This window comes from Streptomyces sp. NPDC014727 (assembly GCF_043083485.1).
GTDB lineage: Bacteria > Actinomycetota > Actinomycetes > Streptomycetales > Streptomycetaceae > Streptomyces.
Genome location: NZ_JBIBYR010000008.1, coordinates 1 through 115,343, shown reverse-complemented (window position 1 = coordinate 115,343; position 115,343 = coordinate 1). Strand labels below are relative to the sequence as shown.

General features: G+C 69.9%; 90 protein-coding genes, 7 pseudogenes and 1 riboswitch (1 of these 98 running past the window's edge). Of the genes and pseudogenes, 64 read left to right on the top strand and 33 right to left on the bottom strand.

Features of this window, described 5'->3' with window-relative positions; translation table 11 throughout:
- Both ACF1B9_RS15235 and argG read right to left on the bottom strand, forming a co-directional pair.
- Nucleotides 1–494, bottom strand: partial view of a rhodanese-like domain-containing protein gene (locus ACF1B9_RS15235; RefSeq protein ID WP_391743885.1) — the 5' end (the start) only. It extends 901 nt beyond the left edge of the window; only the first 494 of its 1,395 coding nucleotides appear in the window; its start codon is at nucleotides 492–494; the stop codon falls past the left edge of the window.
- Nucleotides 495–809: 315 nt separating this feature from the next.
- A complete protein-coding gene (gene argG, locus ACF1B9_RS15230) occupies nucleotides 810–2,255 on the bottom strand; it encodes an argininosuccinate synthase (RefSeq protein ID WP_391745225.1) in 1,446 nt (481 codons plus the stop codon).
- Between the two features lie 231 nt (nucleotides 2,256–2,486).
- Here argG and ACF1B9_RS15225 point away from each other — a divergent pair, with 231 nt between their 5' ends.
- The 12 genes and pseudogenes from ACF1B9_RS15225 (at nucleotide 2,487) to ACF1B9_RS15170 (ending at nucleotide 15,637) form a co-directional block, all read left to right on the top strand.
- A complete protein-coding gene (locus tag ACF1B9_RS15225; RefSeq protein WP_391745223.1) occupies nucleotides 2,487–5,171 on the top strand; it encodes a beta-N-acetylglucosaminidase domain-containing protein in 2,685 nt (894 codons plus the stop codon).
- A 221-nt stretch (nucleotides 5,172–5,392) separates the two neighbouring features.
- A complete protein-coding gene (locus ACF1B9_RS15220; protein WP_391745221.1) occupies nucleotides 5,393–6,361 on the top strand; it encodes an NADPH:quinone oxidoreductase family protein in 969 nt (322 codons plus the stop codon).
- Entirely contained in the window at nucleotides 6,358–7,545 is a 1,188-nt protein-coding gene (locus tag ACF1B9_RS15215; protein ID WP_391745220.1) for an acyl-CoA dehydrogenase family protein, read from the top strand. Before ACF1B9_RS15220 ends, ACF1B9_RS15215 begins: the two co-directional genes overlap by 4 nt.
- The gene (locus ACF1B9_RS15210; RefSeq protein ID WP_391745219.1) at nucleotides 7,542–8,672 is read left to right on the top strand and encodes an acyl-CoA dehydrogenase family protein; all 1,131 of its coding nucleotides are present in this window, start codon (nucleotides 7,542–7,544) and stop codon (nucleotides 8,670–8,672) included. Before ACF1B9_RS15215 ends, ACF1B9_RS15210 begins: the two co-directional genes overlap by 4 nt.
- Before the next feature lie 175 nt (nucleotides 8,673–8,847).
- Nucleotides 8,848–10,449 carry an ABC transporter substrate-binding protein gene (locus ACF1B9_RS15205; protein WP_391745217.1) on the top strand — a complete coding sequence of 534 codons (1,602 nt, stop codon included), beginning with the start codon at nucleotides 8,848–8,850 and terminating at the stop codon, nucleotides 10,447–10,449.
- Between the two features lie 23 nt (nucleotides 10,450–10,472).
- A complete protein-coding gene (locus ACF1B9_RS15200; protein WP_391745240.1) occupies nucleotides 10,473–11,438 on the top strand; it encodes an ABC transporter permease in 966 nt (321 codons plus the stop codon).
- Nucleotides 11,431–12,288, top strand: a complete 858-nt coding sequence (locus tag ACF1B9_RS15195) for an ABC transporter permease (protein WP_376271231.1) — start codon at nucleotides 11,431–11,433, stop codon at nucleotides 12,286–12,288. Before ACF1B9_RS15200 ends, ACF1B9_RS15195 begins: the two co-directional genes overlap by 8 nt.
- A gap of 92 nt (nucleotides 12,289–12,380) precedes the next feature.
- A complete protein-coding gene (locus ACF1B9_RS15190; RefSeq protein WP_391745238.1) occupies nucleotides 12,381–13,298 on the top strand; it encodes an ABC transporter ATP-binding protein in 918 nt (305 codons plus the stop codon).
- Complete coding sequence (locus ACF1B9_RS15185) at nucleotides 13,291–13,983, top strand: ABC transporter ATP-binding protein (protein WP_391745215.1); 693 nt, start codon at nucleotides 13,291–13,293, stop codon at nucleotides 13,981–13,983. The genes ACF1B9_RS15190 and ACF1B9_RS15185 overlap by 8 nt, the downstream gene beginning before the upstream one ends.
- 81 nt (nucleotides 13,984–14,064) lie before the next feature.
- Nucleotides 14,065–14,460: pseudogene (locus tag ACF1B9_RS15180) on the top strand (RICIN domain-containing protein); the annotation flags it as partial.
- Complete coding sequence (locus tag ACF1B9_RS15175; RefSeq protein WP_391745214.1) at nucleotides 14,391–15,332, top strand: phosphatidylinositol-specific phospholipase C/glycerophosphodiester phosphodiesterase family protein; 942 nt, start codon at nucleotides 14,391–14,393, stop codon at nucleotides 15,330–15,332. The pseudogene ACF1B9_RS15180 and the gene ACF1B9_RS15175, both read left to right, overlap by 70 nt.
- Nucleotides 15,333–15,442: 110 nt before the next feature.
- A complete protein-coding gene (locus tag ACF1B9_RS15170; RefSeq protein WP_391745212.1) occupies nucleotides 15,443–15,637 on the top strand; it encodes a hypothetical protein in 195 nt (64 codons plus the stop codon).
- Between the two features lie 382 nt (nucleotides 15,638–16,019).
- Here ACF1B9_RS15170 and ACF1B9_RS15165 read toward each other — a convergent pair whose 3' ends face one another.
- The 4 genes from ACF1B9_RS15165 to ACF1B9_RS15150 all read right to left on the bottom strand — a co-directional run bounded on the left by ACF1B9_RS15165 (nucleotide 16,020) and on the right by ACF1B9_RS15150 (nucleotide 20,185).
- Nucleotides 16,020–17,030, bottom strand: coding sequence for an alpha/beta fold hydrolase (locus tag ACF1B9_RS15165; protein WP_391745210.1), 1,011 nt, complete (start codon nucleotides 17,028–17,030; stop codon nucleotides 16,020–16,022).
- A gap of 178 nt (nucleotides 17,031–17,208) precedes the next feature.
- A complete protein-coding gene (locus ACF1B9_RS15160) occupies nucleotides 17,209–17,547 on the bottom strand; it encodes a DUF779 domain-containing protein (RefSeq protein WP_376271222.1) in 339 nt (112 codons plus the stop codon).
- Between the two features lie 344 nt (nucleotides 17,548–17,891).
- A complete protein-coding gene (locus tag ACF1B9_RS15155; protein ID WP_391745208.1) occupies nucleotides 17,892–18,590 on the bottom strand; it encodes a response regulator in 699 nt (232 codons plus the stop codon).
- Complete coding sequence (locus ACF1B9_RS15150) at nucleotides 18,587–20,185, bottom strand: ATP-binding protein (RefSeq protein WP_391745207.1); 1,599 nt, start codon at nucleotides 20,183–20,185, stop codon at nucleotides 18,587–18,589. Before ACF1B9_RS15150 ends, ACF1B9_RS15155 begins: the two co-directional genes overlap by 4 nt.
- A 218-nt stretch (nucleotides 20,186–20,403) precedes the next feature.
- On the opposite strand from ACF1B9_RS15150, the gene ACF1B9_RS15145 reads away from it, so the two are divergent.
- Genes ACF1B9_RS15145 through ACF1B9_RS15135 form a run of 3 tightly spaced genes read left to right on the top strand, consistent with a single transcriptional unit; the run spans nucleotide 20,404 to nucleotide 23,162 of the window.
- The gene (locus ACF1B9_RS15145; protein WP_391745205.1) at nucleotides 20,404–21,219 is read left to right on the top strand and encodes an ABC transporter ATP-binding protein; all 816 of its coding nucleotides are present in this window, start codon (nucleotides 20,404–20,406) and stop codon (nucleotides 21,217–21,219) included.
- Nucleotides 21,209–22,072, top strand: a complete 864-nt coding sequence (locus ACF1B9_RS15140; protein ID WP_391745203.1) for an ABC transporter permease — start codon at nucleotides 21,209–21,211, stop codon at nucleotides 22,070–22,072. The genes ACF1B9_RS15145 and ACF1B9_RS15140 overlap by 11 nt, the downstream gene beginning before the upstream one ends.
- Before the next feature lie 52 nt (nucleotides 22,073–22,124).
- Complete coding sequence (locus ACF1B9_RS15135) at nucleotides 22,125–23,162, top strand: ABC transporter substrate-binding protein (RefSeq protein WP_391745201.1); 1,038 nt, start codon at nucleotides 22,125–22,127, stop codon at nucleotides 23,160–23,162.
- 111 nt (nucleotides 23,163–23,273) lie between these two features.
- On the opposite strand, the gene ACF1B9_RS15130 is transcribed toward ACF1B9_RS15135, so the two are convergent.
- Both ACF1B9_RS15130 and ACF1B9_RS15125 read right to left on the bottom strand, forming a co-directional pair.
- The gene (locus tag ACF1B9_RS15130) at nucleotides 23,274–24,572 is read right to left on the bottom strand and encodes a hypothetical protein (RefSeq protein ID WP_391745199.1); all 1,299 of its coding nucleotides are present in this window, start codon (nucleotides 24,570–24,572) and stop codon (nucleotides 23,274–23,276) included.
- Nucleotides 24,569–26,602, bottom strand: coding sequence for a transglycosylase domain-containing protein (locus ACF1B9_RS15125; protein ID WP_391745197.1), 2,034 nt, complete (start codon nucleotides 26,600–26,602; stop codon nucleotides 24,569–24,571). The genes ACF1B9_RS15130 and ACF1B9_RS15125 overlap by 4 nt, the downstream gene beginning before the upstream one ends.
- A gap of 557 nt (nucleotides 26,603–27,159) precedes the next feature.
- Between ACF1B9_RS15125 and ACF1B9_RS15120 the strand changes: the two genes are divergently transcribed.
- The 22 genes from ACF1B9_RS15120 to ACF1B9_RS15015 all read left to right on the top strand — a co-directional run bounded on the left by ACF1B9_RS15120 (nucleotide 27,160) and on the right by ACF1B9_RS15015 (nucleotide 54,235).
- On the top strand, nucleotides 27,160–28,959 hold the full coding sequence (locus tag ACF1B9_RS15120) for a hydrogenase maturation protein (RefSeq protein WP_391745237.1): 1,800 nt from the start codon (nucleotides 27,160–27,162) through the stop codon (nucleotides 28,957–28,959).
- A gap of 48 nt (nucleotides 28,960–29,007) precedes the next feature.
- The gene (locus ACF1B9_RS15115) at nucleotides 29,008–30,087 is read left to right on the top strand and encodes a hydrogenase expression protein HypE (RefSeq protein ID WP_391745196.1); all 1,080 of its coding nucleotides are present in this window, start codon (nucleotides 29,008–29,010) and stop codon (nucleotides 30,085–30,087) included.
- A gap of 83 nt (nucleotides 30,088–30,170) precedes the next feature.
- A complete protein-coding gene (locus ACF1B9_RS15110) occupies nucleotides 30,171–31,955 on the top strand; it encodes a nickel-dependent hydrogenase large subunit (protein WP_391745195.1) in 1,785 nt (594 codons plus the stop codon).
- The gene (locus tag ACF1B9_RS15105; protein WP_391745194.1) at nucleotides 31,952–32,527 is read left to right on the top strand and encodes a hypothetical protein; all 576 of its coding nucleotides are present in this window, start codon (nucleotides 31,952–31,954) and stop codon (nucleotides 32,525–32,527) included. Before ACF1B9_RS15110 ends, ACF1B9_RS15105 begins: the two co-directional genes overlap by 4 nt.
- The gene (locus ACF1B9_RS15100) at nucleotides 32,524–33,192 is read left to right on the top strand and encodes a DUF5947 family protein (protein ID WP_391745192.1); all 669 of its coding nucleotides are present in this window, start codon (nucleotides 32,524–32,526) and stop codon (nucleotides 33,190–33,192) included. The genes ACF1B9_RS15105 and ACF1B9_RS15100 overlap by 4 nt, the downstream gene beginning before the upstream one ends.
- Nucleotides 33,189–33,890: a DUF6084 family protein gene (locus tag ACF1B9_RS15095; protein WP_391745191.1), complete on the top strand. Its 702-nt coding sequence runs from the start codon at nucleotides 33,189–33,191 to the stop codon at nucleotides 33,888–33,890. Before ACF1B9_RS15100 ends, ACF1B9_RS15095 begins: the two co-directional genes overlap by 4 nt.
- Entirely contained in the window at nucleotides 33,887–35,335 is a 1,449-nt protein-coding gene (locus tag ACF1B9_RS15090) for a hypothetical protein (RefSeq protein ID WP_391745190.1), read from the top strand. The genes ACF1B9_RS15095 and ACF1B9_RS15090 overlap by 4 nt, the downstream gene beginning before the upstream one ends.
- Nucleotides 35,332–35,880 (top strand): hydrogenase maturation protease, encoded by a 549-nt coding sequence (locus ACF1B9_RS15085; protein ID WP_391745189.1) that lies wholly within the window; start codon nucleotides 35,332–35,334, stop codon nucleotides 35,878–35,880. Before ACF1B9_RS15090 ends, ACF1B9_RS15085 begins: the two co-directional genes overlap by 4 nt.
- A 16-nt stretch (nucleotides 35,881–35,896) precedes the next feature.
- Complete coding sequence (locus tag ACF1B9_RS15080) at nucleotides 35,897–36,001, top strand: DUF6893 family small protein (RefSeq protein WP_389637029.1); 105 nt, start codon at nucleotides 35,897–35,899, stop codon at nucleotides 35,999–36,001.
- A 123-nt stretch (nucleotides 36,002–36,124) separates the two neighbouring features.
- Nucleotides 36,125–36,517: a hydrogenase maturation nickel metallochaperone HypA gene (hypA, locus tag ACF1B9_RS15075; protein ID WP_391745188.1), complete on the top strand. Its 393-nt coding sequence runs from the start codon at nucleotides 36,125–36,127 to the stop codon at nucleotides 36,515–36,517.
- A gap of 3 nt (nucleotides 36,518–36,520) precedes the next feature.
- Nucleotides 36,521–37,342: a hydrogenase nickel incorporation protein HypB gene (gene hypB, locus ACF1B9_RS15070; RefSeq protein WP_391745187.1), complete on the top strand. Its 822-nt coding sequence runs from the start codon at nucleotides 36,521–36,523 to the stop codon at nucleotides 37,340–37,342.
- Nucleotides 37,339–39,777: a carbamoyltransferase HypF gene (hypF, locus tag ACF1B9_RS15065; RefSeq protein WP_391745185.1), complete on the top strand. Its 2,439-nt coding sequence runs from the start codon at nucleotides 37,339–37,341 to the stop codon at nucleotides 39,775–39,777. The genes hypB and hypF overlap by 4 nt, the downstream gene beginning before the upstream one ends.
- Nucleotides 39,778–39,829: 52 nt before the next feature.
- Nucleotides 39,830–40,150, top strand: a complete 321-nt coding sequence (locus ACF1B9_RS15060) for a HypC/HybG/HupF family hydrogenase formation chaperone (RefSeq protein WP_391745183.1) — start codon at nucleotides 39,830–39,832, stop codon at nucleotides 40,148–40,150.
- On the top strand, nucleotides 40,147–41,274 hold the full coding sequence (gene hypD / locus ACF1B9_RS15055; RefSeq protein ID WP_391745182.1) for a hydrogenase formation protein HypD: 1,128 nt from the start codon (nucleotides 40,147–40,149) through the stop codon (nucleotides 41,272–41,274). Before ACF1B9_RS15060 ends, hypD begins: the two co-directional genes overlap by 4 nt.
- A gap of 115 nt (nucleotides 41,275–41,389) precedes the next feature.
- Nucleotides 41,390–42,379 carry a hydrogenase expression/formation protein HypE gene (hypE, locus tag ACF1B9_RS15050; RefSeq protein WP_391745236.1) on the top strand — a complete coding sequence of 330 codons (990 nt, stop codon included), beginning with the start codon at nucleotides 41,390–41,392 and terminating at the stop codon, nucleotides 42,377–42,379.
- A gap of 317 nt (nucleotides 42,380–42,696) precedes the next feature.
- Nucleotides 42,697–43,731, top strand: a complete 1,035-nt coding sequence (locus tag ACF1B9_RS15045; RefSeq protein ID WP_391745180.1) for a pyridoxal-phosphate dependent enzyme — start codon at nucleotides 42,697–42,699, stop codon at nucleotides 43,729–43,731.
- Between the two features lie 2 nt (nucleotides 43,732–43,733).
- Nucleotides 43,734–44,960, top strand: a complete 1,227-nt coding sequence (locus ACF1B9_RS15040; RefSeq protein WP_391745178.1) for an MFS transporter — start codon at nucleotides 43,734–43,736, stop codon at nucleotides 44,958–44,960.
- A gap of 60 nt (nucleotides 44,961–45,020) precedes the next feature.
- The gene (locus tag ACF1B9_RS15035) at nucleotides 45,021–46,094 is read left to right on the top strand and encodes an ornithine cyclodeaminase family protein (RefSeq protein WP_391745176.1); all 1,074 of its coding nucleotides are present in this window, start codon (nucleotides 45,021–45,023) and stop codon (nucleotides 46,092–46,094) included.
- Nucleotides 46,095–46,105: 11 nt separating this feature from the next.
- Nucleotides 46,106–46,921: a class I SAM-dependent methyltransferase gene (locus ACF1B9_RS15030; protein ID WP_391745175.1), complete on the top strand. Its 816-nt coding sequence runs from the start codon at nucleotides 46,106–46,108 to the stop codon at nucleotides 46,919–46,921.
- Nucleotides 46,918–50,217: an amino acid adenylation domain-containing protein gene (locus ACF1B9_RS15025; protein WP_391745173.1), complete on the top strand. Its 3,300-nt coding sequence runs from the start codon at nucleotides 46,918–46,920 to the stop codon at nucleotides 50,215–50,217. The genes ACF1B9_RS15030 and ACF1B9_RS15025 overlap by 4 nt, the downstream gene beginning before the upstream one ends.
- Nucleotides 50,214–51,968 (top strand): AMP-binding protein, encoded by a 1,755-nt coding sequence (locus ACF1B9_RS15020; protein ID WP_391745171.1) that lies wholly within the window; start codon nucleotides 50,214–50,216, stop codon nucleotides 51,966–51,968. Before ACF1B9_RS15025 ends, ACF1B9_RS15020 begins: the two co-directional genes overlap by 4 nt.
- Nucleotides 51,965–54,235, top strand: a complete 2,271-nt coding sequence (locus ACF1B9_RS15015; protein WP_391745169.1) for a M20/M25/M40 family metallo-hydrolase — start codon at nucleotides 51,965–51,967, stop codon at nucleotides 54,233–54,235. The genes ACF1B9_RS15020 and ACF1B9_RS15015 overlap by 4 nt, the downstream gene beginning before the upstream one ends.
- 136 nt (nucleotides 54,236–54,371) lie before the next feature.
- Here ACF1B9_RS15015 and ACF1B9_RS15010 read toward each other — a convergent pair.
- Both ACF1B9_RS15010 and ACF1B9_RS15005 read right to left on the bottom strand, forming a co-directional pair.
- Nucleotides 54,372–54,777, bottom strand: a pseudogene (locus ACF1B9_RS15010) (FGGY family carbohydrate kinase); the annotation flags it as partial.
- Nucleotides 54,778–54,822: 45 nt separating this feature from the next.
- The gene (locus ACF1B9_RS15005) at nucleotides 54,823–55,668 is read right to left on the bottom strand and encodes an MIP/aquaporin family protein (protein WP_391745167.1); all 846 of its coding nucleotides are present in this window, start codon (nucleotides 55,666–55,668) and stop codon (nucleotides 54,823–54,825) included.
- Nucleotides 55,669–56,121: 453 nt separating this feature from the next.
- On the opposite strand from ACF1B9_RS15005, the gene ACF1B9_RS15000 reads away from it, so the two are divergent.
- Together ACF1B9_RS15000 and ACF1B9_RS14995 are read left to right on the top strand one after the other, a co-directional pair.
- Nucleotides 56,122–56,541, top strand: a complete 420-nt coding sequence (locus ACF1B9_RS15000) for a hypothetical protein (protein WP_391745165.1) — start codon at nucleotides 56,122–56,124, stop codon at nucleotides 56,539–56,541.
- Between the two features lie 96 nt (nucleotides 56,542–56,637).
- Entirely contained in the window at nucleotides 56,638–57,312 is a 675-nt protein-coding gene (locus ACF1B9_RS14995) for a DUF305 domain-containing protein (protein ID WP_391745163.1), read from the top strand.
- Between the two features lie 78 nt (nucleotides 57,313–57,390).
- Here the strand turns inward: ACF1B9_RS14995 and ACF1B9_RS14990 are convergent.
- Nucleotides 57,391–57,612, bottom strand: a pseudogene (locus ACF1B9_RS14990) (ABC transporter ATP-binding protein); the annotation flags it as partial.
- A 523-nt stretch (nucleotides 57,613–58,135) separates the two neighbouring features.
- Nucleotides 58,136–58,322: riboswitch (cyclic di-AMP (ydaO/yuaA leader) on the top strand.
- Nucleotides 58,323–58,326: 4 nt separating this feature from the next.
- Here ACF1B9_RS14990 and ACF1B9_RS14985 point away from each other — a divergent pair.
- A complete protein-coding gene (locus tag ACF1B9_RS14985; protein ID WP_391745162.1) occupies nucleotides 58,327–59,064 on the top strand; it encodes a transglycosylase SLT domain-containing protein in 738 nt (245 codons plus the stop codon).
- A gap of 135 nt (nucleotides 59,065–59,199) precedes the next feature.
- Here the strand turns inward: ACF1B9_RS14985 and ACF1B9_RS14980 are convergent, their stop codons facing one another.
- Nucleotides 59,200–59,850, bottom strand: a complete 651-nt coding sequence (locus ACF1B9_RS14980) for a DUF2461 family protein (protein ID WP_391745160.1) — start codon at nucleotides 59,848–59,850, stop codon at nucleotides 59,200–59,202.
- 171 nt (nucleotides 59,851–60,021) lie between these two features.
- Nucleotides 60,022–60,339, bottom strand: a complete 318-nt coding sequence (locus ACF1B9_RS14975) for a hypothetical protein (RefSeq protein WP_391745159.1) — start codon at nucleotides 60,337–60,339, stop codon at nucleotides 60,022–60,024.
- Between the two features lie 336 nt (nucleotides 60,340–60,675).
- On the opposite strand from ACF1B9_RS14975, the gene ACF1B9_RS14970 reads away from it, so the two are divergent.
- Nucleotides 60,676–62,073: an APC family permease gene (locus ACF1B9_RS14970; RefSeq protein ID WP_391745157.1), complete on the top strand. Its 1,398-nt coding sequence runs from the start codon at nucleotides 60,676–60,678 to the stop codon at nucleotides 62,071–62,073.
- A 167-nt stretch (nucleotides 62,074–62,240) separates the two neighbouring features.
- Here ACF1B9_RS14970 and ACF1B9_RS14965 read toward each other — a convergent pair whose 3' ends face one another.
- Nucleotides 62,241–63,131 carry an alkaline phosphatase family protein gene (locus tag ACF1B9_RS14965; protein WP_391745156.1) on the bottom strand — a complete coding sequence of 297 codons (891 nt, stop codon included), beginning with the start codon at nucleotides 63,129–63,131 and terminating at the stop codon, nucleotides 62,241–62,243.
- 272 nt (nucleotides 63,132–63,403) lie between these two features.
- Here ACF1B9_RS14965 and ACF1B9_RS14960 point away from each other — a divergent pair, with 272 nt between their 5' ends.
- The 4 genes and pseudogenes from ACF1B9_RS14960 to ACF1B9_RS14945 all read left to right on the top strand — a co-directional run.
- The gene (locus ACF1B9_RS14960) at nucleotides 63,404–64,525 is read left to right on the top strand and encodes an NAD(+)/NADH kinase (protein ID WP_391745154.1); all 1,122 of its coding nucleotides are present in this window, start codon (nucleotides 63,404–63,406) and stop codon (nucleotides 64,523–64,525) included.
- Nucleotides 64,526–64,575: 50 nt separating this feature from the next.
- Nucleotides 64,576–65,042: pseudogene (locus ACF1B9_RS14955) on the top strand (HD domain-containing protein).
- Between the two features lie 194 nt (nucleotides 65,043–65,236).
- A complete protein-coding gene (locus tag ACF1B9_RS14950; protein WP_391745152.1) occupies nucleotides 65,237–66,109 on the top strand; it encodes an EamA family transporter in 873 nt (290 codons plus the stop codon).
- 202 nt (nucleotides 66,110–66,311) lie between these two features.
- Nucleotides 66,312–66,401 (top strand): annotated as a pseudogene (locus ACF1B9_RS14945) (phosphotransferase); the annotation flags it as partial.
- A gap of 62 nt (nucleotides 66,402–66,463) precedes the next feature.
- Here ACF1B9_RS14945 and ACF1B9_RS14940 read toward each other — a convergent pair.
- Complete coding sequence (locus ACF1B9_RS14940) at nucleotides 66,464–67,054, bottom strand: lytic polysaccharide monooxygenase (protein ID WP_391745151.1); 591 nt, start codon at nucleotides 67,052–67,054, stop codon at nucleotides 66,464–66,466.
- 503 nt (nucleotides 67,055–67,557) lie between these two features.
- Between ACF1B9_RS14940 and bla the strand changes: the two genes are divergently transcribed.
- From bla to ACF1B9_RS14900, 8 genes are all read left to right on the top strand, one after another.
- On the top strand, nucleotides 67,558–68,391 hold the full coding sequence (gene bla, locus ACF1B9_RS14935; RefSeq protein ID WP_391745235.1) for a class A beta-lactamase: 834 nt from the start codon (nucleotides 67,558–67,560) through the stop codon (nucleotides 68,389–68,391).
- A 90-nt stretch (nucleotides 68,392–68,481) separates the two neighbouring features.
- The gene (locus ACF1B9_RS14930) at nucleotides 68,482–68,820 is read left to right on the top strand and encodes a hypothetical protein (protein WP_391745150.1); all 339 of its coding nucleotides are present in this window, start codon (nucleotides 68,482–68,484) and stop codon (nucleotides 68,818–68,820) included.
- An 836-nt stretch (nucleotides 68,821–69,656) separates the two neighbouring features.
- Nucleotides 69,657–70,598 (top strand): sterol desaturase family protein, encoded by a 942-nt coding sequence (locus ACF1B9_RS14925; protein WP_391745148.1) that lies wholly within the window; start codon nucleotides 69,657–69,659, stop codon nucleotides 70,596–70,598.
- Nucleotides 70,599–70,678: 80 nt separating this feature from the next.
- Nucleotides 70,679–80,182, top strand: a complete 9,504-nt coding sequence (locus ACF1B9_RS14920; RefSeq protein ID WP_391745147.1) for an amino acid adenylation domain-containing protein — start codon at nucleotides 70,679–70,681, stop codon at nucleotides 80,180–80,182.
- Entirely contained in the window at nucleotides 80,172–81,854 is a 1,683-nt protein-coding gene (locus ACF1B9_RS14915; protein ID WP_391745145.1) for a phytoene desaturase family protein, read from the top strand. The genes ACF1B9_RS14920 and ACF1B9_RS14915 overlap by 11 nt, the downstream gene beginning before the upstream one ends.
- Nucleotides 81,855–81,874: 20 nt before the next feature.
- A complete protein-coding gene (locus ACF1B9_RS14910; protein ID WP_391745143.1) occupies nucleotides 81,875–83,599 on the top strand; it encodes a phytoene desaturase family protein in 1,725 nt (574 codons plus the stop codon).
- Nucleotides 83,596–84,651 (top strand): MDR family NADP-dependent oxidoreductase, encoded by a 1,056-nt coding sequence (locus ACF1B9_RS14905; protein ID WP_391745142.1) that lies wholly within the window; start codon nucleotides 83,596–83,598, stop codon nucleotides 84,649–84,651. The genes ACF1B9_RS14910 and ACF1B9_RS14905 overlap by 4 nt, the downstream gene beginning before the upstream one ends.
- Before the next feature lie 81 nt (nucleotides 84,652–84,732).
- Nucleotides 84,733–85,935, top strand: a complete 1,203-nt coding sequence (locus tag ACF1B9_RS14900; RefSeq protein ID WP_391745140.1) for a cytochrome P450 — start codon at nucleotides 84,733–84,735, stop codon at nucleotides 85,933–85,935.
- Between the two features lie 177 nt (nucleotides 85,936–86,112).
- Here the strand turns inward: ACF1B9_RS14900 and ACF1B9_RS14895 are convergent, their stop codons facing one another.
- The 7 genes and pseudogenes from ACF1B9_RS14895 to ACF1B9_RS14865 form a co-directional block, all read right to left on the bottom strand.
- Nucleotides 86,113–87,393, bottom strand: coding sequence for a cytochrome P450 (locus ACF1B9_RS14895; RefSeq protein WP_391745138.1), 1,281 nt, complete (start codon nucleotides 87,391–87,393; stop codon nucleotides 86,113–86,115).
- A 685-nt stretch (nucleotides 87,394–88,078) separates the two neighbouring features.
- Nucleotides 88,079–89,728 carry an FAD-dependent oxidoreductase gene (locus ACF1B9_RS14890; protein WP_391745136.1) on the bottom strand — a complete coding sequence of 550 codons (1,650 nt, stop codon included), beginning with the start codon at nucleotides 89,726–89,728 and terminating at the stop codon, nucleotides 88,079–88,081.
- A 28-nt stretch (nucleotides 89,729–89,756) separates the two neighbouring features.
- Nucleotides 89,757–90,671 (bottom strand): diiron oxygenase, encoded by a 915-nt coding sequence (locus ACF1B9_RS14885; RefSeq protein ID WP_391745135.1) that lies wholly within the window; start codon nucleotides 90,669–90,671, stop codon nucleotides 89,757–89,759.
- A gap of 832 nt (nucleotides 90,672–91,503) precedes the next feature.
- Nucleotides 91,504–92,727 carry an MFS transporter gene (locus tag ACF1B9_RS14880; protein WP_391745133.1) on the bottom strand — a complete coding sequence of 408 codons (1,224 nt, stop codon included), beginning with the start codon at nucleotides 92,725–92,727 and terminating at the stop codon, nucleotides 91,504–91,506.
- Between the two features lie 125 nt (nucleotides 92,728–92,852).
- Nucleotides 92,853–93,182, bottom strand: a complete 330-nt coding sequence (locus ACF1B9_RS14875; protein ID WP_391745131.1) for a hypothetical protein — start codon at nucleotides 93,180–93,182, stop codon at nucleotides 92,853–92,855.
- A 601-nt stretch (nucleotides 93,183–93,783) separates the two neighbouring features.
- Nucleotides 93,784–94,083 (bottom strand): hypothetical protein, encoded by a 300-nt coding sequence (locus ACF1B9_RS14870; protein ID WP_391745130.1) that lies wholly within the window; start codon nucleotides 94,081–94,083, stop codon nucleotides 93,784–93,786.
- Between the two features lie 75 nt (nucleotides 94,084–94,158).
- Nucleotides 94,159–94,264, bottom strand: a pseudogene (locus ACF1B9_RS14865) (IS5/IS1182 family transposase); the annotation flags it as partial.
- A 466-nt stretch (nucleotides 94,265–94,730) separates the two neighbouring features.
- Here ACF1B9_RS14865 and ACF1B9_RS14860 point away from each other — a divergent pair.
- A pseudogene (locus ACF1B9_RS14860) lies at nucleotides 94,731–94,949 on the top strand (serine/threonine protein kinase); the annotation flags it as partial.
- A 181-nt stretch (nucleotides 94,950–95,130) separates the two neighbouring features.
- Here the strand turns inward: ACF1B9_RS14860 and ACF1B9_RS14855 are convergent.
- The 3 genes from ACF1B9_RS14855 to ACF1B9_RS14845 all read right to left on the bottom strand — a co-directional run bounded on the left by ACF1B9_RS14855 (nucleotide 95,131) and on the right by ACF1B9_RS14845 (nucleotide 98,340).
- Nucleotides 95,131–96,012: an FAD-dependent monooxygenase gene (locus ACF1B9_RS14855; protein ID WP_391745233.1), complete on the bottom strand. Its 882-nt coding sequence runs from the start codon at nucleotides 96,010–96,012 to the stop codon at nucleotides 95,131–95,133.
- 266 nt (nucleotides 96,013–96,278) lie between these two features.
- Nucleotides 96,279–97,646: an alkaline phosphatase gene (locus tag ACF1B9_RS14850; protein ID WP_391745128.1), complete on the bottom strand. Its 1,368-nt coding sequence runs from the start codon at nucleotides 97,644–97,646 to the stop codon at nucleotides 96,279–96,281.
- Nucleotides 97,647–97,905: 259 nt separating this feature from the next.
- Nucleotides 97,906–98,340 (bottom strand): L,D-transpeptidase family protein, encoded by a 435-nt coding sequence (locus ACF1B9_RS14845; RefSeq protein WP_391745127.1) that lies wholly within the window; start codon nucleotides 98,338–98,340, stop codon nucleotides 97,906–97,908.
- Nucleotides 98,341–98,454: 114 nt separating this feature from the next.
- Here ACF1B9_RS14845 and ACF1B9_RS14840 point away from each other — a divergent pair, with 114 nt between their 5' ends.
- The gene (locus tag ACF1B9_RS14840) at nucleotides 98,455–99,135 is read left to right on the top strand and encodes a hypothetical protein (protein WP_391745125.1); all 681 of its coding nucleotides are present in this window, start codon (nucleotides 98,455–98,457) and stop codon (nucleotides 99,133–99,135) included.
- Nucleotides 99,132–99,536, top strand: a complete 405-nt coding sequence (locus ACF1B9_RS14835) for a hypothetical protein (RefSeq protein WP_391745123.1) — start codon at nucleotides 99,132–99,134, stop codon at nucleotides 99,534–99,536. Before ACF1B9_RS14840 ends, ACF1B9_RS14835 begins: the two co-directional genes overlap by 4 nt.
- 238 nt (nucleotides 99,537–99,774) lie before the next feature.
- Here the strand turns inward: ACF1B9_RS14835 and ACF1B9_RS14830 are convergent, their stop codons facing one another.
- The 7 genes from ACF1B9_RS14830 to ACF1B9_RS14800 all read right to left on the bottom strand — a co-directional run bounded on the left by ACF1B9_RS14830 (nucleotide 99,775) and on the right by ACF1B9_RS14800 (nucleotide 107,098).
- Nucleotides 99,775–100,233 carry a hypothetical protein gene (locus ACF1B9_RS14830; protein WP_391745121.1) on the bottom strand — a complete coding sequence of 153 codons (459 nt, stop codon included), beginning with the start codon at nucleotides 100,231–100,233 and terminating at the stop codon, nucleotides 99,775–99,777.
- 212 nt (nucleotides 100,234–100,445) lie between these two features.
- Nucleotides 100,446–101,363 carry an anchored repeat-type ABC transporter permease subunit gene (locus ACF1B9_RS14825; RefSeq protein WP_391745119.1) on the bottom strand — a complete coding sequence of 306 codons (918 nt, stop codon included), beginning with the start codon at nucleotides 101,361–101,363 and terminating at the stop codon, nucleotides 100,446–100,448.
- A complete protein-coding gene (locus ACF1B9_RS14820) occupies nucleotides 101,360–102,088 on the bottom strand; it encodes an anchored repeat-type ABC transporter ATP-binding subunit (RefSeq protein WP_391745118.1) in 729 nt (242 codons plus the stop codon). The genes ACF1B9_RS14825 and ACF1B9_RS14820 overlap by 4 nt, the downstream gene beginning before the upstream one ends.
- Nucleotides 102,085–103,395, bottom strand: a complete 1,311-nt coding sequence (locus ACF1B9_RS14815; RefSeq protein WP_391745116.1) for a choice-of-anchor M domain-containing protein — start codon at nucleotides 103,393–103,395, stop codon at nucleotides 102,085–102,087. The genes ACF1B9_RS14820 and ACF1B9_RS14815 overlap by 4 nt, the downstream gene beginning before the upstream one ends.
- Before the next feature lie 4 nt (nucleotides 103,396–103,399).
- Entirely contained in the window at nucleotides 103,400–105,208 is a 1,809-nt protein-coding gene (locus tag ACF1B9_RS14810; protein WP_391745115.1) for an anchored repeat ABC transporter, substrate-binding protein, read from the bottom strand.
- The gene (locus ACF1B9_RS14805) at nucleotides 105,205–106,329 is read right to left on the bottom strand and encodes a choice-of-anchor M domain-containing protein (RefSeq protein ID WP_391745113.1); all 1,125 of its coding nucleotides are present in this window, start codon (nucleotides 106,327–106,329) and stop codon (nucleotides 105,205–105,207) included. The genes ACF1B9_RS14810 and ACF1B9_RS14805 overlap by 4 nt, the downstream gene beginning before the upstream one ends.
- A 115-nt stretch (nucleotides 106,330–106,444) precedes the next feature.
- Nucleotides 106,445–107,098 carry a choice-of-anchor M domain-containing protein gene (locus tag ACF1B9_RS14800; RefSeq protein WP_391745112.1) on the bottom strand — a complete coding sequence of 218 codons (654 nt, stop codon included), beginning with the start codon at nucleotides 107,096–107,098 and terminating at the stop codon, nucleotides 106,445–106,447.
- Nucleotides 107,099–107,296: 198 nt separating this feature from the next.
- On the opposite strand from ACF1B9_RS14800, the gene ACF1B9_RS14795 reads away from it, so the two are divergent.
- From ACF1B9_RS14795 to ACF1B9_RS14780, 4 genes are all read left to right on the top strand, one after another.
- On the top strand, nucleotides 107,297–107,845 hold the full coding sequence (locus ACF1B9_RS14795; protein WP_391745111.1) for an FABP family protein: 549 nt from the start codon (nucleotides 107,297–107,299) through the stop codon (nucleotides 107,843–107,845).
- A 209-nt stretch (nucleotides 107,846–108,054) separates the two neighbouring features.
- Nucleotides 108,055–109,197 (top strand): alpha/beta hydrolase, encoded by a 1,143-nt coding sequence (locus ACF1B9_RS14790; protein ID WP_391745231.1) that lies wholly within the window; start codon nucleotides 108,055–108,057, stop codon nucleotides 109,195–109,197.
- A 135-nt stretch (nucleotides 109,198–109,332) separates the two neighbouring features.
- Entirely contained in the window at nucleotides 109,333–109,623 is a 291-nt protein-coding gene (locus ACF1B9_RS14785; RefSeq protein WP_391745110.1) for a hypothetical protein, read from the top strand.
- Complete coding sequence (locus ACF1B9_RS14780; protein WP_391745109.1) at nucleotides 109,551–109,877, top strand: MBL fold metallo-hydrolase; 327 nt, start codon at nucleotides 109,551–109,553, stop codon at nucleotides 109,875–109,877. Before ACF1B9_RS14785 ends, ACF1B9_RS14780 begins: the two co-directional genes overlap by 73 nt.
- Here the strand turns inward: ACF1B9_RS14780 and ACF1B9_RS14775 are convergent.
- The gene (locus tag ACF1B9_RS14775; protein WP_391745108.1) at nucleotides 109,858–110,523 is read right to left on the bottom strand and encodes a DUF4097 family beta strand repeat-containing protein; all 666 of its coding nucleotides are present in this window, start codon (nucleotides 110,521–110,523) and stop codon (nucleotides 109,858–109,860) included. The genes ACF1B9_RS14780 and ACF1B9_RS14775 overlap by 20 nt on opposite strands.
- A 170-nt stretch (nucleotides 110,524–110,693) precedes the next feature.
- Between ACF1B9_RS14775 and ACF1B9_RS14770 the strand changes: the two genes are divergently transcribed.
- The 4 genes from ACF1B9_RS14770 to ACF1B9_RS14755 all read left to right on the top strand — a co-directional run bounded on the left by ACF1B9_RS14770 (nucleotide 110,694) and on the right by ACF1B9_RS14755 (nucleotide 115,249).
- Nucleotides 110,694–111,545: a helix-turn-helix transcriptional regulator gene (locus tag ACF1B9_RS14770; RefSeq protein WP_391745107.1), complete on the top strand. Its 852-nt coding sequence runs from the start codon at nucleotides 110,694–110,696 to the stop codon at nucleotides 111,543–111,545.
- 575 nt (nucleotides 111,546–112,120) lie between these two features.
- Complete coding sequence (locus ACF1B9_RS14765; protein WP_391745105.1) at nucleotides 112,121–113,089, top strand: Ku protein; 969 nt, start codon at nucleotides 112,121–112,123, stop codon at nucleotides 113,087–113,089.
- A gap of 13 nt (nucleotides 113,090–113,102) precedes the next feature.
- Nucleotides 113,103–114,050, top strand: a complete 948-nt coding sequence (locus ACF1B9_RS14760; RefSeq protein WP_391745103.1) for an ATP-dependent DNA ligase — start codon at nucleotides 113,103–113,105, stop codon at nucleotides 114,048–114,050.
- A gap of 602 nt (nucleotides 114,051–114,652) precedes the next feature.
- On the top strand, nucleotides 114,653–115,249 hold the full coding sequence (locus tag ACF1B9_RS14755; protein ID WP_391745229.1) for a TetR/AcrR family transcriptional regulator: 597 nt from the start codon (nucleotides 114,653–114,655) through the stop codon (nucleotides 115,247–115,249).
- Nucleotides 115,250–115,343 lie beyond the last annotated feature (94 nt).

Below are 115,343 nucleotides of genomic sequence, written 5' to 3'. Positions count from 1 at the left end.
CGGTGCGCGGAGGCGTGCTGGGCGCGCGCCAGTCCGGCGGTGAGCCGAGGCTCCACCAGGTCGGGCCGGCCCACGCCGCCGATCAGCAGCGAGCCACCGGTGAAGGCGGCGACTGCCCGGCCTTCCTCCTCCAGCACGTAGGACGTGTGGTGCGGAGTGTGCCCGGGAGTGGCGAGCGCGCGCAGCGTGAGACCTTCGTCGACCGGGGCGATGTCACCGTCGGCCACCGGGACCCGGGTGAAGGAGACCTCCGCCGCGGCCGGCACCAGATATCGCGCACCGGTGACGCGCGCCAGCTCCAGGCCGCCCGTCACGTAGTCGTTGTGCAGATGTGTCTCCACCACGAGGGCGACACGCACGCCGCGCCGGGCCGCCGCGGCGATGACCCGGTCGATGTCGCGGGGCGGATCCACGACCACGGCGGCCCGCTGCCCGCCCGCCAGATAGCTGCGGTTGCCGAGGCCCGCTGTCTCCATGGTGTCGACGAAGAACACGACACGACTCCTTCCGTACGGTGTACCCCGGGGGGTATCTCTCCTCCAGATTAACATCGATACCCCGGGGGGTATATCTTGCTCGGGTGAGAGATGGGCAACGCCGGGAAGCGGGAGTGTGAGGCGGGGACGGCGCCGATCGTGGACGGTCGAATCCGGCCGGTCCCGGCGGATCGCCGCAGCTGCCGACCGGGTACCGCTGTGGCCGGCGCCCGGACAAGGAGAAGGCCGGCCCGGCGCCATGGGCGCCGGGCCGGCCTTCTCCGGTGGTGCTTTCCCCTCGGGGGTGTCGAGCGTTGCGCCCGACGGGACTGGTCAGTCCGTGCCGAACTCCATCGCGGCGCGGTCCAGCATCTCGTCGTCGCCGGAGACCTCGCCGCGGGAGGCGATGGCCTGCGCGCCGCCCTCCGGCATGGTGCCGATCAGCCCGGTCGCGGCCGCCTGGGCGGCGCCGATGGCGGGATTGGCGGTACCGATCAGACCGATCCCGGCGTACTGCTCCAGCTTGGCGCGCGAGTCGGCGATGTCGAGGTTGCGCATGGTGAGCTGGCCGATGCGGTCGACCGGGCCGAATGCCGAGTCCTCGGTGCGCTCCATGGACAGCTTGTCCGGGTGGTAGCTGAACGCCGGGCCCGTGGTGTCGAGGATCGAGTAGTCCTCGCCGCGCCGCAGCCGCAGCGTCACCTCGCCGGTGACGGCCGCGCCGACCCAGCGTTGGAGCGACTCCCGCACCATCAGGGCCTGCGGGTCCAGCCAGCGGCCCTCGTACATCAGCCGGCCGAGGCGCCGTCCCTCGTTGTGGTACTGGGCGAGGGTGTCCTCGTTGTGGATCGCGTTGACCAGGCGCTCGTACGCCGCGTGCAGCAGGGCCATGCCGGGCGCCTCGTAGATGCCGCGGCTCTTGGCCTCGATGATCCGGTTCTCGATCTGGTCCGACATGCCCATGCCGTGCCGGCCGCCGATGGCGTTCGCCTCCATCACCAGCTCGACGGGGGAGGCGAACTCCTTGCCGTTGATCGTCACCGGCCGGCCCTGGTCGAAGCCGATCGTCACGTCCTCGGCGGCGATCTCGATCGAGGGGTCCCAGAACCGCACGCCCATGATCGGCTCCACCGTCTCCACGCCGGTGTCCAGGTGCTCCAGGGTCTTGGCCTCGTGGGTGGCGCCCCAGATGTTGGCGTCCGTGGAGTAGGCCTTCTCCGTGCTGTCGCGGTAGGGCAGGTCGTGGGCGACCAGCCACTCCGACATTTCCTTGCGGCCGCCGAGTTCGGTGACGAAGTCCGCGTCCAGCCAGGGCTTGTAGATCCGCAGGTGCGGATTGGCGAGCAGGCCGTACCGGTAGAACCGCTCGATGTCGTTGCCCTTGAAGGTCGAGCCGTCGCCCCAGATCTGTACGTCGTCCTCAAGCATCGCCCGGACCAGCAGGGTGCCCGTGACGGCGCGGCCGAGCGGCGTGGTGTTGAAGTAGGCGCGTCCGCCCGAGCGGATGTGGAACGCCCCGCACGTGAGCGCGGCCAGACCCTCCTCGACCAGTGCCGCGCGACAGTCGACCAGGCGCGCGATCTCGGCACCGTAGGTCTTCGCGCGGCCGGGCACCGAGGCGATGTCGGGCTCGTCGTACTGGCCGATGTCGGCGGTGTAGGTGCACGGGACGGCGCCCTTGTCGCGCATCCACGCGACGGCGACCGAGGTGTCGAGACCGCCGGAGAAGGCGATGCCGACGCGCTCGCCGGCGGGGAGGGAGGTGAGGACCTTAGACATAGGAAGAGTATGCATAATCTCGCATGATCATGCAAAGTCCGACGCGGTCATCTCTCTTGGAGTCGGTGCGTGAGTGCATCGCCAGTGCCTCACGAATCGCAGTTCTGGTCGCAAAACTCCAGGTCAGAGAGTTGATGTTGTCCAGACCATTGACATGTAAGGCTCATGATGTTGAATTCGGTGTTGTTGTGTTGCGCGACTCCGGTGACTTGAGTGATCAATGGAGGACCAGTGACGCCTCGCCCATCCCGTCTCACCGCGCTCGGCGCGGCGGCGACCCTGCTCGCAGGCGGCCTGCTGACCGCAGTGCCGCCCGCCCAGGCGGCCGACAGCACCCGGACCACCCGTCAGGCGCAGGCCCACGAGGGCCGGGGTACTCCGGTCATCACGCCGACCCCGCAGTCCGTGAAGAAGCGATCCGACCGGATCACCATCAGCCCCACCGTCACTCTGGTGGCGGGCGCGACCTCCGACGAACCCTCCCTGCGTGTGGTGGAGAGCGCACTGCGCTCGGCCGGAGCGCAGCGCGTCGTGCGCGGGGACAAGCCCGGCAGGAGCGGGCTCACCGTCCATGTCGGCGACGCCGCCGCGCTCGCCGCCCTGCGCCTCGACGGCCCGTCCGCACTGCCCGCCGACGGCTATGTCCTCGGCATCGGCGCCGGACGCATCGTCCTCGCGGGCAAGGACACCACCGGCACGTACTACGCAGCACAGAGCCTGCGCCAGGTCCTGCCGCAGGAGAGGCATCCGGGTGCCGAGGTCGCCGGGCTCGCCGTGCGCGACTGGCCCGGCACCGCGCTGCGCGGAGTCATCGAGGGCTTCTACGGCACCCCGTGGTCGCACGAGGCCCGGCTCGACCAGCTCGACTACTACGGCGAGCACAAGATGAACATCTACGTGTACTCGCCGAAGGACGATCCGTATCTCCGCGCGAAATGGCGCGACGCCTACCCCGACGACCGGTTGGCCCAGATCAAGGAGCTCACCGACCGGGCCGTCCAGCGGCACGTCGAGTTCACCTACGCGCTCTCGCCCGGCCTCTCCGTCTGCTACAGCTCGGACGCCGACGCCAAGGCGCTGGTCGAAAAGTTCCAGACGATCTGGGACATCGGCGTACGGACCTTCGCCGTGCCGCTCGACGACATCAGCTACACCGACTGGAACTGTGCCGAGGACAAGGCGAGATGGGGGACCGGCGGCGGTGCGGCGGGCGCGGCCCAGGCCTATCTGCTCAATCGGGTCAACAAGGAGTTCATCTCCACCCACCCGGGCGCCCAGCCGCTCCAGATGGTTCCCACCGAGTACTACAACGTCTCCGCGTCGCCGTACAAGAAGGCGCTGTCCGAGCAGCTCGACCCCGATGTCCTCGTCGAATGGACCGGCGTGGGAGTCGTCGCCCCGACCATGACCGTCGCCGAGGCCGAGGCCGCCCGCACGGTCTTCGGCCACCCGATCCTGACGTGGGACAACTACCCGGTCAACGACTACGCGACCAACCGGCTGCTGCTCGGCCCGTTCAACGGACGGGAGAAGGGGCTGCCCGGCAGGCTGGCCGGGATCACCGCCAACCCGATGATCCAGCCGTACGCCTCGAAGATCGCTCTGTACACCGTCGCCGACTACGCGTGGAACGACGCCGCGTACGACCCCCGCACCTCGTGGGGCGAGGGGCTCAGGGAGTACGCGGGAGGCGACCCCCGTACCGAGAAGGCGCTCCGGGCCTTCGCGGACGTCAACTACAGCTCGGCGCTCAACAAGGACCAGGCTCCCGAACTGGCCGCGCAGTTCGCCGACTACTGGAAGTCCGGTGACGCCGCCCGACTCGCCTCGGCGCTCGGCGCGCTCGGCGCCGCCCCCGACCGGTTGCGCAGCAACCTCCCGGACCGGGGCTTCCTCGCGGACTCCGGCCCCTGGCTGGACGCGACCAAGTCCTGGGCCGTCGCCGCCCGTACGGCTCTGAGCATGGTCGAGGCCGCCCGCGCCGGGAAGGGTGCGCAGGCCTGGGAACTCCGGCAGCGACTGGCCGCACAGGTCACCGCGGCGAAGTCCTTCACCTACACCGGCCTCGACGGTCGCAAGGTACCGGTCCTCGTCGGTGACGGGGTGCTGGACCGCTTCATCGACGCCGCGAACGCCGAGCACGACCGGATACTCGGGGTGAGCGGGCGGCCCTCGGTGACGACCGGCCTGGGTACCTATCAGAGCAACACGCCGGCGCGGATGCTCGACGGCGACGACTCCACCTACTTCTGGAGCGACGGGGCGCCCGCCGCCGGTGACGGGATCACCCTGGACCTGGGCCGGGTACGGGACATCGGCGACATCACTCTCGCCATGGCCAAACCCGGCAGCGCCGACGACTACATCCACGAAGGGGTTCTCGAGTACTCGGCCGACGGACAGCAGTGGCAGCAGCTCACCGCCTTCTCCGGAAAGCCGGACGTCACCGCGACCGTGCCCGTCGGAACCAAGGCGCGCTATGTGCGGGCACGGGCGACCGCCGGCCAGGAGAACTGGCTCGTCGTGCGGGAGTTCGCAGTGGCCACCGCGGACGGCGCCGTCACCGGAGGACCGCCCGCAGCGGCCGGATCCTCGCTGCGGGCGGCCTCCGACGGAGACCTCGCAACCGTCTACCGGGCGGCCCGCGCCCCTGAGGCGGGGGAGGCGCTGGAGGTGGCGCTCGGCGCCGCTCGTTCCGTACGGTCCGTCACCGTGCTGCAGCCGGCCGGATCCGCCGGCCGCGCCGACATCCAGCTGCGGGGCGCCGACGGAACCTGGCAGACCATCGGCGCCGTCGACGGCCCCTACAGCCGGGTGGGCACGGCGGCCCGTACGGCCGACTCGGTACGCCTCCTCTGGCGTACGGGGTCGGCGGCGCCGCAGATCGCCGAAGTGGTGGTGACCGGGCAGGACTGAGGCCCGACGGGCGGACAGCGGGGGCGAGATCCCGCCGTCCGCCCCCTGCTCACGGAACCGTCCCGCGCCCGGTCCCGCCCGGAGGTCTCCGGGCGGGACCGGGCGCATCCCTGTGCGTCCGAGGCCGAAACCGGCAGGAGCAGGTTGTTCCCAGAGCGGCAAGCGACCGCTTAGTATGCGCCGGAGCAGTGGTAATGCCGACAGTGTTGTGGAGGCCCCTCATGCAGGCATGGCGAGTGCACCGGAACGGCGAACCGGGCGAGGTGATGCGGCTCGAAGAGACCGACCGGCCCACGCCGGGTGACGGGCAGGTGCTCGTCCAGGTGCTCGCGGCGAACATCAACTTTCCCGACGCGCTGCTCTGCCGCGGCCAGTACCAGGTGCGCCCGCCCCTGCCGTTCACCCCCGGTGTGGAGGTCTGCGGCAGGACTGCGGACGGGCGGCGGGTGCTCGCCACCCCGGCTCTGCCGAACGGTGGATTCGCCGAGTACGTCGTCGCGGACGAGTCGGCGCTCCTGCCCGCCCCCGAGACCCTGGACGACGCCGAGGCCGCCGCCCTGCACATCGGCTACCAGACCGGCTGGTTCGGCCTGCACCGCAGGGCGCACCTCCGGGCGGGCGAGACCCTCCTGGTCCACGCGGCGGCCGGTGGTGTCGGCAGCGCGGCCGTCCAGCTCGGCAAGGCCGCCGGAGCCACCGTCATCGGTGTGGTCGGCGGCTCCGACAAGGCCGGGACCGCCGCCGCGCTCGGCTGCGACCTGGTCATCGACCGCCACCGTGAGGACATCGTCGCCGCGGTCAAGGAAGCCACCGGCGGACGCGGCGCCGACGTGGTGTACGACCCGGTCGGTGGTGACGCGTACGCCAAGTCCGTGAAGTGCATCGCCTTCGAGGGCCGGGTGATCGTCGTAGGTTTCGCGAGCGGTGCCGTCCCCGCCCCGGCGCTGAACCACGCCCTCGTCAAGAACTATTCGATCGTCGGGCTCCACTGGGGCCTGTACAACACCAAGGACCCGGCCGCCGTCCGCGCCTGTCACGACGAGCTGACCCGGCTGGCGGCTCAGGGCGCCGTCAAGCCGCTGATCAGCGAACGCGTCGGGCTCGCCGGGGCCTCCGTCGCCGTCCAGCGGGTCGCCGACGGCACCACCACCGGCCGGATCGTCGTCCTCCCGCAAGGAGCCGCCCGATGACCGCGCCCGACGCCGACGAACTCCGCCGCCGCACCCGGGACCTGCTGGCCGCACACCCCCCGGCCACCACCGACCGCACCGACTTCCTCAAGGCGCGCTTCGACGCCGGACTCGCCTGGGTGCACTACCCGGCGGGCCTCGGTGGTGTCGGCGCGCCGCGTTCCCTGCAGCCCGTCGTGGACGCCGAACTCGCCGCCGCGGGCGCCCCCGACAACGACCCGCGCCGGATCGGTATCGGTCTCGGCATGGCCGCCCCCACCATCCTCGGCTACGGCACCGACGAGCAGAAGCGGCGCTTCCTGCGGCCGTTGTGGGTCGGTGAGGAGGTCTGGTGCCAGCTCTTCAGCGAACCGGGCGCGGGCTCCGACCTCGCCGCGCTCGGCACCCGCGCGGTCCGCGACGGCGAGGACTGGGTGGTCGACGGGCAGAAGGTCTGGACGTCCAGCGCCCATCTGGCCCGCTGGGCGATCCTCATCGCCCGCACCGATCCGGACCGGCCCAAGCACCTCGGCATCAGCTACTTCATCTGCGACATGACCGACCCCGGCGTCGAGGTCAGACCGTTGCGCCAGATCACCGGCGAGGCCGAGTTCAACGAGGTGTTCCTCACCGGTGTGCGCATCCCGGACAGCAGACGTCTCGGCCCGGTCGGCGAAGGCTGGAAGGTCGCCCGGACCACCCTGATGAACGAGCGGGTCTCCATCGGCGGGGCGCGCATCCCGCGCGAGGGCGGCATGATCGGCCCGGTCGTCCGCACCTGGCGAGAACGGCCCGAACTGCGCACCCACGACCTTCACCAGCGCCTGCTGACCCTCTGGGTCGAGGCCGAGGTCGCCAGGCTCACCGGCACCCGGCTGCGCCAGCAGCTCGTTGCCGGACAGCCCGGCCCCGAAGGGTCCGGAATGAAACTGGCCTTTGCCCGGCTCAACCAGGAGATCAGCGGACTGGAAGTCGAACTCCTCGGTGAGGAAGGCCTGTTGTACAGCGACTGGACCATGCGCCGCCCGGAGATCGTCGACTTCACCGGACGTGACGCCGGCTACCGATACCTCCGCTCGAAGGGCAACTCCATCGAGGGAGGCACCAGCGAGGTACTGCTCAACATCGTCGCGGAGCGTGTACTCGGCCTGCCCGTGGAACCGCGCAACGACAAGGACGTCGCCTGGAAGGACCTGGCCCGATGAACGCACCGACCGAAGAGACCCAGGCGCCCGATCTGCTGTACTCCGAGGCCGAGGACGATCTGCGGGCAGCGGTGCGTTCGCTGCTCGCCGACCGGTGCGACGCGCCGGCGGTGCTCGCCCGCGTCGAGTCCGACACGCCCTACGACCCGCGGCTCTGGAAGGCCCTCGCCACCGACATCGGCACCGCCGGGCTGCTGGTGCCGGAGAGGCTGGGCGGACAGGGCGCGGGCCACCGCGAGGCCGCGGTGGTGCTGGAGGAGCTGGGACGCAGCGTCGCCCCCGCTCCGTATCTGACGAGCGCGGTCGTCGCCACCGAGACGCTTCTCGCGCTGCCGACGCAGGACGGGCCGGTCGACGGACTCCTCGGCGACCTCGCCACCGGGCGCAAGGTCGCGGTGCTTGCCGTACCGTTCTCCGCCCCGGCGCCCGGAGCCGCGCAACCGGCCGGCGTCGTCGCCGACGCGGTGGAGGGGAGGATGACCGGCGTCGCTGACGCGTCCGCGGCCGATGTACTGCTGGTCCCCACGACCGACGGCCTGTACGCGGTGGAGACCGATGCCGAAGGCGTCACCGTCGAACCCGTCGTCCCCCTCGACCTGACCCGCCCGCTTGCCACCGTCACCCTCGCCGGAGCCGCCGGAACCCGCCTGGCCGACGGGGCGTCCGCAGTCGCCGCCGTGCGCCGAGGGCTGTTGGCCGGTGCCGGTCTGCTCGCCTCCGAACAGCTCGGAATCGCCGAGTGGTGCCTGACCGAGACGGTCCGCCACACCCGTGAACGGCACCAGTTCAACCGGCCGATCGGCTCCTTCCAGGCCCTCAAGCACCGCATGGCGCAGCTCTGGCTGGAGGTCGTCTCGGCCCGCGCCGCCGCGCGGAACGCCGCGGACGCCCTCGCGACCGGCAGTCCCGACACGCCGTTGGCGGTGGCTGTCGCGCAGGCCTACTGCTCGAAGGTCGCGGTGCACGCGGCGGAGGAGTGCATCCAGTTGCACGGCGGCATCGGCATGACCTGGGAGCACCCGGCGCACCTGTACCTCAAGCGCGCCAAGGCCGACTCGATCGCGTACGGCACGGCCGGACACCATCGCGGGGCCGTCGCCGAACTCGTGGAACTGCCCGCGCCCTGACCGGACGCGGGGGAACAGGCCGCGACACAGGGGGACTTGGGAGCGGAGGTGTGCGCGCACGCACCTCCGCTCCGTCGTTCTCCCGTGCGACGGGGTACCGAGCATCCCTTTACCTGCTGTTTAATTGCGACTGGCTCGCAACAACAGTCGATCTTCAATAAGGGATGTGCAGAGTATGACGGCCCGATCGATACGGGGAGCGGTCGCCGTGACACTGGCGACCGTGCTGTCGTTGACCGCGGCGGCCTGTTCACAACCGGGTGGCTCGGACGGCAGCGGCTCCGGCTCGGGTGCGGATTCGGCGGTGGTCGGCATCGCCTACGAGCCCGACAGCCTCAGCCCGCTCCTGGGCTACGGCAAGGACGGCAACTCCAAGATCTTCGACGGCCTGCTCACCCTCGACGGGGACATGAAACTGCGGCCCGCGCTCGCCACGGCCCTGCCTGAGGTGAGCGACGACGGATTGACGTACACGTACAAGCTCCGCAGCGGTGTGAAGTTCAGCGACGGGAAGCCGTTCGGCGCCAAGGACGTCGTCTTCACCTACCGCACCATCCTCGACGAGAAGACCAACAACGCGTCCCGGACCGAACTCGACGCGGTGAAGAGCGTCGAGGCGTCCGGCGACGACACCGTGGTCTTCACGCTCAAGTACCCCTATGCACCCTTCGCGCAGCGCACGGTCCTGCCCATCGCTCCCGAGCACATCGCGGGGACGCAGGATGTCAACACCGGCGCCTTCACCACCCACCCCGTCGGCACCGGCCCGTACCTCCTCACCAAGTGGTCCAAGGGCGAGAAGCTGAGCTTCAGAGCCAACCCCGACTACTGGGGCGGCGCGCCGAAGGTGAAGAAGTTCACCATGGCGGTCATCAAGGACGACGACGTGCGCGCCACCCGGCTGCGCTCCGGCGAACTCGACGGCGCGATCCTGCCGCCCAACCTTGCCAAGGGCTTCGCCCGCGGCGGCGGTACGCGGACGTACGCCGCAACGACGTACGACTACCGCACGGTGACCCTGCCCACCCACAACAAGGTCGCGGGCGACACCGCCATCCGCCGTGCCCTCGATGTCGCCGTCGACCGCCGGGCCATGGTCGACTCCATCCTCAACGGCGAGGGCAGGCCCGCCTACGGTCCCGTGCCCACCGACAGCGAGTGGTTCACCAAGGGCACCGAACGCATCCACGACCTTCCCGCCGCGAAGAAGATCCTCGACGAGGCCGGGTGGAAGCCCGGCAAGGACGGCATCCGCACCAAGGACGGCGTCCGCGCGGCGTTCCCGCTCTGGTACCTCACCGGCGACAAGCTCCGCCAGGACCACGCGCTGGCCTATGCCTCCGACGCCAAGAAGGCCGGCATCGCCATCACCACCGAGGCCGGGACCTGGGAGGTCATCGAGCCCCGGATGAAGCAGGACGCGGTCCTCGCCGGCGGCGGATCGCCCGCCGACCCCGACTTCGACCAGTACACACTGCTGAAGTCCTCGCTCGCGGGCGACGGCTTCAACAACATGGCGTGGTACGACAACAAGGCCGTCGACCAGGCACTCGAAGCGGGCCGCAGAAGCGGTGACAAGGCCGCACGCAAGGCCGCCTACGACACCGTCCAGCGCGAACTCGTGAAGAACCCCGGCTACACCTTTCTCACCCACATCGACCACCTCTACGTCGTGAAGGACCGTTTCGGCGCCCTCACCACCCAGGTCGAACCGCACGACCACGGTCTGGCTTCCGGCCCGTGGTGGAACGTCGAGGACTGGACGCCGAAGAAGTGAGCCACCGCCTCCCCTGGGGGCCGATGGGCAGGATGGCGGGACGGCGGCTCCTGCTCGCCGTCCCCGTCCTGGCCGTCGTGACGTTCGGTGTCTTCGCCGTGGCCGCCGCCTCCCCCTTCGACCCGGTCAAGGCGTACGCGGGCACCGCGGGCCTCACGGCCTCGCAGGAGAACCTCGACCAGCTGCGGGCCAACCTCGGCGTCGACCAGCCCCTCGTGACCCGCTGGTGGAACTGGCTGACCTCCGCGCTGAGTGGGGATCTCGGCGACTCCAGCGTGATGCGCCAACCGGTCACCGAGGTCATCGGCGAACGCCTGGGCTGGTCCGTGCTGCTCGCCGCGACCGCCTTCCTCGTCGCCGTCGTCCTGGGAACCGGCCTCGGCGTGCTGGCCGCGCGCAGGCAAGGCGGCCTCCTGGACCGGTGTGTCAGCTCGGCCGCGTACACACTCGAAGCCGCCCCGGCCTTCTGGCTCGGACTGCTCGCCATCTGGTTCTTCGCCCTGAAACTCGATGCACTCCCGGCCGGCGGCCTCACCGACGCGGCCAGCGACACGGTCACCTTCGGCCAGGTCGCCACCCATCTGGTGCTCCCCGCGGCCGTGCTCGGGATCTCCCAACTGCCCTGGTTCTTCCTCTATGTACGACAGGGCGTCGCCGACGCGCTCGACGAGGACCCGGTGCGCGGGGCCCGTGCCCGCGGACTGCGTGAACGCACCGTGCTGCTCGGCCACGCGCTGCGTTCCGGGATGCTGCCGATGCTCACCCTCATCGGCTCCCGCGTCCCCGAACTCATCACCGGCGCCCTCCTCGTCGAGACGGTCTTCAGCTGGCCCGGCATCGCCGCCGCCACCGTGCAGGCCGCCACCTCCGTCGACTTCCCGCTGCTCGCCGCACTCACGGTGCTCGCCACCGCGGCTGTCGTGCTCGGCAACCTCCTCTCCGATCTGCTGTACGCGCTCGCTGACCCGAGAGTGGGCTTCGATGGCTGAACTCGTCCTCGGGAACGCCCGCCGCACCACCCGCCGCATCCGCGTCGTCAGCTCCGCCGGAATCGTCGCCGCGGTGCTGCTCGCGGTCCTCCTGGTACCGCCGCTGGTCCAGCTCGACCAGCAGGCCGTCGACCTCACGGCGAAACTCCGGCCACCGTCCTGGGAGCACCCGTTCGGCACCGACGACGTCGGCCGCGACCTGCTCCTGCGGTGTGTCTACGGGCTCCGTGTCTCGTTGCTCGTCGGTATCGTCGCCGGGCTCACCGCCACCGTCATCGGGACCGCGGTCGGCGCGCTCGCCGCCGCGTTCGGGGGGTGGACCGACCGGATCGTCATGCGACTCGTGGACACCTTCTCGTCCGTACCGCATCTGCTGCTCGGCATCTTCGTCGTCGCGATGTTCCGGCCCGGCGTCGGCCCGGTGATCGTGTCCGTCGCCCTCACGCACTGGCTCTCGACGGCCCGGATCGTCCGGTCCGAAGTGCTGTCGCTGCGTTCGCGGCCGTTCATCGACGCGGCGATATCCGGCGGCGCCTCGCGCGGGCGGGTCGTCGTCCGGCATCTGCTGCCCGCGGTGCTGCCACAGGCGGGGCTCGCGGCGGTGCTCATGGTGCCGCATGCCATGTGGCACGAGTCCGCCCTCTCCTTCCTGGGGCTCGGACTTCCCACCCATCAGGCGAGCCTGGGTAACCTCGTGCAGCAGGCGCGCGGTTCGCTGCTCGCCGGGGACTGGTGGCCGACGCTCTTCCCCGGTCTGTTCCTGATCGTTCCGACCCTCGCTCTGGCAGGTCTCGCCGGCGCCTGGCGGGAACGGATCAATCCCCGACGCCGATCGGAGCTGATGCTGTGAAGACCGACCCGGACTCCCGGGCTCCGGATCCGCGGGCGCCGGGCACGCGAGCCCCGGTGCTCTCCGTCCGCGGGCTCTCCGTCCGTTTCCGGATGCGCGGCGGAGGGCACGTCGCGGCCGTCAGCGACGCCCGCTTCGACCTTGCCGCGGGGGAGTGCCTGGCCCTGGTCGGCGAGAGCGGCTGCGGCAAGTCCGTACTCGCCTCCGCGCTGCTGGGGCTGCTCCCCGGCAACGCGCGCACGACGGGCTCGGCGGTGCTCGGTGACGGCACCGAGCTCCTCACCGCCGATGAGCGGACGCTCGCCCGCACGGTACGGGGCCGCCGCGTCGCGCTCGTACCGCAGAGCCCCGCGGCCCACCTCACCCCGGTCCGTACGGTGCGGGCCCAGCTGGAGGAGACCCTCCGCGAACTGACCGGCATCCGGAAGCCGGCGCTGCGCGCGGCGGCGGAGCAGGCCGCCGCACGTGCCGCGTTTCCGGCCGACCACCTGGACAACCATCCGCACCAGCTCTCCGGCGGACTCGCTCAGCGCGCCGCCACCGCGCTCGCACTGATCGGTGACGCGCCCGTGCTCCTGGCCGACGAACCGACCACCGGACTCGACCGCGACCTGGTCGAGCGGACCGTGGACGAACTGCGCCGTCACACCGACGGGGGCCGGGCGCTGCTGATCATCACCCATGACCTGGCGGCGGCCGAGCGGATCGCCGACCGGGTCGCCGTGATGTACGCGGGCCGCATCATCGAGCTCGACGACGCCGACCGGTTCTTCGGTGAGCCGGGTCCGCGTCACCCGTACGCCCGCGGTCTGCTCGACGCCCTGCCCGAGCGTGCGTTCACCGCCATTCCCGGGATGCCACCGGAGCTCGGAGCGCTTCCCGACGGCTGCGCGTTCGCGCCCCGCTGCGGCCGCGCCGACGACCGGTGCGCCGTACCGCCCCCGTTCGACGGCCGTCTCGCCTGCCACCACGGTGCGCAGGCCGGCGCGGAGGAGTCCGCCCATGCTTGAACTCACGTGTGTCACCGCCGGATACGATCCCCGCGACCCCGTCGTCCGCGATGCCTCGCTGGCGGTCGCCCCCTCGGAGTCCGTCGGGCTGCTCGGCCCGAGCGGCTGCGGAAAGTCCACCCTGGCCAGGGTCGCCGCCCTGCTGCACCGGCCGGACGCGGGCACGGTCACGCTCGACGGCCGACCGGTACGGGGCTGGCGGCACGGCGCCCCGCGGGCCCAGCGCACGGCAGTCGGCGTCGTCTTCCAGCAGCCCCGGCTCTCGGCCGACCCCCGGCTCAGTCTGCGTGAGCTCATCGCCCAACCGCTGCGGGCGACCGGGCGGCGCACGGAGGCGCCGGACCGGGTGGCCGAGCTGGCACCGGTTGTCGGGCTCACGACCGAGCTGCTGAACCGGCGCCCGCACGAGGTGAGCGACGGTCAGTTGCAGCGTGCCTGCCTGGCAAGGGCGTTGGTCCTGCGGCCACGCTGGCTGATCTGCGATGAGATGACCGCGATGCTCGACGCGTCGACGACGGCCGCACTGGTCGCGGTGGTCGAGGCGTACCGACGCGAGCACGGGGCCGGACTGCTGGCCGTCGGTCACGACCGGGTGCTGCTGGAACGCTGGTGCGACCGCACGGTCGGCTGGCAGGAGATCTCCGGACCAGGCGCATCGCGGGAGTCCATGGGTCCGACCGGATAAGTCCATGCCCACCGCGTGGTACCCATGCACCATTTTTGACGAGTCACTGGTTGGTCATTCGGTCCGTCGGGCAAGAGGAGTGGGACATGCGCAGAGCACGCGTCGTCGTCCGGCTCGGCCGCCCAGCAGTGGCAATTGAGCGGCACGGCCCTGGTGAATCCCGCCACCGGGCAGTGCCTCGACGCCTGCGGAGGCGGCAGTGCCAACGGCGCCCCGCTCATCGTCCACACCTGCGGCGGCGGCGCCAACCGACGCTGGGCCGTCCCGGTCCGACCCGGGGAACAGCAGGCGACGAAGGCGGGACGATCCGGTCAACTCTTGTGCGGTGGGGCCCCGTCGAGGGAAATCCGGTTCCATACTCGGTCGCGTCCGGCCGACCGGCCCACCCCTCGTCCCCGGGAGAACCCATGGCGTTCCCGACCCGTCGAAGCGTCGTCAGCACCGCGCTCGCCACCGTGGCGGCAGGTGCGGTGCTGACTCTGCAGACGGCTGCCGCGTCCGATGCGTCAGCCGCGCCCTCGGGCGCGGGCAGGCGCCGCCCGCGCCCGTTGCGCCGGGCCCACGCACACAACGACTATCTGCACACGCACCCCCTGTACGACGCACTCGCCCACGGTTTCACCAGCGTCGAGGCCGACGTCTTCCTGGTGGACGGGGAGCTGCTGGTCGCCCACGAGGTAGCCGACCTCGACCCCGCCCGAACCCTCGCCTCGCTCTACCTCGACCCGCTGCTGGGCAGGGTCCGGGCCCAGCACGGCACCGTCCACCCCGGCTACCACGATTCCGTGCAGCTGCTGATCGACATCAAGACCGACGGGGCGGCCGCCTACCTCGAACTGGACCGGCAACTGCGCAACTACCGAGGGATGTTGACGACGTATCATCACGGCCGGGTGCGACCCGGAGCGATCACGGCCGTCGTCTCCGGTGACCGCGCCGCCCGCGTCCCGATGGAGGCGCAGCGCACCCGGTACGCCTTCTACGACGGCCGGCCCGACGACCTCGGGCCCGCGGCCGACGCCTCGTTCATCCCGCTCATCAGCGGCAGCTGGAGCGACAGCTTCGTCTGGCGCGGAGTGGGCCCTTTCCCCGCGGCCGAACGCGACAAACTGCGTTCCCTCGTCGCCGCGGCCCACCAGGGCGGCCGACGCGTCCGCTTCTGGGCCACGCCCGACGTGCCGGGGCCTGAGCGCGACGCCGTGTGGACCGAACTGCTGGCGGCCGACGTCGACCACCTCAACACCGACGACCTGGCGGGGCTGGAGCACTTCCTGCATACCCATGACAGGGACGCCCGGACCGGCACCGCGCCCCTCGGTGGCGGACCGGGCGTATCGATCGCGATGTGACAGTCAGTCAACACCCGTATGGCGGACACGCCAGTCCGCCGGATGGCCTCCTCGCTGCGCCACACTGGCGGCCGAATGCCGCAATTCCGGCGCGGCTGAGGAGGTTGGCCATGGCTATTTCGATCTCACTGGTGTTGCTTCTGCTGATCCTTGCGGTGATCTTCCTCCGTAATGGAGGGCTGAAGATCTCACACGCGGTGGTCTGCGCCATGCTCGGGTTCTTCCTCGCGGGGACGAGCATGGCGCCGACCATTCAGAACGGGCTGACGGCCACGGCCGACGTCGTCAGCGGCCTCACGCCCTGACTTCGGCGTCCCGTCCGGTGGCCGGGTCCGGCGGGCGCAGCCACCGGACATCTCGTGGAGTGCGGCCGGCGGACGGTCCCGGGCCCCGGCCCAGGCCGCGATTGCGCCCGTCGAGGACGATCGCCCGCGCCACCTCCTGCGCCCGGCGCACACGCCCCGCAGAGCGTTCGACGGCTGGCACGAGCGGCATCGACGCCTGGTACCTCACCGCAGTGGACTTCCGCACCGGCGAACGCCGTTGGAAGAAGCTCACCGGCACAGGCCCCTCGTACGAAACAACTGGGCGCCGATCACGATCGGTCCCGATGGAACGGCGTACGTGGACGTGTTCAACGGAATCGTCGCGGTTCGGGACACGGAGTGACCGGGTCCGCCCCCGGGCTCAGCCGGCGGCGCGCACCTGAGGCGACCCCAGCCATTCGGTGAGCAGCCGGTTGACGTCGGCGGCGCGCTCCTGCTGGATCCAGTGCCCGCACCCCCGCAGGATGTGGGAGGAGACCAGACCGGGCAGGGTCTCGGGGAAGCTCTCGACGGCGTCGGCCATCCAGGTGGTCGACGCGTCGAGTTCCCCGCCGATGAACAGCGAGGGCTGTGCGATCGGCGCGCCGTCCCAGGCCGCGAGGTCCTCCCAGTCACGGTCGACGTTGCGGTACCTGTTGAGCGCCCCGGTCAGGCCGGTCCGCTCGAACTCCGCCGCGTAGAAATCGAGATCGGCCTCGCTCAGCCAGGAAGGGCGGGCGCCGGAGGGGAACCGGTCGCGGAGCCGTGCCTTCGGCGGGACGAAGAAGAGACTGCCCTCACCGCCCGACGGCATCGTGTCGGCGGAGAGCCCGGCGTAGAACCCGGCCAGCCAGCCGCGCACATCGGGTTCGATCTCCGCCTCGGCCCGTCCCGGGCTCTGGAAGTAGCTGACGTAGAACTCCTCGTCACCACCGATGCGGCTGAAGACCTCGGTCGGCCGGTGACCGTTCCGCGGTGCGTAGGGCACGCTGAGCAGGGCCACGGAGGTGAAGATCTCGGGCATGAGCAGCGCGCTGTCGGCCGCGATCGTCGAACCCCAGTCGTGGCCCACGATCGTCGCGGACCGTTCACCGAGTGCGTGGACGACGCCGACATTGTCGGCGACGTGGTCCGCCATCCGGTACGCCGCCGCCTCACCGGGCTTCGACGAGCGTCCGTAGCCACGCACATCGACGGCGACGGCGCGAAAGCCCGCCGCGGCGATGGCCGGCAACTGGTGGCGCCACGAGTACCACGACTCGGGGAAGCCGTGGATCAGCAGGACCAGCGGGCCGGTGCCCTGCTCCACCAGATGGATACGCCCTCCGGGCACCTCCACCAGCCGGTGGACGGCGTCCGGCAGCGAAGCGGTGTGCGGATCGGTGGATGGCATGTGCTTCTCCTCGTGGGTGCGTCCGGATGTCGTGCGAGGTGGTCGCCGAGCGGCACGGGGCACCCGACCGGGTACGCCCCGCCCATCGGTTCCACCTGTGCAACGATCATTCGGCCTGCGCCGCCGTACCCACAAGCATTCTTGCCACTCCGGCAAATGGCGGGTGCGCGGCGCCTCCTCAGGACCCGACCAGCCGGGAACGGATCAGGAAGCGCACGCCCTCCGGGGCCTCCAGGGAGAATCCGCTGCCCCGCCCCTCCACCACATCGATGATCAGCCGTGTGTGGGCCCACACCTCGAACTGACTCCTCGACATCCAGAACGGCACACGCTCCGACACCCCGTCGACGTCGAGCGAGGCCAACAGCACGTCGGAGCCGCCGGTGCGGAACTCGCCGTCCTGGTAGCACATGGGCGCACTGCCGTCGCAACAACCGCCCGACTGATGGAACATCAACGGGCCGTGCGTCTCGCGCAGCCGGCGCACCAGATCCGCGGCCGCGGGGGTGAGTTCCACCGGCGGCGCGTCCGGCCGGCTAGTCGTGGACGCCCTCGTCGGGGGATCTTCGTCCGGCCGGCCCGGGAACGGATCCTGCGTCTCGTCTCGGTTCATTCATCCGCCCTTGTCGCATCGGATGGCGCACCGGTCGGCTGGGACGATCGGTGCGAACGCTACCAGCCCGGTTCGGTTCGGCAAGGGGCCAGCGAACGCAGTGGTCCGACCGTCATTCCCCGTCGGCCGCAGGTATCGATCCGCCTTCGGCCTGCCCCGCCGGCACGGACGGCGGTCGAGCGGCCGCACCCGGGCGCGGCCCCGGTTCTCCTCACGCTGACGACGGTGGTGCTCGCCGGATGTTCCCCTCAGCTCGCCTTCGACCAGGCGTAACGGTGTTCGGGCCGGCCGGTGTCACCGTACTTGAGGCTGAGGCTGATGCGGCCCGCGCCCTCCAGGTACTTGAGGTACCGCTGGGCGGTGGAGCGGCTCAGGCCCGCCCGTGCGGCGACCTCGTGTGCGGACAGTGGCTCGTCGGCGGCCGACAGGACATGGCGGATGACGTCGGCCGTGGGTGCCGAGTGACCCTTGGGCAGACCCGCCGCGGGGCCGGACTCCGCCGTGCGCAGCGCGCTGAAGATCTGGTCGACCTGCTCCTGGCCTGCCTCGCCGCGACCACTCCCCACGCCTTCGAGGGTCCGGCGCAGGGTGGCGTAGCTCTCCAGCTTGGACCGCAGACCGGCGAAGCTGAACGGCTTGACCAGGTACTGCAGCGCGCCGTACCGCATCGCGGTCCGGACGGTCGATATGTCACGGGCCGCAGTCACCATGATCACATCGGCCGGATGGCCGAGCTGGCGCAGCCGCCGGACCAGGGTCAGCCCCGTTTCGTCCGGAAGATAGTGATCGAGAAGGACGAGGTCGACCTGTTCGCGCTCCAGGAAGGCCAGCGCCTGCGCGGCGCTGTGCGCACGCGAGATGACGCGGAAACCGGGAACCTTCGCCACATAGGCGGCGTTGATCTCGGCGACACGGAAGTCGTCGTCCACCACCAGGACATCGATCATCGCAAATCTCCCACTTCGGTCAGCGGCCGGACGCTGAGTGCCTCGGGCAGGACGACGGTGAAGACGGCGCCACCACCGGCCCGGGCCGTGACGCGAGCCGCGCCACCGTAGCGCTCGGCCAGCCTGCGCACCAGCGCCAGACCGAGCCCGCGTCCGCGGTGCGCGGGGGACTCCTTGGTGGACCAGCCCTCCGTGAAGATGTGCTCACGCATGTCGGGCGGCACCCCGGGGCCGTTGTCGCTGACCCGCAGGACCACGGTGGTGCCCTCGGCGAGCAGCTCGACCTCGATGAGCGAGGCGACGTCCAGGGCGTTGTCGATGAGGTTGCCGAGGACCGTCACCAGATCGCGCGGGTCCACCACCACGTCCGGGAGCCGGGTGGCGGGCGAGACGAGCAGGGACGCGCCCCGCTCCGCCGCGATCGCCGACTTGCCCACCAGCAACGCCGAGATCAGCGGATCGTTGACGCGTTCCGCGACCTGCTCCGCCGAGGCCCGGTGACCATTGGCCACCTCCGCGACGAACTCCACCGCGGCCTCGTGCCGTCCGAGCTCCAGCAGCCCGAGCAGGGTGTGCAGCCGGTTCGCGTGCTCGTGGTCCTGGGCGCGCAGCGCGTCCAGCAGCCCGTGCGTGGAGTCCAGTTCGCGGCCGAGCAGCTCCAGCTCGGTGCGGTCGCGAAGGGTGACGACGGCTCCGCCGTCACCGGTGGGCATGCGGTTGGCGATCAGCACGCGACCGTTGCAGACGGTGATCAGGTTGGCACCGTCGACCCGTCCCGCCAGCACCTCCGACGTACGGCCCGGCGGCAGCACCTCGCCCAGCGTGCGTCCCACGGCCTCCTGGTCCAGTTCCAGCAACCGCTGCGCCTCGTCGTTGAGCAGTCGGATCCGGCCCCGGGCGTCGAGGGCGAGAACCGCCTCGCGAATGCTGTGCAGCATGGCCTCGCGCTCGTCCAGCAACGCGGAGATGTCGGCGAAGGCGAGGCCGTGGGTGCTGCGCTGCAGCCGCCGGGAGACGGCGAGCGCGGCCAGCACACCGGCGGCGAGCGCAGCCCCGGAGTAGAGCAGCAGACCAGGGATGGCTCCGAGCAGCCGCGTGTGGACGCTGTCGTAGGCGATGCCCACCGAGACCGCGCCCACGATGGTGCGTCCGCTGTCCCGCAGCGGGACCTTCGCGCGTGCCGAGCGCCCCAGGGTTCCGTTGTCGATCTGCATGATCTCCCGGCCGGCCAGCGCCGTGCTGGGGTCGGTCGATACGTGCTTGCCGATCTGCTCGGTCTCCGTGTGCGACCAGCGCACCCCGCGGGTGTCCATGACCACGATGTAGAGCGCTCCGGTGGCCCGCCGCATCCGCTCGGCCTCGGCCTGCACCGGCCCCGTGGGGGTGGGGTCGGTACTCATCAGATTGCGCACCAGACCGGGTTCGGCGGCGGCGGTCTGGGCGATGGACAGGGCCTGACGCATCGCCTGGTCGTCGAGCTGGTGACGCAAGGGCGCGAGGAAGAGTCCGGTCACGAGCATGATCACGCCCGTGGTGATGGCCACCTGGGTGAGCAGGACCTGGGCGAAGACACGGCGGGGCCAGTGAATCCGCATGCGCTCGCCCTCTGCCTTCCGTCAACCAGGAACCTGATGCTCCGTTTCGTCCTCGTGTGAACGCAAGGTAAACGTCACCGACGCCCATGACCAGTCCTCGTGGCGTATTCGTTGTCGCACCGCGAGCAAAACGAGCAGAACCGCGGGTTATGGGCAGAAGCAGGAGTTGTGAGCGCAAGGGTGCCCACGTTCCCGGCCCGCCCCTAGCGTCCCGCTCCATGAACAGCGAAACGAGCCCCGCCATCGAGCTGCGGGGGGCGAGCAAAGCGTTCCGGACTCCGTCGGGGACGCTCCACACCGCCGTACGGGATCTGGACCTCACGATCGGGCGCGGCGAGTTCGTCGCCGTCGTGGGCCCGACCGGATGCGGCAAGTCGACCACCCTGACGCTCGTCAGCGGGCTGGAGGAGCCCACCGAGGGCGAGGTGCTGGTGGGCGGTGAACCGGTGCGCGGCATCGGCGACAAGGTCGGCTTCGTCTTCCAGCAGGACGCGGTCTTCCCCTGGCGGACCGTCCTGTCCAATGTGATGGCGGGCCCCCGCTTCCGCGGCGTACCGAAGCCCGAGGCGAGGGAGCGGGCCCGTGAGTGGCTCGCCCGGGTCGGGCTGTCCTCCTTCGAGGACCGCTATCCCCACCAGCTGTCCGGCGGTCAGCGCAAGCGCGTCGCCCTCGCGGCGACCTTCGTCAACGACCCCGAGATCCTGCTCATGGACGAGCCCTTCTCCGCCCTCGACGTGCAGACCAGGGCCCTGATGTCGGACGAACTCCTGGAACTGTGGGCTGGCACCGGCGCCTCCGTCGTCTTCGTCACCCACGACCTGGAGGAGTCCATCGCGCTGGCCGACAAGGTCGTGGTCATGACGGCGGGACCGGCCACCGTCAAGGAGGTCTTCGAGATCGACCTGCCCCGCCCGCGCAAGGTCGAGCAGGTGCGCCTGGAGCCCCGGTTCGTCGAGATCTACCGGGAGATCTGGTCCTCGCTCGGCGAAGAGGTCCGCATCACCCGCGAAAGGGGTGCGCTCGATGTCGCCTGACACCATCACCGCGCAAGCCGTCGTCACCAAGACCGAGCGGACCCGGGCCCGGGCACGGGCCGCCCGGAACCGCAGGTACCTCGTGCTCGGCAGCCGGGTCGCCGTGCTCCTCGCGGTCATCGGGCTGTGGGAGTGGCTGGCCCGCACCGCGGTCATCGACCCGTTCAACTTCTCCATGCCGTCGAAGATCTGGGAGCAGATCCGCACCTGGGTCGTCGACGGCACGGCCCAGGGCTCCCTGTGGGAGCAGATCTGGTACACGCTCTACGAAGCGCTGCTCGGCTGGGTCATCGGGGTGATCGCCGGTGTGCTGCTCGGAATCGCGCTGGGCCGCGTCCGCTTCGCCGCCGACGTCCTCGGCCCGTACATCAAGGTGCTCAACGCCCTGCCGCGCATCGTGCTCGCCCCGATCTTCCTCATCTGGTTCGGCCTCGGCCCGGCCTCGAAGGTCGCCTCCGCGGTCGTCCTCGTGTTCTTCCCCGTCTTCTTCAACGCGTTCCAGGGAGCCAGGGAGGTCGACCGCAATCTCGTCGCCAACTCCCGCATCCTGGGCGCCAGCAATCGTCAGGTGACCCTTCAGGTGGTCATCCCCTCGGCCACGTCGTGGATCTTCACCAGCCTGCATGTGAGCTTCGGCTTCGCGCTCATCGGCGCCATCGTCGGCGAGTACATCGGCGCCACCAAGGGGCTCGGACTGCTGGTCGCCGCTTCCCAGGGCACCTTCAACGCGGCCGGTGTCTACGCCGCGATGGTCATCCTCGCGATCGTCGCGCTGCTGGCCGAAGGCCTGTTGACCTTCCTGGAGAAGCGGCTCTTCCGGTGGAAGCCGGCCGACGCCGACTCCGCCCGCTGACGCTCGCCGTCATCCGTACACCCAATCGTTTCTTCACAAGGACGTGAATCAGATGCGCACATCCATCCGGATCTCGGCCGTAGCCGTCGCCGGCGCGCTCGCCCTGACCACCCTGACCGCCTGCGGCGGCGACTCCACCTCGGCCTCCGGGGGCAAGAACGACAAGGTCAAGATCATGGTCGGGGGCCTGGACAAGGTCATCTACCTGCCCGCGATGCTGACCGAACGGCTCGGCTACTTCAAGGAGGAGGGCGTGTCGGTCCAGCTCCTGACCGAGCCCGCGGGCGTCCAGGCGGAGACGGCCCTGGTCTCCGGCGATGTCCAGGGCACGGTGGGCTTCTACGACCACACCCTCGACCTTCAGGTGAAGGGCAAGCAGGTCGAGTCGGTCGTCCAGTTCTCCCATGCTCCAGGCGAGGTCGAGATCGTCTCGAACCAGGCGGCGGGTGACATCAAGTCGGCGAAGGACTTCAAGGGCAAGAAGCTCGGAGTGACGGGTCTCGGCTCCTCAACCGACTTCCTGACGAAGTACCTTGCCGTGAGCAATGACGTGCAGACCAGCGAATTCACGCCCGTGGCCGTCGGAGCGGGGCAGACGTTCATCTCCGCGCTTCAGCAGGGATCCATCCAGGGCGGCATGACCACCGACCCGACCGTCGCCACCATCCTGGACAAGAAGCTCGGCAAGGTCCTCATCGACATGCGGACCCCCGAGGGTTCCCAGCAGGCGCTCGGCGGCCCCTACCCGTCCTCCAGCCTCTACATGCAGACGGAGTGGGTCAACAGCCACAAGGAGACCGTCCAGAAGCTGGCCAACGCCTTCGTCAAGACGCTGAAGTGGATGTCCACGCACAGCGCGGACGAGATCGCCGCGAAGATGCCCGCCGACTACGCCCAGGGAGGCGGCAAGGCTCTCTACGCGGAGGCGATCAAGAGCACCCTGCCCATGTTCACCACGGACGGTGTCATGCCCGCGGACGGCCCCGCCACCGTCGAGCGGGTCCTGAAGGCCTTCAACCCGAACCTGAAGAACGCGAAGGTGGACCTCGACAAGACGTACACGACGGAGTTCGTCAAGAAGGCGGGCTGACCTCGGGCGTCGACGACGCCCGCACCCGGCGGACCGCGGAGCCCGGCACTGAACGACTCGTCACGTCATGCGAGTCGTCCGGCCGGAGCTCCGCCTCCCGCGTCCGTCCGCCTACTGCTTCCAGTTCGGCGGCTGGGCGGGGTCGAGCGTGCGCCACTGGGCGAGGACCTCGGGGTCCTGCGCGTCGAGCCAGTCGGTCAGTTCACGGAAGGACACGCAGCGCACCTCCTTGCGTGGGCAGACCTCCCGCATCGTCTCCTCGACGGCGTCCATGTAGATCCCACCGTTCCAGTCCTCGAAGTGATTTCCGATGAACAGTGGTGCGCGACTGCCGTTGAACACTCGCTCGAATCCGGCGACATAGGAGTCCCGGACCTCCTTGCGCCACGTCGGGAACTTCGCTGGGGCGCCCTCGGTGCTGCCTTCCGACTGGTTGTAGAGGAAGTTGAAGTCCATGGAAAGCACCTGGAAGTTCTTCCCGGGGAACGGCAGCATCTGCAGGGGAAGGTCCCAGACACCGTTCTTCTTGGACGGCCAGATCTGGAAGTCCCCCGGGGAGCTGGCGTCGTAACGCCAGCCGAAGGGCTTGGTCGCGGGCAGAAGGGTCTTCTGGCCTTCGAGACAGGGAGCCCGCCCGCCGACGACCTCGCGGGTCGGGTCGAACGGCAGCGGATCGAGGTCGGTGAAGCCCGTGTTCGTCTTCCAGTTCTGTACGAAGGAGTAGAACTGGTTGATCTCACTGATCCACTCGGACGTGCTCCAGTCCCCACCGCCCTTCTTGTCGCAGAAGTGGCCGTTGAAGTGGGACCCGATCTCGTTCCCCTCCCGCCAGGCATCGCCGAGCTGTTCCAGCGTCATGCGGATGTGCTCGCGCGTCGGGTACGAGATCGCAGCCGCGCCGGGTTTGTGCTGGGGTGGTTCGTAGAGGTCCCTCTTCTCCTTCGGAAGCAGGTAGATGCCGGTGAGGAAGAACGTCATGTGCGCGTTGCTCTCCTTCGCCGCACGGCGGAAGCGCGAGAACATGCGATCGTCGCCCTCCAGGGCGCCGTCCCACGAGAACACCACGAACTGGGGAGGCTTCTCACCCGGCTTGAGGCGCTCGGCCTTCAACTGACGCGGCTGCGGACCGGTGTAGGACGTGGATCCGTCCCCCAGAATCCTGACCTTCCCGTCCCACTTCTCCTCCGTCCTCCTGCCGTCCCCATCACGATGCGCCCGTGCGGTGGGCGTGGGTGCGGCCACGGTGCTGGTGCCCTGCTGCGGTGTCCGGCCGTCCGAGTCGCCGGATGCCAGCGGGACGAGCACCGCGGTACCCGAGGCCACGAGGCATGCCGCGAGCCCGAGCACGACACGGGGCGTCAGCCGGGCCCGTATTCGGCGAACAACGGGCTCTGCTCTGGTGTCTGTCACTTCGTCATGGCTTCCGTGTAGGTGTTCCAGATCCGGGTCGGGAGCTTCTTGCCGGTCTCGGAGGTGCCGCCGACCCCCTTGAGCGGCAGAGGCGCGAGACTCTTCGTGAGGTCCATGCGGTACATGACCACGGCCGTGGATGCGACCCGGTCGTATCCGACGTACCAGCGCGCGGTGTCGTCCTCGGTGGTTCCGGCCTTGGCGGCGACCGGTGAGCCGGAGGCGACACCGTTCTCCCCGCCGGGTCGTGCGAGCGATGCGGTGACCTCGTCGGCGACGGCGGAGCGTACGGCGCGCTTCGCCCGCGGCAGATCGAGCCGGACCGGCTCGCCGTTGCGCGTGACCTTGCGGACCGAGTACGGATCGGTGTGCATGCCGTGCGCAGCGAACATGCCGTAGGCGTCGGCCATACGTATGGCGCTCGGTGTGGAATTGCCCATTGAGAAGGAAGGGACGGGTGGACCGAAGCTCGACGGGAGCAGTCCGGACGCCTCGGCCGTACGCCGGACCTGCTTCAGTCCCGCATCCATGCCGAGCTGGAGGAACGGGGAGTCCACGGACTTCGCCATGGCGTCGTGCAGACTGATCCGGCCGTAGGAGCGGTTGCCGTCGTTGTGGCCCTTGACCATCTTGCCGCTGCGATCCCAGTACGGTCCCTCGGCGGTCATGAGGGGGATGTCGTCGTCACCGTCGTACACGGTCGAGGGTGTGACGGCGGTCCGGGGGCCGTTGCGCTTGCGCGAGACGCCGTGCTCCAGTCCCGCGGCGTAGACGAAGGGCGTGAATGCCGAACCGGCCGGGACGGTACCCGCGTTGGACTCGTTGAAGGCCTGACGCTCGAAGTCCGGTCCGCCGTACACGGCGAGTATCCGGCCGTCCGGGGCGACGGACGCGGCCCCGAAACGGGCATGGCGATCGGCCTTGCGGTGCTTGGGATCGAGTGTCTCGCTCGCCTCCTTCACGGCCTGTGCGAGGGCCTTCATCCGCGGCTTCTCGAACGTCGTGTAGATCTGGTAGCCGCCGAGATCGAAGCGTGCGTCGGAGATGTGCCCGGCGCGCTTGGCGTACGACTCGGCGAGCTGGAGCAGATAACCGCTCTGTCCGGCCGTGGTGTTCGGCTTGTGAGGGGCCTTCGGCTCGGGAAAGGTGGTGTACCGGGCGCGTTCGGCCGGGCTCAGCTTGCCGATCTCCACCATGCGGTCCAGCGTCCACTTCCACCGTTTGACGGCGCGGTCGTGGTTGCGGGGGTTGACGGCGGGATCGTAGAGCGAGGCCCCTTTGAGCAGTGACGCGAGGAACGCGCCCTCGCCGGCGTCGAGTTGCGTGACCTCCTTGCCGTAGTACGCCTGGGCGGCGCGCTGGAGACCATAGGTGCCCCGGCCGAACCAGCTGGTGTTCAGATAGTCCTCAAGGATCTTGTCCTTGCTCACACGACGGTCGAGCTTGACCGCGAGCAGCATCTCGGTGAACTTGCGGGAGAAGGACTGGTCCTGCGAGAGGTAGACGTTCTTGACGTACTGCTGGGTGATGGTCGAGCCGCCCTGGGTGTCTCCCTCTCCTACCGTGCGCCACAGCGCGCGGGTGATCCCTTGGGCCGATATGCCGTGATCCGAGTAGAAGTCGGCGTTCTCCGCTGCCAGTACGGCCCATCGGACATCGTCGGGGATCTTGGACAGGGGCATCTCCTGGCGGCTCACCCAGCCCGTACGGGCCATGGGAGAACCATCGGCCCAGTAGTAGACGGTGTCCTGCTGGGTGGCGAAGGCGTTGAGGTCCTCCGGGATGTCCGTCCGCGCGTAGGCGATGCCCACCACGGTCGTGAGCGTCGCGACGAACATCAGGAACGAGCCCATGACCAGCCGCCAGGAGGGCACCCATCTCCTCCAGCCGCTTCGGCCCGCGCGCGGATAATCAGGTCTGCGCGGGAGGCGAGGGCGTGGCCGCTTCGCCTGTTTCCGGCGTCCCGTCCCAGGGACGAGTAAGGACCGAGCGCCATGCGCGGCTCTGCTGAATATGTTGTGCTGTGTCATTCCGTCCAGCCATGACAGGCCGGGCCGGCCGCTGACTTCGACCGTGCCCGTACATGTGTAGTGGTCACTGCTCGTCCGCCGCCGCACTCCGTGCAGGCCGGACCTCCCGGGGCCCTGTGGACGTCCGCCCGCGATCGGCGGGCTGCGGAATCATTCGTCCCGGCCGGTGTATGGCATGTGCAACCTCAGGTTCAGTTCAGGCCGTGCGGCTGCTGATCGGACCGAAACGCCCGGAGGGCGGCCATTCACTCCGTCCTCACCTACTCCGCCACAGCCAAGGCCAAAGCGTGACCGAGAGTTGCGTCGCGAAGTCACGTAAAGATAACAGGCCGCCGGGGCGGGTCATGCAGCCCGGACCCGACCGGCCGCCGGTGGCTGGGCAGTTGGGCCCGGAATGGGAAGGGGTCGCGCCCGGGTTCCCCTGAGTGGTCGCCGATGCGTTCGCTTTCGGGTGACTTCGCGGCCGGTCGCATGGTGATGACATGCCGTCAGTGGCCGACCATCGCATGATCGGAATCCACCCGGACCGGGACGGACCGGGGCGTTGGGAGGCCGTTGTGTACATCCTGCTCGTGGCGAGCGCCTTCAACAGCCTCACTCAACGTGTTCATGCCGAACTGAGGGACCGCGGCCACACCGTCGCGGTGGAACTCGCGACTTCGGACGCGCCCGCGCGCGACGTGTCGCTGCGAGGGGCGGTGCGCGAGTTCGCGCCCGACCTCATCCTGGCCCCGCTGCTGAAGACCGCCATCCCTCGGGACGTATGGGCGGCGCACACCTGCCTGGTCGTCCACCCCGGCCCCCCGGGCGACCGCGGGCCGTCCTCCCTCGACCGGGCCGTCCAGGAGGGTGCGGACACCTGGGGCGTGACCGTCCTGCAGGCCGGCGAGGAGATGGATGCCGGGGACATCTGGGCCTCGGAGACCTTTCCGGTTCCTGCGGTGGGCAAGAGCGACCTGTATCGCAACGAGGTCTCCGACGCCGCGTCGCGGGCCGTGCACCGCGCCGTCGAGCGCTTCGCGTCCGGCACGTATGTTCCCCGTCCGCAGACCGGCGGCGACAAGGAGCTGCGCATCCGCACCCGGCCGTTCCTCCGCCAGGAGCACCGCCGCATCGACTGGCGGTCGGACTCCACGGCGACGGTCCTGTGCAAGCTGCGGGCCGCCGACTCCTGCCCCGGGGTGCTCGACGACCTGCTCGGGGGCGAGTGGTTCCTGCACGGGGGACACCCCGAGCACGAACTGCGCGGCAGGCCGGGCGAACTGGTGGCCGTACGCGGGGAGGCCGTCTGCCGCGCGACGACCGACGGCGCGGTGTGGATCCCCGAACTTCGCCCGCGCCGCAGGCCGGGCGGTGACGCCACGTTCAAACTGCCGGCTGTGACGGCTCTCGCCGGACGTCTGCCCGCCCTGCCGGAGCACCCTGCGCCGCTGTATGCCGAGGAACGCGGACGCGGCTGGAGCGACATCGGCTACCACGAGGTAGGACAGGCCGGTTTCCTCAGGTTCTCCTTCCCCGGAGGCGCGATGAGCACGACGCAGTGCCGGCGCCTGCACGACGCCTACCGGCTGGCCTGTCGACGTCCCACCTCGGTACTGGTGCTGGGCGGCGCCCGGGACTTCTTCTCCAACGGGATCCACCTCAACGTCATCGAGGCCGCCGCCGACCCCGGCGAGGAGTCCTGGGCGAACATCAACGCCATGGACGACCTCGTGGAGTCCGTACTGACCACCACCGACCGGCTCGTGGTCTCCGCGATCGGCGGCAACGCGGCCGCGGGCGGGGTCATGCTCGCGCTCGCGGCGGACGAGGTCTGGTGCAGGTCGGGAGCGGTGCTGAACCCGCACTACCGCCTGATGGGGCTGTACGGCTCCGAGTACTGGACGTACACGTTGCCACGCCGGGTGGGGGAGGCCACCGCCGAGCGCCTCACCGGGCGGGCGCTGCCGGTGAGCGCCGAGTCCGCCGTGCGGCTCGGTCTGGCCGACCGGACGGTCGACTGCGACGCGCAGTCCTTCGCGGGCGAGGTCGTACGGCTGGCGAGCCGGCTCGCCGAGTCGCCGACGGCCCTGTCACGCATCGCCGCCAAGAAGTCCGAACGGGACCGGGACGAGGCCCGCAGACCGCTGGCCGACCACCGGGCGGCGGAGTTGGCCGAGATGCGGCGGATCTTCTTCGACCCGCGGTCCTCCTACCACGCACTTCGGCACGCGTTCGTGCTCAAGAATCCCCCGGCAGAGCAGCCGGAACACCTCGCCCCGCCCGCGACCGGCCGGTCCCGTGGGAAGGACGGCGTCACCGCACTGGCGGCGCACCGTGAGGCACCCGCACCGAGCGCTTGCTACGAAGAACAGTGAAGGCCGATCCGCCGGCCTTCGTGTGTCTCTTTCCAGGGAGGCATCCTCATGGATGCAGCAACGTCGAACACCGTGGACGCACCGGCCGCGGCCACCGAGGAGGACTCCCCGATCCACATCCTCTGGATCAACGCGGGGCTGAGCTGTGACGGCGACTCGGTGGCCCTCACCGCCGCGATGCAGCCGAGCATCGAGGAGATCGTGACCGGTGCGCTGCCCGGCCTGCCCAAGGTCGAGGTCCACTGGCCACTGATCGACTTCGAATCCGGTCCGGTGGGTGGTGCGGACACGTTCATCGAGTGGTTCTTCAAGGGCGAGCGCGGCGAGATCGATCCGTTCGTGCTGGTCGTCGAGGGTTCCATCCCGAACGAGACGATCAAGCCCGAGGGGTACTGGTGCGGCTTCGGCGACAATCCGGAGACCGGCCAGCCGATCACCACCAGCGAATGGATCGACCGGCTGGCGCCCAAGGCCCTGGCCGTCGTCGCCATCGGCACCTGCGCCACGTACGGCGGGATCCACGCGATGGCCGGTAACCCGACGGGCGCCATGGGCGTGCCCGACTACCTCGGCTGGGACTGGAGGTCGAAGGCCGGTATCCCGATCGTGTGCGTGCCCGGCTGCCCGATCCAGCCGGACAACTTCTCGGAGACCCTGACGTATCTGCTGTACCAGGCGGCGGGAGCCGCTCCGATGATCCCGCTCGACGACAAACTCCGGCCGACCTGGCTGTTCGGCGCCACCGTGCACGAAGGGTGCGACCGGGCCGGCTACTACGAGCAGGGCGAGTTCGCCGAGACCTACGACTCGCCCAAGTGCCTGGTCAAGATCGGCTGTTGGGGGCCCGTCGTCAAGTGCAACGTACCCAAGCGCGGCTGGATGAACGGCATCGGAGGCTGTCCGAACGTCGGCGGCATCTGCATCGCCTGCACCATGCCGGGCTTCCCCGACAAGTTCATGCCGTTCATGGACGAACCCCCGGGCGCCAAGCTCTCCAGCACCGCCAGTGGCGCGTACGGGGCGGTCGTCCGCAGACTCCGGACGATCACGGCGAAGACCGTGGACAAGGAGCCGAAGTGGCGGCACAAGCGGGGCCGGCTGAGCACCGGCTACCGGCCCCCGTGGTGACCACGCCCAACACACCGACCGCACCGCACACCTTCCGGTGACGACCCCACCGCACGCTTCTCAGAAGGGCTACGGCACATACGATGGCACCGACAACTAAGGCGGCCGGCGACGGCAGCGGCCTGGTGGAGATGGCCTGGGACCCGATCACCCGGATCGTGGGCAGTCTCGGCATCCACACGAAGATCGACTTCAAGCAGAAGCGGGTCGCGGAGTGCTACAGCACCTCGTCGGTGTTCCGCGGCTACAGCGTCTTCATGCGAGGCAAGGACCCCCGCGACGCGCACTTCATCACCAGCCGGATCTGCGGGATCTGCGGCGACAACCACGCCACGTGCTCCGTGTACGCGCAGAACATGGCGTACGGAGTGAAGCCGCCCCACCTCGGTGAGTGGATCATCAACCTCGGCGAGTCCGCGGAGTACATGTTCGACCACAACATCTTCCAGGAGAACCTGGTCGGGGTCGACTACTGCGAAAAGATGGTCCGCGAGACCAACCCCGGCGTCCTGGAGCTAGCCGAGCGCACCGAGGCACCGCACGCCGGGGAGCACGGCTACCGCACGATCGCCGACATCATGCGGTCGCTCAACCCCATCGAGGGCGAGTTCTACCGCGAGGCCCTCCAGGTGAGCCGCTACACGCGGGAGATGTTCTGCCTCATGGAGGGGCGCCATGTGCACCCCTCCACGCTCTACCCGGGCGGCGTGGGCACGGTCGCCTCCGTCCAGCTCTTCACGGACTACCTCACCCGCCTCATGCGGTACGTGGAGTTCATGAAGCGGGTCGTACCCCTGCACGACGACCTGTTCGACTTCTTCTACGAGGCGCTGCCCGGGTACGAGGAGGTCGGCCGCCGACGGGTGCTGCTCGGCTGCTGGGGAGCGCTCAACGACCCCGAGCACTGCGACTTCACGTACGCCAACATGAGCGACTGGGGGCGCAAGATGTTCGTCACCCCCGGTGTGATCGTGGACGGCAAGCTGGTCACCAACGACCTCACCGAGATCAACCTCGGCATCCGGATCCTGCTGGGCAGTTCGTACTACGACGACTGGCAGGGCAAGGAGCAGTTCGTCACCCACGACCCGCTCGGCAACCCGGTCGACCCGCGCCACCCGTGGAACCAGCACACGATCCCCGCACCGCAGAAGCGGAACTTCGACGACAAGTACAGCTGGGTGATGTCGCCGCGCTGGTTCGACGGCAAGGACCACCTGGCCCTGGACACCGGCGGCGGCCCCATCGCGCGCCTCTGGTCCACCGCGCTCTCCGGGCTCGTGGACGTCGGCTACGTCAAGGCCACCGGCCACAGCGTCGTCATCAACCTGCCGCGCACGATGACCAAGCCCGAGACCACCTTCGAGTGGCAGATCCCGAAGTGGAGCAACGCGCTGGAGCGCAACCGCGCGCGCACCTACTTCCAGGCGTACGCGGCCGCGATCGCGCTGCACTGTGCCGAGAAGGGGCTTGAGGAGGTCCGCGCCGGACGTACCGGGACATGGGAGAAGTTCGAGGTCCCGGACGAGAGCATCGGTGTCGGATTCACCGAGGCCGTGCGCGGCGTGCTGTCGCACCACATGGTGATCAGGGACGGCAAGATCGCCAACTACCACCCCTACCCCCCGACGCCGTGGAACGCCAGCACGAGGGACACCTACGGAACCCCGGGGCCGTACGAGGACGCGGTGCAGAACACACCCATCTTCGAGGAGAACCCCCCGGAGAACTTCAAGGGCATCGACATCATGCGCACCATCCGCAGCTTCGACCCCTGTCTCCCGTGCGGGGTCCACATGTACGTCGGCGGCGGCAGAACCGTGCAGAAGATGCACGTGCCCACCGGCCTGAGCGGACTGGGCGGATGAGCGTGGCAGCGAGGGCGCTCGACGCGGAGCAGGCCGGACGGCGCATCGACGAGGTGCTTGAGCGAGTGACGTCGGCCGGTGACCAGAAGGCCGTCGCGGCGGCCGAGGAACTGGTGCGGGTCCTGATGGACTTCTACGGTGCCGGGCTGGCCCGGATCATCGACGGACTACGGGCCGCACCGGGCCGCGAAACCGGCGACACGCTGGACGCACTCCTGGGCGACGACCTCGTGTCGAGCCTCCTGGTCCTGCACGACCTGCACCCCGAGGACACCGGAACACGGATCGGCCGGGCCCTCGCGGCCGTCCGCGACCCCGTCGAGGTCGTCACCTTCGACGAGAGCACGGGCACCCTGCGCCTGCGCACCACCGACACGGGCGGCTGCGGCTGCGCCGGTGCGCCGACGGCGCAGCCGCAGATCGAGAACGTCCTCGCCTGCTTCGCACCGGAGGTGACCACGGTCGAACAGGAGCCGGGCTCCGCCACTCGGGAGCCGGCACTCCTCCAGATCGGAACCCGTCCACCGCAGGCCGCGCCGGACACCCGGGCGACCCCGGCCGGCACACCATGAGCGCGCCCACGACGCGGACCGGACGGCCCGCCCCCACCTCGGGCCTGCACACACTGCGACGGCTCGCCTCACCGAGTGGACCCCGGCAGGAGCAGTGCGAACTCTGTGGAGTACGGGTCACCGAGGGGAACCACCGGCATGTGGTGGACACCGAACAGCGCTCGCTGGCGTGCGCCTGCACACCATGCGCCCTGCTGTTCGAACGGCCCGGTGCCGCACAGGGCCGGTTCCTGAGCGTCCCGGACCGCTATCTGGCCGACCACGACCACCGCCTCGACGACAACGCGTGGGAACTCCTGCAGATCCCGGTCGGGGTCGCCTTCTTCTTCCGCAACGCCGCACTGGACCGGCTGGTGGCGCTGTATCCGAGCCCTGCCGGAGCAACCGAGAGCGAACTCGATCCATCGATCTGGCAGACGGTCCTCGGCAAAAGCCGCCTCGCCGAACTGCTGGAACCGGATGTGGAGGCGCTGTTGTTGCGCCGCTTCGAAGGCCGGGTCGAGTGCTATCTCGTACCGATCGACATCTGCTACGAACTGGTGGGACGCATGCGTCTGTTGTGGCAGGGCTTCGACGGCGGGGCCGAGGCCCGTGCCGATCTCCGGGCCTTCTTCGCACACGTCGAACGCCGCTCCGGGGCAACAGCGGGGGAGCAACGGCGATGACGGAGTTCACCTTCACCTGCACCGGTGTACGCGCCGACCCGTACTCCGCGGGCCCCACCCTCGTGTTCCGCCTCCGCGTCACCGCCTCGCCGGGCGCCCGGGTGCACGCGATGGCGCTGCGCTGCCAGATCCGCATCGAGCCCGCCCGGCGCGACTACGAACCCGCCGAGGCCGAGGGACTGGCGGACCTGTTCGGCGAGCGCCCGCGCTGGGGCACCACGCTCCAGCCCGTGCAGTTCGCCCAGGTCCCGGTCATGGTCCCCGCGTTCACCGGGGAGACCGAGACGGACGTCGTCGTGCCCTGTACCTACGACCTGGACATCGCCGCGACACGGTATCTGAACGCGCTGACCGACGGCGAGGTGCCGCTCCTCATGCTCTTCTCCGGTACCGCGTTCACCGGCTCCGGCGGCTTCCGGGTCGAGCCGGTGCCGTGGGACCTGGAGGCTCCTTTCCGGATGCCGGTGACGGCGTGGCAGGAAATGGTCGAGCAGCACTTTCCGGGGTGCGGCTGGATCCGTCTCCCTCGCGACACCATGAACGAACTGCTCGCGTTCCGCTCCCGGCACGCGCTGGCGTCCTGGGAGTCAACCGTCCGGGCCCTTCTCGACGCCGCGGGACCCACTGCCCTCCAGCAGCAGCACCGGGACGGCGTCGGCGCCGGACTCGCCGGGCTCGCCGAGAGGACAGCGCAATGACCGCGTCCACTCTCACTCCCGCGCTGGAATCGCGATTCGCCACCGCCCGCGGGGTGGCCGACGCGGTCCTCTTCGAGGGCTACGTCCTGTATCCGTACCGTGCGTCGGCGGCCAAGAACCGGCTCCGCTGGCAGTTCGGGGTGCTCGTACCACCGGCCTGGACGGCGGCGGCCGACGAGCACGACTTCCAGCACACCGAGTGCCTGATGGAACCGAAGGCCGATGCGACCCTGGCGGCCGAGGTGCGCTTTCTGCACGCCCGACGACGCATCGTGCAGCGGCTCTGCGAGGACGGCAGCTTCGAGACCGTTCCCGAACTCCACCTCACGGAGAGGGTCCTCGTTCCCTGGGACGAAGGGGTGGAGGAACGGATCGAGGTGCTCGCCACCGTGGCCGAGCTCACCGGCGACGGCGTCGTCGTCCCGTTCACGCGCCCGGCGCGCGAGGAGAGCGAGACCGTTCGCGACGAGGACGGCCGGACCGTGGGCCGGCTGGTGCGCCGCTGCGAGGAGATCAGCGGGACGCTACGGCTCCTTGCCGCCGAACTCGACGGCCCCTACCGGGCGATGCGGCTCACCGCCGTCGTGGAGAACACCAGCACATGGACCCCGGACGCCGATGACGGCGGCCGCGACGCCGCCCTGCCCAGATCGCTGGTGGCGGCACACCTCCTCCTCGGCCTCGATGCCGGCGCGTTCCTCTCGATGACCGACCCTCCCGAGTGGGCCGCGGGGGCGGTCGCGGGCTGCCGGAACCTGCATACCTGGCCCGTGCTGGCCGGTGAGCCCGGCCGTGCGGACCTGATGCTCTCGTCCCCGATCATCCTGGAGGACCATCCGGCCATCGCCCCGGAGAGCCCCGGAGCGCTGTACGACTCCACGGAGATCGACGAGATCCTGGCCCTGCGCACAGCGGCCCTGACGGACCGGGAGAAGCGCGAGGCCAGGGGGACGGACGACCGGGCGGCGGCCGTGATCGACCTCGCCGACTCGATGCCCTCCGAGGTCCTGGAGCGGCTGCACGGCGCGGTGCGGGCTCTGCGGGAGGTCACCGAACCGGGGGCGCCCGCGGTCGTCGCGCCGGACGGCCGTGCGCGAGTCCCGGAGGAAGCCGACACCTACGACTTGGTCCGCCCGGACCAGCCGTGGTGGGACCCGGCCGCCGACGACGGGGTCGACCCGGCGCGCGACCGGGTCCTGGTGGACGGCCGCCCGGTGGGCACGGGCAGCCGTGTGCTCCTGCGGCCGGGCCTGCGCCGCACCGACGCCCAGGACCTCTTTCTACGAGGCCGCAGCGCACTGGTCGAGGCGGTACTCCACGATGTGGACGGGGGAGTCCACCTCGCGGTCACCGTCGAGGGCGATCCGGGTGCGGACATCCGGCGCGAGCAGGGGCGGTTCCTCTACTTCCAGCCCGACGAGGTCGCACCACTGGAGGACGCATGACACCGCCCTCGGCACAGCGGGCGACCACTCTGGTCGCGGGCGTCGGCAACATCTTCCTCGGCGACGACGGCTTCGGTGTCGAGACCGTACGACGACTGACCTCGGAGCCTCTGCCCGCCCACGTCGAAGCGGTGGACATCGGCGTGCGCGGAGTCCACCTCGCGTACCAGCTCCTCGACGGATACGACACGCTCGTCCTGATCGACGCCACCCGACGCGGCGGCGATCCCGGGACGCTGTATCTGATCGAGGTCGACCGGCCAGGCCGGATCGAGCCGCAGGAGGCCCTGCTCGACGGCCACCGGATGTCCCCCGACACGGTCCTGACCCTGCTGGAGACCCTGTGCGCCGGGACGGGCTGCAGGCCCCCGCAACGCACTCTGGTCGTCGGATGCGAACCCGCCCGCGTCGACGAGGGCATCGGTCTGAGCGCCCCCGTGGCCGCCGCTGTTCCACAGGCCGTGGACATGGTGCTGCGCCTGGTGCGGGACGACGAACAGACCACGCCCACCCCACAGCCGGCAACAGGCACGGCCGTGAACTGAGGAGACGAACACCATCATGAAGAAGATCATCATCGGCGGCGCGGTCGCCGCCGCCCTCGCCGCGCTCCTGGCCCAGGTACTGCCCGACATCAAGCGCTACGTGCGTATGCGGTGCATGTGACGGCACCGGACTCCGGAGCGGAGCCGGGCTGCACCGAATGACGTACCTGGCGCTCGGCGTCGGCGAGCCGACCCGATGGCGACGGCCACCCCCGGTCTAATGACGCGGGCAGGACGGAGACCCATGCACGAGATGTCCATCGCCGTGGCCGTCGTCGGCCAGGTGGAAGAAGCGGCCCGGACCGGTGGCGCCGTCGGCGTCACATCCGTCCGGCTCCAGGTCGGCGAACTGGCCGGAGTGGTACCGGACGCACTGTCCTTCTGCTTCGAACTGGCCTGTGCCGGGACCGTGCTGGAAGGCGCGGAGCTGATCGTCGACTCCGTACGGGCGAGAGCGCGCTGCGCGCCCTGTGCGGACGAATGGGCGGTCGGCATGCCACCGGTGCTGTGCTGCCCCGTGTGCGGCGAAGCGACTGCGGAGCTGCTCTCGGGCCGCGAACTGCAGATCGCCGACGTCCACTGGGACGACGGCCCCGCGCACGGACACAACCGTGAACCGATTTCCGAGGAGCGCTGAACCATGTGCCGTGTGGTCGATCTGCAGCAGGCGGTACTCGCGAAGAACGACACGACCGCGCAGCACCTGCGCACCGAACTCGCCCGCCGCGGCACAGCGGTGGTCAATCTGCTCTCCAGCCCGGGGAGCGGGAAGACCGCACTGCTCGAACGCGAACTGGTGCTGGCCCGTGAGACGGGCGTCCCCGTCGCGGCACTGACCGCCGACCTGGCCACGGAGAACGACGCCACGCGCCTGGCCCGCTCCGGAGCCCCGGTCAAGCAGGTGCTCACCGACGGGCTCTGCCACCTGGAGGCCCACATGCTGAGCGGGCACCTGGACGGATGGCTGCCCGAGGACACCCGGCTCCTGTTCGTGGAGAACGTCGGCAACCTGGTCTGCCCGGCCTCGTACGACCTCGGGGAAACGCTGAGGGTCGTCCTCGCCTCGGTCACCGAGGGCGAGGACAAGCCGCTGAAGTACCCCACCGCCTTCGGGCTCGCCCACCTCGTCCTCGTCACCAAGGCGGACATCGCCGGGGCGGTGGGGTTCGACGAGGACGCGTTCCGCGCCCATGTCGAGCAGGTCAACCCCGGGGTGCAGGTGCTCCTCACCTCCGCCCGGCGCGGAGACGGCGTCGGGGCGCTCCTCGACCGGGCGCTGGACGCCGCGAACGGCGCCCCGGTCCACCGGCCCGTCATGGCCCGGCAGAACCCTTCTCCCCACACCCACGCACATACGGAGCACGACGCGGACGGCCGGGACCGGCCCCGCACGCATGCCGGTCGGGGCGAGCAGGCTGCCGTACCGGGTGCGTCCGGCGCCGCGGCGCAGACCCGCGCGTGACGGCGCCACGGTCCGGCCGGGCCCCGGGCGAGCCGACGCAACGTCGCCGGGTCACGGTGCGAGGCGTCGTCCAGGGCGTCGGATTCCGGCCCTATGTCTACACGCGCGCTCTCGCGATGGGCCTGGCCGGACATGTCACCAACACTCCCGAGGGCGTCGTCGCGGAAGTCGAGGGATCACCTGCTGTCGTGGCCCTGTTCTGCGAAGGGATCGCGACGGACGCGCCGCCCATGGCCGTCCTCGAATCCGTCGAGCACCGGGAGGTGCCCGCCGCGGGCGGCACCGGCTTCACCATCATCGCCTCCCGCACCGGCGGACCCTCCCGCACACTGGTTCCGCCGGACCTGGCCACCTGCGCGGACTGCCTCGCCGAACTGGCCGACCCCGCGGACCGGCGCCATCGGCACCCCTTCATCACCTGCACCAACTGCGGTCCGAGGTTCACCATCGTCACGGGGCTGCCGTACGACCGGGCGCACACCACCATGGCCGGCTTCCCCATGTGCGGCGACTGCGCCCGTGAGTACGCGGACCCGGCCGACCGCCGCTTCCATGCCCAGCCGGTCGCCTGTCCCCGCTGCGGACCCCGGCTCGACCTGTTGGTGCCACACCCCGATCCGGGCAGAAACCCGCGACGCACCCACGCCGCGGACCCGGTCGCCGAGGCCCGCGAACTCCTGTCCTGCGGCGCGATCGTCGCCGTGAAGGGCCTCGGCGGGTACCACCTCGCCTGCGACGCGACCAACCCCCTGGCCGTGGCCGAGCTGCGCCGTCGCAAGGCACGCGGGGACAAGCCGTTCGCCCTCATGGCCCGCGGCATCGACGACATCGAACACGTCGTCCGTGCGAGCGCCGAAGAGCGGGCCCTGCTCACCGACGTCGCCCGGCCGATCGTCCTGCTGCGGCGCCGAGCCCGCGCCGCCGCCGTGCCGGGCGCCCCGGTCCCGTCGGACAATGTCGCCCCGGGCAGCCCCGACCTCGGTGTCATGCTCGCCTACACCCCCCTGCACCACCTGCTCCTCGGCCTGCCCGGCGACCCGGCCGGGCCGCGCCTGCTCGTCATGACCAGCGGCAACGTGGCCGGGGAACCGATCGTCACCGACGACGTCGAAGCACTGGAGCGGCTCGGCGGTCTGGCAGACGCCTGGCTGACCCACGACCGCCCGATCAGGGTCCCGTGCGACGACTCCGTCGTCCGTGTCTGCGACGGGGAACGGCTGACCGTACGCCGCTCACGCGGCTACGCCCCCCGGTCCGTCGAGCTCCCCTTTCCGGTACCGGCGGTCCTCGCCGCCGGGGGCGATCTCAAGAACGTCCTCTGTCTGGCGGAGGGGCGCAGAGCCTGGCTGTCCGCCCACATCGGTGACATGGACGACCTCGCCACACAACACGCCTTCGAGCGCGCGGCGCAACAACTGGAGACCCTCACCGGTGTGCGGCCCGGCATCCTGGCCGTCGACCGGCATCCCCGATACCGCTCGGGGCAGTTGACCCGGCGCCTGGCCGGAGAACGGCCGGTCGTGCGCGTCCAGCACCACCACGCCCACATCGCCTCCGCGATGGCCGAACACGGCCTGGACGGCAGCCGACGGGTGATCGGCGTCGCGTTCGACGGCACCGGCTACGGCGACGACGGAGCCGTGTGGGGCGGAGAGATCCTGTTGGCTGACTACGACGGATACCACCGGTTCGGACATCTCGCCTACGTTCCTCTGCCGGGCGGTGACGCCTCCGTGCGGCGTCCCTACCGCATGGCCCTGGCCCATCTGCACGCGGCGGGGATCGGGTGGGCGCGGGATCTGCCGTGCACGATGGCCTGCCCCTCCGATGAACTGGGGCCGTTGGAACGACAGTTGGAGCGGCGCCTCAACTGTGTCCCCACCTCCAGCATGGGCCGGCTGTTCGACGCGGTCTCCTCCCTCACGGGTATCTGCCACCGGGTCGGATACGAAGCCCAGGCCGCCATCGAACTCGAAACGGCCGCGCTGCGCGCGGCCGAAGGCGACTGCGAGCGATACGCCTTCGCTCTGCGGGCCCCCGACCCGGGCAGCGGGGAGGTGCTGATCGCCGACCCCGCGCCCGTACTGTCGGCCGTGGTCGACGAGGTGCGCGCCGGCACCGAACCGGGAGTCGTCGCGGCGCGTTTCCACACCGCGGTCGCCGCTCTCGTCCGCAGAACCTGTGTCCTCGCGCGTGAGCAGTACGGCCTGGACACCGTGGCCCTCACCGGCGGAGTGTTCGCCAACACCCTGCTCTCCTCGGAATGCGCCCGCACGCTTCGCGGACACGGCTTCACCGTTCTGCGTCACCACCGGGTCCCTCCGAACGACGGAGGACTGGCGCTGGGGCAGGTGCTGATCGCCGCGCGGAGCCGGGCCCCCCGACCACCCGACGGCCGCTCAACCCCGGCGCGGGAGACCGAAGCCACCCACTGACGGCGTGTCCCGGCAGGGCCGGGCAGGTGACCAACCACAGCGAGGAGAAGCCATGTGCCTGGCGGTGCCCGGCAGAGTGCTGGAGATCGAGGAGCGGGACGGTACCCGCATGGCCACCGTCGATTTCGGCGGAGTGGTCAAGGAAGCGTGTCTGGAGTATCTGCCGGACCTCCGGGTCGGTGACTACGCCATCGTCCACGTGGGGTTCGCCCTGCAGAAGCTGGACGAGGAATCGGCCCGGCAGACCCTGGAGCTCTTCACCCAACTCGGCCTGCTGCAGGAAGAGTTCGGTGACCCGTGGGAAATGGCGGCCGAGGCGGGCGGAGCCCCGCTGCCCGGCTCCGGTGAGACACCGCAGGAGGTGCGGCAGTGAAGTACATCGACGAGTTCCAGAACCCCGAACTGGCCCGGCGACTGCTCGACGAGATCCACTCCACCGTGACCAGGCCGTGGGCCCTGATGGAGGTCTGCGGCGGTCAGACCCACACCATCATCCGGCACGGCATCGATCAACTCCTGCCCGAACAGGTGGAATTGATCCATGGGCCGGGCTGCCCGGTGTGCGTGACCCCGCTGGAGGTCATCGACAAGGCACTGGAGATCGCCTCCCGTCCGGAGGTGATCTTCTGTTCCTTCGGCGACATGCTCCGCGTCCCCGGAACCGGCCGCGACCTCTTCCGGGTCCGCGGTGAGGGCGGAGATGTGCGCGTCGTCTACTCCCCGCTCGACGCGTTGAAGATCGCTCAGCAGAACCCGGACCGGGAGGTCGTGTTCTTCGGAATCGGCTTCGAGACCACCGCCCCTCCCAACGCGATGACGGTCTATCAGGCGCGCAGGCTCGGCATCCGCAACTTCAGTCTGCTGGTGTCCCATGTCCGGGTGCCTCCGGCGATCGAGGCGATCATGAGGTCGCCGGACTGCCGGGTGCAGGCATTTCTGGCCGCGGGGCATGTGTGCAGCGTCATGGGAGTGGGTGAGTATCCCGCACTGGCCGAACGCTTCCGCGTCCCGATCGTGGTGACCGGATTCGAACCGCTGGACATCCTGGAAGGGGTGCGCCGGACCGTGGTCCAGCTGGAACGCGGCGAACACACCGTGGACAACGCCTACCCGCGCGCCGTGCGCCCCGAGGGCAACCCGGCCGCGCTGAGGATGCTGGAGGACGTCTTCGAGGTCACCGACCGGTCCTGGCGCGGCATCGGCGTCATCCCCGACAGCGGCTGGCGGCTCTCCCCGCGCTATCGGGACCACGACGCGGAGTACCGCTTCTCGGTGACCGGCATCAACACCCGCGAACCCGAGCAGTGCCGCAGCGGCGAGGTGCTGCAGGGCCTGCTGAAGCCCCATGAATGCGAGGCGTTCGGCACCACCTGCACCCCTCGCACCCCACTCGGAGCCACCATGGTCTCCAGCGAGGGCGCATGCGCCGCGTACTACCTCTACCGGCGGCTGGACATCGACAAGGCGGTGCCTGTGGAGGCGATCCCCGTTGTCTGAGACCATCGAGACATCCACGGGCGACGCCGCGACGGCATCCGCTTCCGGCGTCCCGCTGCCCGATCCCACGGCATGGACGTGTCCGGCCCCGCTCCGTGACCACCCGCGCATCGTGATGGGGCACGGAGGTGGCGGCGCCCTCTCCGCGGAACTCGTCCAGCACATCTTCGCCCCCGCCTTCGGCGGTGAGACGCTTGCGCAGATGGGCGATGCGGCGTCCGTGCGGCTGGGTGGCGCCCGCCTCGCGTTCTCCACCGACACCTTCGTGGTGCGGCCGCTGTTCTTCCCCGGCGGCAGCATCGGCGACCTCGCGGTCAACGGTACCGTCAACGACCTGGCCATGAGCGGCGCGCGGGCCGCCTATCTGTCCTGCGGATACATCCTGGAGGAGGGCGTCGAGCTCTCCGTCGTGGCGCGTGTCGCCGACGCCTTCGGTGCCGCCGCGCGCCACGCGGGTGTCGAGGTGGTGACGGGGGACACCAAGGTGGTCGAGGCCGGTCACGGAGACGGCATCTTCATCAACACCGCCGGTATCGGCCTTATCCCGGCCGGCGTCGACCTGCGTCCGCAGCGGGTCGAACCGGGCGACGTCGTGATCGTCAGCGGGGCGGTCGGCGTCCACGGCGTGGCCATCATGAGCGTGCGCGAGGGCCTGGAGTTCGGGGTCGAGATCGAGAGCGACTGCGCCGCCCTGGGCGGGCTCGTGGAGGCCATGCTCGCGGTCACCCCCGAACTGCACGTACTGCGCGACCCCACGCGTGGAGGGCTCGCCGCCTCCCTCAACGAGATCGCGACGGCCTCGGGCACCGGAGTCGTGATCCGGGAGCGGGCCGTCCCCGTCCCTCCGCCGGTGGCCAATGCCTGCGCCGTCCTGGGGCTCGACCCGATGTACGTCGCCAACGAGGGAAAGCTGGTGGCGTTCGTCCCGCGCGAAAGCGCCGACGCGGTCCTGGAGGCGATGCGCGCGCATCCACTGGGACGTGACGCGGCCGTGATCGGTGAGGCGGTGGCGGCCCACCCCGGCATGGTGGTGGCCCGCACCGGGCTGGGCGGCACCCGAGTGGTCGACCTGCCGGTCGGGGAACAGCTGCCGCGGATCTGCTGACGGCTGCGTCACGCCGTGCGGGGCAGACGTCCTGCCGCCGTGCCGTCCGCCGCGGAACCGAACCGGCCAATTCGAGTGGCCGGCCGCGCCCCGAGCGCGGTCGGCCACCGAGGCGTACGTGCGTCAGCGCTGGCTTCGGCAGTGCGAGGCGAGATGGGGCCGAGGCGTCAAGCGCTCTTCTCGCCAAGCGCGACAAGGGCCCGGAACGAGGGCGTGGTGGCACCGGGGGGTGCGTGCCTAAGGTCTGAAGTGCGCGCAGCGAAGCAGTCCGGTCGAACCACGGAAAAGGTCAACGACGCATCGCCCAGGGGGAAGCAGTGCCGCGTGTCGAACCCGTTCTCGAGCGGGCCCTGCGTAGGACTCCCTTACTTCACCTGGACGTCGCCCACCGGGGCCGGACGCGGCGTCTGGGACTGAAACTGGAGGAGCGCGGCCCCACGGGATCGGTGAAGGACCGCAGCGCTGTGGGGTTGTTACGGGCGCTGCACGACGAACGGCCGTTCACCCCGGGGACCGTGGTGGTGGAATCCACCTCCGGCAACCTCGGCCTGGCTCTGGCCCGGCTGCTGCCCTCGATCGACTGCGTCTTCCTCGCGGTGGTCGACCTGAAGACCCCGCATGCCACCCGCAGAACACTCGCCGACCGGGGCGCCCGGATGATCGTCGTCGACGAACCCGACGGCCAGGGCGGCTACTTGCTGAGCCGACTGCGCAGGGTGGGCGAACTGTGCGCCCACAACCCCGGATACCGCTGGCCCAACCAGTACGAGAACTGGGCCTCGCCCGACATCCACCGCCGCACCACCGGCCCCGAGATCACCGAGCAGACCGGGCCGGATCTCGGCACGGTGTACGTACCGGTCTCCACGGGCGGCACCCTGGCCGGCATCAGCGCGCATCTGCGCGAGCACCGGCCCGATGTCGCCGCGGTCGCGGTGGACGTACGCGGCTCGCTCGCCGTCGCGGGCAGCGCCGGGCGCCGCCTGATACCGGGCATAGGGGCCAGCCGGCCGTCGGTCTTCCTCCAAAGGCCGCACAGCTACGACCGCGCCGTGCACGTCGACGACATCGAGGCGATCGCCGTCTGCCGCATCCTTGCCGAGGACGTGGGAGTCGTCCTCGGGGGTTCCAGCGGCTGTGCCGTACGCGCGCTGCTGACCGATCTGGAGAACGGCCGCACGGACGGCCGGCTCCCGGTGTGCCTGGCCGCCGACGGCGGCCGCAAGTACCGCGACACCCTCTACTCCGACGACTGGGCGGCCGAGCAGGGCATCGTCAAGGAGATCACCGCCGCCGTGAACCGACTGCGCAGCGAAGGACTCTTCTTCGACCGAAAGCACCAGGAGCACTGACCATGGGCACGAGCACCACCCTCGACCGGAGCCGGACGGGGACCGGCTACCGGCAGTTCCTGCCCCTGGTCCAGGGCGCCACGCTGATCGAGTGGACCGGGACGGGACTGTTCCTCGCCGTCTCGACCATCTACTTCGTCAAGGTCGCCCATCTCAGCACCTCGTCCGTCGGCACCGGCCTGACCATCGGCGGGGCAGTCGCCGTAGCCGCCGCCGTGCCCATCGCCCGGGTGGCCGGACGCTTCGGGCCGAAGCCCGTACTGATCGCTGTGATGCTGCTCCGCGCGCTGGCCACCGTCGGCTATCTGTGGGTGGACGGCTGGTGGAGCTTTCTCCTCGTGGTCGCCGTCATTGCCGTCACCGAGCAGTCCTCGCCCCCACTCGTGCAGTCGTACGTCGGTGCGCGGGCCCCCGAGAGCCTGCGCGCGAAGGTGATGGCCGTACAGCGCACGGTCGTCAACCTCGGCATCAGCCTCGGCGGATTGATCGCGGGAGTCGCCCTCGGTTCCGGAGCGCCAGGAGCCTTCCGGCCGCTGCTGACAGGCGGCGCAGTCGCCTATGTGGTGGTGGCCGCGGTGTACGCCACCGCACAGGGCGAGGAGGCCGCGACCGCCGTCGGGAGCGCCCGTGTTTCGGAGCTGCTCAAGGACCGCCGACTGCTGGGCTTCACCGCGTACAACGCGCTGGTGTCGCTGTGGATGCCGGTACTCAACGTGGCCTTCCCGCTGTGGCTCGTCACCGAGACCGACGTACCGGAGCGCTACGTCGGCATCCTCTACGCCGTCAACACCGTGCTGTGCATCGCGCTCCAGTATCCGCTCAGCCGCTGCTACAGCACGACGCGCCGGGCGTGGTGCTCGTACGCGAGTGCCGCGCTGCTGCTCGCCCTCGGTGCCCTTGCCTTCGCCGCCGCACCGGGCTTCGGGGCGCGGGAGGCACTGTTGGTGCTCGGCGCCGCCGTCGTCCTTCTGACGTTCGCCGAACTGCTCCAGGTCGGCGCCTCCTGGACACTCTCCTTCGACCTGGCACCGGAGCGGGCGCGCAGCGCCTACCTGGTGCTGTTCAACACCAGCCGGACGGTCGCCAACCGGGTGGCCGGCCCGGTGCTGATGACCGGCGTCGTGCTCGCCCTCGGCACGGCCGGCTGGATCGCGCTCGCCGGGGTACTGCTGCTCGGCGCGCTCGCCCCCCTCATGATGCTGCGCGGGCCGCGTGGCACGAGCGGCTGAAGCGTCCCGTCCGGACCGCCCGACCACCCACGATTCCCACGTCAAGGAGCCCCGACCGCCATGGACTTCGAGCAATACCCCGACAGCCACTTCCGCTATCTGACCCGTGCGGACGTCATCGAGGCGGCCCGCGACGTGGACATCGTGACGGCGGTGGCCGATGCGCTCACGCTGCACTCCGCCGGCCGGTCCGTCCTTCCCGAGGAGGCGTACCTCGGCTGGACCACCCCGCAGGGCGACTCGGCCCGGCTGCTGGCCATGCCCGGAGCCCTGACGCAGGTCGGCAGGCCACCGGTCGTCGGCATGAAGACCATCAACGCCTCGCTCGGCAACCCGGGCCGCGGCATACCGCGTTCCCAGGGCTTCACCCTGCTCCTGGACCCGGAGACCGCCCGCCCCCTCGCGTTGATGGAGGCCGCGTACATCAGCGCCATGCGGACCGCGGCGGTGACCGCGCTGGCCGCACGGCACCTGGCCGTTGCGGAACCGCGGCAGCTGGCTCTCCTCGGCTGCGGCGCGCTCGCACAGGCGCATGTCTCACTGCTGCTGCGCACCATGCCCTCGCTGCGTCGCATAGCCCTGTACGACGTGGCACCCGACCGTGCGAAGTCTGTCGCCGAGTACACCGCGTCGCTCCCCGGAGCCGACGGCATCGAGACGGTGCTCGCCGACGGTCCACGGTCAGCCGTGCGCGACGCCGAACTCGTGGTGCCCGTCACGACGGTGACACAGGGATACATCGAGTCCGACTGGTTGCGGCCGGGAGCACTCGTCTGTCACGTCTCGTTGGACGACCTCACCGAGGCGGCCGTGCTCTCGGCCGGCACGGTGATCGTCGACGACTGGAGCCTGGTCCGTGACGACCCGCGCCGACTGCTGGGCCGGATGCACCGGACGGGCACCCTGCTCGGACCCGACGGCACCCCGCGAGAAGGCGTCACCGCGCGACCCGGCGCCCGTCGCGTCGACGGCACGCTCGGCGACGTGCTGGCCGGTCGGCACCCGGGCCGACGGGACCCGGACGAGATCGTGATCAGCAACCCGTTCGGTATGTCGATCCTCGACGTCGCCGTCGCCGACCGCATCCGTGCCCGCGCCGAAACCGCCGGCCTGGGCTCCCGGCTCACTCTCTGAGGGGGATCCGCATGACGATCGATCAGAACGTCCAGGAGATCAACCGCACCATGTGGTCGTACGGTGAGTACCGGCATGTCGCCGATCTGCTGCGGCCCGGCGCCGAGGAGCTGGTCGACCGGCTCGCCCCCGCACCGGACACCCGCCATCTCGACGTCGCCACCGGAAACGGCAACGTCGCCCTGCTGTCCGCTCTGCGCGGCTGCGTCGTCACCGGGCTGGACCTGACCGACGAGTTCTTCCCCGACGCGCGTGAACGGTTCTCGAAGGCCGGTGTCGAGGTGGAGCTGCACCGCGGCGACGCACAGGAACTCCCCTTCCCCGACGCCGCGTTCGACCTGGTGACGTCCACCTACGGGATCCAGTTCGCACCGGACCACGCAGCGGCCGCCGGCGAGATGGCCCGAGTGCTGCGGCCCGGCGGTCGGATCGGCATGTGCAACTGGACGGCACGCAGCTGGACCGCGCACTTCCAGGAGATCCTCTCGGCCTACTTCCCCTCGCCCAACGGCCACCAGGGCCAGCCCATGCTGTGGGGCTCGCCGGACCATCTCGCCGAACTGCTCGGCCCCGGATTCACGACTACGTCCGAACGCCGTGAACTCTTCTACCCGTTCGGTACGGCCGAGGATCTGGTCGCCTTCTTCGAGAACTGCTTCGGGCCCTGCATCGCGGCGAAGAACACCATCTCGCCGCCCTCGCGCTGGAAGGAACTGAGAGCGGAGATGGTCGAGATGACCGAGGGCTTCCACACCACCGACGACCGGGGCACGGGCGTGCCCGTCGAGTACCTGCTCGTCGTAGCGGAGAAGAAGGGGGCCCGGTGACCGGCCTGTCCGAGCACTACCCGAAGCTTCCGCTGGCCGAAGGGGCGAGGGAGCGGGCGCTCGCCGCGGCGCTGACCCGCAGCGAGCCGTACGAGCTGCGCGAAGGAGTGCACGCGTACGTCGACCGGCATGCGGTCGCACACCCGGACCGCACAGCGGTCGACGACGGTGAAATGTCCATGAGCTACGCCGAGTTGGCGGAGCGGATGCGCCGCACCGCCGCACAGTTGGCAGCAGCCGGCGTCGCGGCAGGACAGATCGTCGCCGTCGGCGGCCGACGCGGCGGCGACGTCATCACCGCCTTTCTCGCGCTGGAGCTGCTGGGCGCCGTCTATCTGCCGGTGGACGCCGGGTGGCCCGCCGCCCGCGTCGAGTCCCTGCTCACCGACAGCGGCGCCGTCCTGCTGCTGACCACCGGCGCACCGGCGGACAGCGGCGAACTGGTCAAGGGAGCGCGGGCGGCCAAAGTCCCCACCGCGGCGCCGCGACCGACGGACCCCCCGTACACCCGGACCGCCCCGCTTGCGCTTGACGAGGTGCGCTACGTCCTCTACACCTCGGGGTCGACCGGCCGCCCCAAGGCCGCGATCGTCGAACACCAGGGGATGCTCAACCATCTGTGGGCCAAGATCGACGACCTCGGGCTGACCGCGGACGACCGGCTGGCGCAGACCGCGCCCCTGGGCTTCGACATCTCCGTCTGGCAGATGCTCGCCCCCCTGCTCGTCGGCGGCCGCGTCCAGGTCTTCGGCGACGAACAGGCACAGGACGGCGCGCTGCTGCTGGAAGGGCTGCGCAGCCGCGGAACAACGGTGCTGGAAACCGTACCCACCCTGATCCGCTTCCTGCTCGACGCCCAGGAGGGCTCGGGCACGAGGCCCGGTGCGCTGCGCTGGATGATCGCCACCGGTGAGGAGCTGCCGCCCGCTCTCGCCAGGCGGTGGCACGACGCCATGCCCGGCATCGGACTGCTCAACGCCTACGGCCCCACCGAGTGTTCGGACGATGTCACCCATGCCGTGCTCGGCCCACCGGCCGCCGGGGTCCGCCACCTGCCGATCGGCTCGCCCATCGGGAACGCCGAACTGTACGTGCTGCGTGCCGAGGAGGGGGAGTGGCACGCCTGCGCGCACGGGGAGACCGGGGAACTGTTCGTCGGAGGACTCGTCGTGGGACGCGGCTACCTCGGTGATCCGGAGCGCACCGCCCTCGCCTTCTTCACCGACCCCTTCGACGACCGCGGGGGGCGCCTCTATCGCACCGGGGACGCCGTACGCGTACTGCCGGACGGCGGGCTGGAGTACCTGGGCCGGGTCGACCGGCAGGTGAAGCTCGGCGGCGTGCGCATGGAGCTCGCCGAGATCGAAGCGGTCCTCGGCGGCCACCCCGGCATCGCCGCCTGCGCCGTCACCCTCCACACCCCCGAGGACACGGGCGCCCTCGTCGCCCGCGAGAGCGCCCACGCCCCCGCCGCCGCACAGCCGCCGCGGCTCGTCGCGTACGTCACCGCCACCGGGGAGGAGGTGGCCGAGGAGACACTCCGCGCCCACCTCGCCGAACGGCTCCCCGCGCCGATGGTCCCGCACGTCTTCGTCGTCCTGCCCCGGCTCCCGCTCACCCGGAACGGCAAGACGGACTACAAGGCGCTCCCCGCACCACCGCGCCGTACCCGCCCCGACAGCCGTCCGTACACGGCACCGCGCGGCGAGGCGGAGACCGCCGTCGCGGCCCTGATCGCCGAACTCCTCGGCACCGGGCGCGTCGGCCGGGACGATGCGTTCCTGGAGCTGGGCGGCGACTCGCTGCTCGCCATGCGGCTCGTCGCGGCGCTGCGCGCGAAAGGGTCGGTGGCCGGCCTGCGCGACGTGCTGCGCGACGGCAGCCCCGCCGCACTCGCCGCGCTCGGCGGCCACCGACCTGAGCGGGCCGCCGACGTCCGACCTGAGCGGGCCCCGGACGCCCCCCGGACCCGGCCGCTCACCCCGCAGCAGGCCGGGGTGTACTTCCACTGGCGCCTCGACCCGCTCAGCCCCTACTACAGCTATCAGGGCTCCCTGGAACTGGACGGGCCGCTGGACGTGACACGGCTGGCACGGGCCTGGCACCTGCTGCTGGCCGAGAATCCGCTGCTCCTCGCCCGGTTCGCCGAGACCGACGGAGCGGGCGGTCAGGAAGTGGTGCACCACTTCCCGCACTGGGACGTACCGCTGCCCGTACAGGCCCGGGACATCACCCCCGAAGGGTTTCGCGCGGTGGCGGCCGAGGAAGCGGCAAGGCCCTTCGACCTCCTCGCCGAACCCGCCCTGCGCACCGAGCTGTTCCGACTGCCGGGCGGACAGCACCGGCTGCTCGTCACCATGCATGAACTGCTCCTCGACGGCTGGGGCGCGACCGTGCTCTTCCAACGGCTCGCCGGACTGTACGAACAGCAGCCGCCACAACCCGATCCGGAGCGCGCCACCCGGTACGACCGCTATCTCGACCACCTGGAGGGGCGCCTCGCCACCGACGAGGTCGCCGAGGCGGGGGAGTACTGGCTGCGCCGGCTCGCGGGCGATCTCCCGGCACTGCAGATCGCGCAGAAGCAGCGGCCCGCCACCCCCACCTACCGGGGCGCGATCACCGAGACCGTCCTCGACGAGCAGCTGTCCCGGCGGCTGCGGGAGACCGCGCTGTCCGCCTCCGCGACCGCGTTCGTGCCGTTGCTGGCCGCCTACGCACTGGCCCTGAGCTACTACGGCGACGCCGACGAAGTGATCGTCGGCGCGCCGATGGCGGGCCGGGAGCGGCCGGAAGCCGCCGAGGTCCCGGCGTTCGTGCTCGCCATGCTGCCGCTGCGCCTGCGCGTCGAACCGGCAGCGACCCTCACGGAGTTCACCGCGCAGGTGCGGGAGACGGTGTACGACGCCTACGCCGCGGCGGAACATCCCTTCGGCTGGACACTGCGACGGCTTCCGGCCGCCTCACGCAGCTCCTCGGCGACACCGGTCTTCCAGACCATGCTCAACATGCTGCCGTACCCGGCCCGCGCCACCGCGGCGGCGGGCGTCGCCTTCCGCTTCGTCGAGCTGGACACCGGCTACACCAAGTACGACTGCGCGCTGTACGTCCAGCCGCACGGCCCCGGTCAACTGCTGCTGCAGTACGCGTACCAGCAGGAACTGCTCGACGCCCCGGCCGCCCGCAACGTACTGGAATCCACACTGATCGCGCTGCGGGCCCTGACCGACCCGGAGCGCGCGGGGCACACCACCATCCGTTCCCTCGATCTGCTGCCCGGAGACGATCACCGATGACGACGCCGACCCTGCTGGAACGCTTCGCCGAGCAGGTGGCGGCCCGCCCCCGGGCCGTAGCCCTGCGCCACACCGGCACCAGCCTCACCTACCGTGAACTCGACGAGTGGAGCGGCCGGCTGGCCGCCCGGCTCGCCGCCAGGGGCACCGGCCCCGGCACACTGGTGGCACTCGCCGCCCAGCGCGGCCCGGCAGCCGTCGCCGGGGTCCTCGCCGTACTGAAGACGGGCGCCGCCTATCTCGGGCTCGACCCCGCGATACCCGTACGACGACAGCGCCGGATGGTCGAGGAGACAGGACCGCACTGTGTGCTGGCCGAGCCCGGCCTCGACCAGTTCCCGACGCTGGACGCCCCCCGCGTCACGCTCGCGCCCGTGGCCGAGGGACCGCTGCACCAGGGCCCCGAGCAGGAACCCGAGGAGGACGCGCTGTTCCATGTCGTCTACACGTCCGGGACGACCGGAAGCCCCAAGGGGGTACGCATCAGCAGGCGTTCGGTCCGCGGGCGGCTGGAGTGGATGTGGCAGGACCATCCGTTCCCCGAGGGCTCGGTGCTGGCCGTCCAGAAGTCCCTGGCTCTGGTCGCCTCGCCGTGGGAACTGCTCGGCGGGCTGCTCAAAGGCATCCCGTCCGTCGTGCTCGGCACCGATGAGCTCCTCGACCCGGTGCTGTTCGCGGCCGCCGTCGAGCAGGAGCGGATCACCCATCTGTTCCTGACCCCGCAGTTGATCGCCGGGCTGCTGGAGGAGAGTGCGAAACGCCCCGGCGGACACCGGCCCGTACTGGTCACCAGCGGCGCCGACACCCTGCCGGTGGACACGGTCCTGCGCTTCCGCGAGGTCTGGCCCGACGCCACGCTCCTGAACCTGTACGGCATGACGGAGACCGCCTCCAACGTCGCCGCGTACGACACCGCGCTCCTGCCCGCGGACGCCGAACGTGTCCCCGTCGGCAGCCCCGTGGCGGGTGCCGTGCTCTCGGTCCGCGACCGGCTCGGCCGACGGCTGCCGCCCGGCGTGACGGGCGAGGTGTGGGTATCCGGTCCGCCGCTCGCCCTCGGCTATCTCGGCGGTGACGGCGAGGACCGCTTCACCACGGACGACGACGGCGTCCTTCACTACCGTACGGGGGATCGCGGCCGCCAACTCCCCGATGCTGTAATGGAGATGACCGGACGCGCCGACAATCAGATCAAGATACGGGGCTACCGCGTCGAGCTGGAGGAGATCGAGGCCACCCTGCGCAAGGCGCCGGACGTCACCGACGCGGGGGCCTACACGGAGACCGAGGGGGGCGAGACACGCATCGTCGCCTGCTTCACGGCCGACGAGGAGACCGCCCCCGCCGCACTGCGCGCCTACCTGCGCGACCGGCTCCCCGACTACATGCTGCCCGCCCGCATCCAACAGCTCGCCCGGCTCCCGCTGACCGCCAACGGCAAGCTCGACCGCACAGCCCTGCGCACACTCGTGAAGAACGTGGGGCAGGAACGGACGGCCGGATTCGCCCCGTCCGACGCCACCGAAGCAGCTGTCGCCGCACTCTGGCAGGAACTGCTCGGCGCCCCACCGGCCTCGGCGGACCAGAACTTCTTCGACGCCGGAGGCCACTCCCTGCTCGCCGTACGGCTCGCCAACCGGCTGGCGAGCACGGCGGGCCGACGCGTCCCCCTGCGCCGCATCCTCGGCGCACCCACCGTCACCGCGATCGCTGCACTGTGCCGCGAGATCCAGCAGGAGGAACAGGCATGAACGTGCCATGGCTGAACATGACGGGCCAAGAGTCGCCGTCGGGCCGGGACGGCACTCTCGTCGTCTGCTTCGCACCCACCGGCGCCCACGGTTCGACGTTCGCGACCTGGCGGGGCCGATTGCCCGAGGACACCGCACTCGCGTTGATCACACCACCGGGCCGCGGCACCCGGGTCGACGAGGAACCCGTCACCGACATGGCCGCCTACGCCGATGCGGTGGCGGCCGAGGTGCGTGCGTCGCGGGGCGGGCGGCGACTGGTGCTGATCGGTGTGAGCCTCGGCGCGCTGCTGGCGTACGAGACGTGCTGCCGGCTGCTCGACGCCGGAGTGCCGGTCGCGCGGCTGTGCGCGGTGGCCGGACAGTGTCCCGGCGACTTCCACGGCGACGGCGGCGAGGTGACGGTGGAGGACGCCCGCGCCTTCGTCACCGGGACCGGACTGACCGACCCGGAGCTGCTGGCGGATCCCGACTTCGAGGAGGTGCTGCTGCCGCCCGTCATCGCCGATCTGCGGCTGGCCGCGGGCTACGACGGCGGCCGGACTCCTGTCCCGCACGTCGAGTTGCGCGCGGTGTGGGCCACCGACGACCCGCACGTGCCCGAAGTCACCGTACGACGCTGGGCCGACTGGACGCGTGCGGAGTGCACCACGCGGTCCGTCGAGGGTGGTCACTACGCCCACCAGGAGAACCCGGCTGCGGTCATATCCGCCTGTCTGGACGGTCTTCCCGCGACCCGGCCGTCACGCCGCTCCGTGCTCGGCGCCGGTGCGACGGCCGTCGCGGGCACGATGCTGGGGCTCGGCGCGATCGCGTCGGGATCACCCAGGGCATCGGCCGCCGCGCCGGCAGCGGGGGGCGTCTCCTTCGACGGGGATCCCACCGACCCCGTGGGCCTCGCCGTGGCGATGATCCGGCAGAACACCAGCAACCCCGGAGACGGCGCACTCACCCTGCCGTTCGCCCGGATGCTCCAGGACATCTTCCGCGCGGCCGGGGTCGGCACCGAGATCGTGCCCACCCCGAAGGAGGGCAACGTCCACTTCTTCGCCCGCGTACCGGCCGGCGGACCGACCCGGAAGAAGCCGCTGGTCCTCCTCGGCCACTCCGACGTCGTTCCCGCCATCGGCGACAAGTGGACGACGGACCCCTTCGCCGGAGTCATCCAGGACGGCAAGCTGTACGGCCGCGGCTCCCTCGACATGAAGGGCGTCAACGCCGCCTTCGTCGCCGCTCTGCTGCGTCATGTGCGCGAAGGCGCGGCCTTCGACCGCGACATCGTCCTCTGGTCCGACTGCGACGAGGAACAGGGACCCTACGGGGTGCGCTGGTTCCTCGCGGAGCACCCCGGCAGGATCGAGGCGGGCGCGGTCGTCACCGAGGGCGGCTGGGTGCTCAACCAACGCGACGGCCGGACCCCCATGATCGCCTCGCTCACCTGCAACGACAAACGCTCCCTGCTGCTGCGCCTGGAGACCTCCTCGTACGCCACCCACACGTCCAAACCGTTCACCGGACAGGCCGTGATCCGGCTCGGCGAAGTGCTGGAGCAACTGGGGGACTGGCGCGCCCACATCCGTCCCAACGCATTGTCCCGGCGGTACTTCGCCGAACTCGCCGAGGCCACCACCGACCGGCCGCTCGCCGAGGCGGTGCGCGAGATGCTCGATGCCCGTACGGAACAGCGACGCGACCGGGCCGGCGAAGCGGTGGTACGGCTCAGCGACACCCCGGAACTGCACAATGCGATGCTGCGGACCACGCTGGCCTTCACCTCCGCGCAGTCCGGCTACTACCCGAGCATCGTGCCGGGCACGGCGACGGCGGAATTCCGGGCGGCGTTCCTGCCCGGGGCCGACGACCCCGGCCGTGTCGTCGCCGAACTGCGTTCGCTGATCGGCAACCGGGCGACGCTGACCGTGGTCGGCAACCCCGGCGAGAGCGAGCAGCAGGCTCTGGACCGGCTGCGCGGCTATCTCGCGGTGCCCGACTCCAGCTACGACACGGACGTCTTCCGCGCCTGGCAGACAGCCGTACGCCGGACGCATCCCGGCGTACGGGCCACCGCCTGCCAGTTCGAGGCGGTCACCAGCGCGGTGCCGTTCCGGGAGCAGAACATACCCGTCTACGGCATGTACCCGTTCACCGTGAACCGGGACATGCTCAAGCGCATGCACGGCACCGACGAGCACATCGGCGTCGAGGCCCTGCGCCAGGGCACCGAAACCGTCTACCGGATGCTGGCAGGACTGCGTACCGGGGCCTGACCGGCCCGGACCGTACGGGCGCGCTCCGCAGGGCGCCCGTACGGTCGTCGGACCCCTGACGTCAGCCCACGGTGACCCGGTCGAGGGTGCGCTCGACCGCCCTCTTCCAGCCCGCGTACCCTTCGGCGCGCCGCTCGTGGCCCCGTTCCGCGGCCTCGCGCGCCCCTTCGACGTTGTCGAGGATCCACTTGATTCCCGCCCAGGGCCTTGGCGATCGAGTCGGTCCGGGTGTCCTGCCAGACGATGGCGTTGCAGTACGGACGACCGGTGCGTGGGTCCCATACGACCGTGGTCTCGCGCTGGTTGGTGATCCCGATGGCGTCGAGATCGGTGGCACCGAGACCTCCGGTGCGCAGGGCGTTCTGCATCACCGAGTTGGTGCGTTCCCAGATCTCCACCGGGTCGTGTTCCACCCAGCCGGGGCGGGGCAGGATCTGCTCGTGCTCCAACTGGTGCTTGGCCACTTCGTTTCCGCCGTGATCGAAGATCATGAAGCGGCTGCTGGTGGTGCCTTGATCCACCGCGCCGATGAAGTCGGCCATGGCATGCTGCCTCTCCTGAGTCGCGCCCGATGAAGAAACCGGGCGTCACTTCTCCGGCGGTGTGGGGATACTGCCCTCCGGCTCCGGTTCCGCGTTCGGCAGGAAACGGCCGATGAGCGTCTTGTAGACGAACGCGCCGATCAAGCCGCCCACGAGCGGGCCCACGATCGGCACCCAGAAGTAGAGGTTCCCGTACTGGTCCCGCCACGCTCCTCCGTAGCCGGTGAGGAAGCTCGCGAACCGGGGGCCGAGGTCGCGTGCCGGATTGATCGCGTATCCGGCATTGGTGCCCCACGCCATGCCGATGGCCACCACGATGAGGCCCACGATGAACGGGCTGATGTTGGCGACCGGCGGTGTGTTGAGCAGATCCGTGACGGCGAAGATCAGCAGTATGAGAATGGCGGTGCCGATGACCTGGTCCCGCAGTGCTCCCCATTCATGGACCGGTAGCGCGGTATTCCCGTTGGCGGGCAGCGTCGAGAAGACGAATTGCGTCTTGATCGTGTGTCCCGGGTCCGCCTTGGCCAGAGCCTCGGTGTAATTCCAACGCACCAGCAGCGCCCCGATGAAGGCTCCCACGAGTTGAGCGAGCGTGTAGGGAGCCACCTTCTTCCAGGGGAAGTCCTTGAAAGCGGCGAGCGAAAGCGTGACAGCGGGATTGAGATGCGCTCCGCTCAGTCTCGCCGCCACATAGACCCCCAGAGTGACTCCGAGGCCCCATGCCCAGGCGATGCTGTCGTGATTCCCGAGGCCTCCGGGCGGGTTGGTGAGCGCACCGCCCGCGACGACCTGGGCCACGACACCACAGCCGAAGAGGATCAGCACCAACGTGCCGAGGAACTCCGCCGAGAGTTCCCCAGCGAGTCCCGATGTCTTGAGCCGCTCCATGGGATCTCGCTTCCTGTCGCGCCACGGCTGTTGGCGGCATGGATCCAGGAATGAGCGTAGACGCGGAGAATTGGTTCCGCACTCGGTGACGGAAGCCCGTCGGTGGACCGGCACCTGACGCGCGTTTGCTTCACATCCGTCGCCGACGCCGGCCCGCACCGCACGCTCGGCGACGTCGACCCCACCGTCGTTCGCCGCCTGCGCGAGATGACCGCGCGGGTTCCACCGTCATCGTCGGCCTCAACGGACTGCGTCTGCTGCACGACGCCGCATGGAGGCGCGCCCGAAGCGTCGAGTGAGCCGTCCCGCGTCCGCGCGCAGCCGAGGGCCCGCCGTACGTCATAGGCCGACAAGGCCGCGAGAGGACCGGGTACGACAGGACGGGGAAACCCTCCGGGGGTATCGTCGGGCTCGTACCTCAGAAACCCGTACGACCGAGCATGCGAGGCAGCCGTGGACCGCAGACGTGCGCGCACACCGGGAGCGTCCCGGCTGCTCGTGCTGTGTGCCGTCCTGTGCGGCCTGTTCCTCATGCACGGGGCCCCGGCGAGCGCCGCCGAGGGCTGTCACGGCGCCCCGGTGGCGGCCTCGGACATGCACATGTCGATGACGACGAGTGCAGCCCACACCGCCGTGCCGGACGAGCCCGGCCCGGCGCACGCTGCAGCCGTCACGCCGGGGACGAGCGGTGAGTCGTGCGTATTCACCCATGCGCGCGACCGGCTGCTGCCGTTGCTCATGGCGCTGGGCCTGGTGGTCCTGGCCCTGTCGATGCCCGGGAGACGGTGCACGGAGGTGCGCGGACCGGCACGGCGGGGGCCGCCGTTCGCCGGCAGGGATCTACTGCTCCAGGTGTGCGTCGCGCGGACGTGACAGGTGTTCGCCGCTCCCGGCCGTCCGGCCGGACGGATTCTCCTGTCCCTTTCGCGCGCCACCGAAGTGGCGCAATCCACCTGGAAAGAACGTGTGATGTCCGTTTCTTCGTCCACCGCCACCCGTCGCCGCGCGCTCGCGGCCGTCGGCACCGTCGCCGCGCTCGCTCTGACGCTGGCGGCCTGTGGCTCCTCCGAAAGCTCCAAGTCCGACAGCTCGTCCATGCCCGGCATGGACCACGGCTCCGCCACTGCCGCCGCGTCGGCCGCTCCCGGCGGTACGTTCAACGCTGCGGACGTGGAGTTCGCGCAGCAGATGATCCCGCATCACCAGCAGGCCATCGAGATGGCGAAGCTGGCCGACGGCCGGGCCGCCGACCCCGAGATCAAGACACTGGCCGCAGCGATCGAGAAGGCCCAGGACCCCGAGATCAGCACCATGAAGGGCTGGCTGAAGTCCTGGGGCGAGCCGCTGCCCGCGGCCTCTGCCTCCATGGGTGACATGCCCGGCATGGACCATGGTTCGAACGGCCCCGGAATGCCCGGGATGATGTCCGACCAGGACATGAGCGGCCTTGAGGCAGCCAGGGGCAAGGACTTCGACAAGAAGTTCGCCCAGCTCATGGTCGGTCATCACGAAGGCGCGGTCACCATGGCCGAGACCGAGCGGGAGAAGGGCGGCGACGCCGACGCGAAGAAACTCGCCGATGCCGTCATCACCACCCAGACGGCCGAGATCGAGAAGATGAACAAGATCATCGCCAGGCTCTGACCCCTGTGGGGGTGTGGGCCTCGGCCTCACGCGGCCCGCACCCCCTCTTGTGCGTGTTCCTCGGAGCCACCTGACTGCTCAGCCCGCTGCCGACGCCGCGAGCAGGTCGCCCACCTCCTCCGCGGTGGTGTCCTGGAGATCCTCCCCGAGGACAAGCCAGCGGGTGATGCCGACCGATTCGAGGAACGGCAGGTCGTGGCTCGCGATCAGCAACGCACCCTTGTAGGACGCGAGTGCACCGGTCAGCTGCCGCACGCTGGCGATGTCGAGGTTGTTCGTCGGCTCGTCCAGCATCAGCACGGATCTCGGCATCATCACGGATCGCGTCCGCGGCTTCCTCATGGCGGTCGCGCGCCTCGCTGAGCCGATCCTCCTGGAGGCCTTCGATGCTCAGTGCTTGTGGTGAAGGGGGCTTCGTAGCCGCAGGACGAAAGGCAAAGCCCCGGGGTGACGGAGCCGTTTCGGACGTGGTCGGTCCGCTGAGCGGTGTGCAGGAGCGAAGAGCCTTCGAGTAAGCAGTCGAATGTCACTGCATGACCGATTTATCCAAAATGATTAATTTCGTCATTAAAGAGACTTTCTCTACCTGCTGCACCATTTGGATGCCAAAAGAAATGTCCCTTTTGCGGCTTCGTGGTGCGCGTCACGTTCGGGGGTTCGAAGGTCTCGGTGACCGGTGCACTTCCCTTCTGTGCAAGGGAATTCAGCCGCGCGGTGTGAGGTTGATTACTGCGAATTCCATTAATCGATCTTGCGAATGAAATGTGATCCAGAAATGGGGGCTTGTTCCTTTCGCTGTTTCTCGCCTACGGTCACCGTCAATCCGGACGGAACGCCAAATCCTGCCGCCGTCCGAGAACCCGACCCACTCGTGTACGGCAGGAGCGGGGGACCCAGGTAAGCCGCCGGTCCGGTATCCGGAACGGCTCGGGGTGAAGTCGCATTCGTGTGCGGCCGGACATCTCCAGTCCGAACCCGACAGCTCACCTCGCAGGCGACGGAGAGGAATTCAGCATGTCCATAACGGGTAAGCGCGATCGTCGCAAGTCCACTTCGCTGACCCGCGGCTTCATCGCCGCGGCCACCGGCGGAGTCGCCCTCGTACTTCCGCTGGTGGGTGCCGGCTTCGCCTCCGCCGCGCCGGCGCAGGCCGCCACCGCCTCCAAGGCCGTGGTTTCCGTACAGAAGGCTGCGCCCGCAACGTATTCCGTGATCGCCGGAGACACCCTTTCCAAGATCGCGAAAGAGCATTCCCTCAGCGGTGGCTGGCAGAAGCTGTACGCGGACAATCGAAAGGTCGTCGGCGACAATCCCGGACTGATCGTCCCGGGCATGACGCTCACCATCGGGGCAGCCACCCCCGCCGCGTCCACCGTGAAAACCGCCGCTGTATCGGCCGCGACCACCCCGGCGGCAAAATCTGCGACGTACGCGAACAATCTGGACGGCTGGATCAGGGAGGCGCTGGCCGTCATGGCCCAGCACGGCATCCCCGGCAGCTACGACAGCATCCACCGCAACATCATGCGCGAGTCCTCCGGCAACCCGCTGGCCATCAACAACTGGGACTCGAACGCTGCCGCGGGAACGCCCTCCAAGGGCCTTCTGCAGATCATCGACCCGACGTTCCGTGCCTACCACGTGCCCGGCACGTCCATGGACAGCTACGACCCGGTCGCCAACATCACCGCAGCGTGCAACTACGCCGCCGACAAGTACGGTTCGATCGACAACGTCTTCGGGGCGTACTGACGCACAGCCGCACCGAAAGGTGGTTCAGGACCGACGGGTGGCGAGAGGCCGGGACTTCTCCCGGCAACGGACCACCCACCGGTCAGGGACCGCCTTTCGGCGGTTCGTCGGCAAGAGCCGCACGCGGCGGCGATGTCATGTGACAGGCCGACAGGAGCCCGGAACGGTCACATGGCGGGCGAGCCAGGACAGCAGGGGCGCCAATTCCTCCGCCGCCACGAGCACGGAGTCGACCAGCGCGGCTGTGTGCTGTGCGCAGTCCCCGCCGAGGGGACGGGCGGCGGATACCGAGCGGTGCCGAAGGAAAGCGGCGCGCGGATGACCGGCGTCGTGACCACGCGGTACGCGCTGCATGACGTCACCGGTGATCTCGTACCCTCGCGCCTGCAGGGCCTCGACGGCGCGCACCAGCTCCGGTCCGCTCTCCCGCGCGGCAACTGCCGTACGGAACAACGGGATCTGCCCCGGATCCGGATAATCCCAGCCGCCGTTGATCCGGAGCCCGTCGAGATCGAAGCGCAGGCCGATCCGGACATTGCGCGCGATCCGGATCTCCGCCGCTTGATGCTGCCACCACCACGGATCCTTGCGGAAACCCCAGACGGAGAAGTCCTCGTACGCCCGGTCCGCGTCCGCCACATCGTTCAGCAAGGCGATCATGGGCTGCCGGACCAGGCGTTCCCGGTCCTTCCGGAGTTTCTCGCGCGCTTCCCGCGAAGGTGCACCCTCCAACTGCAGAAGCAGCTCGAATGCCTGCTCTGTCCAGCCGCTGAACGCTCCGCTCATGCGGAGGATCCTAGAACGTGTCTTTGGGCTGGTGTCGCACGGCAGGCGGCAGTTTCGAAGACACGTCCCAAGGGCCGTCCCACGGCGTCCGTACCGTCGTCCGCCTGGACGCCGTTTTCGGCGTTCCCGCGCGCTACGTCGCGTCCCACCGTGCGCCCGGCGACGTGACCGTCAATCCTGGGCGCTCTCCGTGGGCCGCTCCGAGCTCCGGGGCGGCGGTCTGGGAACCGTGGCCGCCTCCCCCTCCCGAACGGACCGCACCACCGCGTCGTGCAGACGCCGGCTGTCATCCTCCGAGCAGCACGGCACCGGACTGCCCGACATGGTGAACCAGTCGATCGCCCCTGTGTATTGCACCGTCACCTGGGCCGTGTCATCGGCCCAGGTCGTGTGAACAGTCAGATCCCCCGACAGGACGCCGACCTCTTCCGTGAGCACGCCACCGTGCCCGGAGAACACACCGCGAGTCGTCCATGACGCCCAAGCCATGTATCCAGGCTGGCACCAGGACGGTGGATGCGCGACCTGCGGCACCCGGCTTCACGGCGCCCACCCTTCCGGAATGCGGAACGGGCAAAACTTTCCCCGGGATCCGGCTGCGGTTCCCGTACCCGCGGATTCCCAACAGATTGACGCACTCTTAACACCAAACAGTCGGATCCTGCTTCCGAAACAACGAATTCCGAAGGTGAACAGCTCTTGACCTGCGGAACTCGTCAGGATTGCATGTCGCGCTGGGAGCGATGAAACCACTCACCACGTCCTCGTCTGGAGGCGATACCGCTCCCGTGCTCAGACACCGCACCTGTTGATCGGAATCGCACGATGACCGAAACGCTCAGCGCTCCCCAGGCGCTCGCGCCGGCGACCGGCCCCACCCCACAGAAGCTCAAGCGTTCCATCGGCGTCGTGGGCGGGACACTGCTCACGCTGTCCTGCGTGACGCCCGCCTCGACCCTCTTCGTGGTCGTTCCGGACCTGTTCTCCAGCCTCGGCACATACACCGCCCTCACCATCGCCATCGGCTCACTGCTCTGTATCGCGGTCGCCTTCTGCTACTCGGAGCTCGGCACCCTCGTTCCGAGCGCGGGCGGCGAGTACGCCATGGTGTCGACCATGGCAGGACGGCTGGCCGGGTGGCTCGTCTTCGTGCTCTCCCTGCTGGTCGTGATGATCGTGCCCCCGGTCATCGCCATGGGAACGGCCGACTACCTCGCCCCCGTCGTGCACATTCCGGCCTCCGCCGCGGGCGCGGGCGTCATGGTGCTCGCCACCCTCGCCGGTCTCCTCGACCTGCGCGCCAACGCGTGGATCACCGGGATCTTCCTCGTTCTGGAGGTGATCGCGGCGGGCGTCGTCGCCGTTCTCGGGTTCGCGCACTCCGAGCGTGGGGCCTCCGCGCTGGTGCACGGTTCGGTCGCCTCGTCGAGCGGAACGACTTCCACGGTCACCGCGATGATGGTGGTCTCCGGGCTCGCGATCGCGCTCTTCATCACCCAGGGCTTCTCCACGGCCGTCTACCTCTCGGAGGAACTGGAGAACCCGCGGCGCAACGTCGCCCGTACCGTGCTGGCCACGCTAGCCATCTCCACGGCGGTCATCCTCGTCCCGGTCATCGCCATCACGCTCGGCGCCCCTGACCTCGCGGCCCTGACCTCCGGGGACCTGAACACCATGGTCGCCGCCTGGTCCAACTCGGCCGTCGGCACGTTCGTCAGCCTCTGCGTCGCTCTCGCGATCATCAACGCGGGCATCGTCATGGTCATCCAGAACTCAAGGGTCCTGTTCGCCTCCGCCCGCGACAAGGCCTGGCCCGAGCCGGTCAACGCCGCGCTGTCCCGCCTCGGCCGGTTCGGCTCCCCATGGGTGGCGACGCTGGTCGTCGGCGTTCCCGGAGCGGCGCTCTGCTTCGTCAACCTCGACACCCTGTACGGCGTCACCGGCGTCTCCGTCACCGGCATGTATCTGCTGGTCGCGGTCGCAGCCCTGCTCTGCCGCCGCGGCGCGCACCGTGAGGCGCCGGCCTGGCGCATGCCGCTGTGGCCCGCGATCCCCGTGCTGCTCATCGTCGTGCTCGCGTACATCCTGGCCCAGCAGGAGACGGAGTACCTGCTGTGGACCGGCGGGATCACGGCGGTCGCCACGCTCTACTGGGTGCTGTACCTGCGCCCCCGCGGGGAGACCCGATGGCTGGTCAGCATTCCGGAGGACGCGCAGTCCTGACCACACCGGAGGACGGGGGCGGGGACCGGGTTCCCGCTCCGGCCGCCGAGCCGTGACCCCGGACAGGCCGGGGCGACGGGGGACGTCATCAGCAAGCGTGCCCGGCGCCAGGAAGGTGCCGGGCACGGCGGCTTCGGCGCCGCTGGAGTCCGAAGCGCGCACCGCTGTCAGTTCCAGACACCGGTGATGTCGGATGCCGAGGCCGCGTGGCCGGCGTGGGTCGTCAGCCCGGCCAGGTCCTCCAGGGTGCGCAGAACGTCGTAGTGGTTGTAGGTGGCACCGCTGGAGCTGCCGGGGATGACGTGCTCTCCGTAGAGGATGGTGGGGATGCGGTTGCCCGACAGCTCGTCGTCCTCGTCGAACGTGACGACCAGAAGGCTGTTGTGCGTCTTGGCCCAGGCGGCATAGGCGCCCAGCTCGTTCTTGAGCCAGGTGTCGCCCGTGGCCACCGAGCAGTCGTGCATGTCGTTGCACAGGTTCGGCACGACGAACGACACCTTCGGCAGGTTCGTGAAGTCGGCCGGGAACTGCGTCATGGCCTTCGCGGTGCTGGTCGGTACATTGGCGAACCCGAACCAGGGATTGTGCTGCTGGGCGTAGTCGCCGCTTCTGCAGACGGTCGAACCCTGGCTGGGAAGCGTCTCGTTGTAGCTGGCCCAGGTCTTTCCCGCGGCGATCAGCTCGGACGCGAGATCGGGTGCGGACAGGGAACCGACGCACACGCAACTGTCGTCGTTGCGGCCCTGACGGGAGCCCGAGAACAGCATGTAGTAGTTCGGCTCGCTGGGGTGGGAGAGCCCGAAGGACCGGGTGAGGTTCGCGCCACCCGCCTTGAGCGTGTTGTTGATGTACGGGGCGCTGGAGCTGCCGATCACCTGGGTGTAGGCGTGGTTCTCCATCACCACGACCACCACATGATCGGGGGCCGGGAGAGCGGAGGCCCGTGCCGTGGAACCGGTGCTGGCCCAGAGGCCGATCGAGGCGGCGGCGAGAGCCACGGCCCCGGCCGGCGCGATGAGGGAACGTGGACTGCGCCTGGACGCCTGGACTGCGGTCATGGCCTGCTCCGGACAGAAGCGACGAGCACGCGCCGTGTGGGGCGCCGCAACCCCGAGGGTCACCGCGTGGACTCGGCCGTGTTCCGTGGACGAAGAGCGGACGAACCCTTCCCCACCAGTCTGCCCTCGCGGCGGGCAGGTCGCTCCGGGGTCCGATCGCCTGAGCGGGGACCGCCCGTCGGCCCGGCGACCGAGCAGGCGCACCCCTGAGCGGTCAAGGTGGGAGCAGGACGTCGCCACCACATCGTCGGAACACGGGGAGTCGGAGCGGGATGAGTGTCGAGCGGGTGGGAGTCGTTGTCCACCGGGGCCGCCCCGAGGCCGTCGCCACGGAGCACGTCGTACGCGGCTGGTGCGCGGGCGAAGGCATTCCGTGCATGGAGATCGACGTGTGGCGTGACGACGCACGGCGGCGCGGCGGCCGTGAGGAGGCGGACGTCGCGGGCAACCCCGATCTCATCGTGACGCTCGGCGGCGACGGAACATTTCTGCGCGGTGCCCGGATCGCGGCCAAGAACCGTGCCGCCGTCCTCGGGATCGACCTGGGCCGGGTCGGCTTCCTGACCGAGGTGCCGGCTGCTGACGTCGTGCGGTCGCTCGATGCCGTCCACCACGGGCAGGCCGATGTCGAGGAACGCATGACGCTGACGATGCGGGCCTCCCGCGTACTCGAAGTGCCCAAGGACATCGACGCCCTGATGGGTTACGGACGCCGCCCGATGCTGCCGCCTCCCCAGGTCGACCGGGAGGCCGAGGCCGCGGCGGAGGGCTGGGGCGTGGCGCTGGACGTCACGGCTCTGAACGACGTCGTCGTCGAGAAACTCGCGCGCGACCGACAGGTGAGTCTCGGCGTCTACATCGGCGGTCGGCTTCTCGCCTCGTACTCGGCCGACGCCGTGATCATGGCGACGCCCACCGGGTCGACCGCCTACAGCTTCGCCGCGGGCGGCCCGGTGGTCTCACCCCGCATGGACGCCGTCCTCTTCACGCCCGTCGCACCCCACATGACCTTCAACCGCACCGTCGTCGTCGCCCCGGACGAACCGGTCGCGGTGCGGGTCCTGGCCCATTCCGGGCAGGGCGCGGTCACGATCGACGGTCAGCTGCGAGGCGTACTGCACGCCGGAGACTGGCTCGGGGTGTACGCGGCACCGCGTCGTCTGCGCGTCATCAGGCTCGGTCCGCACGACTTCTACGGGCGACTGCGCACACGTCTGCGCCTCACGGACGCCCCGGCGACGGCCGCCGACGGGGAGAGCCCGCCCCTCTTCCGTCACGACGGGCCCGTCCCGCACGACCTGGCTCATCTCCATCTCTCCCTGACGGACAGGGGGGACGCCGCCGACGGCCGACCCGGCGGAGAAGGGCCACCGGCTGAAGAATCGCACGAGTAGACCCGACATCCGGACGAGGGGCCCGACATGCGTACGAAGAAGGAGTTCACATGACCAGCAGCGCCGACCCCGCATCCGTGACCGGAGTGACGGTGCCCGACACCCGACTGGCCGCCGAGGCCACGGAACTGGTGCGCGACGCGACCGACGACCTGATCTACCACCACTCCCGCCGGGTCTACTTCTTCGGTAGCCTGCAGGGCCGCAACAACCAACTGGGCTTCGATCCGGAACTGCTCTACATCGGGGCCATGTTCCACGACCTGGGCCTCAACGAGGAGTTCCGGAACAGCGGGCGCCGGTTCGAGGTGGACGGCGCCGACGAGGCACGGAGATTCCTGCAGAGCCACGGCGTCCCCGAGGACAGCATCCGTCGCGTCTGGACACCGAGGGTATCGAACCCAAGCCGGACACCACCTTCGGCAATGTGAAGGCCGATGTCCTGCAGCGGTACACACCCGGATTCGAGCGGGGCGACTTCGTGGACGCCATCCTGGATTCCCCCTGGCCGGAGTGAAGCCGCGCCAGGGGGGCACGAGCCGGTGGACGGCTGTGTCCGGGCACACCATGATGGTGATCCGAGCCGGGGCTCCCCGGGGTGGACGAGAGCCGTGACAGCCATCGGGGCGGGTGGCAGCCACGGGGGACCGGGCAACCTGTCGGCCCGAGCTCCGCTGTCCGTCTTCTGACCACCTGTGGAAAGGCCGTGTTGTGCCGGGTGCTCTCGTCCTGCTGCTCGCCGGGACCTGGCTGCTCTCCGGCGCCCTGGTCGCCGGGACGGATCCGCTGATCGTCGCCGTGGGCCGCACCGCGGTCTGCTGCGCGGTGCTCACCGCCGTCGCCGCCTCCAGCGCGGCCGGCCGGGCCGATCTGCGCAGGGCCGCCGCCCGCCCCGCCACCGTGTGGCTGCTGGGCCTGCTCGGCTTCGCCGGCTACGCGGCCGGCACCCTCCTCGCGATCCCGCGCATCGGAACGTCGCTGACCAACCTTGTCGTCGCACTGATGCCTTGCGCCTCGGTGGCGGTGGGCGCGGTCTTCTTCGGGGAACGGTCCGGCCCGCGCAAGGCGATGGGGGCGACCCTGGCCTGTGCGGCGGCCGCCGGGTACGCGGCGCTCGGCGCGGACGCGGGAGAGCTGGACGGGGAGGGACTGCTGATGGTGGTGGCCGCGACCTCGGCCTTCGCGGTGTACGGGTTCCTGTACCGGGAACGGCTGGCGGGGCTGCCGCCCCTCGCCGTACTGCCCGTGCTGCTCGCCGCCGCCACCTGTCTGCTGCTCCCGATGGCACTGCCCGCGCTGATCGCCCATCCGCCGACACCCGCCGCGACCGGCGGTGTCGTCGTGCTGGGCGCGGCCCTCTACGCGCCCGCCTACCTCGTACAACACCGGCTCATCCTGCTGCGCGGACCGGTCTTCACGGCCGCCGTGCAGCTGGCCGTCCCGTTCACGGTGCGCCTCGGCGACTGGGCGCTGAACACCGCGCCCGCGCCGTCGGCCACCGAACTGCTGCTGCTCGCGGTGTGCTGCGGGGGGATCGCTCTCGTCACCGTCCATCCACAGGACCGACTCGCCACAGCCGAGTGACGGGGACACCGGCGTCGGCACGCCTCACGGACCCGTGCGGCCACGGTCAGGGGCCGTGCGAGCGGATCCGGCCCCGACGGCGCCCGGACGCCCCGTCGCCCGGGACTGCCGCGCCCCGGGCTCAAACCCCCCGATCGCCGCCCGGTCGTAGGTGCGTGGCCGATATCCAGTCGACAGACGCCTTGCCACGCACTGTGATGACTTCGGCTGTCCGTGGCCGTGGGCGGTCTCTCGTTGGCTGGACGGCGAGGTGGCGACCGTGGAGGAACTGGCCGATTCGACGCGGTCCTCATCCGTGAGGACCGCACGCTCATCGAACCGGTGCGGGCACGGGTGCGGCCTGCGGGCACCGGCTCAGAAGGTCACGTCCGAGCAGGCGTAGAAGGCGTTACCGGTGTCGGCGATCGTCCAGACTCCGAGGATCAGGTGCTTTCCCGACTTCTGGGGCAGGATGCCGGAGTGGCTGACCGTGGAACCCGGCAGACGGCCGCCGAAGGGCACGGTCAGAAACGGCTGCGGATCCAGGTCGGCCCGGGTGAGGGGCTTGGTGGGGTCGTAGCCGTCCTTCGTGATGTAGTAACGGAAGTCGGTCGTGGCGTGCCGTGCCTCGATCTGCCAACGGAAGGCGTAGCTCTGCCGGCCGGTGACCTTGGTCGCGGGCCAGGCGCCGCCGCGCGGATCGTCGAGCTCGGAGAACCGGCCGATACCGCCGGAGCAGATCGTGCCGTCGACAGGGCCGCGGGCAGGGAAGCCCTTCGGGCCCTCGACGCTCGGCGGTTCCCACTGGATCTGGCCGCAGTTGCGCACGGTCCCATTGCCGCAGAGCTGCTGACGACTGATGGGGGCGTCGGTATAGCCATGGCTCTGGGCGCTGCCACCGGTGATGAGGACGGAGGCTCCGGCGATGCCGAGCCCGAGCAGTAACGAGCTGATCCTTCTGCGCATGCTTCGCTCCTGAGGGAGGTGTGGGGGCGCGCGAGACGAGTGGGGCGGGTGCACTCCACCCCATTAGGTCTAGACCAAGTTCGAGAGTATCCAGGGCACTTGGTCATGTCCATCGGGCATTTCGGCCGAGCCGGAACACGCCGTCCGAACGTCGGGACCCGACCTCCGGGCCATCGACCGCCTCGAAACCGCGGCGCGACGGAAGTGCGCCGAGCGCCGCACGCGTCGACGGTGCGTACGGAGAACGGCCGGACGTGGACCGAGGACGCGTCGCCCGCACGATTTCGGTCGGAGTGGCAACACCGGCGGCGCTCCGCCGGGCGGACAGAGCCTGGACCGGGCCTGGTTGCCGACGAGTGCAACCGGCGGGCTCGCGGGGCACGTCATGTGCAGGAAGCGCAGGTGAACGAGAAGGAGAGGCGGAGACCTTGAGTCCGAACAGGAACGCGTCACGCCGTGCAGTACTTGCCGGGGGCCTGGGAGCGGTGCTGGCCGCCGGCCCCATGACATCGGCCGCGTACGCCGTCGGACCGGGGGACGCGACGGAGCGGAAGCTGCAGGCCCTGGAGCGGGAGCACGCCGTTCGGCTGGGAGTGTTCGGGTGGAACACGGTGACGGGCAGGAGCGTCGCCCATCGGGGCGATGAGCGCTTCCCCATGTGTTCGGTGTTCAAGACGCCGGCCGTCGGGGCCGTCCTGAGGGACCTGGACCACGACGGCACGTTCCTGTCGAAAGTCATCCACTACACGGAACAGGACATCGAGAGGGCGAAGGGCGCGCCGGTGACGGGCAAGCCGGAGAATCTCGCGCACGGGATGACGGTGGACGCCTTGTGCGGGGCCGCCATCTCGTTCAGCGACAACACCGCGGCGAACCTCCTGCTGGAGGAACTCGGCGGACCGAGGTCCGTCACTCGCTTCTGCCGGTCCATCGGAGACACGGTGACCCGGCTGGACCGCTGGGAGCCGGAACTGAACTCGGCGGAGCCGGGCCGTGCGACCGACACCACCAGTCCACGCGCGATCGGCGAGACCTATGCACGGCTCGTCCTCGGGCGTGCCCTGGAGACGGGGGACCGGAAACGACTGACCCGGTGGTTGCTGGCCAACACGACGGGTGGCAAGCGCCTGCGCGCGGGCCTTCCCGACGGCTGGACCGTCGGCGACAAGACCGGCACCGGCAGCTACGGGACCGCGAACGACGTGGGTATCGCCTGGCAACCAGGCCGGGGGCCGATCGTGCTGGCAGTCCTGTCCACCAAGCGCGACGCCGACGCCGAGGCGGACGATCTCGTGGTCTCCGAGACGGCCGCCGTCCTGGCGCAGGCCCTCGCCTGAAACCGCGGCGGGCGACCCCAGGGGCCGACGTCGGGGCCTGCCGATCCCGATGGTGAGTACGGCGGGATCTTCTTCTACGGCATCCACCCGGTGGATCTCGCTCTCCGGCTCGCCCCCGGCGAGATCTGCGGTGTTCGCACGGACATCACCGACACCACCGTCACCGCGTCATTCACCGCCGGCGGCACCCGCGTCGTCGTGAACTTCGTCGAACCGACCGAAACGCACCAGATCCCGTTCCACGGAATGACGTTCACTCAGGACACCATGGTCCAGCAGACTCTCGCCCTCGACGCGGACTACTGCGTGCCGGGGCTCGAAGCGTTCCTGGAGATGGCGCGTACGGGCACACCGCCGATCGCCTACACGGATCTGCTGCGCCCCATCGAGGTTCTGGAAGCCGTCACCGCTGCCCTGCGGACGCGGTAGGTCCCTCCCGGACGAGCCGACGCCACCCGCGATCCGGACGGTTCCGGACGCCGGGCGGGTGGTCGGGGCGCGGGGAAGCGCGGACATCACGTCGCGTGGCCGCCGGCCCACCAGCAAGGGCTTCTCACGCGTCATGCGACGGCGGTGGCGGGAACAGGGTGCGGTCGATACCCCATTCGTGCTCCGGGTCCGGCACTTATGAGCCACGGTGGACCCGACTGCCTCCCGCGCACCCATCCGCCCGATGCCGGGGCGTGCGGGGTGCCGTTGGCGCCGCCGCGTCGCCGGGATCGGAACGAGGCCTCGCCGACGTCCTGGCCGGGGCGAGCGGGATCTCGGCCGACAGCGGAAGGCCGTTGCGGTGCGCCGGCCTTTTTCCAGGCCCCCTGGGGTTCGCGCCGGACGCGCGAAGAACCCCCGCCCGACGGGTCGAATTATAAAGTCCCATGAATTATAAATGTTATTAGCAACTCGCTTGCCGGCTGGTCGAATTATTCGCATTCCGCCCGGCTGGTCCTCCCGCATCATGGGAAATCAAACGAGGTGGCGAATCCGGTCGAGGGTGTCCGGAGTGTCGCGACGAGGCTGGAATCCGACGGTTGAGGGCGTCGGGATGGGAAATTGAAACAGGGCGGGGTGACCCGGTCGTCCCGCTCAAGTTCACAAGGTTCGTAACGCGGTTCACATCAGTCCCGGGTGCGGCTTCCTGTGCGTGTGGCCACCGGTGTCCGTCATTCCGGTTCCGTGCGCCCTCAGGAAGTCGTCGGTTCCACTTGTGCGGTCTGCTTCGCGGTCTATGTATTTCTCTGTGCTGGTCCTTTGTGAAGGTGCTGTGAATGGAAAATGGTGAACAGTCACCCGGTGGTGATGCGGCCCCGGGTTCCGGCCCGGTATGGAGTGAGGATGCGGCCGTGCTTTCAGCGCGCGCCGTCCTCCGTGCGTCGGCGTACCCCTTCTTGTTGGTGGCTACGTTCTCCGTGGCCATGGCCGCTCTCCGGCTGGACTGGGACCCCGGCCGGGTGAGCCCGCTCTTCCTGCTCGGCACCATTTCGTACCTCACGGCTCTCGAACGTCTGATTCCGCATCAGCGCGCCTGGCACCCCGATGCCGACGAGTGGCGTTGGTGCGGCGTTTACTTCCTGCTGACGATGGCGGCCAGCGCCCTGGCGCAGTATCTGGTCACAGTCGCCGTTTCGGCGGTGGCGCCCGAGAAATCTGCGCCCCATCTCTGGGAGGAGATTCCGGCGGCTCTGCTGACGGGTTCGCTGGCGAGCTATCTCGTACACCGACTGGGGCACTCCAATTCGATATTGTGGCGACTGCACGGCGTGCATCACGTGCCGCAGAAAGTGAATGTCGCCAGTAACGGTGTCAATCATGTCCTCGACATCATGCTGGCGCAGGGGGCTGTGCAGTTGGCTCTGGCCTCGATCGGATTCTCCCGGGAATCCGTATTCGTCGTGGGTCTTTTCGTGGCCGCGCAGGGCTACTTCGTCCACGCCAACATCGACGTCCATATCGGGCGGTTCAACCATGTGCTCGCCAGCCCCGAACAGCATCGGCTGCACCACAGCGTCGACCTGTCCGAGGCGGGCCACTACGGATCGGACCTGTCCGTCTGGGACCACCTCTTCGGCAGCTACACCTGGCGGCCCGGCCGGGAGCCGATCGCGGTCGGGATCGGTGACCCCGCCTCGTTCCCCCCGACCGCCGATATCACCACCAGCCTTCTCCACCCCTGGCGCCGCGCGAAGAGAGCCGGGCCCGGTTCCGCCTGAGCTGCCTCTCCTTTCCGGGATACCGCACCCCCTCTCGCATCCATGCCGTGTCGCGGCGCCACGATTTGAGGAGTACGACCTTGCCCGACGTGAACAGTGCCTCTGTGAGCGACAAAGTAGCGATCATCGGCATGGGCTGCCGACTGCCCGGCGGTGCATCGGACCACCGCGCCTACTGGCAGAACCTCATGGAGGGCAAGGACTGCATCACCAGCACACCGGCGGACCGCTACGACGTCTCGACGCTCCGCAGCCGGTTCAAGGAGAAACCCGGACGTCTGATCGGTGGCCGAGGCGGATACATCGACGGTTTCGACGAGTTCGACCCCGGCTTCTTCGGTATCAGCCCGCGCGAGGCCGACCATATGGACCCCCAGCAGCGCAAGCTGCTGGAAGTGGCGTGGGAGGCATTGGAGGACGGCGGCCAGCGGCCCTCGGAGCTCGCCGGCAGCGATACCGCCGTGTTCGTCGGCGCGTTCACACTGGACTACAAGATCCTCCAGTTCTCCGATCTGGGCTTTGCCTCACTGGCCGCGCACACCGCCACCGGCACCATGATGACGATGGTCTCGAACCGTCTGTCGCACTGTTTCGACTTCCGGGGTCCCAGCCTGTCGATCGACACCGCCTGCAGTTCCTCCCTGGTGGCGGTGCACCTCGCCTGCCAGAGCCTGAACAACGGCGAGACCGATCTCGCACTGGCCGGTGGCGTCCTGCTGCACATGGCACCTCAGTACACCATCGCCGAGACGAAGGGCGGATTCCTGTCGCCCGACGGCCGCTCGCGTACGTTCGACGCCGCCGCCAACGGCTACGTACGGGCCGAGGGTGTAGGAATGGTCGCGCTCAAGCGGCTGGACGACGCCGTACGCGACGGCGATCCCATCCACGCGGTGATCCTCGGTACGGGGGTCAACCAGGACGGCCGCACCAATGGCATCACCGTGCCCAGCGAGGACGCCCAGTTCGGCCTCATCCAACGCGTCTGCGCAGCAGCGGGCATCACTCCCGGCGCCCTGCAGTACGTGGAAGCGCACGGCACCTCGACCCCGGTCGGCGATCCGATCGAGGCGAACGCGCTGAGCCGGGCGCTCGCCGTGGGACGCAGGCCCGGCGCCCCCTGCTACGTCGGGTCCGTCAAGACGAACATCGGGCACACCGAGGCGGCAGCGGGCATCGCCGGACTGATCAAGACCGTTCTCTGTCTGAAGTACCGCCGTATCCCGCCCCACATCAACCTGGAACGGGTCAACACCGCCATCGACCGGGAGACCTCCCCGTACCGGATCCCGACCGAGCCGACCGACTGGCCGGAGCACGAGGGTCCCGCACGGGCCGGGGTGAACTCGTTCGGCTTCGGTGGCACGAACGCCCATGTCGTACTGGAGGAGGCACCCGAGCGGGCACCGCAGCAGGCCGTGCGCCGCGAACGGGCCTGGAACATCCTTCCGCTGACCGCCCGGACCCCGGACGTCCTGCCCGAGGTGGCGGCGGGCATCCGTCGCGAACTGGCCGGGCTCCACGGGCCGGAGGTGTCGCCGACCGATCTCGGATACACGCTTGCCCGTCGCCGCCAGCATCTTGAGTCACGGCTCTCCGTCGTGTACTCCTCACGTGCCGAACTGGACGAGGGGCTCGCCGCCTTTCAACGAGGCGAACCCCACCCGCGGGTCGTCCACGGAAGGCAGCTCGATGCCGAACAGCGCCGTCTGGTCTGGGTGTTCACCGGCATGGGACCGCAGTGGTGGGGAATGGGCCGCCAGCTGTTCGAGGGCGACGAGGTGTTCCGGGAGGCGGTCACCCGCTGCGATCAGGCCATCCGCAGGTTCGCGGACTGGTCCCTGATCGCGGAGATGACGGCGGACGAAGCAGATTCGCGCATGGGTGAGACATGGCTCGCACAGCCGGCCAACTTCGCCGTCCAGGTGGGACTCGCGGCCATGTGGCGCCAGTACGGTGTGCGGCCCGATGCCGTGGTCGGCCACAGCACCGGCGAGATCGCCGCCTTCTACGAAGCGGGCGTCTACACCCTGGAGGAGGCGGCGCGAATCGTGGTGCACCGCAGCCGGCTTCAGCAGCGGCTGACCGGGACCGGCACCATGCTCGCCGTCAGCCTGCCGGAGGCGGAGGCGCGGTTCCGGGTGGCGGCGTACGGGAACCGGGTATCGGTGGCCGCGGTCAACAGTCCCTCGGCGGTGACGCTGGCCGGGGACCGCGACGCACTGGCCGAGCTTGCGGACGTGCTGCGGTCCGAGCAGGTCTTCGCCAAGCTTCTGACAGTACAGGTCCCGTACCACAGCGCGGGCATGGAGGCGATCAAGGACGAGCTGCTGACATCCCTGGCCGGACTCGAACCCCGGGCGGCGACGGTTCCGCTGTATCCGACGGCTCAGGAGGGCACGGCGCACGGCAGCGAGCTGGACGCGGAGTACTGGTGGAAGAACGTCCGCCACCCGGTCCTCTTCCGCTCGGCCGTCGACCGGCTCGCCGACGACGGGTTCGGGCTGTTCCTGGAGATCGGTCCGCATCCGGTGCTCAGACACTCCATCCGTGAGTGCCTCGACGGCAGGGGGACGGCCGTACGCACCCTTCCGTCGATCCGCCGCCGCGAGAACGAGCCGGAGCGCTTCGCGACGTCGCTGGCGGAGCTGCACAACGTCGGCGTCCCCGTCGCCTGGGACGCCCTGCACCCGGTGGGCAGTCCGGTGCCCCTGCCCCGCTATCCGTGGAAGCGCGACCGCCACTGGACCGAGCCCGGCCCCGTCGCGCACGTCCGCCTCGGCCGGACCGAGCATCCCCTGCTGGGCCGGCGCACGACGCACCCGGAACCGACGTGGCACACGACGCTCGACACCGAGCGGCTGCCCTACCTCGACGACCACCGCATCCAGTCGACCGTCGTCTTCCCGGCGGCGGGGTACCTGGAGATGGCCGTGCAGGCGGTCCGCTCCCTGACCGGCGGCACCCACGCCGTGCTCACGGACATCGAACTCCGCAGAGCCCTCTTCCTGCCCGAGGGCGAGGACCGGGCCGTACGCCTGTCGCTCTCGCTGCAGAGCGCCGTGTTCACCATTGCCTCGGCGGAGGAGGGCGGGGGTGAGCAGGCGGTGCACGCGAGTGGTGTCGTGCGCTCCGGGCAGCCGCGTCCTGCCGGTCCGCCGGTCGACACCGAGGCTCTCGCGGCACGCTGCCGACGTCGGCTGGACGGTGCGGACTGCTACACGGAGCTGGCCGCCCTGGGGTACCACTACGGCCCCGCGTTCCGGGCCATCGAAGAGGTGTGGATCGGATCCGGCGAAGTCCTCGCCCGGCTCCGCCCGCCGGCGGTGATCGGGGACGACGCGGCCCGGCACCACATCCACCCCGTACTGCTCGACGGCTGCTTCCAGTCCCTGCTCGCGACGCAACTCCTCGACGGCGGCGTGGACCGGCAGACCTCAGGCATTCGCCTGCCCCTGTCCATCGACGAGGTGTGCCTCGCCCCGGTCGGGGACCGGCCGATCTGGGTGCACGCCACAGTGACCCGCGGCGGCGCGGACGAGCTCGTCGGGGACATGGCGGTCTACGCGGACGGCGGCGAGTCCCTGGGCGGCATCGGTGGCTTTCGCGCAGCCGATGTGGAGAAGGCGTCCACGACGGTCGGCCTCGGCACGATCGATTCCTGGCTCGCCGAGACCACGTGGATCGACAGACCCTTCGATTCCGCCGAGGGCAAGGACCCGTGCGAAGACCGGGACGAGGGCGAGGCCCGGGTCGGGGCCGGAGCCGAAACCGCGGCAGGGGGCGGTGCCGACTGGCTGGTGTTCGCCGATCGGCAGGGCGTCGGCGATGCTCTGAGCGCCCTGCTCGCCGCGCGCGGTGAGCGCTGCCGTCTTGTGCGTCAGGGTGAGGTGTACCGAAGGGGCGACGACGGACAGGAGTTCACGGTCGTGCCGGGATCGGCCGCGGATCTGGAACGGCTCTTCGCCGACCTGGGCGAGGGCGGCCAGGACCGGGACAACGACCACGAAGGAGCGAACGGCAGGACCGGTGGGCCGTCTTTCGGAGCCATCGTGCATCTGTGGAACCTCGACCTGCCGCACCTCGCGGAGGCTTCACGGCAGGACCTCGTGCAGCACAGCGGCACGGGGGCGTACTCGCTGATCGCGCTCGCCCGGACGCTGCTCCGCCACGGGGCCGAAGGCCGGCTGCATATCGTGACGCGCGGCGCGCAGCACGTCGAGCCCGGCGAGACCGTCGAACCCCTGGGGGCACCCGCATGGGGGATCGGTCGAGTGCTCAGACATCAGGAGCTGACCTCCCACCGCGGCAAACTGATCGACCTGGATCCCGGCCGAGGAGGAGACGAGGGATGCCGGGCCGACGCCCGGGCGCTGCTGCACGAGGTCCTCACCGATGACGAGGAAGAGATCGCGCTGCGCGGCGACCACCGCCTCACCAGCAGGATGCGGCGGGCCGAAGGGCTGACGCGTCCCCTTCCGCTGCGGCTGCGCGCCGATGCCGACTACCTGGTCACCGGTGCCTTCGGTGCGCTCGGCAGACTGCTCTGCCGGACACTCGTACGGCGCGGGGCGCGCGGTCTGATCCTGATCGGACGCACCGCGCTCCCGGAGCGCTCCGCCTGGCGCGGTCTCGACCCCGACACCGCCGAGGGCCGTGCCGTGGCCTTCGTCAAGGAGTTGGAGGCGCTCGGGGCGCGCATCGTCCTGGCACCGCTCGACATCACCGATGAGGCCGCGTTCACGGCCTGGCTCGACGCGCGTCGGCGCACCTCCCCGCCGCCTGTACGAGGGGTGTTCCACCTGGCCGGCCAGGTACGCGACACACTCGTCACGGACATGGACCGGCAAACCTTCGCCGAGGCCCACGATCCCAAGGCCATCGGCGCGTATCTGCTCCACCGGCACCTCGGCGACGAACCGCTCGACCACTTCGTCCTGTTCGCCTCGATCGCTTCACTGCTGACCACGGCGGGCCAGACCAACTACGCCGCCGGGAACGCGTTCCTCGACGCGCTGGCCCAGCACCGCCGGGCACTGGGTCTGCCGGGGCTGAGCGTGGACTGGGGACCGTGGGCCACCGGCATGATCGAAGAGCTCGGGCTCGTCGACCACTACCTCCGCAGCCGGGGTATGAGCTCGCTCTCACCGGATGCCGGGATGGCGGTCCTGGAGCGTGTCATGGGCCAGGACCGGGCCCAGTTGCTCGTCGCGACAGTCGTCGACTGGCCGGTGTTCCTGGCCTGGTACGGCTCGCCGCCCGCGCTGGTGGCCGACCTCGCGGCGACGGCAGGCACCGGCACCGGCGACTCCACGGGTGAGGGCATCCTCGACACCTTCCGCGACGCGGACGCGACCGAGCGCCTGGCTCTGGTGACCCGGCGGTTCACGGAAGTGGCCTCCTCGGTGCTGCGGACGGGAACCGATCGGATCGACCCACGGGCAGGCCTCAACGCGTTGGGACTCGACTCGCTCCTGGCGATGGAGCTGCGCGCACGGCTCGTCTCCGAACTCGGCGTCGCTCCGCCTGTGGTGGCCCTGCTGAGCGGCATTCCGGTCGACGAGCTGATCGGACAGCTCCACGACGGTCTCGCCGAAGCGGTGGCGCTGGAAACCGAGGATGACGACAAGGCCGCGGTGGAGGTGTTCGACGACGAGCTGTGCCATCCGCTGACGCAGAATCAGAAGGCCCTGTGGTTCCTGAGGCAGCTCGATCCCGACGGCTACGCGTACAACATCGGCGGCGCGGTCGAGGTCCGTGTCGCTCTTGAACCCGACCTGATGTTCGAGGCCGTCCGCTGCCTGGTGCGACGTCACCCCGCGCTGCGGACGAACTTCCTCACGGTGGACGGCGTGCCGGTGCAGCAGGTGTCCACGGACCGGAGCCCGGACGTCGCGCTGTTCGACGTACAGGACCAGGAGTGGGAGGACATCCACCGGACGATCGTGGCCCAGTACCGCAGGCCGTACGACCTCGAACACGACCCGCTGTTCCGCTTCCGGCTCTTCAAGCGCGGCCCGGACCGCTGGGTGATCATGAAGGCGGTCCACCACATCGTCTCCGACGCGATCTCGACGTTCACCTTCATCGAGGAACTCCTCGCGGTGTACGAGGGGCTGCGTCAAGGCCGTGCGCCCGCGCTGCCGCCCGTCACGGCCCGCTATCTGGACTTCCTCAACGCGCAGAACCGCTTCCTGGCCGGGCCCGCGGCGCACCGCATGCTCGACTACTGGCGCTCGCACCTGCCCGCGGAGGTACCGGTGCTGGAACTGCCCGTCGACAAGCCCCGTCCGGCCGTGCAGACACACAACGGCGCCTCGGAGTTCTTCGTACTGGACGAGGCTCTCACGGCCCGCGTACACGCTCTGGCCCGCGCGCACGACGTGACCCCGTTCATGGTGCTGCTCAGCGCCTACTACGTACTGCTCCAGCGCTATTCGGGTCAGGACGACGTCATCGTGGGCAGCCCCGTGACCGGCCGGACCGACCAGGAGTTCGCCTCCGTCTACGGCTACTTCGTCAACCCGCTCCCGTTGCACGCGGACCTTTCCGGCGAACCATCGGTCGCCGACCTGCTGCAGCGGGTCCGCGCGACCGTGCTGGGCGGCCTCGACAATCAGGAGTACCCGTTCGTCCTGCTTGTGGACGAGCTGGGGCTCCAGCACGACCCCAGCCGCTCCGCGGTGTTCCAGGCGATGTTCATCCTGCTGACCCACAAGGTCGCCACCGAGAAGTACGGCTATCGGCTGGAGTACATCGAACTACCCGAGGAGGAAGGGCAGTTCGATGTCACACTCTCCGTCTACGAGGACGAGGCGGAGCGTCGGTTCCACTGTGTCCTCAAGTACAACACCGACCTGTTCCTGCCTCAGACCATGCAGCGGATGGCAACGCACTACACCACACTGCTCGACAGCATGACCCGGGCACCGGCCGAACGGCCCATCACCCGACTGGAGATGCTCGGTGCCCAGGAGCGCGAACGGCTGGTCCGCGAGTGGAGCGGCGCCGGGCACCTCGCTCTGCAGGCCGGTGCGGGGCAGTGGGAGAAGGACCGGGTCCGCCCGGTGCATCAGCTGATCGCAGAGGTGGCGGCCCGGTGCCCGGACGCCGTCGCCGTCACGGTGCCGGCACGTCGCGGGACGGCCCTTCGGCTGACGTACGCGGAACTGGACCGCCGCTCAGGAGAACTGGCCCGGCGGCTGCGGGGACGGGGAGCCGGTGCCGGATCGGTGGTGGTGCTGTGCCTGGAGAAGACGTCCGACCTCGTCGTCGCACTGCTGGCGGTCCTCAAGGCGGGAGGCGCCTACCTCCCGGTCCCGACCGACCATCCGGCCGACCGGGTCGCGCACACCGTGCGGACCGCGGCCGCCACCCTCGTGGTCGTCGAGGACGATGCCTGCCGCGACCGGCTGCCGGGGCTGCCGGCCGAGACGCTGACCCTGCGGGAGCTCCGCGAGTCCGAGCCCGCCCCGGACGACCCGCGGGAGCCCGCGCCCGGCGCCGAGGACGCGCCCGGCCTCGACTCGCCCGCGTACGTCATCCACACCTCCGGCTCGACCGGGCACCCCAAAGCCGTGCAGGTCAGTCACCGGAACCTCGCCTCGGCGTACGGAGCGTGGCTGAAGGAGTACCGGCTGGACCGTGACGTGCGGGTCCACCTCCAGATGGCGGCCCCGTCGTTCGACGTCTTCACCGGGGACCTGGTGCGCGCACTGTGCTCGGGCGGCAATCTGGTCCTGGTCGACCGGGACCTGCTCTTCGACACCGAACGTCTCCACCGGACCATGCGGGAGGAGAACGTCGACTGCGCGGAGTTCGTCCCCGCCGTCGCGCGGGCGCTCATGGACCACTGCGAACGAGAGGGCCACCGGCTGGACTTCATGCGCCTGCTGGTCGTCGGGTCCGACTCCTGGAAGGTGGGGGAGTACCGACGCCTGCGCGAGCTGTGCGGACCGCGCACCCGCCTCATCAACTCCTACGGGGTCACCGAGGCCACCATCGACAGCGCCTGCTTCGAGGGTCCCGTCGACGACCTGGAACCCGGGCGGACGGTGCCGATCGGACGCCCCCTGGGCAACAGCACGCTCCATGTGCTCGATCAGCACGGCGAGCCCGTGCCGCCCGGGGTGCCGGGCGAACTGTGGATCGGCGGCGACGGTGTCGCGCTCGGCTACGCGGGGGACCCCGCGCAGACCGCCCAGCGCTTCGTGACCCGGACGCTGAGCCGGGAGCCGGGCGCCGAACCCGTACGCCTCTACCGGAGCGGCGACGCGGCGCGCTGGGACGTGAACGGCTTCGTCCATCTGCTGGGGCGCGTCGACGACCAGGTCAAACTGCGCGGCCATCGGATCGAGATCGGCGAGATCGAGGCCCACCTCGCCCAGTGGCCCCAGCTGGCCCGGACGGTCGTCGCGGTGCGCCCCGACGCCCAGGGCGAGGACGTGCTCTGTGCCTACTGCGTTCCGGCGGAAGGAACAGCGCTCGACCGGCACGCGCTCCGTCGGCGTCTCGCGGGGCTGCTGCCCGCGTACATGGTCCCCTCGCACTTCGTCGCCCTGCCGGAACTGCCCTTGACCGCCAACGGGAAGGTCGATGTCGCCGGTCTCCCCACTCCCCGGTTCGACGCACGCGACGAGCCCGAGGAGAGACTCACCACACCCTTCGAAATGAGCATGGCCAGGCACTGGAAGGAGCTGCTCGGGCTGGAACGGGTCAATCTGACACTCGAGTTCTTCGAGGCCGGAGGCAGCTCCATCAAGCTGATCGAGCTCATCCACCGACTCCGGCAGGAATTCGGCGTGGCCATTCCGGTGAGTCTGCTGTACCAGGTCACGACCCTGCACGGGATGGCCGCCACGGTGGAGCGTCTCGCCACCGGCGGGATCTCGGACGACCTGTCCTGTCTCAGCTTCAACGACGACCGGGAGGTGACGGTGTTCTGCTTCCCGCCGGCCGGCGGCCACGGTCTCGTCTACCGGGCCTTCGCCGCCCAACTGCCCGAGTACCGCCTGGTCGCCTTCAACTACGTCCCCGGCGAGAACAAGGTGGGCCACTACGCCGACCTCGTCGAATCCCTGCGGCCCGAGGGCAGTTGCCTGCTGCTCGGCTACTCCCTCGGCGGCAACCTCGCGTTCGAGGTGGCCAAGGAACTCGAATGCCGGGGACGCGATGTCGTCCATGTGATCGTCCTCGACTCGCATCGCATCCTGGAGCCCTACGCGCCCGGCCGCGAGCACTTCGAGATCTTCGAGGCGGAACTGGCCGAACACCTGCGCAAGCACACCGGGTCGGAGATCGTCGCTCGCGAAACCCTCGAACACGCCGCGGAGTACCTGGCGTTCTGCGGCCGCACACCGAACCTCGGCGCGGTTTCCGCGACTGTCAGCGTGGTCACGGACGAGGAGAAGACCGCGCTCTACGCGGCCGGCGCCCGTGGCACCTGGCACGGCAGCTCCACCACGGGCACGGCCGTGCTGCGCGGCTCCGGAAGCCACGCCGACATGCTCGACCCCAAGCACGTGGCGCGCAACGCCGAGCTCGTGCGCGGCATCCTCCAGGAGGGCGGCGCCGATGGCCGGTGACACGGGCGACGCGTGGAGCGCAGGTGAGCGGGGAGCGGACGGCAGCCCCCGGGTCATCGTGATCGGCGCCGGTGTCGCCGGCATGTCCACCGGGTGCTACGCACAGATGAACGGAATGCGGTCCCGCATCTTCGAGAAACATGTGCTGCCCGGCGGGTGCTGTACGGCCTGGTCGCGCGACGGCTACATCTTCGACTACTGCATCGAGTGGCTCATCGGCACGGCCATGGGCAACGACGCCCACCAGGTATGGCGTGAACTGGGAGCGCTCGACGGCAAGACGATCACCAACTTCGAGATGTTCAACCGGGTCGTCGACGAGACCGGCCGTTCAGTGGTCTTCTACAACGATCCGGACCGGCTGGAGCGCCACCTGCTCGACCTGTCGCCCGGCGACGCCCGGCTGATCCGCTCGTTCTGCCGCGATCTGCGGCGGTTCATCGACATCGAGCTGTACCCCTTCCTGACCGCCCCGGCCCTGCGGAGCGTGCGCGAGCGGGTGGAGACGCTGCGCACCGTCCTGCCCGCGTTCCGTCTCTTCTGGCGCACGGCGTCGACTCCCATGCACGAGTTCGCCGACCGGTTCCAGGACCCGCTGCTGCGCCGGGCGTTCCGCAACATCTTCTTCCAGGACCCGGAAGGGTTCCCGCTGCTCCCTTACCTGTTCAACATGGCCAGCGCCCATCACCACAACGCCGGCTTCCCGCAAGGAGGTTCGCTGGGCCTGGCCCGGTCGATCGAGGAGCGGTACACGGCGCTGGGCGGCGAGATCAGCTACCGGGCACGAGTCGAACGGATCCTGGTCGAGGACGGACGTGCCATCGGCATCGAACTGCGCAACGGCAGACGGTACTACGCCGATCACGTCGTCTCCGCCTGCGATGGCCACACCACGATCCACGGCCTGCTGCAGGGCCGTTTCACCGGGCCGCGGATCGACAAGCTGTACAACGACCTGCTGCACCGCCCCGGCACCCTCTTCCCCGCGGTGGTCTCGGCCTTCGTCGGGATCCGGGGCGATCTGGGCCCCGACCGGGCGCACAGCACCACGTATCTGCTCTCCCCCGAGGACGCCGCGCGACTGCCCGGCGCGCTCCAGAGCAGTCTGGTGGTCCAGCTGCGCTCCCGCTACTCGGACGGCTTCGCCCCGCCCGGAAGGTCGGTGGTCCACTGCACCTACTTCAGCGACTTCGCCCACTGGAAAGCGCTGCGCACTGCCGACCGCAGGGAGTACCGGGCACAGAAGCGCCAAGTGGCCGACTTCGTCCGAGGATTCCTGGAGCGCCGCATGCCGGGCACGGCCGAGCGCATCGAGCTGGTCGACGTCGCCTCCCCGGTGACGACCCGGCGCTACACCGGCAACCACGACGGTTCCATTCTGGCCTGGAAGGCCTTCTCCGAGGCCGACGACATCGCGGCCGGGCTCGTCGGCAAGGACCGCATGCGCCTGCCGGGTCTGCGCGGCTTCTCCATGGCCGGGCAGTGGGTCGGCATGGGCGGCCTGATCCGTGCCGCGTCGACCGGCCGCTTCGTCGTCCAGTACCTCTGCGACGAGCTGGGGCGCGGTTTCACGGCGTCCGAGAGCCGTGGGGAGGAACCCTGGCACCCCGGAAAGCTGGGCCGCCTGCCCCAGCTCGACCAATGGTCCGCGAACGGGGGCACCCGCACATGAACACCGAGGAGAGCAGGTTCATGCCGCGCACCCGACGCGAGTCGATGATCATCATCGGTGCGGGGCTCGGTGGCCTGTCCACCGGCTGCTACGCCCTGATGAACGGCTACCGCACCCACATCCTGGAAATGCACGAGCTGCCGGGCGGCTGCTGCACGGCCTGGGACCGCGGAGACTTCACGCTGGACCCTTGCGTCAGCTGGCTCCTGGGCAGCGGCCCCGGCAACGAGATGCACCAGATCTGGCTGGAGCTGGGCGCGTTGCAGGGCAAGCAGGTACGGCATTTCGATGTCTTCAACGTCGTGCGCGGCCGGTGCGGGCGGGCTGTGTACTTCTACTCCGACCCCGACCGGCTTCAGGCGCATCTGACGGACATCTCGCCCGCCGATTCCGCTCTGATCCGTGACTTCTGCAAGCAATTGCGCACATTCCGCAAGTGCCTCGCGGTCTATCCGTTCCTCAAGCCCGTCGGGCTGATGTCGATGCCGGAGCGCTGGCGCATGCTGGCGTCGTTCGTGCCGTACTTCAACGTCGTGCGCAAATCCATCAGCGTCCTGATGACCGACTACTCGGCCAGGTTCCGGGACCCCCTGCTGCGTGAGGCGTTCAACTTCATCCTCTACGAGAAGCACCCGGCGTTCCCCGTGCTGCCCTTCCACTTCCAGCTCGCCTCGCACGCGAACCTCTCCGCCGGCGTCCCCGAAGGCGGTTCGCTCGGACTGGCCGAGTCCATCGAGCGGCGCTATCGTGCACTCGGCGGCGAAGTGACCTACAACGCCAAGGTCGAGAAGGTACTCGTCGAGGACGACCGTGCCGTCGGCGTACGGCTGAGCGACGGCAGCGAACTGCGCGCCGACATCGTCGTCTCGGCCTGCGACGGCCGCACCACGATGATGGACCTGCTCGGCGGCCGCTACCTCGACGACGCCTACCGCCGCCTTTACACCCGAACCATCCACCAGCCCGGCATGGTCTTCCCCGGGTACTTCACGCTCTTTCTCGGACTGCGTCGCGACTTCCCCGACGCCGACCCCTGTACGACCTATCTGCTCGACGAGGCGGAAGCCGCCCATCTGACCGGAATCCGCCATCCCAGCATCAACGTCCAGTTCCGCAGCAGGCACTACCCGGAACTCTCCCCGCGCGGGACGAGCATCGCGTACGTCACCTACTTCTGCGACATCGCTCCCTGGCGGGCCCTGGACGAAGGACCCGAGCAGGCCACCCGGACCCGCGGCGGACGGAGACTCCACACGCTGCCGGTGCGCCACGGCCGTGGGTACTACGCGGCCAAGAAGCGGGCCCGCGACGTACTCGTCGCGTTCCTGGAACGGCGCCACCCCGGCATCACCGACGCGATCGCCGTGCGCGATGTCTCCAGCCCGCTCACACAGGTCCGCTACACGGGGAACTACGACGGCACGGTGCTCGGGTGGCAGCCGTTCGTGGAGAGCGGGGAGACGCTGGAGACACTCATCAAGAAGCACGGCCCCGGCCTGCCGGGACTGCGGAACTTCTACCAGTCCGGCGTATGGGCGACGACGGGCGGCCTGATCCGCGCGGCGGCGGCGGGCCGGCACGTCACGCAGTTCATCTGCCGGGACGACGGCAGGACCTTCACCGCGTCCGTCGACGAGAGCGGGCCGCCCCCCACCCATCTCGTCGTTCCGGTGGGCCCCCGACCGGACGCGCGGTCCGCGACGGTCGACCGATTGTCCCCCGTCGACAGAAAGGGAACGAGATGAGGACCAGGAAATGGGTGGTACGTGAGCACATCGAGGGCGTCCCCGACATCGAGAGGGTCTACGGGCTGGTCGAGGAGGAACTCGACGTCGATCTCGCCCCGGACGAGATGCTGCTGAGAACACGCTACGTATCGGTGGACCCCTACCTCCAGGGCATCGCGCTGGACACCCCTCTCGGCGCCCACATGGGGGCCGACTCGATCATGGAGGTGCTGGAAGCGGGTCCACGGGCGGCCCACCGGCCCGGCGATCTGGTGCAGGGCTTCGGCGGCTGGCGCACCCATCTCATCAGCGACGGCGCGGCGACCCCGTGGCAGACCGGTACGTTCCCGATGGTCTTCCCGGCCTTCCGCCGCCTGGACCCGAACTGGTACGACGACGCCCTTCCGCTGCCCACCGCGTTGAGCGTCATGGGCGGTCCCGGGATGACGGCCTGGGGCACCCTGACCAAGTTCATGTCCGTCCGCCCGGGCGACACCGTCGTGATCAGTGGCGCCTCCGGCTCCGTCGGGTCGCTGGTCGGTCAGCTGGCCAAGCTCGCCGGCGCGCGGGTGGTGGGTACCACCTCGACGGCGGACAAGGCGGAGTACCTCGACGAGCTGGGATTCGACGCGGTCGTCGTCTATCGCCACAAGGACAGCTGCGACGCGGTGCGCGAAGCCCTCTCCTGGGCCGCACCGGACGGGGTCGACAAGTACTTCGACAACCTGGGCGGCACGGTCACCGACGCCGTGTTCTCCATGCTCAACGTCGGCAGCCAGGTGGCCGTGTGCTGGCAGTGGGCCACCCAGGTCGGTGGGGAGGCCTTCGGGCCGAGGCTGCTGCCGTACATCATGTTTCCCCGTACATCGGTGCGCGGCATCTTCTCGCTGGAATGGTTCACCGAACAGAACTGGCGCGCCCTCCACGACGAGCTCGGCGGCAGGGTCCGGCGGGGCGAGATCCGCTGCGGGCACACCCTTCACCAGGGCTTCGAGAACATCCCGGACGCCTACCGGAGCCTCTACGAGGACACGGGAGCCAGTCGGGGCAAGGTGCTGGTCGAGCTCTGAGCCCCCGTCGCCCCGACGTTCTTTCCCGCCCGCACGACCGTGTCCAGCAGCCCGACGTACCCGTGCCCGCCTGGAGGTCCCATGCCCCGCTCCGACGACACCGACGCGACGACCGGCCTGCCGACTCTCCCTCTGCACCGACTGGGCTTCGACTCACCCGGACCACCCAGGCAGGTCGACCTGCCCGATGGGACGCGGGCGTGGCTGGTGAGCCGGTACGAGGACGTGCGCAAGGTCCTGACCGACACCCGGTTCGGACGCGCGGGGCTCCACACACCGGACGCCCCGCCCCTGACGGCGGACGCCGGTCTGGTGGGAAGCCTGGATCTGATGTTCAACCAGGACGGAGAGGACCATCTGCGCCTGCGCCGCTCCCTGCGGCGCGCCTTCACACCGAGGGCCGTCGCCCGATGGCGGCCCTGGATCGCCGCGATCGTGGAACAGCGTCTCGACGAGCTCGCCGCCGGAGCCCCTCCGGTGGACCTGGTGGCCGCCTTCACCCTTCCGCTCCCGGTCGAGGTGATCAGCCGGCTCATGGGTCTCGACACCCCGGCGAGGCAGCGGCTGCGCCACTGGACCCAGTACGCGTTCTCGGACGGCTCCCACCCCAAGGAGGAAATGGACTCGGCGCTGGCGGAGTTCGCCGCGTTCGGAGCCGCGCTGCTGGCCGAGCGGAGAAACGCCCCGGGGGACGATCTGACCAGTGTGCTGGTACGGGCGGCCGATGAGGAGGGAGGCATCCCGGAGGGACAGTTGGTCGACCTCGTGTGCGGACTGGTGGTGGGCGGGCATGACAGCACCATGACGATGCTGGGCAACGCCCTGCTCTATCTGCTCGGCGAACGGCAGGAGAGCTGGGCCCGTCTCGGGGAGGACGAACGGGCCGCCGAGGCGGTGGCCGAGCGGTTGCTGCACCTGGTCCCGCTCGGCGACGACCGGGGGACCGCGCGCCACGCCGCCGCCGATGCGGAGGTCGGCGGCGTGACCATCCCTGCGGGATCGGTGGTGCTGGCCGACTGCGGCATGGCCAACCGCGATCCCGATGTCTTCCCGCCCCGGCCGTTCGACGACCTGTTCGCGCCCTTGGCGGCCCCCACCCTGTCGTTCGGCGCCGGTCCGCACTACTGTCTGGGCGCCTGGTTGGCGCGGCTCGAACTCCAACTGTCCCTGCACCGGCTCGCCGCCCGATTTCCCGGCCTGCGGCTGGCACGACCGGCCGAAGAAATCGAGTGGCGACGCGGCACCACGTCCCGCAGTCCTCAGCGGATCACCGTCACCTGGTAGGAGGACAGCACACGGTCCGTGAGAGGGGCCGGAGCCCATCCCGGACGGACCGGCCGCGGAGCGCCGGGCCCGACAGGACCGACGGACCGCGGAAGGGAGATGCGCGCGGCCCGCACACGACGACGGGGGCGACGGACCGCGGCGGAGGGCAGCCGATGTGCCGGGGTGACCACCCGCTCAGCGCAAGTGCACCGGCAGCGATTCGACGCCGTACACGATGGACAGCTTGCGGAAGGCCAGTTCCTGGGGCGGAACGGCGAGGTGCATCCGGGGAAACCGCCGGGCCAGGGCCGGATAGGCGGAGCGCAGTTCCATGCGCGCGAGTTCGGCGCCTATGCACCGGTGCATTCCGTAGCCGAAGGCGAGATGCCCCGAGGCCTGACGGTGCGGGTCGAAGCGCCCGTCGTCCACGACGTACGACGCGTCACGGTTGGCGCCGCTCAGCGAGCAGAGCACCATGTCGCCCTGCGGAATGACCACCCCCGCTATCTCGATGTCCTCACGGGCGAACCGCGGGAAGGCGATCTGTACAGCGGAGAGGTAGCGCAGCACCTCCTCGACGAAGGGCGCGGCCGTCGCGTCGTCGGTCCGTATTCGCTCGAAGACGTCCTTGTTCCGCAGCAACACGAGTGAGCCGAGGGCGATCGTGCTGGCGGTCGTCTCGAATCCGCCGGTCAGCACGCCGTCGGCGAGACCCGCGAGTTCCTCGTCGTCGACGCTGTCGCCGTGCTCCTTCACGATCATGCCGAGCAGGCCGTCACCCGGTTTCTCGCGCTGTGCCTCGACGACATTCCTGAAGTAGGCCAGCGACTCCGACATGGCACCGAAGGGCGCGGTCGTCCCGCCGAACAGGTCGAAGCGGTCCATGGCCAGCTGCTGGAAGTCGTGGCGGTCCTCGTAGGGCACGCCGAGCAGCTCACAGATGGTGAGGGAGGGGATCGGCAGTGCGAACTCCTTCACCAGGTCGACCGGCCCCTGCTGGGCCTCCATCATGTCGAGGCGCTCCTCGACGATGGCATCGATCCGGGGAGTCAGGCGCCGCAGCCGGCGCATCGTGAACTCCGGTGTGAGGATGCGGCGCAGCCGCGTGTGCACGGGAGGGTCGCTGAACCCGAGTCCGCCCGGACTCTGCTCCGCTGCCACTCCGGCGTTCGTGGCGAGGTGGGCGAAGTCGGTACTGAACCCGTCGGCCGAACCGAGCACGGCCTTCGACTCCTCGTATCCGGTGACCACCCAGACGTCCATGCCGAACGGCAGCGAGACCTTGGATATCGGCTCATCCGCCCGGAGCCCGGCCAACTTGTCCACCGGGTCCAGCCCATCCCTGCGCAGCATCATCAGCAGGTCTTCGGGGAGCAGCCGGATCGTGGAGGATCCAATTCCGTACTTCTGGATCCTGGACAGATAGGTGCGCCCAAGCCGGGCGGTGATACGAGAACGGAACTTCGTCCTCAACATGTTCTCCATGGGTCGCGCGGTCCGCACGCACGGTGCGGAGATGAGAGGGATGTGCAGCGGGCTCGGGAACGGACAAGGACAGACGCTGACGTGACTTGTACCGAGAGAGTCGTATCTCAGGGCAGAAGTCGCAACAACGCTGGTAGCACACGGTAGCGCGAGCGGGCGCGGCGGGCGGTCGGCAGCCTTGTCCGCCAGGGCCGCAGGACCGGGGCGTCAGGTGCACAGGGCGGAATCACCGGGCGGCCGGTGCGAACACGGGACCTCGGCCGGGACCGGGTGGCCGGACGGGCGGGCGCGGCAGAGGGGCCGGGAGCAGGTATGCAGCCTTCGTGCTCGGCCCCAAAGCGCTTGTCAGTGCCTGTGGTTGTACGTTCGACCGCGCCCGTCGCACTCAAGCAGTGCGGCGGGCGCATGCGCCGAAGTGGCCTGCGGTGCGGGCCTCTCGCGGCGCGCGGTGCCGACGTGACGGCACGCCATGCCCGTGGGCGGCACGCGGTCGACGGCGCGGCCTCTCGCCACGCCCGTCGGGCCGCGTCCGGCTCGCCGGTGGGCCGCCGCCCGGACTCCGAAGGGCATTGCAACCATCCGGTGCCCTTCGCGACCTGGCGCACGGGATACGGCTGTCAGAAGCCGGCGTTCCGCACCGGACACGAACCGATGGACGCCGGTCCTTCTCCGGGATTCAGCCCGGCATCCTCCAGCGATTGCCCTTCGCCGCCGCCACCAGTTCAGGCACGGTGCCGATTTTGACCCGGGGACGCCCCTCACCGCGGCCACGTGCCAACTCGGCCCGGTTGATTGCCGCCAGACCTCGGGCGTCGACGACATGGCGACTACGGCTCCGGGCGAGGCGGAGCAACCCCTTGGCCGAACCGGTCGGCGAGGGCAGCGCGCCGGCGACGGCGTCGGTCAGGAGGGTGCCGACCGTCTCGGCTGCGCAGACGCGATTGGCACCGATACCGCCCGAGGGCCCGCGCTTGATCCAGCCGACGACGTACGTCCCCGGCATCCCCGTCACCCGACCGTTCTCGTGCGGGACCGTGCCGGTTGCTTCGTCGAAGGGCAGTCCGGCCACCGGCACACCGCGGTAGCCCACTGCCCGCAGGAGGACGCCGGCCGGTATGTCCAGCTCACCCGAACCTCCCGTCACGCGCGTAGCCCGGACGCCGGTGTCGCCCAGCACCGCCACGGGAGCGGAGTGGAAGCGGAAGACGATGCGCCGCCCGGATCCCGGCGCGCGCGACCAGTCCACCGACTCGCGTACCGCGCCGCCCAGCGAAGCGGCCTTCCCGTCGGGCCGCGCGCCGTCGATCGCCGCGCCGATCCGCGGATCGTGGTCGTCCACGACCAGCTGCACACCGGGCAGGTGTGTGAGGGCAAGCAACTCGGAGGCACTGTAGGCCGCGTGCTCGGGGCCGCGCCGCCCGAGCAGGACCACCTCACGCACCTTCGAGGTGCGCAGGGCTGCGAGGGCGTGGTCGGCGATGTCCGTATCGGCCAGTTCCGAAGGATCCGTGACGAGGATGCGGGCGACGTCGAGGGCGACGTTGCCGTTGCCGGCCACGACCACGCGCTCGGTGGACAGATCGATGGCGTCCGGTGCGACCTCGGGATGGGCGTTGTACCAGGACACGAACGCGGTCGCCGAGTGGCTTCCCGTCAGCTCCTCGCCAGGGGCGCCGAGTCGGCGATGCGTGGACGCGCCCACGGCATAGATGACCGCGTCGTGATGCGCGGCGAGCTCGTCCGCGGTGATGTCCTCGCCGATCTCGACGCCCAGATGCATCCGTACTCGGGGATGGGTGTGGAAGCGTGCGAAGGTGTCGCCCACCTTCTTGGTCGCGGGATGATCGGGCGCCACGCCGTACCGCACGAGACCACCGGCCACCGGCAACCGGTCGATCAGCGTCACTTCGGCGTTCGTGTGCAACAGCAGGTCTTCGGCGGCGTACATGCCGGCCGGGCCGGTGCCCACGACCGCGACCCGGAGAGGCGCGAAGTCGGACGGCAAGCTGCGCTCGAACGTGGGAGCGCCCCAGATGTGGAAGTTCGGTCCCGTGCTGCCCGGTTCAGGCTCCTCCTCGGCGAAATAGGCCGCGTTGATCGCGGCGTAGTTCTTCTGCGCCTCGGGCAGGCCGTCCACAGGGAAGATCGCGTCGACCGGACAGGCGTCGGCGCAGGCACCGCAGTCGATACAGGACTTCGGGTCGACGTACAGCATCTCCGTGCTGCCGAAGGCCCGCTCCTGCGGTGTCGGGTGGATGCAGTTGACGGGGCACACGGCGACACACGTGGCGTCGCTGCAGCAGGTCTGTGTGATGGCGTAGGTCATGTCGTCGGCTCGGGTCGCTCGGCTCGGATCAGATCAGGTTCGCGCGCTTGTAGAAGTACAGTGCCGGCCTGGTGAGGAGCCGGGCCGAGGCCAGGAACTCCATGAGGCCCGAACAGCTGGACCGCATCAGGGACTTGTGGTGCTCGTTCGTCCTGGCCTCTGCCACGGCACGCTTCGTGTCCAGCCCGGCGTTCGCGTAGACGCTCCGGTTCACCATGCTCGTGACGATGTAGTAGGAAGCGACCGCGATCACAAAGGCGTTGAGCTGCCGGCGCAGCGCACCGGCGTGCCGGAGATGCTTACGGGTCTCGTCGCGGGCGAACTTCATGTGCCGTGACTCCTCCACGACATGAATGTTGTTGATGGTGCGGACGAACGGTGCGACCCGCTCGTCCCGCATCCAGTCACGCTGCATGACGTCGAGCACTTCTTCGGCGACCAGAATCGCCGCGTAAGCAGCCTCGCCGAACGCGAGTGTCTTGAATGCCCGTCCGAGTTCGACCACCAGCCGGTGCGGTCGGTAGGCCGGGGCTCCCAGCTTCGCCGCGCCACGAGCGAACATGACGGAGTGCCGGCATTCGTCGGCTATTTCCGTGAGGGCCCACTGGAACCGCGGGTCCGTGGCGTCCGTGGTGTAGATGTCGCGCAGCACCATCTGTTGCAGGATCATCTCGAACCAGATGCCGGTGCTGGCCACCGAAGCGGCCTCCTGCCGTGTCAGCTCCTTGCGCTGCGCATCGGTCAGTTCCTGCCAGTAGGCCGTGCCGTAGAGCGTGCTCCACTCGGGGCTCGCACCGTGGAAGTCCTTGTCCAGAGGGGTGTCCCAGTCCACGTCCGTGACCGGGTCGTAGGACAACTTCGCCGACGAGTCGAGCAGGCGACGGGCGACGTCGTGCTCGTGGAGCCGGTCCTGGTTCTCCGGCCGAACGGTGCTGCCTGCCATGCTGCGGCTCCTTGAATCGACGGAACGACTCGACGCCGATCGGCCGTGGCCTCATCTCGTGCCCGCGCGATGAGTCCGTCGGCAGCTGGACGCCACCCCCACTTGTTAGACGCGACGTCTAGCAAGCTGTTGGACGGAACGTATAACAAGACTGCCGCGCGGGCCTACCCCCGCGGAGAAATCCACGCGGTTCGCCGCCGGTCGACACCATGTCCCAGCAATCGCGCAGCAGCACTCGCCCGCCCTGCCGGACCTGGGTGCGTGCCCGGATGGAGCCAAGGGCGTGCGCCCGTTTTGATGGGAGCGGCGGTGCGGCGAGTCACTCCGCGTGAGGTCGAGTGAGGGGCTCGGACGGGGCCCTGAGCGGCCGGTTCACGGGTCGACGGAACGGCGGCCCCGGACGTCGTCCGCCTGGTCACCTTGCCGTTGACCAGGTGTGACTTCCCCGGCCGACGAGGGAACACGGCCCCCGCCGACGCCTGCTCCGCAATGAACCGCGCTCCACGGCACAAGGAGACGGCGCTCGCACGGACGCGGTGCGAGGCCGCCGACGAGCGGCATCGCACGGCAGTACACCGCGTGCAGCGGGCCTCCTTGGAGTGGGCGCTCACGGCATTCCGCCGTAGCATGATCCATGGAAACGGCTCCTCTCAGAGGGAGATCGGATTCACCGCGAGCGGCGGCCTCCTGCGAGCAGGGGGCCGCAGCTTTGTCCGGCGGACGTCCGCGGACATCGGCCCGCACGTAGGGGAGGACCGGGGTCTTCAGCACTCGGCCGCCCCGGCGTTCGGGTCATGCCGAACAGTGGCGCGGGCGTCCCTGCCTGGCCGGGCTACTCGGACGTACCCGCGCGGTGGTCCTTCCCGGCCCGCGATTCCGCTGGTGGCCTGCGTGCGGCGTACGTGCCCGCGCCCGCCGCCAGCAGCATCACACATCCCGTGAAGAGCAGGCCGGCCTGGCGCAGGCCGAGCCATGTGGCCAGGGCGCCCACACCGACGACAGGCACCGAGATCCCGGCATAGGCGACGACGAAGAACGCCGAAATCGTGCCGCCGCGGTGCTGCGCCGGGGCGGCGTCGCTGATCAAGGTGAGCGCCGCGCGGAAGGCGTGCCCCTGACCGGCGCCGCCGCACAGGGCGCCCAGGACGAGCAGGGGCAAGGATTCGGCGATCAGTGACGACGCCACCAGCAGCAGGCCCACGACGAGGACGCCGCACCCCACGGGGAGTGCGAGACGCGCGCCGATGCGTTGCGTCAAGGACTGACCGACGGTCGAAGCGAGGAATACGGAGAACACCACGGCGCCCGAGACGGCCAGATTGTGCACCCCCAGTGTCTGCGAGACAAAGCTCGGCGCGACCGCGGTGAACAGCCCGAGGAGTGCGAAGCCGGCGAACGCCGCCAGCGACGCGGGTGTGAACACGCCCTTGACCTCGTGAGGAACCGTGACTCCCTGTGGTTTCAGGGGCGGCCACCTCTTCGGTGCCACCACGGTTTCCGGCAGGAACCAGGTGATCCCCATGGCGGCCGTTGCCAGTCCGAGGTGGACCCAGAACGGCAATGCCAGCGGCCACGGGGTGTACTGCGCGAGCACGCCGGAGAGCAGTGGCCCACAGCCCAGACCACCCATGTTCGCGGCGGTGGCTGCGAACCCGGCCCGCGCCTTCTGCCCGGGACCGGCCAGTTCGATGACGGCCGCTGTCGCCGCGCCGCTCAGCAGGCCGGCCGCGCAGCCGGACAGCAGGCGTCCCGCGAAGAGCAGAGGCAGCCCGCTCTGCAGGAGGAAGCATCCCGCACTGCCGGCCGACAGGACCATGGCGCACAGAAGGACGGGTCTGCGACCTGCCTCGTCGGAGTAGTTTCCCGCCACCAGGAGCACGCCGATGACCGCGATGGCGTACACGGCGAAGACGACGGTCACGACCAGCTCGGAGAACCCGATCCGGTGCTGGTAGAGCCCGTACAGCGGCGTCGGCAGAGTGGTCCCGGCCATCCCGATGGCGAACACCGCTGCCGCTGCCGGATAGCCCGGTCGCAGCCCGACGCCCGCGCTCACTGCCCCTCGCGAAGGATCACGCACGCCACCCTACGAGCACATGCTCACAGAACCGGCGCCCGGCTCGAAGGGGCGGGCTCGTACGAATGTGGCCGGTCGACTTGAGGTCTGGTCTTCGGGAACCGTCAGTCCCAGAGCTTGTATGTCACGACCTGCTGCGTCTGTGCCGGCTTGGCACCGGTGTAGACGAGCTGCAGTCGGGTGAATTGCTGTACCTCGGGATGCCTCGGCCAGCTCTTCGGACGGTCGAGCCTCACGGTGACAGGATAGGAGTGGAATTTGCCCGCTGCGCAATAAGGTTGACAGTCATTGACCGCGTCGAGTCCGCTCCCCACAGCGGACGTCCGACCCCATTTGCTCCAATGCAGCGCGATCAGGCCGTTGTTGCCGTCCCCGCAGGCGATCAGGAATTCGCCCGGGCGTACCTGTGGATTCGAGAAACAGTCGACGGCCACTGCACGAGCGTGCGAGGGCGACGCGGAGGCGGCGGTAGGTACAGCCGCAGCCGCGAGGGCCACGGCGGCACACAGCATGACCGCTCTCCTGAATTTGTCTCGTTGCATGTCGGCTCCCCAGCTGCCCTTTTTTCGAGCCCATGCGGCCCATCCGTTCACACCGCGACCGCTCCGCACGCGGAGGCCCGCGCGGCAAGGGAAGTCGCCGGTGGCCGTGCACTTCTTCCAGCGGCGGTTCCAGAATCGACAGTACGACCGCACTCAGGTATGCACCACCCGTACAGGTGAGAGCTGTGCAGGCGGGGGCCAGGAGGTTCGCTCCGGCCCGTGGAGCGCCCGGCCGTTGGCATGCTCGGCCGGGCGAGAAGCCCATCCGCCACTTTTCCGCAATCCGGAAAATGGGCGTGCTCGGCAGATTCTGCGATCCCTCCGCCTCGCGACCGCGAGCACCGGACGCCGCGCGGCCCGGCCTGATCCACGCGAGGTGTCCTTGGACCTCATTTCATTCGGATGAGTCTGCCGGGGCGGACGAGTGCTTCTGCCCTGTGCTCCGAAGGCGCCGCCGACCGGGCTGCGGATGCCGCTGGCGGTGGGGGTTCGGTCAGGCGCTGTCGCGGTGGTTCATGAACCAGTGGGTGTCGAAACAGCGGGCCGTCGTGAATGGGTGGTGCGGGTCGATGAGGATGCGGCAGACGAACTCCGCGGCCCGGCAGCCGAAGGGGACGTCCTTGCCGTCGAAGGACCGGACCACGACGGGCCAACGGTACGGGTCGTGGCCGTCGGCCCTCCAGCGGTACAGGTCCTCGTGCTCGGTACCCGCCCAGATGAGCAGGCCATCCTCCCCGTTCCCCGGGCCGAGCCGGGCCAGCAGGTCGGTGACGGTCGCTCGCGTGAGATCCATGGCGGACAGTGAACTGCACCGCACTGCCAATGGACGTGCTCACAGACATGTCCGATCGGGAGGTGTTGAACTGCTTCATTCAGCGAGCCTGCAGTGACATATGAGGGTCGCCGCGATGGCGGTGAACGCGAGGAAGTGTTTCAGCTGTGCGCTCGTAGCGGCGGCGGAGACGCCGACGACCAGGGGCAGTCCGGCCCCGTCCGACGGGACGTGGATCCCGGAACCGGCTCACCCCGGGCCATCGCCCCGCTCGTACAGCGCGTCCCTCAACTTCACCGGGTACATCAACAACGTCTATTCTCACCGGGTTACGCCGCTGACCAGGCGGGAAGAGCGGGGAGTCACACCACCATGAGCGGTACGAACGGGGATGGCCGTGACGAGCGGGACGACAGCGTCGACCGGGGTGTCAAGCCGCTCGCGGTGAGCGATCCCGCGCGGAGGGTCGGTGAGCGGTACACACGGCGCCGGTGCTCGACGCGGGTCCGGGCGACGAACCGCCGTGGGTCGCCACGGGGGTACGTTCCAGGGCTCTCGCTTGAGCAAGTCGTCCGGCTGTACGGGCCGTTGCCGACGGCTTCCCTGCACTTCCTCGCCGACGGCTTGCTGAAGGCACGTCGGTCGAGTCCTTGTTGACCAGTACGGGGATGGCCATCGGCTCACCGGGGTTCATGTCGCCGGAGCAGGTGCGTGGGCAGCGCGTGGGGGTCAAGAGCGACGTGTTCACCCTCGGGTGCGTGCTGACGTATGCGGCGACGGGGCAGCTGCCGTTCGGGCAGGGGGTGAGCAATCAGCATGCGGTGATGTTCCAGATCGTGGAGGGCGAGCCCGATCTGACGCGTGTCGAGGACGCCGCGCTGCGGGCGCTCATCGCCCGGTGCCTGACGAAAGGCATCGACCAACGACCTGACGTCGACGAGCTGTTGGTCCGCTGCCTCGATGGTGTGGTCGTCGTTCGCGTTCCTCGTCGACGTGGTCCCGTGCCACCTGGCAGTGCCAGGGAGGAGGTCTCCTGCGGCGCGATGCCCACGAGACCGGGAAGCCTGTTCACGCTCCCTGGCGGTCCACCGAGCCCAGCCACTGCGTCAGGGCCTTGCGCACCTCATCCGGGCTGGGGCCCTCGGCCGCCCACGCGGCATAGCCGTCGGGCCGGACCAGGAGGGTCCGGCGCAGGCTGGTCGCCGGGGGGACTGTCACCACTCGCCCCGCCCACGGCGTCGCAACCGCAGCGACATCGCGGCCCACCAGCACGAACTTGCCCTCCCGCAATGCCTCATGGAGCCGGGCAGGTTTCTCTGCCAGACGAAGGTCCGGTACGCGGCGTCCGACGAGCGGATGAGAGCCGCCGGGTGCCCGGTAGGCGATCCCGATGCCGGAAATGCCGCGTGATGCGCGCGCCTCCACCACGACCAACTGGTGCACGGCGGCGGCCAGTGCGGCCCTGAACGCGCGGATCACGGGTGATCCGGCGGTGACTGCCGTGAGGAGCGCGTGACTGACGCGCAGGACCATGCGCCCCACCGGGTGACGCTCCGCGTGGTAGCTGTCCAGCAGTGCGTCACCGGCCCAGCCGTGCAGGACGGCCGCCAGTTTCCAGCCGAGGTTGGCGGCGTCCTGGATCCCTGTGTTCATGCCCATGCCGCCGGCGGGTGAGTGGACGTGTGCGGTGTCGCCCGCGAGGAACACTCGTCCCTGCCGGTAGTGGGGTACCTGCCGCTCGTCGCTGTGGAAGCGGGAAAGCCACCGTGGGTCGTGCATTCCGAGGTCGTTGCCGATCGTGCGCTTGGTGATGTCCCGGACGTCCTCCAAGGTGATCGGCGCATCGTCAGGCATCTGCTCGCGCCGGTCCCAGGCGATGATCCGGTACCAGCCGTCCCCGAACGGTGCGAAGAACGTGAAACCTTCTTCATTCGAGCTGAAATTGAAGATGTCGCAGCATCAGCAGTAGGGGAAGCCACCAGACCCATGTCCTGTCGCGGATGTATGTGGACGTTCCGACAACGCGGCGAGGGGCCGTAGCTGTCGTCGCGTGCCCGCCAGGGATTACGGGACACTCCTTACGTCAGCCACCACCACGGCACCGTCGCCGTCGCGGTGCGCCTGTCCGGGGCCGGGAGTACGGACGGGCCGCGAACAGCACGCATTCGGCCCCGTCGACGCGCTGCCGACGGGGCCGATGGGCGGTCTACGAGTGATCAGCCCAGACGCAGCGCCTCGCGGATCGTCGTGAACAGGTCGGTCTGGTCGGTGACGCCCAGGACCCGGTACGCCAGCGGCCCCTGAGCCGCGATCCGGACCTCGGTGCCGGTGTGCTCCTGCGACTGACCGGGCGTATTGGTCGAGTAGTTGACCTTCAGCTGCTGGCCCTCGTCGGTGACCAGCGTGGAGGACAGACCGGGCGGCTGGGCCTCCAGGGGCACGATCTGGCTGGTGTGGCCGTGGTCGGCCGTGGTGACGACCAGGGTGTCGGGGTGCTTGGCGGCGTAGGCGCGTGCCACCTCGACCGCGCGGTCGAACGCCGCGGTCTCGCCGATCTGGCCGCACGGGTCGGCCGCGTGGTCCTGCTTGTCGATCGAGGCGCCCTCGACCTGGAGGAAGAAGCCGTTCTTGGTGTGCTTCTGCTTCTGCTTCGCCTCCAGGAGCTGGATGGCCTTGGTCGTCTGGTCGGCGAGGTTCGGGGTGCCGGAAGGCCGGTTCGGATTGGAGGTGACGCAGCGCTGCGGGTCGGTCCCGCCGAGCGCGGCGGGCTTCCCCGTCCACTCGGTCGGCACGTTGCCGGGCGCGAAGAGCCCCAGCACCGGCTTGTCGCCCTTGACCGCCTTCAGGGAGGCGTTGTCCTCGACGACCTGGTACCCGAGCTTCCGCGCCTGCTCGGTGACGGTCAGGCCCTTGTACGTGCCGTCGGTCACCTTCTGGTCGAAGCGCTGCTTGCCGCCGCCGAGGAGGACGTCGACCTTGTGATTGACGCTCTGCTCCGCGATGGAGCCCGGTCCGCCCTTGGCGATCGTGTCGGTGGGGCACTTGGCCATATCGGCCGGGCCCTGGCAGGAGCGGTCGGTGGCATGGGAGGCCAGGACGGCCGGGGTGGCGTCGGTGAGCTCGGCGGTGGTCACCGAACCGGTCGCGTAGCCGCCCTTCTGCGCCAGCTCCAGAATGGTCCGCACGGCCTTGTCCGTGCCCGGCGTCTTGGAGATCCGTCCGTTGACCGTCTTCTGGCCCGTCGCCCAGCCGGTGCCGCTGGCCGCGGAGTCGGTGACGTAGTCAGGGGTGCCGTCCGCGTGCACCGCGTACGTCGTGTAGGCGCCGGTCAGCGGGAACTTGTCCATGTTCAGACGGCCACCCGCGCCCACGGTGTAGTCACGGGCCAGAGTGATCTCCGAGTCGCCCATGCCGTCGCCGATGAGCAGGATGACGTTCTTCGCCTTACCGCTTTTGACGGCACCCTTGGCGTGCTCCGCCGTGTCGTACGCGCCGGCCGTCGTGGTGACTGCCACGGCGGCGGTGGCGACGAAGACCGCACTGGCGGCTATCAGGTGGTTGCGTGTCAGGCGCGGTCCGCGCATGAAGGTCTCCTTGAACAGGTCGGTGCAGGGTGCCAACGGTGATCAGTCCATCAGCGCCATGTGAACCGCGGACGACGTCCAGGCGCCCTCCGCCCTGCCGGGACGTGGCGCGTCGGGCCGCGTGCTCCGCGGGGTCCCGGCCACCCGGACGCCACGAGGACGGGACCGTCTCCGCTTGGCGCGGCGCGGCGCGCACGTCCGCCGGTGCCGGGGCGGGCGGTGCCGAACACTCCCCTCCCGCCCCGGCACGCGGGTGTCGTCAGGGAATGACCTTCAGGGTGGTCGGCTCGCCGTTGCGGTCCAGCGTGGCGAAGAGCGCCTTGAGGTGGTCGGGGCGCAGCTTGATGCAGCCGACGGACCGGTAGTCCCGGTCACCCCGCCACAGCGAAGCTCCGTGGACGTTCATCCTGCTGTGGATGAAGAGTTCGTTGCGCAAGGCCCCCTTGCCGTTGTTGCACCGCTTGTCGGCCAGCCGGATGGCGTATCCCTTGATCTGCTGACCGTTGTGGCTCTTGGTGCGGCCCTTGATCGCGTACGCCCCGTCGGGCAGCCAGCCGCCGGTCCTCCCGTTGCTGCCGACGTGGCACTCGCGGGTGTCGGTCCCCGAGCCCGCGCGCCAGTGCCCGATCTCGCGTGTGCCCTTGTAGGCGGTGAGCTTGGAATAGGTGGGGTGCTTCGGGTTCTTGTCGAACACGAGGTACACCGCTCCCCTGGCCGGGCCCGCTCGCCCGCCGTCGTTTCATCCTGGTCCCGCGCTCGTCCCGTTTCTTTGACCTGCACATATGTCAGAGGCCGGGATGGCGGAGGTATGACGACGAAGATGTGCGAGACCCCGGAACAGGAGCAGCCCCGCGCGGAGCTGGCTCGCCGGATCGGCGCGGCATGGGCCCGGTCGGGCTGTCTGGCGCAGGAGCGGATCGAGGCCCGGCTCAAGCGCCGTTTCGACGGCCAGAAGAAGCGCGGACTGAGCGATTCCAGCTTCAACCGCTACAAGGATCCGACAGCGACGGCGCTGCCCGATCCGGCCGTCCTGATCGCCTTGGCCCAGATCTTCCACGTCGACGAAGGGGAAACGAAGGAGTGGACACGGTTACTGGATCTGGCCCAGGCGGAGGAACGCAGGCGCAGGGCTTCCAGGGGCCGCCGCACCACCACGCTGGAACCGGCGCAGGCCACCCTCGGTCACGCCGCTCCCGATCCCGCGGGATGCCCGCCCGTTCCCGTGAGCCCGGTTCCGGGCGCGCGCATGCCTTCGGGGGCGGCCGCGGCGGCGACCGGCGTCGCCGTCCCACGTCGCGGCCGCCGGTACCACGGCGCGGCCGCCGGTACCACGGCGCGGCGGCCGTCGCCGCGGTCACCGCCGCAGCACTGGTGGCGAGCTGGGCGGTCTCCGACCCGTCGAGGCCCTCCTTGCCGGGCCACGGGGCGCCGTCCGAAGGTCCGGTCGGCCCGGCCGCGGTCACGGCCACCGCGTCTTTGGGGCCGATGACCGGTGACTACCGCTGCGGGGTGGAGCGCGCTGTGGCCTGGGCGGCCTGGAGCGCCTGTACACAGGTCCTCGACAACGGCAACACCGTCCGGTTCGCGCTGCAGATCAACAATCCGGGCTCTCGTGCCTTGACGGTGCGTGCCCGTCTGTCCTCGGTCCGCAGCCAGGGGATCAGGCCCTGTCCGCGACCATGGGGCCACGGCGTCCGCTTGACCGTGCCGGCCGGGCAGGTCGCCATCACACCGCTCGCGGCCTGCGCGCAGCGCGCCGACCGTCGCCGCGCCTACCAGGCGATGGCCTGGGTGATCGCGTCGTCGGACATGAGCTGGGGCACGCGCGAGACATCCCAGAGCGTGCACATCCAGGCTGAGGCGTACCGGTGGAAAGACCAGCTTTCATGACCTTCCCCTGCCGCGACAGCCGAGGCGCGCAGGGTGTCGGACGAGCGGCCGGGGGGGGGGGGGGGGGCGCCCGGGGGGGGGCCCCCCGGCGCCCCCCCCCCCCCCCCCCCCCCCCCCCCCCCCCCCCCCCCCCCCCCCGCCCCCCCGCCCCCGCCCCCCCCCCCCCCCCCCCCCCCCCCCCCCCCCCCGGCCGCACCGGCGTCGCGACCTGGAACTCGTTCAGCGACCGGGGATCGGCTCAGAACACGAACGGTCCCGGAGACTGGGCGGACGTTGCGTTGCAGGTCGCTGTGATGCCCAGGACCACGACCTTGAGGGACTTGGCCTCCAGGCTGTCACCTGAGGCGACGGTGCCGTTGAGCGGGCCCGTGGACACGGGGCCGCCGGCGGGGATGGCCGGGTTGGCATTGCCGGTGAACGTCACCGTTCCCGCACCCTTGTTGGTGAGGGTGAGCGTCGATTTCACCGAGTTCGCCCCGATGCTGATCGGTGCGGTGATGGCGGACGTCGAGACGTTGATGGTCGCGATCGTCCCGTTCTGGGTGGCGGTGAGGGTCGCGCTGCCCGAGCCGTAGGCGCCGCAGTCGAAGGAGATGGTGGCGGTGGTGGGGCTGACCGCGTCGGCCGTGGGTGCCAGTGCGAGTGTGCCTGCGGCGAGGGCGGAACAGACGCCGAGTCGCCTTGTGCCAAGCCTCATGGTGGTTGCCCTTCGTGTGGGGGGATTGCCGACGCGCGTCATCACGGGGCCGCGTCGGAACTGCCAGTTCCCTGACGCATCGTCAGCGAACTGGCTCCCCATTGAGGCACAGCCCCCTTGAGGCAACAAGGTGCACCGTCATGATTTTTGGCATGTTACGGTCAATTTTGGTCAGCCTGCCGACAGAGACCTCGGCGCGGTGGCGGTCCCGTTCAGAGGCTGGCGGCTGTCGAGGCGGATCCGGCCGCGGCGGAGTCAACGGTCCGTCCCCGACGGCCGATCCTGGACTGCCGCAGGCGGGTGGCCAACCCGTGTCGGGGAGCCAGCACCCAGGCCAGGGCGAAGAACCCGGTCAGGACCACCACGACGGAGCCGCCGGCCGCCAGGTCGAACGCGTAGCTGACGTACAGCCCGGTCAGGCTGCCCAGGCAGCCGAAGGACGAGGCCAGCAGCATCATCGCCGACAGGCGTTCGGTCAGCAGCCGGGCCGTGGCCGCCGGGGTGATGAGGAGGGCCAGGACGAGGATGTTCCCCACCGCTTCGAGCGACATCACGATCGTGACGGTCACCACGATGTAGAGCGTCAGGTCGAGACCGAGAACCGGCAGTCCGGCGGCGCGGGCCGTTTCGCGGTCGAGGCTCACCGCGACCAGTTCCTTGCCCAGGGCCAGGACGAGCACGACGAGCACGGCACCGATGCCGGCGACCCGCCGGACGTCGGACGCGTCGACCGCGAGGACCTGGCCGAACAGGAAGGAGGACAGATCCGTCGTCCAGCTGTCGCGCGTCGAGACGAGGACGATGCCGAGTCCGAAGGCGAAGGCGAAGAAGACGCCGATGACGGTGTCCTCCTTGAGTCTCCGGCTCTGGGAGACGAGGGCGATCAGCACGGCTGTCGTCACGCCCGCCGCCGCTCCGCCGAGCAGCAGATTGCCCTCGAAGGCGTAGGCGAGTGCCACTCCGGGGAAGGCCGAGTGCGCCACTGCGTCGCCGATGAACGCCATGCCGCGCAGGACGACGTATACGCCTACCACTCCGCAGACGAGTCCGACGATCGCGGCGACGGCGAAGGCGCGCCGCATGAAAGGGAGTTGCCACGGGTCGATGAGGAAGGCCAGGAAGTCGGTCATGCGGCGGCGCCCGGTTCCGTGCGGATCGCCCGGTCGAGCCCGAACGCCCGCAGCATCTGCTCGGGATCTGCCAGCAGTTCGGGTCCGCCCTCCGCGACCACTGTGCGGTTCAGCAGCACGACCCTTGTACAGGTGCGTGCCGCGGCGGCCAGGTCGTGGGTGGTCATCAGCAGCCCTCTGCCGTTCGCGGCCAGCCGGCCGAAGAGTTCGTCGAGCAGTTCCTGGGTCGGCACGTCGACACCCGTGAACGGCTCGTCCAGAAGCAGTAGCCGCGGCTCGCCGGCCAGTGCCCGCGCCACCAGCACGCGCTGGCGTTGCCCGCCCGACAGTTCACCGATGGGGCGCCGGCGCAGATGGGCCAGGCCCGCCAGCTCCAGCGCTTCGTCGGCCGCCGCCCGATCGTGCGCCTTCGGCCGCCGGAGCCGGCCGACGGATCCGGTCCGGCCGCTGAGCACAACCCCTGCCACATCGATGGGGAAGTCCCAGGCGAATTCATGGCGTTGGGGCACATAGCCGACCGGGCCGACGGCGGTGACGCTGCCCGCGGACGACGCGGCGAGCCCGAGGACGGCGCGCAGCAGCGTGGTCTTCCCCGCCCCGTTCGGCCCGAGCAGACCGACCAGTTCACCGCCGGACACCGTCAGGGATGCGTCCTGGACGGCCTGCCTGCCACCGAGCGCGACGCAGAGGGATGCGACCCTGAGCAGGGTCTCTTCGGCGATCACGCGGCGCGCCTGCGGGTGACGTAGAGGAATCCGGTCCCCACGGCGGCGAGCGCGGCGGCCGCACCGCCGAGCAGGAGTGTGGAGCCCGCGCCCGTGGAGGCCATGGCGCCACGACTGGAGGAGCCGCCGGACGTGCCGTTCGCGGTGCCGCCCGACACGTTCCCGCCGGTGGTACCGGAGCTGCCCGTGGCGCTGCCGGTGCCGCCCGGTTCGGCGCCGCCGGTGGAGGCACCACTGGTGCTGTCGCCGCCCGTCGAGTTCCCTACCGGGATCGCGTGCGGATCGGTCGCACCGACCGCGAAGGTGAGCGTCTCGATGTCGCTCACCTTCGTACCGTTGGCCAGTTTCGCCGCCATCGTGAACGTCAGCCGGTACACGCCCTCCTTGCTGAAGGCCCACCCGCCGTGTGCGTGGGTGCTCTGCGGTACACCGAACGTGTCAGGTACGCCGTCCCCACTGTTGAAACGGATTGTCGCGCCCGACAGGCCGTCGTAGTTGTAGAGCGCGAAAATCCCCGGTCCATCGGCCCTGACCAGTGTGAACTCCACATCCCCGGTCGTCGCGCCGGCCGCCATGTTCTCCGTGGACCAGCCCGGCCACAGCAGTCCCGGCTGCTGCACCTGGTCGAGCAGCCACACGGGATCGCCCGCCTTCCCCAGGAACGAGAAGGCTTTGGCCGCGGGAATGACCTTCCTGGCTTCCGGTTTGACATGCAGGACGACCGACGAGGGCTCGCGCCACGCCGTCCTCCCCGGGTTCGTGCCGTCCTTGATGTGGATCTGCAAATCTCCGTCGACCAGGCGTGCGGCGATGTCGATGTGCCCCTGGTCGAGCACCTTCCTCGCGGTCTCCACCGGCTCGCCCGCCGCGGTCGCCCGCCGGGCCGTGAGGGCCGGACCGGCGCCCGCCGGGGAGGTGGTTGTCGGGCGCCGGCCCTCGCCCGCGTCCGCCGGAGCACCGGCGACGGGGGCGGCAGGGGAGAGGGGAACGGTGTCGGCGGGTGGCGACACCGGGGGAGCGGCGGGACCCTCAGCGACCTCGACCGCGTCCCCCACCCGTATGGTGCAGCGGGTCTCGGCGCTGACCGGTCCCGCCTCGGTCTCCGCCTGCGCGGTGAACGTCAACTGGTACGTACCGGCGGTGTCGAAGCTCCAGCGTGTCTCGCCGCGCTTTCCTGCCGGCAGGGCGTAGCCGTCGGGGAGACCGTCGGTGCTGTCGAACCGGACGACCGGCTTCTCATTCACGCCGCCCGGCTCGTAGACCCGCAGTGCGCCCGGCCCCTCGACCCCGGTCAGAGACCAGAGCACGCCGTCACCGCGGGCCGGCCCGGCCGGCAGTCCGGTGGTGTCCCAGCCGGATGTCAGTTCCCAAGTGATTGTGCCGTCGGGCCCGGCCACGCGGTGCGTGTCGTCGATGTCGAGCACCCCGCCCGTCCCGAGACCCAGCACGCCGTCGTCCAGGGTGAACCGCGCGACGACCGGCATCGGGGTCCCTTCCACCGGCGGCACGGCGACGGCCGTTCCGCCGAGGGCCAGGACGCCGGCCGCCGCGAGGGCGATTCTGCTGTTCTGTACGAGCCTCATCGGACTCAACTCCCCTCCCGGCCAGACAACGGGCCAGTTCCTTCGCGTTGTGGCGCATCATCGCGACGTAGTCGTGGACCTTGTCGTCGAACGAGTCGCCGTAGATCGTGCAGATACCGACGCCCTCGTCCTCGGCGACCCGGCGCAGGACATCGGCCCGCGCCGCGAGATTCGGCTCAAGGAAGACGGCCGGGACGTTCTTCTCCCGGATGGCGTCGCGGAGCTTCTCGACCTCCGCGGCGCTCGGCTCCCGGCTCGGCACGGGAACCACGAAGCCGGCGACGCTCATTCCGTACGCCTTCGCGAGATAGCCGAAGGCGTCGTGTGTGGTGATGAGTCTGCGGTTCTCCCCGGGCACGGTGGCCAGCGTGGCGGCCACCTCGTCGTCCAGCCGTGCCAGCCGCCTCAGATACCGCCGGGCATTGCGCTCGTACTCCGCCCTGCCCCGCGGGTCCGCCTTGATCAGCTCGGCCTCGATCCGCCTGACGTACGCTTCGGCGTTGCCCACGTCCTCCCAGGCGTGCGGGTCCATCTCGCCGTGCACGTGCTTGCCGATGACCGCCTGCGGCAGCACCCAGATGTCCGCGCCCGGCCTGCCGAGGAACCGGAAAGCGCCCTCCCCGGGTGCGGACTCCTTCGCGCGATCGGGTACCGACACTGCGACCGAATCCGCTGGATGGTTCGTGCGCCTGCCGGTCGACGGGTCGTCGGAGCGTATGTACACGGACCTGGTCCGCGCGTTGAGTGCGATGTCCGCGTGACCGGCGTCCAGCACGGTCGTACCGGTCGGCGCCTTGACGCCACCGACGACGAAGGTGATGGTGCCGCTGCCGATCGGCGCGGTGTCGCCGTCCAGGGTTTCCGTCCGCCCCCGCACGGTGAGCCGGTAGGTGCCCGGCCTGCTGAACACCCAGTTGACATGGGTGTGTGCCTCGGGCGGCAGAGTGAAGGAGTCCTCGGCGTCGAAGCCGTCGGTGGAGTCGATGTAGCTCTGCGGATAGCCGAGCGTATCGGTCAGATAGACATGTAGATCGCCTGGCCCTTCCAATGTGGTTGCGGTGGTGCGGACTTGGGAGCCTTCACCCGCGACTTGACCCTCGACGGCCCAGCCCAGCCACAGCACATCGAGGCCCAGGTCCTCCTTCAGTCTGATGATCGTCCCGCCGTACTGCTCCAGGTTCTCGCTGAGGGGAACCTTCGGCGCTCCGCTGCGTGCGTTGGTGTGGATCATCTTCGTGATCCCGGGCTCCTCCAGGAGCAGCCCGTTGCTGAAGACGATGTCTGATTTCGCGACCCTCGCCGCGTCACCGGGGCTCGGCTCGTACGAATGCGGATCGCCGCGGTGCGGCACTACGGACGCCACGTCGACCCGGTCGCCACCGATGTTGCGCACCAGATCGGCGATGATCGCGGTGGTCGTCGAGACGGTCACTTCGGCCTTCCCGGATTCACCGTCCGCCCCCGGGCCGCACCCGGTTCCCCACAGCGCGACGACGACAAGGGCGGCGGCCGTACGTATGCCTCGCGCCCGGCTCATCGCGCGGCTCGCTGACGGCGCGTGAACAGGATGATAGCTCCGCCCGCCGTCACGGCGCCGACCGCGATCGAGGCTGGGAGCGCCACTCCGGCGCCCGTAGCGGCCAGACGGCCTGCCGTGCCGGTCGTCCCGTCAGGAGAGGAGAGTGCGCCGGAGCCTGCGCCCGGACCAACGGGGACGGCGGATGGAGGTGTGGGGCCCGGCCCCCCGGCCCTCGACGCCGGGGCACTCGCGGTCGCGTACGGGGGAACGCCGACGGTGTGCGTCGGCGAGGGCGACGCCGTGTGTGTCGCCGACGCGGTCGCCGTCGGACCGACCGGGGGAGTGCCGGTGGGAGAGGGGGACGGCGGGGAGGACGTGGGCGTCGGCGCGGGCCCCGTGCTGCCGTCACCCGGCACGACCGTCGACGGGTCCACGTCGCCCACGGCCACAGCCAGGGTCTCCCGGTCGGTCACCTTGGCCCCGGACCGCAGGGTGGCGCTCATCTCCATCGTGATCCGGTAGATGCCCGCAGCATTGAAGATCCACAATGGATGGGAGTGGGAGTACGCGGGCAACTCGACCGAGCCGGGGTCGGCGCGGGCGGTGTCGACGGTGACACCGATACGGATGCCCCGTTCCGGGTCGTCCTCGAAGCGGCCGAGGACCAGTCGGCCCGGCCCCTCGATCTTCGGGAAGGTGATCTTCACCGGTCCCGCGACGTCCGAGGGCCGGATCTCCATGGTGTTCCAGCCGGGCCACAGCAGCCCTTCCTTCACCTCGAAGTCCTTGTCGACCCAGAGGCGTTCGCCGGGTTCGCCGAAACCCTCGAACTGCGGCACTTCCTCGCGCGGGGGGATGACGAGTTCGTGCCGGGGATCGAAGTGCAGCAGGACATCGGAGGGTTCACGCCAGACGGGTTCGCCCGCGACCGTACCGTCCTTGATCCGGTATTCGAGCCCGCCGTCCGTGAGCCGGGCGGCCAAGTCCAGATGGCCGCCGTTCAGAACGGCTCGTTCTCCGGGAGGTGCCTCACGGGGTGGAGCTTCGGCGGCGAGCGCGACGGGTGCGGCGGCGAGCAAGGACAGTACGGCGGTGAGAGCGGCGGCTCTCGACGTGTTTCGCGACAGTGAGGCCCGCATGCGGGGCGTCTCCTTCGAGCGTGGGATCAGTTGACCCCGCCGTGCCGGGGAGCGGGTCGGCTGCCGGACGACCCACCCCCGGCACGGAGTCGGAGGGCCGTTGCCGGCCGCAGGGTCAGGAACCGGCCTTGAAGGTGTACGTCGCGGAGGCCGGGCCCACCTTGGTGCCGTTCGTGAGCGTGCCGCTGACGTGGAAGGTCGCGGTGTACGTGCCGGCCTTGGTGAAGACCCAGTTGGCGTGGTCGTGTTCGCCCGCCGTGATGTCCTTGGCATTGGTGAGAGCCGCGTCACCGCTGTCGTAGTAGCGGTTGCTCTTCGGGCACAGGCCGTCCTTGTAAACGGTGATCCTGCCCGGACCCGACACCGAGACCAGCTTGACCTGGACCTTGTTGTTCTGGAACACGCCGCTGGTGAGGTGCTCACCGGAAAGCCCCGGCCACAGCAGATTCGCGTTCTGGACCTGTGGCAGGCGGAAGACGGTGGAGCCCGCGGTGCCCAGGTGCGTGTAGCAGTTGCCGGCCGGAACGGTGTACGCCGACGCGGGAAGCGCCTGGAGGACCACGTCCGCGGGCCGGTACTCGACGTCCGGTGTCACCGACTCGTCGTGGACGTGCAGGTCCAGCGCGACACCGTCGTACTCGACGTCGAGGACGTCGACATGGCCCTGGGACAGTGTGGTCCCCGCCGCGTGGGCCGAAGCGAGTCCGCCGACGGCAAGGGCAGTGGCCATGGATCCGGCGACGGTGAGAGTGCGCGTGAAGGTACGCAAAGGAAGCCCCCCTTGAGCTTGGATGCCTTCTTCCGCAGCGATAATCATTTTCAATAAGGGGGCCCAAGGGGGTTGGGGCGACTGAAGGTGACCACGGAGGGGTGCTGGGGTGCTCCGTGGTGGATCCGTCGGCAACCGCTGCGGACGAAAAACCTTAGGCTTCCGCCTGATACCGGCCCAGACTCAGGAGCGCACCTCATGTTCGGCCCCGTTCAGAAGCATCCGTACCCCGACGCCCTTCGACCGGACGAAGCACCTGCGCCGCACGCACTGCTCGCACCGCTGATCGGGTTCCTCGGCACCTGGGTCGGCCGTGGCCGAGGCGGGTACCCGACGCTCGCCGAGGAATTCGTCTACGCGCAGGAGGTCACCTTCAGTCATGACGGCCGGCCCTTCCTCCGCTACGAGGCGCGATCCTGGCTGCTCGGCGCGGACGACACGCCGCTGCGGCCGTCGGCGCGGGAGAGCGGCTGGTGGCGGCTGCAGCCCGAGGCGCGCGTGGAAGCGCTGATCACCCAGCCCACCGGCGTCGCGGAAATCCTGGTCGGCCACGCGGGTGACGGCCTGGTCGACCTCAGCTCCCATCAGGTGGCGCTCGCTCCCACCGCGAAGGAGGTCGATGCCACCCGCCGCCGCTACACGCTGACGGACGAGGACACGCTCGACTTCGTCCACGACCTCGCTGCGGTCGGTCAGCCGCTGCAGCACCACCTGTCGGCGCGGCTTCGACGTGGGGGTGGCAGCTAGGGCCTTTCGTTCGCCTTGCGGTCCACGGCACCGGACCCCACTCGCCGATCCGGCCCGATCCGAACGAAGGATCCCAAGGCCACCGCGCCTGCGGACCCCGTACCGATGGCGACCGGCGTCAACACGGCGTTCCCCGGTTTCGCGTCCGACGTAAAAAGGTGGAAAAGCGGGTAAACCATTGTGGCGTGCAGGGCATCCTCCCAGGCGTGATGAGCCTGACGGGGACACCGTTCTTCCTGGCCACGATCGCGCTGGTCGTGGTCACCGTGTTGTTGCCCCTGCTGCTGTGGGGCCGAGTGCGCGGTCCCGCCGTGGTGCGCGGCACGGCCCGCCTTGTGATGGTCGTCTCCGCGCAGGCGGCGGCGGTGCTGAGCGTCTTCGTGATGGTCAACAACACCAACGGCCTCTACGACAGCTGGGCCGATCTGCTCGGCACCGGCCACCACATCGTCGCCGCGCCGAGCCTCGGGCGCGACGGGCTCGGGGAACACGGGCGCCTGGCGAACGAGCCGAAGGTCGTCCAGGACTTCAGCCTGACGCACGATGCCCGGATGGGCCGCGGCGTCCGCGTCACCCAGCTGAACGGCCGGGTGTCGAGGGTGCGCGGCGAGGTCTACGTATGGCTGCCGCCGCAGTACGGCCAACCGGCCTTCCGGCACCGCAAGTTTCCCGTGGTCGAACTCCTGGGCGGCTTCCCCGGATCGGCGAAGGCGTGGTTCGGCAGCCTGCGGGTGCAGTCGCAGCTGGAGTCCGGGATGCGGAGCGGGCGGATCGCCCCGTTCATCCTCGTGGAGCCGCGGACCAACCTGCTGGCGGGCCAGGACACCGGGTGCGCCAATGTGCCGGGTGTCGTGGACGCCGAGTCCTGGCTGAGCGTGGACGTCCGGCAGATGGTGACCGATACCTTCCGCGCGCAGAGCCGTGCGAGCGGCTGGGCGGTGGCCGGGTTCTCGGCCGGGGCGCACTGCGCCGTGAAGATGGCGCTCGCCCACCCCGACCGCTACCGGGCCGCCGTGGGTCTCTCCGGTTACAACGACCCGGCCGCCGAACGGGTCTCCCTCACGGCCCGGGACCCGAAGCTGCGGCGCGTCAACAACCCGCTGTGGATTCTGCGCCACGCCATCACCCCGCCGCCCGTCGCGCTGTATCTCTCGGGCGGGCTCAACGACGGCTACCGTGACGGCCTCGCACTGCGGCGGGCCGCGGTGTTCCCGACACGGGTGGCGGTGGCCGAGGTGAGCGGGCCGCACACCATCGGACTGTGGAAACGCCAGGTGCCGCAGGTCTTCCGCTGGCTGACAGCAGAACTGGCGCCCTACCCGGGCGGGGGCGCTCGCGCGAAGGGCATCTGATCGACGGGGCCGGGCCGGTCACGAGGCCCGGCCCGCGCGCCCGTCTGCCGTGAGTCCGCGTGTACCGGACGGCTAGGAGCCGTCGCGCGGCGGGGGAGCCGGGGCCGGGGCGGCCGGACGAGGCGCGGGCAGGCGTTGCTGGACGCGCACGGGCCCTTCCCCGGCAGGCAGCAGGACCAACTTCCTGCGGCGGAGGACGGCGACTGGGAACGGGCCGCGCAGGTCGACCCGGCGGCGTTCGGACCCGGCAGCACCTGGGAGCGGGACTTCCGTTGCTACGCCGTACGCCGACCGGCCGGCCGTGTCACGCTCGTGGACACCGGGGTGGGCCCGGCGGGCAGCCCCGCGTCGGGATGGGCGCCGGTGCCCGGACATCTGCCGGAGGTGTTGGAGTCGGCCGGGGCGAAGTCGACTCCGCCGTCCTGACACATCTGCACGAAGACCATTTCGGCTGGGCCGTGGGTCTCGGCGGGGTGGCGATGTTCCAGGGCGCACGCCACGTCGTGCAGCGCGCCGAGATGTCGTCGCTCCGTCCCCGTGACTCGGCCAGGACCTACGTGGTGGACCCGTTGCGCCGGGCCGGGCTGCTCCAGGAGATCGACGCGACGACCGGCAGGATCTCGATCGCGGGGCCCACCGGATGGTCCCGTTTCTGCTGCTTCAGAGGCTGCGGGCGGTGATGTCGCCGCGGGAGGTGGTGGCGCGGATGTCGAGTTCGGCGGTGCCGTCGTTCTTGAGCGCGTTGCTGATGCGGCCGTAGGCGGTGTCGGCGTCCAGGGCGGCCGAGACTCCGACGGCGGCGGCGACCGTGATGTCGCCGGACTGAGTGCGGAGCACGACCGGGCCGCGTACGGCCTCGATGATCCGGATGTCGCCCCTTGCGGTGCTGATCTCCGCGGGGCCGTTGAGCCGACCGACCTCGACATCGCCGTCGATCGCGGTGAGGCGGACGCTCGCGGCCTCGTCGATCTTGATCTGGCGGTACGCCCCTTCGAAGGCGACGTCGCCGAGGCGGCCGACGCCGCGGAGCTCGGAGCCGGCGGCCTTGGCCTCGATGCGGGAGTCGGTGGGGAGTTGGACGGTGACCTCCAGGGACCCGGAGGGGCCGAAGAGCTGGTTCTTGGGCTCGGGGGTGTGGATCCGCAGGACGCCGTCGGCGTAGTCGACGGTGGTCTGCTCGGCGGTCCGGACGTCGCGGTTCCTGGCGGGATCGGAGGGCAGGACCTCGACGGTGGTGTCGGCGCGGTCGGCGGCGATGAGCTGGATACGTCCGGCAGGGATGTCCAGGACGGCGGAGATCGGGGCGGTGGTGTCGAACTTCTGCATCGTGCTCTCCCGTGCTCTTAGTGTTTCTGACATCAGAAACGCTACGTTGCTTTCTGAAAGACGACAATGCGTCTGTTGCGTAGAATGGGTATCTTGGCAGGTAGAAGCTATGAAAGTGTTGCAACGATCTAGCTTTTAATGCAACGATTCCCATGCGCGCATTGCAATGGGTGAGAAATGAAGGCTACGGCCAGGGGATCAGGGGCAAACGTGAAGGGCCCCGGGGAGATCACGATGCCGCGAGGCGCGCTCACCCAGCAGGCACGCCGGTAGATCGCGCTGGGGTGTGCACGCCCTCCGGGATGGAGCCGGCCATGCTGGCCGGGATCTCGGTCGACTACGTGACCCGACTGGAACAGGGCCGGGCGACCAACCCGTCGGAGCAGGTCATCGAGGCCCTGGGGCGGGCTCTGCGCCTGTCCCCGCCCGAACGCGAGTACTTGTTCCCTGTCGCCGGGCTCGTGCCGCCGGGGCAGGGCACGGTTCCGGCGTACATCATGCCGAGCGTGCACCGGATGCTGGACAGGCTCACCGGAACGCCCGTCGCGGTCTCCGACACGTCATGGACGCTGCTGCTGGCCAACCCGTTGTACACGGCGCTGATGGGCGAGCGGCACGGTCGGGAGCGCAACGGTGCGTGGCGCGCCTCCCTCGGCCCCGGCGGCCGTGTCCGCTACACATCGCAGTCCCGGCTCGCGATGGAGAGCGCGGTGGTGGCCGATCTGCGCGCGGCAGCGAGCCGGTACCCGGAGGACCGACGGTTGCGGCACCTGATCGCCGAATTGCGGGCGAACAGCGAGCGGTTCGCCGATCTGTGGGACTCCGGAGCCGTGGGGCGTCACGAGGCGTCCCGCAAGACTGTGGATCACCCACAGGTGGGCGTCGTGACGCTGGACTGCGACCTGCTCAGCGTCGCGGGCAGCGACCTTCGCATCATGATCTACACGGCCGAGCCCGGCAGCCAGGACGCCGAACGACTTGAGCTCCTCTCTGTCCTGGGCACCCAGACACTCGCCGGGTAGTGCTTCGAAAGCGCCATCACACCGAGGCCGTCGCCCGCGCCGGTGTCCTGCGCGGCGGCCCGTCTGCCACCTGCTTCCAGCAGTGTCGTCGGGCACGCCAAATACCGTGCTCAGTTTGTCATTCATCGAGTTGGACGCGGTGTCGTGCCGACAAGGGGCAGCGGCCGATTCCGGTCGCTCATGCCCGTGGCGCCTGGCCGGAGACTGCCCTGCGTCGCCGAGGTCCCCGAGAAGCGTATGGAACGCGCCCTGGGCCGCGCCTGCGAGAACGTGGGCCTCACCGGCTCGCACAACGACATCGCGTGCACTCCGCCGGAGCAACGCGAGCAGAACAGCGACGTCGGAGGTATCACGCACCGGTCCGAGCCGCCGTTGCGAGCAGCTCCCGGGGTAGGCGGTCGGCATGTGCGGGGTCGGCGGTGTCTGATCCAGATGCGCGCGAGCGAGACCGGCGTGACGATCAGGGTACGGGCAGTGGTCCGGTCGCGCCCCGGCCCTGAACGGGGCCGGTCCCCTTCCTCGGGCGCTCCGGTCCGCTTCCCTTCCCACACTGCCAGGGGGGCCTGGAGGTGGACATGCCGCGGCCCTTGTGGACCGGTGCCATCAGCTTCGGCCTGGTCACGATTCCGATCAAGGTCGTATCCGCGACCGAGGACCGCTCGGTCCGCTTCCACCAGGTCCATCTGAAGGACATGGGCCGGGTCCGTACCCGCAAGGTCTGTGAACTCGACGGCGAAGTCGTCCCGCAGGAGGAGATCGGCAGGGGCTACGAGCTCACCCGGGACGAGACCGTCCCGGTCACCGATGAAGAGCTGGATGAGATGCCGCTGCCCACGGCGAAGGCGATCGAGATCGTGGCGTTCGTCGACGCGGACAGCATCGACCCGATCCGGATCAGCGACAGCTACTACCTCGCGATCGACGGACAGGTCGCCGCCAAGCCCTACACCCTGCTCCGCAAGGCCCTGGAGCGCTCCGACAAGGTCGCCGTCGCGAAGTTCGCCTGGCACAACCGCGAGCGCCTCGGACTTCTGCGGGTACGGGAGGGGGCGATCGTGCTGCACAGCATGCGGTGGCCGGACGAGATCCGCAGTCCCGAATCCCTCGCCCCCAAGGTCACCGGCCTGGGCGAGGACGAGATCGAACGGGCGGTCCAGCTCACCGACACCATGGCCCTCGACGACATCTCCGGATTCCGGGACCAGTACCGCGACGCCCTGGAGGAACTGATCGAGGCGAAGGTGGAGGGCAAGGAACCACCACGGCCGGCCGAGGGAGAGGAACCGAAGGGCGGGAAGGTCGTGGACCTGATGGCTGCCCTGAACGCCTCGGTCGAAGCCGCCAGGGAATCACGCGGCGAGGAAGCGACGGTGCACGAGATGCGACCCCGCAGGAAGACGCCTGCGAAGAAGACCGCACCGGCCACGAAGACCGCCGCGCAGAAGACCGCGACGACGAGGAAGACCGCGACGACGAAGAAGACCACGACGACGAGGAAGACCGCGGCCCGGAAGGCGGCTGCGACGAAGCGCAGCGCCTCCTGACCCGAATCGCCCCATGCTGTTGCCCCGGATCGATCCCATGCTCGCCACGCCTGGCAGCCTGCCGGTCAAGGACGACCGGTGGGCGTTCGAGGTGAAGCACGACGGCCAGCGGACCGTGATCTACCTTCCGGGCGATGGCACCGTCACCTTGCGAGCCCGGTCCGGGGCAGACATCACCGGCGCATACCCAGAGCTCAGGGACCTGGGATCCGTCCTCGGCGGTCCCGCGGTCCTGGACGGAGAGATCGTCGCGCTCGATTCCGAGGGGCGGAGCGATTTCGAGCGGCTCCAGTCCCGGATGGGGCTCGCCGGATCCCCGGCGAAAGCGGCCCGCATGGCCCGGTCCGTGCCCGCCCACCTGGTCCTGTTCGATGTCCTTCACTTGGAGAAGTCCAGTCTGATCCGGCTGCCGTACACCGAGCGCCGCACCGTACTGGAGGGTCTGGGCCTGGACGGGGACCGGTGGTCCACTCCTGCGGCGGTCGTCGGGCATGGCGCGCAGGCCCTGGAGACGACCCGGGTCGCGGGCCTGGAGGGTCTGGTCGCGAAGCTTCTCACCTCCCGCTACGAGCCCGGTGTTCGCTCCCACGCGTGGATCAAGATCCGGCACGTCCGCACCATCGACGTGATCGTCGGCGGATGGCTGCCCGGCCGCGGCAGGCTCGCCGGCCTGCCCGGCGCCCTGCTCCTGGGAGAGCGACACCAGCACGGACTGCGATACATCGGCAGCGTCGGCACGGGATGGAGCGACAGGCAACGCACCACACTGGCAGCACTTCTCCAGACCGCCGCCGTCGACCACTGCCCCTTCGACACCCCGCCTGCAGTAGCCGGAGCACGATGGGTGCTGCCACGCCTCGTCGGTGAGGTCCGCTACACGACCCGCACCAAGGCAGGCCTGCTCCGCCACCCCACCTGGCACCGGCTGCGACCCGACCTCGCCCCCGACGACACCGCATGAAGACGACATGACCTGCCGGACCAGGCGTGCCTGCGGACTGCCGATCCGGCACAGATCGATCTCCGGCCCGGCCACGGCCATGCCCGCCTCCTCCCGGCTCGGTTGCGCCATGTTCCCGGGCCGCTTCGGCCGCCCGGATCGTCAGCCGGAGGCCTTCGGGCCGGTCACTCGTGGCCTCCCGAAAGCGGAACTTGTGGAGCACCTACAGCGGAGTCCCGCCACGATCACGAAGCACATCGGGCGGCTGCCGGCCAAGCTCCACGCTCGCGATCGTGCGCAACTGTTGATCGTCGCCTATGAGACACGCTTGCTGGGCGACCGCCGGACCGGAATGTGATGCAGCTGCCTTCCGTCCGGCTCGGCAGAAGGAGGCGGCGCACGGCTTTGTCATGATCCGCCCCACCCATGTGCCGCAGGTCGGAGCTGGCCGAAACTTAAGTCAATCAATTGACTTAAGAATGCGGGCGTGTCTGACTGAGGGCGCATCCCGCGATCACGGATCAAGGAGGCGGCCCTCTGTGACCGACACCCCGACGACGAGGACAGCGCGGCCGCACCCCGTTCCGCACGCGACACAGACGGCGCGGACCCGCCGGGTGATCATGACGGCAGCCGAACGGCTCTTCGCCGAGCAGGGTCTGGTCGCCGTGTCGAACCGGCAGATCAGCGACGCGGCCGGACTCGGCAACAACACCGCGGTCAGCTACCACTTCGGCAGCAAGTCCGGCCTGGTCCGGGCCATCATGCGCGACCACGCCGAAGCCACCGAGCGCATCCGCGAGCGACACCTGACACGATGCGCCACCAGCACCGACATCCGGGACTGGGTCGGCTGCCTCGTCCGCCCGTCCTGCGAGCACCTGGCCGAACTCGGCGTCCCGTCGTGGCACGGCCGCTTCGCCGTCCAGGCCATGGCCGACCCCGTGCTGCGCGCGATCGCCATCGACGAGGCACTCGAACGACCCTCCCTGTGGCGGACGTTGGAGGGTCTCGCCGCCCGCATCACCGCAGTACCCCTCCAAGTCCGTGCCGAGCGCGCCGACATGGCGCGTCACCTCATCCTCCAGACCTGCGCCGAGCGGGAGCGCGCACTCGCCGACGGCACTGCCACTCGCCACACGTCCTGGACCCATACCGCCGACACTCTTGCCGATGCCGTCGTCGGCCTGTTTCTCGCACCGGTCACCGTTCGCCGCTAAGCCTCAATCCGCCGAGGTGGTTCGAGAGTGATCTCCTGATCGATTTCTGCGTCCGCTTTGGGCTGGTGGCTGGGTGTGGGCAGGTGGTATCTGC

Excerpts from the sequence above, each read along its gene's own strand:
- argG (WP_391745225.1), bottom strand. The coding sequence starts at position 2,255 with ATGTCTAAGGTCCTCACCTCCCTCCCCGCCGGCGAGCGCGTCGGCATC.
- ACF1B9_RS15220 (WP_391745221.1), top strand. The coding sequence starts at position 5,393 with ATGCAGGCATGGCGAGTGCACCGGAACGGCGAACCGGGCGAGGTGATG.
- ACF1B9_RS15215 (WP_391745220.1), top strand. The coding sequence starts at position 6,358 with ATGACCGCGCCCGACGCCGACGAACTCCGCCGCCGCACCCGGGACCTG.
- ACF1B9_RS15210 (WP_391745219.1), top strand. The coding sequence starts at position 7,542 with ATGAACGCACCGACCGAAGAGACCCAGGCGCCCGATCTGCTGTACTCC.
- ACF1B9_RS15205 (WP_391745217.1), top strand. The coding sequence starts at position 8,848 with ATGACGGCCCGATCGATACGGGGAGCGGTCGCCGTGACACTGGCGACC.
- ACF1B9_RS15200 (WP_391745240.1), top strand. The coding sequence starts at position 10,473 with ATGGGCAGGATGGCGGGACGGCGGCTCCTGCTCGCCGTCCCCGTCCTG.
- ACF1B9_RS15195 (WP_376271231.1), top strand. The coding sequence starts at position 11,431 with ATGGCTGAACTCGTCCTCGGGAACGCCCGCCGCACCACCCGCCGCATC.
- ACF1B9_RS15190 (WP_391745238.1), top strand. The coding sequence starts at position 12,381 with ATGCGCGGCGGAGGGCACGTCGCGGCCGTCAGCGACGCCCGCTTCGAC.
- ACF1B9_RS15185 (WP_391745215.1), top strand. The coding sequence starts at position 13,291 with ATGCTTGAACTCACGTGTGTCACCGCCGGATACGATCCCCGCGACCCC.
- ACF1B9_RS15175 (WP_391745214.1), top strand. The coding sequence starts at position 14,391 with ATGGCGTTCCCGACCCGTCGAAGCGTCGTCAGCACCGCGCTCGCCACC.
- ACF1B9_RS15170 (WP_391745212.1), top strand. The coding sequence starts at position 15,443 with ATGGCTATTTCGATCTCACTGGTGTTGCTTCTGCTGATCCTTGCGGTG.
- ACF1B9_RS15165 (WP_391745210.1), bottom strand. The coding sequence starts at position 17,030 with ATGCCATCCACCGATCCGCACACCGCTTCGCTGCCGGACGCCGTCCAC.
- ACF1B9_RS15155 (WP_391745208.1), bottom strand. The coding sequence starts at position 18,590 with ATGATCGATGTCCTGGTGGTGGACGACGACTTCCGTGTCGCCGAGATC.
- ACF1B9_RS15150 (WP_391745207.1), bottom strand. The coding sequence starts at position 20,185 with ATGCGGATTCACTGGCCCCGCCGTGTCTTCGCCCAGGTCCTGCTCACC.
- ACF1B9_RS15145 (WP_391745205.1), top strand. The coding sequence starts at position 20,404 with ATGAACAGCGAAACGAGCCCCGCCATCGAGCTGCGGGGGGCGAGCAAA.
- ACF1B9_RS15140 (WP_391745203.1), top strand. The coding sequence starts at position 21,209 with ATGTCGCCTGACACCATCACCGCGCAAGCCGTCGTCACCAAGACCGAG.
- ACF1B9_RS15135 (WP_391745201.1), top strand. The coding sequence starts at position 22,125 with ATGCGCACATCCATCCGGATCTCGGCCGTAGCCGTCGCCGGCGCGCTC.
- ACF1B9_RS15125 (WP_391745197.1), bottom strand. The coding sequence starts at position 26,602 with ATGACACAGCACAACATATTCAGCAGAGCCGCGCATGGCGCTCGGTCC.
- ACF1B9_RS15115 (WP_391745196.1), top strand. The coding sequence starts at position 29,008 with ATGGATGCAGCAACGTCGAACACCGTGGACGCACCGGCCGCGGCCACC.
- ACF1B9_RS15110 (WP_391745195.1), top strand. The coding sequence starts at position 30,171 with ATGGCACCGACAACTAAGGCGGCCGGCGACGGCAGCGGCCTGGTGGAG.
- ACF1B9_RS15105 (WP_391745194.1), top strand. The coding sequence starts at position 31,952 with ATGAGCGTGGCAGCGAGGGCGCTCGACGCGGAGCAGGCCGGACGGCGC.
- ACF1B9_RS15100 (WP_391745192.1), top strand. The coding sequence starts at position 32,524 with ATGAGCGCGCCCACGACGCGGACCGGACGGCCCGCCCCCACCTCGGGC.
- ACF1B9_RS15095 (WP_391745191.1), top strand. The coding sequence starts at position 33,189 with ATGACGGAGTTCACCTTCACCTGCACCGGTGTACGCGCCGACCCGTAC.
- ACF1B9_RS15090 (WP_391745190.1), top strand. The coding sequence starts at position 33,887 with ATGACCGCGTCCACTCTCACTCCCGCGCTGGAATCGCGATTCGCCACC.
- ACF1B9_RS15085 (WP_391745189.1), top strand. The coding sequence starts at position 35,332 with ATGACACCGCCCTCGGCACAGCGGGCGACCACTCTGGTCGCGGGCGTC.
- ACF1B9_RS15080 (WP_389637029.1), top strand. The coding sequence starts at position 35,897 with ATGAAGAAGATCATCATCGGCGGCGCGGTCGCCGCCGCCCTCGCCGCG.
- hypA (WP_391745188.1), top strand. The coding sequence starts at position 36,125 with ATGCACGAGATGTCCATCGCCGTGGCCGTCGTCGGCCAGGTGGAAGAA.
- hypB (WP_391745187.1), top strand. The coding sequence starts at position 36,521 with ATGTGCCGTGTGGTCGATCTGCAGCAGGCGGTACTCGCGAAGAACGAC.
- ACF1B9_RS15060 (WP_391745183.1), top strand. The coding sequence starts at position 39,830 with ATGTGCCTGGCGGTGCCCGGCAGAGTGCTGGAGATCGAGGAGCGGGAC.
- hypE (WP_391745236.1), top strand. The coding sequence starts at position 41,390 with ATGGGGCACGGAGGTGGCGGCGCCCTCTCCGCGGAACTCGTCCAGCAC.
- ACF1B9_RS15040 (WP_391745178.1), top strand. The coding sequence starts at position 43,734 with ATGGGCACGAGCACCACCCTCGACCGGAGCCGGACGGGGACCGGCTAC.
- ACF1B9_RS15035 (WP_391745176.1), top strand. The coding sequence starts at position 45,021 with ATGGACTTCGAGCAATACCCCGACAGCCACTTCCGCTATCTGACCCGT.
- ACF1B9_RS15030 (WP_391745175.1), top strand. The coding sequence starts at position 46,106 with ATGACGATCGATCAGAACGTCCAGGAGATCAACCGCACCATGTGGTCG.
- ACF1B9_RS15020 (WP_391745171.1), top strand. The coding sequence starts at position 50,214 with ATGACGACGCCGACCCTGCTGGAACGCTTCGCCGAGCAGGTGGCGGCC.
- ACF1B9_RS15015 (WP_391745169.1), top strand. The coding sequence starts at position 51,965 with ATGAACGTGCCATGGCTGAACATGACGGGCCAAGAGTCGCCGTCGGGC.
- ACF1B9_RS15005 (WP_391745167.1), bottom strand. The coding sequence starts at position 55,668 with ATGGAGCGGCTCAAGACATCGGGACTCGCTGGGGAACTCTCGGCGGAG.
- ACF1B9_RS14995 (WP_391745163.1), top strand. The coding sequence starts at position 56,638 with ATGTCCGTTTCTTCGTCCACCGCCACCCGTCGCCGCGCGCTCGCGGCC.
- ACF1B9_RS14985 (WP_391745162.1), top strand. The coding sequence starts at position 58,327 with ATGTCCATAACGGGTAAGCGCGATCGTCGCAAGTCCACTTCGCTGACC.
- ACF1B9_RS14980 (WP_391745160.1), bottom strand. The coding sequence starts at position 59,850 with ATGAGCGGAGCGTTCAGCGGCTGGACAGAGCAGGCATTCGAGCTGCTT.
- ACF1B9_RS14975 (WP_391745159.1), bottom strand. The coding sequence starts at position 60,339 with ATGGCTTGGGCGTCATGGACGACTCGCGGTGTGTTCTCCGGGCACGGT.
- ACF1B9_RS14970 (WP_391745157.1), top strand. The coding sequence starts at position 60,676 with ATGACCGAAACGCTCAGCGCTCCCCAGGCGCTCGCGCCGGCGACCGGC.
- ACF1B9_RS14965 (WP_391745156.1), bottom strand. The coding sequence starts at position 63,131 with ATGACCGCAGTCCAGGCGTCCAGGCGCAGTCCACGTTCCCTCATCGCG.
- ACF1B9_RS14960 (WP_391745154.1), top strand. The coding sequence starts at position 63,404 with ATGAGTGTCGAGCGGGTGGGAGTCGTTGTCCACCGGGGCCGCCCCGAG.
- ACF1B9_RS14940 (WP_391745151.1), bottom strand. The coding sequence starts at position 67,054 with ATGCGCAGAAGGATCAGCTCGTTACTGCTCGGGCTCGGCATCGCCGGA.
- bla (WP_391745235.1), top strand. The coding sequence starts at position 67,558 with ATGACATCGGCCGCGTACGCCGTCGGACCGGGGGACGCGACGGAGCGG.
- ACF1B9_RS14925 (WP_391745148.1), top strand. The coding sequence starts at position 69,657 with ATGGAAAATGGTGAACAGTCACCCGGTGGTGATGCGGCCCCGGGTTCC.
- ACF1B9_RS14915 (WP_391745145.1), top strand. The coding sequence starts at position 80,172 with ATGGCCGGTGACACGGGCGACGCGTGGAGCGCAGGTGAGCGGGGAGCG.
- ACF1B9_RS14910 (WP_391745143.1), top strand. The coding sequence starts at position 81,875 with ATGCCGCGCACCCGACGCGAGTCGATGATCATCATCGGTGCGGGGCTC.
- ACF1B9_RS14905 (WP_391745142.1), top strand. The coding sequence starts at position 83,596 with ATGAGGACCAGGAAATGGGTGGTACGTGAGCACATCGAGGGCGTCCCC.
- ACF1B9_RS14900 (WP_391745140.1), top strand. The coding sequence starts at position 84,733 with ATGCCCCGCTCCGACGACACCGACGCGACGACCGGCCTGCCGACTCTC.
- ACF1B9_RS14895 (WP_391745138.1), bottom strand. The coding sequence starts at position 87,393 with ATGTTGAGGACGAAGTTCCGTTCTCGTATCACCGCCCGGCTTGGGCGC.
- ACF1B9_RS14890 (WP_391745136.1), bottom strand. The coding sequence starts at position 89,728 with ATGACCTACGCCATCACACAGACCTGCTGCAGCGACGCCACGTGTGTC.
- ACF1B9_RS14885 (WP_391745135.1), bottom strand. The coding sequence starts at position 90,671 with ATGGCAGGCAGCACCGTTCGGCCGGAGAACCAGGACCGGCTCCACGAG.
- ACF1B9_RS14870 (WP_391745130.1), bottom strand. The coding sequence starts at position 94,083 with ATGGATCTCACGCGAGCGACCGTCACCGACCTGCTGGCCCGGCTCGGC.
- ACF1B9_RS14850 (WP_391745128.1), bottom strand. The coding sequence starts at position 97,646 with ATGCGCGGACCGCGCCTGACACGCAACCACCTGATAGCCGCCAGTGCG.
- ACF1B9_RS14840 (WP_391745125.1), top strand. The coding sequence starts at position 98,455 with ATGACGACGAAGATGTGCGAGACCCCGGAACAGGAGCAGCCCCGCGCG.
- ACF1B9_RS14835 (WP_391745123.1), top strand. The coding sequence starts at position 99,132 with ATGACCGGTGACTACCGCTGCGGGGTGGAGCGCGCTGTGGCCTGGGCG.
- ACF1B9_RS14830 (WP_391745121.1), bottom strand. The coding sequence starts at position 100,233 with ATGAGGCTTGGCACAAGGCGACTCGGCGTCTGTTCCGCCCTCGCCGCA.
- ACF1B9_RS14825 (WP_391745119.1), bottom strand. The coding sequence starts at position 101,363 with ATGACCGACTTCCTGGCCTTCCTCATCGACCCGTGGCAACTCCCTTTC.
- ACF1B9_RS14810 (WP_391745115.1), bottom strand. The coding sequence starts at position 105,208 with ATGAGCCGGGCGCGAGGCATACGTACGGCCGCCGCCCTTGTCGTCGTC.
- ACF1B9_RS14805 (WP_391745113.1), bottom strand. The coding sequence starts at position 106,329 with ATGCGGGCCTCACTGTCGCGAAACACGTCGAGAGCCGCCGCTCTCACC.
- ACF1B9_RS14795 (WP_391745111.1), top strand. The coding sequence starts at position 107,297 with ATGTTCGGCCCCGTTCAGAAGCATCCGTACCCCGACGCCCTTCGACCG.
- ACF1B9_RS14790 (WP_391745231.1), top strand. The coding sequence starts at position 108,055 with ATGAGCCTGACGGGGACACCGTTCTTCCTGGCCACGATCGCGCTGGTC.
- ACF1B9_RS14780 (WP_391745109.1), top strand. The coding sequence starts at position 109,551 with ATGGGCGCCGGTGCCCGGACATCTGCCGGAGGTGTTGGAGTCGGCCGG.
- ACF1B9_RS14775 (WP_391745108.1), bottom strand. The coding sequence starts at position 110,523 with ATGCAGAAGTTCGACACCACCGCCCCGATCTCCGCCGTCCTGGACATC.
- ACF1B9_RS14765 (WP_391745105.1), top strand. The coding sequence starts at position 112,121 with ATGCCGCGGCCCTTGTGGACCGGTGCCATCAGCTTCGGCCTGGTCACG.
- ACF1B9_RS14760 (WP_391745103.1), top strand. The coding sequence starts at position 113,103 with ATGCTGTTGCCCCGGATCGATCCCATGCTCGCCACGCCTGGCAGCCTG.
- ACF1B9_RS14755 (WP_391745229.1), top strand. The coding sequence starts at position 114,653 with ATGACGGCAGCCGAACGGCTCTTCGCCGAGCAGGGTCTGGTCGCCGTG.